This window comes from Clostridioides sp. LIBA-6622 (genome assembly GCF_056716095.1).
Genome location: NZ_CP196998.1, coordinates 1,689,971 through 1,805,313, shown reverse-complemented (window position 1 = coordinate 1,805,313; position 115,343 = coordinate 1,689,971). Strand labels below are relative to the sequence as shown.

Annotated in this window: 121 protein-coding genes, 1 tRNA gene, 2 CRISPR repeat arrays and 4 riboswitches (2 of these 128 running past the window's edge); of the genes, 21 read left to right on the top strand and 101 right to left on the bottom strand. The window is 27.6% G+C overall.

All coding sequences use genetic code 11. The features are described from left to right. The 28 genes from ACTG47_RS08660 to ACTG47_RS08525 form a co-directional block, all read right to left on the bottom strand. On the bottom strand, positions 1-1,637 hold the 5' portion of the coding sequence (locus ACTG47_RS08660; RefSeq protein ID WP_479926847.1) for a tape measure protein. The gene continues 715 nt to the left of window position 1, outside the view; the window shows 1,637 of its 2,352 coding nt (coding positions 1-1,637); its start codon is at positions 1,635-1,637; the stop codon falls past the left edge of the window. A 93-nt stretch (positions 1,638-1,730) separates the two neighbouring features. Beyond that, positions 1,731-2,297: a zinc-ribbon domain-containing protein gene (locus tag ACTG47_RS08655; RefSeq protein WP_479926846.1), complete on the bottom strand. Its 567-nt coding sequence runs from the start codon at positions 2,295-2,297 to the stop codon at positions 1,731-1,733. 184 nt (positions 2,298-2,481) lie between these two features. Continuing rightward, positions 2,482-2,805: a DUF6054 family protein gene (locus ACTG47_RS08650; RefSeq protein WP_479926845.1), complete on the bottom strand. Its 324-nt coding sequence runs from the start codon at positions 2,803-2,805 to the stop codon at positions 2,482-2,484. 57 nt (positions 2,806-2,862) lie between these two features. Then, entirely contained in the window at positions 2,863-3,117 is a 255-nt protein-coding gene (locus ACTG47_RS08645) for a hypothetical protein (protein WP_169469035.1), read from the bottom strand. Positions 3,118-3,471: 354 nt separating this feature from the next. Beyond that, positions 3,472-3,912 (bottom strand): phage tail assembly chaperone, encoded by a 441-nt coding sequence (locus tag ACTG47_RS08640; protein WP_479926844.1) that lies wholly within the window; start codon positions 3,910-3,912, stop codon positions 3,472-3,474. Positions 3,913-3,983: 71 nt separating this feature from the next. Further along, entirely contained in the window at positions 3,984-4,460 is a 477-nt protein-coding gene (locus tag ACTG47_RS08635) for a phage tail tube protein (RefSeq protein ID WP_254487059.1), read from the bottom strand. Positions 4,461-4,478: 18 nt separating this feature from the next. Further along, positions 4,479-5,789, bottom strand: a complete 1,311-nt coding sequence (locus tag ACTG47_RS08630; protein ID WP_479926843.1) for a phage tail sheath family protein — start codon at positions 5,787-5,789, stop codon at positions 4,479-4,481. Next, the gene (locus tag ACTG47_RS08625; protein ID WP_479926842.1) at positions 5,790-5,975 is read right to left on the bottom strand and encodes a hypothetical protein; all 186 of its coding nucleotides are present in this window, start codon (positions 5,973-5,975) and stop codon (positions 5,790-5,792) included. Then, positions 5,959-6,396: a phage tail terminator family protein gene (locus ACTG47_RS08620; protein WP_479926841.1), complete on the bottom strand. Its 438-nt coding sequence runs from the start codon at positions 6,394-6,396 to the stop codon at positions 5,959-5,961. The genes ACTG47_RS08625 and ACTG47_RS08620 overlap by 17 nt, the downstream gene beginning before the upstream one ends. Next, positions 6,389-6,814: an HK97 gp10 family phage protein gene (locus ACTG47_RS08615; protein WP_479926840.1), complete on the bottom strand. Its 426-nt coding sequence runs from the start codon at positions 6,812-6,814 to the stop codon at positions 6,389-6,391. Before ACTG47_RS08615 ends, ACTG47_RS08620 begins: the two co-directional genes overlap by 8 nt. Then, a complete protein-coding gene (locus ACTG47_RS08610; protein WP_479926839.1) occupies positions 6,814-7,161 on the bottom strand; it encodes a hypothetical protein in 348 nt (115 codons plus the stop codon). Before ACTG47_RS08610 ends, ACTG47_RS08615 begins: the two co-directional genes overlap by 1 nt. Next, positions 7,155-7,556 carry a hypothetical protein gene (locus ACTG47_RS08605; RefSeq protein WP_479926838.1) on the bottom strand — a complete coding sequence of 134 codons (402 nt, stop codon included), beginning with the start codon at positions 7,554-7,556 and terminating at the stop codon, positions 7,155-7,157. The genes ACTG47_RS08610 and ACTG47_RS08605 overlap by 7 nt, the downstream gene beginning before the upstream one ends. 9 nt (positions 7,557-7,565) lie before the next feature. Continuing rightward, entirely contained in the window at positions 7,566-7,799 is a 234-nt protein-coding gene (locus ACTG47_RS08600; RefSeq protein ID WP_479926837.1) for a hypothetical protein, read from the bottom strand. After that, a complete protein-coding gene (locus ACTG47_RS08595) occupies positions 7,799-8,701 on the bottom strand; it encodes a capsid protein (protein ID WP_479926836.1) in 903 nt (300 codons plus the stop codon). The genes ACTG47_RS08600 and ACTG47_RS08595 overlap by 1 nt, the downstream gene beginning before the upstream one ends. 17 nt (positions 8,702-8,718) lie before the next feature. Then, complete coding sequence (locus ACTG47_RS08590) at positions 8,719-9,285, bottom strand: phage scaffolding protein (RefSeq protein WP_479926835.1); 567 nt, start codon at positions 9,283-9,285, stop codon at positions 8,719-8,721. Between the two features lie 43 nt (positions 9,286-9,328). Further along, a complete protein-coding gene (locus tag ACTG47_RS08585) occupies positions 9,329-9,523 on the bottom strand; it encodes a hypothetical protein (protein WP_479926834.1) in 195 nt (64 codons plus the stop codon). Positions 9,524-9,545: 22 nt separating this feature from the next. Continuing rightward, positions 9,546-10,187, bottom strand: coding sequence for a hypothetical protein (locus ACTG47_RS08580; RefSeq protein WP_479926833.1), 642 nt, complete (start codon positions 10,185-10,187; stop codon positions 9,546-9,548). Beyond that, positions 10,188-10,598 (bottom strand): hypothetical protein, encoded by a 411-nt coding sequence (locus tag ACTG47_RS08575; protein ID WP_479924909.1) that lies wholly within the window; start codon positions 10,596-10,598, stop codon positions 10,188-10,190. It lies immediately after the preceding gene. Between the two features lies 1 nt (position 10,599). Next, positions 10,600-10,845 (bottom strand): hypothetical protein, encoded by a 246-nt coding sequence (locus ACTG47_RS08570; RefSeq protein ID WP_479924910.1) that lies wholly within the window; start codon positions 10,843-10,845, stop codon positions 10,600-10,602. A 70-nt stretch (positions 10,846-10,915) separates the two neighbouring features. Beyond that, positions 10,916-11,164 carry a hypothetical protein gene (locus tag ACTG47_RS08565; protein ID WP_021395626.1) on the bottom strand — a complete coding sequence of 83 codons (249 nt, stop codon included), beginning with the start codon at positions 11,162-11,164 and terminating at the stop codon, positions 10,916-10,918. Between the two features lies 1 nt (position 11,165). Then, positions 11,166-12,701: a minor capsid protein gene (locus tag ACTG47_RS08560; protein ID WP_479926832.1), complete on the bottom strand. Its 1,536-nt coding sequence runs from the start codon at positions 12,699-12,701 to the stop codon at positions 11,166-11,168. Further along, positions 12,691-14,133 carry a phage portal protein gene (locus ACTG47_RS08555; protein ID WP_479926831.1) on the bottom strand — a complete coding sequence of 481 codons (1,443 nt, stop codon included), beginning with the start codon at positions 14,131-14,133 and terminating at the stop codon, positions 12,691-12,693. The genes ACTG47_RS08560 and ACTG47_RS08555 overlap by 11 nt, the downstream gene beginning before the upstream one ends. Positions 14,134-14,137: 4 nt before the next feature. Then, positions 14,138-15,379 (bottom strand): PBSX family phage terminase large subunit, encoded by a 1,242-nt coding sequence (locus ACTG47_RS08550; protein ID WP_479926830.1) that lies wholly within the window; start codon positions 15,377-15,379, stop codon positions 14,138-14,140. Continuing rightward, positions 15,369-15,794 (bottom strand): helix-turn-helix domain-containing protein, encoded by a 426-nt coding sequence (locus tag ACTG47_RS08545; RefSeq protein ID WP_479926829.1) that lies wholly within the window; start codon positions 15,792-15,794, stop codon positions 15,369-15,371. Before ACTG47_RS08545 ends, ACTG47_RS08550 begins: the two co-directional genes overlap by 11 nt. 66 nt (positions 15,795-15,860) lie before the next feature. After that, on the bottom strand, positions 15,861-16,595 hold the full coding sequence (locus ACTG47_RS08540; RefSeq protein ID WP_054272957.1) for a hypothetical protein: 735 nt from the start codon (positions 16,593-16,595) through the stop codon (positions 15,861-15,863). 88 nt (positions 16,596-16,683) lie between these two features. After that, complete coding sequence (locus ACTG47_RS08535) at positions 16,684-17,394, bottom strand: hypothetical protein (RefSeq protein ID WP_479926828.1); 711 nt, start codon at positions 17,392-17,394, stop codon at positions 16,684-16,686. Positions 17,395-17,880: 486 nt separating this feature from the next. Next, complete coding sequence (locus ACTG47_RS08530) at positions 17,881-18,363, bottom strand: hypothetical protein (protein WP_479926827.1); 483 nt, start codon at positions 18,361-18,363, stop codon at positions 17,881-17,883. A gap of 152 nt (positions 18,364-18,515) precedes the next feature. After that, positions 18,516-19,370 carry an ORF6C domain-containing protein gene (locus ACTG47_RS08525; RefSeq protein ID WP_479926826.1) on the bottom strand — a complete coding sequence of 285 codons (855 nt, stop codon included), beginning with the start codon at positions 19,368-19,370 and terminating at the stop codon, positions 18,516-18,518. Between the two features lie 126 nt (positions 19,371-19,496). On the opposite strand from ACTG47_RS08525, the gene ACTG47_RS08520 reads away from it, so the two are divergent. Beyond that, positions 19,497-19,676, top strand: a complete 180-nt coding sequence (locus ACTG47_RS08520) for a hypothetical protein (RefSeq protein WP_479926825.1) — start codon at positions 19,497-19,499, stop codon at positions 19,674-19,676. 7 nt (positions 19,677-19,683) lie between these two features. On the opposite strand, the gene ACTG47_RS08515 is transcribed toward ACTG47_RS08520, so the two are convergent. The 13 genes from ACTG47_RS08515 to ACTG47_RS08455 form a co-directional block, all read right to left on the bottom strand. Continuing rightward, positions 19,684-20,091: a RusA family crossover junction endodeoxyribonuclease gene (locus ACTG47_RS08515; RefSeq protein WP_479926824.1), complete on the bottom strand. Its 408-nt coding sequence runs from the start codon at positions 20,089-20,091 to the stop codon at positions 19,684-19,686. 17 nt (positions 20,092-20,108) lie between these two features. Next, a complete protein-coding gene (locus tag ACTG47_RS08510) occupies positions 20,109-20,324 on the bottom strand; it encodes a DUF3850 domain-containing protein (protein WP_479926823.1) in 216 nt (71 codons plus the stop codon). A gap of 197 nt (positions 20,325-20,521) precedes the next feature. Further along, positions 20,522-20,662, bottom strand: a complete 141-nt coding sequence (locus ACTG47_RS08505) for a hypothetical protein (RefSeq protein WP_479926822.1) — start codon at positions 20,660-20,662, stop codon at positions 20,522-20,524. Continuing rightward, entirely contained in the window at positions 20,631-20,987 is a 357-nt protein-coding gene (locus ACTG47_RS08500; protein WP_479926821.1) for an NUMOD1 domain-containing DNA-binding protein, read from the bottom strand. Before ACTG47_RS08500 ends, ACTG47_RS08505 begins: the two co-directional genes overlap by 32 nt. A gap of 17 nt (positions 20,988-21,004) precedes the next feature. Next, positions 21,005-21,262, bottom strand: coding sequence for a hypothetical protein (locus ACTG47_RS08495; RefSeq protein ID WP_479926820.1), 258 nt, complete (start codon positions 21,260-21,262; stop codon positions 21,005-21,007). A gap of 17 nt (positions 21,263-21,279) precedes the next feature. Beyond that, positions 21,280-21,411 carry a hypothetical protein gene (locus ACTG47_RS08490; protein ID WP_255625637.1) on the bottom strand — a complete coding sequence of 44 codons (132 nt, stop codon included), beginning with the start codon at positions 21,409-21,411 and terminating at the stop codon, positions 21,280-21,282. A gap of 5 nt (positions 21,412-21,416) precedes the next feature. Then, positions 21,417-21,587, bottom strand: a complete 171-nt coding sequence (locus ACTG47_RS08485) for a resolvase (RefSeq protein WP_479926819.1) — start codon at positions 21,585-21,587, stop codon at positions 21,417-21,419. A gap of 62 nt (positions 21,588-21,649) precedes the next feature. After that, entirely contained in the window at positions 21,650-22,603 is a 954-nt protein-coding gene (locus ACTG47_RS08480; RefSeq protein ID WP_479926818.1) for a DnaD domain-containing protein, read from the bottom strand. An 8-nt stretch (positions 22,604-22,611) separates the two neighbouring features. Beyond that, entirely contained in the window at positions 22,612-23,172 is a 561-nt protein-coding gene (locus ACTG47_RS08475; protein WP_479926817.1) for an ERF family protein, read from the bottom strand. A 16-nt stretch (positions 23,173-23,188) separates the two neighbouring features. Continuing rightward, the gene (locus ACTG47_RS08470) at positions 23,189-23,470 is read right to left on the bottom strand and encodes a hypothetical protein (RefSeq protein WP_479926816.1); all 282 of its coding nucleotides are present in this window, start codon (positions 23,468-23,470) and stop codon (positions 23,189-23,191) included. Between the two features lie 77 nt (positions 23,471-23,547). After that, positions 23,548-23,790: a hypothetical protein gene (locus ACTG47_RS08465; RefSeq protein ID WP_479926815.1), complete on the bottom strand. Its 243-nt coding sequence runs from the start codon at positions 23,788-23,790 to the stop codon at positions 23,548-23,550. A gap of 304 nt (positions 23,791-24,094) precedes the next feature. Continuing rightward, entirely contained in the window at positions 24,095-24,424 is a 330-nt protein-coding gene (locus ACTG47_RS08460; RefSeq protein ID WP_479926814.1) for a DeoR family transcriptional regulator, read from the bottom strand. Between the two features lie 140 nt (positions 24,425-24,564). Further along, positions 24,565-24,762: a helix-turn-helix domain-containing protein gene (locus ACTG47_RS08455; protein WP_479926813.1), complete on the bottom strand. Its 198-nt coding sequence runs from the start codon at positions 24,760-24,762 to the stop codon at positions 24,565-24,567. Between the two features lie 69 nt (positions 24,763-24,831). Between ACTG47_RS08455 and ACTG47_RS08450 the strand changes: the two genes are divergently transcribed. Further along, positions 24,832-25,401, top strand: coding sequence for a hypothetical protein (locus tag ACTG47_RS08450; RefSeq protein WP_479926812.1), 570 nt, complete (start codon positions 24,832-24,834; stop codon positions 25,399-25,401). A gap of 38 nt (positions 25,402-25,439) precedes the next feature. Here ACTG47_RS08450 and ACTG47_RS08445 read toward each other — a convergent pair whose 3' ends face one another. Genes ACTG47_RS08445 through ACTG47_RS08435 form a run of 3 tightly spaced genes read right to left on the bottom strand, consistent with a single transcriptional unit; the run spans position 25,440 to position 26,702 of the window. Next, on the bottom strand, positions 25,440-25,640 hold the full coding sequence (locus ACTG47_RS08445; protein ID WP_479926811.1) for a hypothetical protein: 201 nt from the start codon (positions 25,638-25,640) through the stop codon (positions 25,440-25,442). Positions 25,641-25,686: 46 nt separating this feature from the next. Beyond that, positions 25,687-26,475, bottom strand: a complete 789-nt coding sequence (locus ACTG47_RS08440) for a phage antirepressor KilAC domain-containing protein (RefSeq protein ID WP_479926810.1) — start codon at positions 26,473-26,475, stop codon at positions 25,687-25,689. A 5-nt stretch (positions 26,476-26,480) separates the two neighbouring features. After that, positions 26,481-26,702: a helix-turn-helix transcriptional regulator gene (locus ACTG47_RS08435; protein WP_407815291.1), complete on the bottom strand. Its 222-nt coding sequence runs from the start codon at positions 26,700-26,702 to the stop codon at positions 26,481-26,483. 152 nt (positions 26,703-26,854) lie between these two features. On the opposite strand from ACTG47_RS08435, the gene ACTG47_RS08430 reads away from it, so the two are divergent. Together ACTG47_RS08430 and ACTG47_RS08425 are read left to right on the top strand one after the other, a co-directional pair. Beyond that, positions 26,855-27,256 carry a helix-turn-helix domain-containing protein gene (locus ACTG47_RS08430; RefSeq protein ID WP_407815290.1) on the top strand — a complete coding sequence of 134 codons (402 nt, stop codon included), beginning with the start codon at positions 26,855-26,857 and terminating at the stop codon, positions 27,254-27,256. 33 nt (positions 27,257-27,289) lie between these two features. Next, complete coding sequence (locus ACTG47_RS08425; protein ID WP_479926809.1) at positions 27,290-27,637, top strand: helix-turn-helix domain-containing protein; 348 nt, start codon at positions 27,290-27,292, stop codon at positions 27,635-27,637. Positions 27,638-27,647: 10 nt separating this feature from the next. Here ACTG47_RS08425 and ACTG47_RS08420 read toward each other — a convergent pair whose 3' ends face one another. The 3 genes from ACTG47_RS08420 to ACTG47_RS08410 all read right to left on the bottom strand — a co-directional run bounded on the left by ACTG47_RS08420 (position 27,648) and on the right by ACTG47_RS08410 (position 30,847). Then, complete coding sequence (locus tag ACTG47_RS08420) at positions 27,648-27,785, bottom strand: hypothetical protein (RefSeq protein WP_176699547.1); 138 nt, start codon at positions 27,783-27,785, stop codon at positions 27,648-27,650. A 415-nt stretch (positions 27,786-28,200) separates the two neighbouring features. Next, a CRISPR array of direct repeats spans positions 28,201-29,339; the repeat unit is 29 nt; unit sequence CTTTACATACCACATAGTTAATATAAAAC. Between the two features lie 266 nt (positions 29,340-29,605). After that, positions 29,606-30,451: an SHOCT domain-containing protein gene (locus tag ACTG47_RS08415; protein WP_479926808.1), complete on the bottom strand. Its 846-nt coding sequence runs from the start codon at positions 30,449-30,451 to the stop codon at positions 29,606-29,608. Positions 30,452-30,694: 243 nt separating this feature from the next. Further along, complete coding sequence (locus tag ACTG47_RS08410) at positions 30,695-30,847, bottom strand: type I toxin-antitoxin system toxin (protein ID WP_004454589.1); 153 nt, start codon at positions 30,845-30,847, stop codon at positions 30,695-30,697. Positions 30,848-31,284: 437 nt separating this feature from the next. After that, positions 31,285-32,358: a CRISPR direct-repeat array (repeat unit 29 nt; unit sequence CTTTACATACCACATAGTTAATATAAAAC). Between the two features lie 327 nt (positions 32,359-32,685). Here ACTG47_RS08410 and ACTG47_RS08405 point away from each other — a divergent pair. Continuing rightward, positions 32,686-33,804, top strand: a complete 1,119-nt coding sequence (locus ACTG47_RS08405) for a site-specific integrase (RefSeq protein WP_479926807.1) — start codon at positions 32,686-32,688, stop codon at positions 33,802-33,804. A gap of 255 nt (positions 33,805-34,059) precedes the next feature. Then, entirely contained in the window at positions 34,060-35,337 is a 1,278-nt protein-coding gene (locus tag ACTG47_RS08400) for an amidohydrolase family protein (protein ID WP_479926806.1), read from the top strand. 277 nt (positions 35,338-35,614) lie between these two features. Here ACTG47_RS08400 and ACTG47_RS08395 read toward each other — a convergent pair whose 3' ends face one another. From ACTG47_RS08395 to ACTG47_RS08375, 5 genes are all read right to left on the bottom strand, one after another. After that, positions 35,615-36,343, bottom strand: coding sequence for a hypothetical protein (locus ACTG47_RS08395; RefSeq protein ID WP_479926805.1), 729 nt, complete (start codon positions 36,341-36,343; stop codon positions 35,615-35,617). Beyond that, positions 36,336-38,576 (bottom strand): M1 family aminopeptidase, encoded by a 2,241-nt coding sequence (locus ACTG47_RS08390; protein ID WP_479926804.1) that lies wholly within the window; start codon positions 38,574-38,576, stop codon positions 36,336-36,338. The genes ACTG47_RS08395 and ACTG47_RS08390 overlap by 8 nt, the downstream gene beginning before the upstream one ends. Then, positions 38,576-39,451 carry an ATP-binding cassette domain-containing protein gene (locus ACTG47_RS08385; RefSeq protein WP_479926803.1) on the bottom strand — a complete coding sequence of 292 codons (876 nt, stop codon included), beginning with the start codon at positions 39,449-39,451 and terminating at the stop codon, positions 38,576-38,578. Before ACTG47_RS08385 ends, ACTG47_RS08390 begins: the two co-directional genes overlap by 1 nt. A gap of 206 nt (positions 39,452-39,657) precedes the next feature. Further along, positions 39,658-41,061, bottom strand: coding sequence for a HAMP domain-containing sensor histidine kinase (locus tag ACTG47_RS08380; RefSeq protein ID WP_479926802.1), 1,404 nt, complete (start codon positions 41,059-41,061; stop codon positions 39,658-39,660). 70 nt (positions 41,062-41,131) lie between these two features. Next, positions 41,132-41,812: a response regulator transcription factor gene (locus ACTG47_RS08375; RefSeq protein ID WP_479926801.1), complete on the bottom strand. Its 681-nt coding sequence runs from the start codon at positions 41,810-41,812 to the stop codon at positions 41,132-41,134. Positions 41,813-42,119: 307 nt separating this feature from the next. Between ACTG47_RS08375 and ppnP the strand changes: the two genes are divergently transcribed. Further along, positions 42,120-42,437, top strand: coding sequence for a pyrimidine/purine nucleoside phosphorylase (gene ppnP / locus ACTG47_RS08370; RefSeq protein WP_479926800.1), 318 nt, complete (start codon positions 42,120-42,122; stop codon positions 42,435-42,437). An 86-nt stretch (positions 42,438-42,523) separates the two neighbouring features. Here ppnP and ACTG47_RS08365 read toward each other — a convergent pair whose 3' ends face one another. The 3 genes from ACTG47_RS08365 to gcvPA all read right to left on the bottom strand — a co-directional run bounded on the left by ACTG47_RS08365 (position 42,524) and on the right by gcvPA (position 49,233). Then, on the bottom strand, positions 42,524-44,881 hold the full coding sequence (locus ACTG47_RS08365; protein ID WP_479926799.1) for an HAD-IC family P-type ATPase: 2,358 nt from the start codon (positions 44,879-44,881) through the stop codon (positions 42,524-42,526). Between the two features lie 420 nt (positions 44,882-45,301). Then, complete coding sequence (gcvPB, locus tag ACTG47_RS08360; RefSeq protein WP_479926798.1) at positions 45,302-46,759, bottom strand: aminomethyl-transferring glycine dehydrogenase subunit GcvPB; 1,458 nt, start codon at positions 46,757-46,759, stop codon at positions 45,302-45,304. Then, entirely contained in the window at positions 46,759-49,233 is a 2,475-nt protein-coding gene (gcvPA, locus tag ACTG47_RS08355) for an aminomethyl-transferring glycine dehydrogenase subunit GcvPA (RefSeq protein ID WP_479926797.1), read from the bottom strand. The genes gcvPB and gcvPA overlap by 1 nt, the downstream gene beginning before the upstream one ends. 209 nt (positions 49,234-49,442) lie before the next feature. After that, a riboswitch (glycine riboswitch) is annotated at positions 49,443-49,548 on the bottom strand. 494 nt (positions 49,549-50,042) lie between these two features. Between gcvPA and ACTG47_RS08350 the strand changes: the two genes are divergently transcribed. Then, the gene (locus ACTG47_RS08350; protein WP_479926796.1) at positions 50,043-50,408 is read left to right on the top strand and encodes a VOC family protein; all 366 of its coding nucleotides are present in this window, start codon (positions 50,043-50,045) and stop codon (positions 50,406-50,408) included. Positions 50,409-50,554: 146 nt separating this feature from the next. Here ACTG47_RS08350 and ACTG47_RS08345 read toward each other — a convergent pair. Continuing rightward, positions 50,555-50,635 (bottom strand) — tRNA-Leu (locus ACTG47_RS08345). A gap of 109 nt (positions 50,636-50,744) precedes the next feature. Then, positions 50,745-52,475 carry a Na+/H+ antiporter NhaC family protein gene (locus ACTG47_RS08340; protein ID WP_479926795.1) on the bottom strand — a complete coding sequence of 577 codons (1,731 nt, stop codon included), beginning with the start codon at positions 52,473-52,475 and terminating at the stop codon, positions 50,745-50,747. A gap of 138 nt (positions 52,476-52,613) precedes the next feature. Beyond that, positions 52,614-52,790, bottom strand: a riboswitch (Lysine riboswitch). Between the two features lie 245 nt (positions 52,791-53,035). Between ACTG47_RS08340 and lplA the strand changes: the two genes are divergently transcribed. The 3 genes from lplA to ACTG47_RS08325 all read left to right on the top strand — a co-directional run bounded on the left by lplA (position 53,036) and on the right by ACTG47_RS08325 (position 55,820). Further along, complete coding sequence (gene lplA / locus ACTG47_RS08335) at positions 53,036-54,022, top strand: lipoate--protein ligase (protein WP_479926794.1); 987 nt, start codon at positions 53,036-53,038, stop codon at positions 54,020-54,022. A gap of 90 nt (positions 54,023-54,112) precedes the next feature. Further along, positions 54,113-54,218: riboswitch (SAM riboswitch) on the top strand. A 111-nt stretch (positions 54,219-54,329) separates the two neighbouring features. Further along, entirely contained in the window at positions 54,330-55,127 is a 798-nt protein-coding gene (locus ACTG47_RS08330) for a MetQ/NlpA family ABC transporter substrate-binding protein (RefSeq protein ID WP_169468068.1), read from the top strand. 93 nt (positions 55,128-55,220) lie between these two features. Beyond that, complete coding sequence (locus tag ACTG47_RS08325; RefSeq protein WP_479926793.1) at positions 55,221-55,820, top strand: TerD family protein; 600 nt, start codon at positions 55,221-55,223, stop codon at positions 55,818-55,820. Between the two features lie 47 nt (positions 55,821-55,867). On the opposite strand, the gene ACTG47_RS08320 is transcribed toward ACTG47_RS08325, so the two are convergent. From ACTG47_RS08320 to ACTG47_RS08290, 7 genes are all read right to left on the bottom strand, one after another. Continuing rightward, positions 55,868-57,745: a putative bifunctional diguanylate cyclase/phosphodiesterase gene (locus tag ACTG47_RS08320; RefSeq protein ID WP_479926792.1), complete on the bottom strand. Its 1,878-nt coding sequence runs from the start codon at positions 57,743-57,745 to the stop codon at positions 55,868-55,870. A gap of 427 nt (positions 57,746-58,172) precedes the next feature. Continuing rightward, entirely contained in the window at positions 58,173-59,141 is a 969-nt protein-coding gene (locus ACTG47_RS08315) for a siderophore ABC transporter substrate-binding protein (RefSeq protein ID WP_479926791.1), read from the bottom strand. Between the two features lie 77 nt (positions 59,142-59,218). Then, positions 59,219-59,974: an iron ABC transporter ATP-binding protein gene (locus ACTG47_RS08310; RefSeq protein WP_479926790.1), complete on the bottom strand. Its 756-nt coding sequence runs from the start codon at positions 59,972-59,974 to the stop codon at positions 59,219-59,221. Then, positions 59,971-60,927, bottom strand: a complete 957-nt coding sequence (locus ACTG47_RS08305; RefSeq protein WP_479926789.1) for an iron chelate uptake ABC transporter family permease subunit — start codon at positions 60,925-60,927, stop codon at positions 59,971-59,973. Before ACTG47_RS08305 ends, ACTG47_RS08310 begins: the two co-directional genes overlap by 4 nt. Further along, positions 60,917-61,870 carry an iron chelate uptake ABC transporter family permease subunit gene (locus ACTG47_RS08300; protein WP_169468080.1) on the bottom strand — a complete coding sequence of 318 codons (954 nt, stop codon included), beginning with the start codon at positions 61,868-61,870 and terminating at the stop codon, positions 60,917-60,919. Before ACTG47_RS08300 ends, ACTG47_RS08305 begins: the two co-directional genes overlap by 11 nt. A gap of 212 nt (positions 61,871-62,082) precedes the next feature. Then, positions 62,083-63,063: a dipeptidase gene (locus ACTG47_RS08295; protein ID WP_479926788.1), complete on the bottom strand. Its 981-nt coding sequence runs from the start codon at positions 63,061-63,063 to the stop codon at positions 62,083-62,085. Between the two features lie 73 nt (positions 63,064-63,136). Further along, positions 63,137-64,339, bottom strand: coding sequence for a DUF819 family protein (locus ACTG47_RS08290; RefSeq protein ID WP_479926787.1), 1,203 nt, complete (start codon positions 64,337-64,339; stop codon positions 63,137-63,139). 195 nt (positions 64,340-64,534) lie between these two features. On the opposite strand from ACTG47_RS08290, the gene ACTG47_RS08285 reads away from it, so the two are divergent. After that, entirely contained in the window at positions 64,535-65,089 is a 555-nt protein-coding gene (locus tag ACTG47_RS08285) for a cupin domain-containing protein (RefSeq protein WP_479926786.1), read from the top strand. Between the two features lie 115 nt (positions 65,090-65,204). On the opposite strand, the gene ACTG47_RS08280 is transcribed toward ACTG47_RS08285, so the two are convergent. The 10 genes from ACTG47_RS08280 to ACTG47_RS08235 form a co-directional block, all read right to left on the bottom strand. Next, on the bottom strand, positions 65,205-65,996 hold the full coding sequence (locus ACTG47_RS08280) for an HAD hydrolase family protein (RefSeq protein ID WP_169468088.1): 792 nt from the start codon (positions 65,994-65,996) through the stop codon (positions 65,205-65,207). A 27-nt stretch (positions 65,997-66,023) separates the two neighbouring features. Next, a complete protein-coding gene (locus ACTG47_RS08275; RefSeq protein WP_479926785.1) occupies positions 66,024-67,112 on the bottom strand; it encodes a cysteine protease StiP family protein in 1,089 nt (362 codons plus the stop codon). A gap of 45 nt (positions 67,113-67,157) precedes the next feature. Further along, the gene (locus ACTG47_RS08270; RefSeq protein ID WP_479926784.1) at positions 67,158-68,396 is read right to left on the bottom strand and encodes a phosphoribosyltransferase family protein; all 1,239 of its coding nucleotides are present in this window, start codon (positions 68,394-68,396) and stop codon (positions 67,158-67,160) included. After that, complete coding sequence (locus tag ACTG47_RS08265) at positions 68,374-69,450, bottom strand: HpcH/HpaI aldolase/citrate lyase family protein (protein ID WP_479926783.1); 1,077 nt, start codon at positions 69,448-69,450, stop codon at positions 68,374-68,376. Before ACTG47_RS08265 ends, ACTG47_RS08270 begins: the two co-directional genes overlap by 23 nt. A gap of 60 nt (positions 69,451-69,510) precedes the next feature. Next, a complete protein-coding gene (locus tag ACTG47_RS08260) occupies positions 69,511-70,647 on the bottom strand; it encodes a toxic anion resistance protein (protein WP_479926782.1) in 1,137 nt (378 codons plus the stop codon). Continuing rightward, positions 70,648-72,210, bottom strand: coding sequence for a YceG family protein (locus ACTG47_RS08255; protein WP_169468099.1), 1,563 nt, complete (start codon positions 72,208-72,210; stop codon positions 70,648-70,650). It abuts the gene before it with no gap. Positions 72,211-72,296: 86 nt separating this feature from the next. Continuing rightward, positions 72,297-75,056, bottom strand: a complete 2,760-nt coding sequence (locus ACTG47_RS08250) for a calcium-translocating P-type ATPase, PMCA-type (protein WP_169468101.1) — start codon at positions 75,054-75,056, stop codon at positions 72,297-72,299. Then, positions 75,046-75,675 (bottom strand): TerD family protein, encoded by a 630-nt coding sequence (locus ACTG47_RS08245; protein ID WP_479926781.1) that lies wholly within the window; start codon positions 75,673-75,675, stop codon positions 75,046-75,048. The genes ACTG47_RS08250 and ACTG47_RS08245 overlap by 11 nt, the downstream gene beginning before the upstream one ends. Positions 75,676-75,760: 85 nt before the next feature. Continuing rightward, positions 75,761-76,339 carry a TerD family protein gene (locus tag ACTG47_RS08240; protein ID WP_479926780.1) on the bottom strand — a complete coding sequence of 193 codons (579 nt, stop codon included), beginning with the start codon at positions 76,337-76,339 and terminating at the stop codon, positions 75,761-75,763. Positions 76,340-76,376: 37 nt separating this feature from the next. Further along, positions 76,377-76,955 carry a TerD family protein gene (locus tag ACTG47_RS08235; protein ID WP_169468106.1) on the bottom strand — a complete coding sequence of 193 codons (579 nt, stop codon included), beginning with the start codon at positions 76,953-76,955 and terminating at the stop codon, positions 76,377-76,379. Positions 76,956-77,285: 330 nt separating this feature from the next. On the opposite strand from ACTG47_RS08235, the gene ACTG47_RS08230 reads away from it, so the two are divergent. Then, the gene (locus ACTG47_RS08230) at positions 77,286-78,722 is read left to right on the top strand and encodes a trypsin-like peptidase domain-containing protein (protein ID WP_479926779.1); all 1,437 of its coding nucleotides are present in this window, start codon (positions 77,286-77,288) and stop codon (positions 78,720-78,722) included. A 120-nt stretch (positions 78,723-78,842) separates the two neighbouring features. On the opposite strand, the gene asnB is transcribed toward ACTG47_RS08230, so the two are convergent. After that, positions 78,843-80,726, bottom strand: coding sequence for an asparagine synthase (glutamine-hydrolyzing) (gene asnB, locus ACTG47_RS08225; protein WP_479926778.1), 1,884 nt, complete (start codon positions 80,724-80,726; stop codon positions 78,843-78,845). A 172-nt stretch (positions 80,727-80,898) separates the two neighbouring features. Between asnB and ACTG47_RS08220 the strand changes: the two genes are divergently transcribed. Both ACTG47_RS08220 and ACTG47_RS08215 read left to right on the top strand, forming a co-directional pair. Further along, on the top strand, positions 80,899-81,603 hold the full coding sequence (locus tag ACTG47_RS08220) for a Fe-Mn family superoxide dismutase (protein WP_285891504.1): 705 nt from the start codon (positions 80,899-80,901) through the stop codon (positions 81,601-81,603). 112 nt (positions 81,604-81,715) lie between these two features. Further along, positions 81,716-82,252: a metal-dependent hydrolase gene (locus ACTG47_RS08215; protein WP_021384404.1), complete on the top strand. Its 537-nt coding sequence runs from the start codon at positions 81,716-81,718 to the stop codon at positions 82,250-82,252. 136 nt (positions 82,253-82,388) lie between these two features. Here ACTG47_RS08215 and ACTG47_RS08210 read toward each other — a convergent pair whose 3' ends face one another. The 11 genes from ACTG47_RS08210 to ACTG47_RS08160 all read right to left on the bottom strand — a co-directional run bounded on the left by ACTG47_RS08210 (position 82,389) and on the right by ACTG47_RS08160 (position 96,979). After that, positions 82,389-83,009: a VTT domain-containing protein gene (locus ACTG47_RS08210; RefSeq protein ID WP_169468111.1), complete on the bottom strand. Its 621-nt coding sequence runs from the start codon at positions 83,007-83,009 to the stop codon at positions 82,389-82,391. 211 nt (positions 83,010-83,220) lie between these two features. Then, entirely contained in the window at positions 83,221-85,752 is a 2,532-nt protein-coding gene (locus tag ACTG47_RS08205) for an FAD-dependent oxidoreductase (RefSeq protein ID WP_479926777.1), read from the bottom strand. Positions 85,753-85,859: 107 nt separating this feature from the next. Continuing rightward, a complete protein-coding gene (locus ACTG47_RS08200) occupies positions 85,860-86,477 on the bottom strand; it encodes a PepSY domain-containing protein (protein WP_479926776.1) in 618 nt (205 codons plus the stop codon). Positions 86,478-87,070: 593 nt separating this feature from the next. After that, positions 87,071-87,955: a mechanosensitive ion channel family protein gene (locus tag ACTG47_RS08195; RefSeq protein ID WP_479926775.1), complete on the bottom strand. Its 885-nt coding sequence runs from the start codon at positions 87,953-87,955 to the stop codon at positions 87,071-87,073. Between the two features lie 197 nt (positions 87,956-88,152). Beyond that, positions 88,153-89,403 carry an MFS transporter gene (locus tag ACTG47_RS08190; protein ID WP_479926774.1) on the bottom strand — a complete coding sequence of 417 codons (1,251 nt, stop codon included), beginning with the start codon at positions 89,401-89,403 and terminating at the stop codon, positions 88,153-88,155. A 246-nt stretch (positions 89,404-89,649) separates the two neighbouring features. Further along, positions 89,650-90,414 (bottom strand): ABC transporter permease, encoded by a 765-nt coding sequence (locus ACTG47_RS08185; protein ID WP_479926773.1) that lies wholly within the window; start codon positions 90,412-90,414, stop codon positions 89,650-89,652. Then, complete coding sequence (locus tag ACTG47_RS08180) at positions 90,408-91,133, bottom strand: ABC transporter ATP-binding protein (RefSeq protein WP_479926772.1); 726 nt, start codon at positions 91,131-91,133, stop codon at positions 90,408-90,410. The genes ACTG47_RS08185 and ACTG47_RS08180 overlap by 7 nt, the downstream gene beginning before the upstream one ends. Position 91,134: 1 nt before the next feature. After that, positions 91,135-91,503 (bottom strand): GntR family transcriptional regulator, encoded by a 369-nt coding sequence (locus ACTG47_RS08175; RefSeq protein ID WP_479926771.1) that lies wholly within the window; start codon positions 91,501-91,503, stop codon positions 91,135-91,137. 383 nt (positions 91,504-91,886) lie between these two features. Continuing rightward, on the bottom strand, positions 91,887-93,428 hold the full coding sequence (locus ACTG47_RS08170; RefSeq protein WP_169468119.1) for a bifunctional diguanylate cyclase/phosphodiesterase: 1,542 nt from the start codon (positions 93,426-93,428) through the stop codon (positions 91,887-91,889). A gap of 689 nt (positions 93,429-94,117) precedes the next feature. Beyond that, positions 94,118-96,184: an ABC transporter permease subunit/CPBP intramembrane protease gene (locus ACTG47_RS08165; RefSeq protein WP_479926770.1), complete on the bottom strand. Its 2,067-nt coding sequence runs from the start codon at positions 96,182-96,184 to the stop codon at positions 94,118-94,120. Then, on the bottom strand, positions 96,185-96,979 hold the full coding sequence (locus ACTG47_RS08160) for an ABC transporter ATP-binding protein (protein ID WP_169468121.1): 795 nt from the start codon (positions 96,977-96,979) through the stop codon (positions 96,185-96,187). 251 nt (positions 96,980-97,230) lie between these two features. Between ACTG47_RS08160 and ACTG47_RS08155 the strand changes: the two genes are divergently transcribed. Further along, a complete protein-coding gene (locus tag ACTG47_RS08155) occupies positions 97,231-98,181 on the top strand; it encodes a CotA family spore coat protein (RefSeq protein ID WP_479926769.1) in 951 nt (316 codons plus the stop codon). 138 nt (positions 98,182-98,319) lie between these two features. On the opposite strand, the gene ACTG47_RS08150 is transcribed toward ACTG47_RS08155, so the two are convergent. The 7 genes from ACTG47_RS08150 to ACTG47_RS08120 form a co-directional block, all read right to left on the bottom strand. Continuing rightward, on the bottom strand, positions 98,320-99,501 hold the full coding sequence (locus ACTG47_RS08150) for a metal-dependent hydrolase family protein (RefSeq protein ID WP_479926768.1): 1,182 nt from the start codon (positions 99,499-99,501) through the stop codon (positions 98,320-98,322). A 282-nt stretch (positions 99,502-99,783) separates the two neighbouring features. Then, entirely contained in the window at positions 99,784-101,052 is a 1,269-nt protein-coding gene (locus tag ACTG47_RS08145; protein WP_479926767.1) for a hypothetical protein, read from the bottom strand. Between the two features lie 10 nt (positions 101,053-101,062). Further along, positions 101,063-101,875 (bottom strand): hypothetical protein, encoded by an 813-nt coding sequence (locus tag ACTG47_RS08140; protein ID WP_169468125.1) that lies wholly within the window; start codon positions 101,873-101,875, stop codon positions 101,063-101,065. Positions 101,876-101,883: 8 nt separating this feature from the next. Next, the gene (locus ACTG47_RS08135; protein ID WP_479926766.1) at positions 101,884-103,101 is read right to left on the bottom strand and encodes a hypothetical protein; all 1,218 of its coding nucleotides are present in this window, start codon (positions 103,099-103,101) and stop codon (positions 101,884-101,886) included. A gap of 10 nt (positions 103,102-103,111) precedes the next feature. Then, a complete protein-coding gene (locus ACTG47_RS08130; protein WP_479926765.1) occupies positions 103,112-103,936 on the bottom strand; it encodes an ABC transporter permease in 825 nt (274 codons plus the stop codon). Then, positions 103,929-104,645 (bottom strand): ABC transporter ATP-binding protein, encoded by a 717-nt coding sequence (locus tag ACTG47_RS08125; RefSeq protein WP_169468130.1) that lies wholly within the window; start codon positions 104,643-104,645, stop codon positions 103,929-103,931. The genes ACTG47_RS08130 and ACTG47_RS08125 overlap by 8 nt, the downstream gene beginning before the upstream one ends. 72 nt (positions 104,646-104,717) lie before the next feature. Beyond that, positions 104,718-105,074 carry a GntR family transcriptional regulator gene (locus ACTG47_RS08120; protein WP_479926764.1) on the bottom strand — a complete coding sequence of 119 codons (357 nt, stop codon included), beginning with the start codon at positions 105,072-105,074 and terminating at the stop codon, positions 104,718-104,720. 357 nt (positions 105,075-105,431) lie between these two features. On the opposite strand from ACTG47_RS08120, the gene ACTG47_RS08115 reads away from it, so the two are divergent. Genes ACTG47_RS08115 through ACTG47_RS08105 form a run of 3 tightly spaced genes read left to right on the top strand, consistent with a single transcriptional unit; the run spans position 105,432 to position 107,599 of the window. Continuing rightward, complete coding sequence (locus ACTG47_RS08115; protein WP_479926763.1) at positions 105,432-105,890, top strand: GyrI-like domain-containing protein; 459 nt, start codon at positions 105,432-105,434, stop codon at positions 105,888-105,890. Between the two features lie 3 nt (positions 105,891-105,893). Continuing rightward, positions 105,894-106,856, top strand: a complete 963-nt coding sequence (locus ACTG47_RS08110) for an ABC transporter ATP-binding protein (protein ID WP_479926762.1) — start codon at positions 105,894-105,896, stop codon at positions 106,854-106,856. Then, complete coding sequence (locus ACTG47_RS08105) at positions 106,850-107,599, top strand: ABC transporter permease (protein ID WP_479926761.1); 750 nt, start codon at positions 106,850-106,852, stop codon at positions 107,597-107,599. Before ACTG47_RS08110 ends, ACTG47_RS08105 begins: the two co-directional genes overlap by 7 nt. A 49-nt stretch (positions 107,600-107,648) precedes the next feature. Here the strand turns inward: ACTG47_RS08105 and ACTG47_RS08100 are convergent, their stop codons facing one another. The 5 genes from ACTG47_RS08100 to ACTG47_RS08080 form a co-directional block, all read right to left on the bottom strand. Further along, entirely contained in the window at positions 107,649-107,951 is a 303-nt protein-coding gene (locus tag ACTG47_RS08100) for a PTS sugar transporter subunit IIB (RefSeq protein WP_479926760.1), read from the bottom strand. Positions 107,952-108,089: 138 nt separating this feature from the next. Next, positions 108,090-108,722, bottom strand: a complete 633-nt coding sequence (gene thiE, locus ACTG47_RS08095) for a thiamine phosphate synthase (protein ID WP_479926759.1) — start codon at positions 108,720-108,722, stop codon at positions 108,090-108,092. Between the two features lie 21 nt (positions 108,723-108,743). Then, positions 108,744-109,535, bottom strand: coding sequence for a hydroxyethylthiazole kinase (thiM, locus tag ACTG47_RS08090; RefSeq protein ID WP_479926758.1), 792 nt, complete (start codon positions 109,533-109,535; stop codon positions 108,744-108,746). A 23-nt stretch (positions 109,536-109,558) separates the two neighbouring features. Beyond that, positions 109,559-110,353 carry a bifunctional hydroxymethylpyrimidine kinase/phosphomethylpyrimidine kinase gene (gene thiD, locus ACTG47_RS08085; RefSeq protein WP_479926757.1) on the bottom strand — a complete coding sequence of 265 codons (795 nt, stop codon included), beginning with the start codon at positions 110,351-110,353 and terminating at the stop codon, positions 109,559-109,561. Positions 110,354-110,454: 101 nt separating this feature from the next. After that, positions 110,455-110,547: riboswitch (TPP riboswitch) on the bottom strand. 101 nt (positions 110,548-110,648) lie between these two features. Continuing rightward, entirely contained in the window at positions 110,649-110,951 is a 303-nt protein-coding gene (locus ACTG47_RS08080) for a GIY-YIG nuclease family protein (RefSeq protein ID WP_479926756.1), read from the bottom strand. A gap of 257 nt (positions 110,952-111,208) precedes the next feature. On the opposite strand from ACTG47_RS08080, the gene ACTG47_RS08075 reads away from it, so the two are divergent. Beyond that, positions 111,209-112,453, top strand: coding sequence for an anthrax toxin lethal factor-related metalloendopeptidase (locus ACTG47_RS08075; RefSeq protein ID WP_479926755.1), 1,245 nt, complete (start codon positions 111,209-111,211; stop codon positions 112,451-112,453). A gap of 197 nt (positions 112,454-112,650) precedes the next feature. Continuing rightward, positions 112,651-113,520, top strand: a complete 870-nt coding sequence (locus ACTG47_RS08070) for a methionyl aminopeptidase (RefSeq protein ID WP_169468150.1) — start codon at positions 112,651-112,653, stop codon at positions 113,518-113,520. A 53-nt stretch (positions 113,521-113,573) separates the two neighbouring features. Here the strand turns inward: ACTG47_RS08070 and ACTG47_RS08065 are convergent, their stop codons facing one another. The 3 genes from ACTG47_RS08065 to cysK all read right to left on the bottom strand — a co-directional run. Then, positions 113,574-113,762 carry a ferredoxin gene (locus tag ACTG47_RS08065; protein WP_021384372.1) on the bottom strand — a complete coding sequence of 63 codons (189 nt, stop codon included), beginning with the start codon at positions 113,760-113,762 and terminating at the stop codon, positions 113,574-113,576. Between the two features lie 159 nt (positions 113,763-113,921). Then, positions 113,922-114,512 (bottom strand): serine O-acetyltransferase EpsC, encoded by a 591-nt coding sequence (epsC, locus tag ACTG47_RS08060; RefSeq protein ID WP_479926754.1) that lies wholly within the window; start codon positions 114,510-114,512, stop codon positions 113,922-113,924. A gap of 26 nt (positions 114,513-114,538) precedes the next feature. Further along, a protein-coding gene (gene cysK, locus ACTG47_RS08055) for a cysteine synthase A (RefSeq protein ID WP_479926753.1) crosses the window boundary here: on the bottom strand, positions 114,539-115,343 show its 3' portion. The gene runs 104 nt beyond the window's last position; only the last 805 of its 909 coding nucleotides appear in the window; its start codon lies beyond the right edge, outside the window; the stop codon is at positions 114,539-114,541.

The window sequence follows — 115,343 nt, the reverse complement described above, 5'->3', positions numbered from 1 at the left end:
ACAAAATTTTGGAATTTATAAAATAATAACTGTACATTATAAATAACAATATTAAATGAATTAACAAAGAACTCTGCAAATGCCATTACTATGTTCCACGCACCTGCAAAGACATCATATATACATGCTCCTAGAAAATAGAAAGCTCCCACAATTACTCCAGTTGCAGAAATACTAGTTTTGGCGAAGTGATTAAATATTGCTACTCCCACGAATATCGCTGCTATTACTAAGGCTACAGCTGATACAACCATAACCATAGTAGTAATTAGAAGTAACATAGAACCACTTAAAGCATCTGTAGATATTTTTGCTGCTATATTCATCATTATATTTGTTAATAATGAACCATTTAATAAATTAGTCCAAAATGCTTGCAGAGCTGTCCAACCAACTTGAATAGCAGTAATTGCAACACCTGCCAAAACAGATGTTTTATATAAGCCCCACAAAATGATGCTTGTTATCAAAATAGGTTGTATTATACTCCAACCTTGTGCAATAAAATTAATAACACTTCCTACAATCGTTAATAACCATCCAAATCCTTGCGCAATTAAACTGATTCCGACAATCATCATATTTGAGAATCCTCGAAATACTGGACTACTCAATAAATCAATTATTCCATTGAACACTTTATAGCCAACATTCCCAAGTATATATAAAGAATCCGTAACATTAGTTATAAATGTTCGGAATCCCCTACTAGAAACTGTGTCCTCAATTTTCTTCTGTATAGCTCCGAAAATCATTATTGCGTTGTTTTTTATACTAGTAAATATCTGACCTATTGTAAGTGGCATTTTTTCAAATTGTGCATTTGTTTCTGCTGATGCTGCAAGCAGAGAATTTTTTACAATATCTGCTGTCAACATTCCCTCGCTTGCCATTCCTCGAATCTTTCCTATGTCGACATCCAAGTAATCTGCGATACTTTTTATAATATTAGGTGCTGACTCGAAAACAGCATTTAATTCTTCTCCTCTCAAGACACCAGAGCCCAAACCTTGAGTCAATTGTAAAAGTGCTGAACTCATTTCTTGAGTACTAGCCCCTGCAATTATGAACTTTTTGTTGAGTTGCTCAGCAAAACTTACTATCTCTCTAGTACTAGAAAATGCACTTCCTGCGTTCATTCCGATTCTGCTTACTATTTGTGCCGTATCTAAATAAGATGCACGAGACCTTTCAGCTGATTGGAATATCATTTTATTTAATCCTCCATCTGAGAGTTGACCATCATTTATCATCGCCAACCTCGCATTTGTACTGGTCATTTGGTCGCTTAAACTACCTAACCCTCCTAAAGTTTTTAACCCTAAATAAGTTGTAGCTAATCTTTTGACATTTCCAAGTAACCTATCTGTAGAACCTACTCCCTTGTCAACATCTTCATTAAACTTTCTTTGTTGCTCACCAGCTTTTCCTATATTTTGTTCTATCCTAGTTAAGATATTTTCAATATTGTTTAAACTTTGTTGAGAAGTCTGTATCCCACCTGTGTTAAGTGGATTGTGTAACCTTTGTTGTAGTCTATCAAAACTGTTAATCGTAGTATTAATAGCATTAGTCATATTACGAAATGCAGGCGTCATTCCATCAAAAATTCTAATGGATGTTTGTATTGTAGCCATTTCTTCACTCTCCTTTATTATTATTTTAAACATAATAAAAGCACTAACTAAATTAGTAAGTGCTTCCTCTTCTTTATTATAAAATTAATATATCTATTTTTTGCCTGCCCAAAATTGCTTGCCACAATTTAAACAAGTAACTCTAACTTTCTTTGCCCCTATGTTTCCTGCAACTAAACCTATACCACCAGCTAGGCTTGCTCCTACTACTGCTTTTCCTATTCCAAACCCTTTTTTATCAGCTGATAGAGATGTAGAGCCACATTTAGGACAACAAGCTACCTTTTCCTTTTCTACTTTTTCTTCTTTAGCTCTTCTAATTTTAGACATATCATCTTCTTTTTTTCTTTTTTCTTCAAGAATCTCAGCATTTTCAGCATAATATTCTTGATATGGCTCTTCTAATATTTTTCTACAGTCCTCTAAATCTATTCCAGTTAGTTCCTTCAGCCTTCTAATAGAAGAAGCTTTTATAAAACTTGTTTCTTGCATTATATGTTGTAAGTCAATACCTTTTAAATCATATTCTTTTTCAGTAATGTTTTCATCTAAAATTTTTATATCAAATATTTTTGTTCCACATTCACTGCAAAATTTACTTTCTTTCAGACATTTAGTGCCACATTCACTACAATATATATATTCTAATGTATCATTCATCGTACAATATCCCCCAGTATAATTTTATAAGATTATTATACTATATAAGTAAAATTTTTACATTTTTTTCAATAAAAAGCACCTACTTCAAAAATAAGTGCTTTCTGTGTTTATTTAGTTTTAATGATTAATTAATATGTTAGTACGAATTCCATACCAACCTAAAAGTATCTACATAAAACAGTTAAATAATATAATCAATAAGTATTTTTTGTATTCTTTTAATCAAATTATCACCTGTTCCCCAATCAATCTGAAATAACCCAATAGCACTACCAGTTGAGGTCATTTTAACAAGTGTTTTTCCTGTAATATTTTCACAAATCACTACCAAACCTGCGTCACTATTGCTTCTTGCATAGTATTTTTCAAAGATTGTAACTATTATAGACTTATCATTTTTCAAATTATAAATATCGACAGAAACTAAATCTGCATCAAAATTTTCTTTTATAATATTGTGAGCTTCTAATGGTGTCATTTTTACAGTAAATACTTCTCTTGCCATATCATTTATCACATCCTAAATAAAGATTAATTTTTATCTTAATAAAAATGTACTTCTTTAGTATTTTCTAACACTTTTATCAAACAGTATTCCTATTCCTCCTAGTAAAGCCAATATAGAACCAAAATTTCTATATTGTGAAATAGATTGTTCTAAATATATATTATATTGTTCGGTAGCCATTGACCCACCATTTTGTTTTATAATACAATCCATATTAAATTGACCTAGACCTATACAACAAAATAACACTATTATTCCAATTACAAAAGCAAATATACATATTGTAAGTTTAATATCTTTATTTTCCATAAATACACCCCTCATAATTTAGATTTATTTGTTGTTTTTTACTTGGTGATATATTATCTACATTATACTATACAACATACATATCCATCTATTTCCAAAATTGTAACATTTTCATATATTAGTAATGCGACTATACCAATTTAATTTTTAGCTTTAAGTTCTACCTTCTTCTACCTCTCTTTTTCTCTCTTTCAGCTTCTTTCATTGCTTCTTCTTCATCCTCTATTTTAACAAGTATTGAGGCGGCTGCTAATGCTCTCTCATTAACTTCTAAATTCAAGTATTCGCTAGGTTTCCACTTTAATTTTTGAATACAATAATGAGTTATGCTAGCATCAAAATCGCCACCTCTGATTAGTTTTTTGCTTCTTCTACTTTATCTTCAAAAGTTGTATCAAATCCATTAACCTCATTCACTTTTACAGTGTAATTTACATATTCTCCTGCTGTAAGCATTGTTTTTAATAACTGAGCTTCTCCCATTACTCCATAACTATTTTGTAACTCAACGTCTTTCAAATCGGGAAATACAGTAGATGCCACACATAATTCAGCTACATAACTGTTGTAGTCAATTTCACTAGTGTATTGACCTGTGTGTTTCCCATTATTCCCAATTACCTTCACTCTTTTAGTGCAATTTCTTCTTAATACTTTGTCTTCCTCAGAAGATAAAACTTTAAGTTCCCACTCTACTGGCTTTCCTTCTTCATCTAAAAATCTATCACTTGCTATATATTTTACATTATCAACCTTTATTGCATTTTGACTTAAAAAAGCACTTAAATTACTCATATTATTCTAATCTCCTTTTATTTTAATTTTCTACATAAAAAATGCACATCTATAAATTATAAATGTGTATTTTATATTGTACCTGATATTAAATTGAACTTTTCAACTAATTCCCAATCCTCACACGTAAAGTCCATATCTTCATCCAAATACTCACCATCAGCATCAAATTTAGTAATTATTCCACTATCCATATTACAGTCTTTGAGTATTACTGTCTGTCTCCCAACTGAACTTGTTGGGTCTTCAGTGGTTACCTGTATATCAAAATAAATATCCTCACCAGTCTCTTTGTATCTATAAAGCAATTCTCTAAAAATAGAAGTATTAAAATGAAATGTTGCACTCCCTGTAATTTTACTACCTGTTGTTTTATTTCCTTTTGTAGTTCTACCCAATATGGGGATTTCACTTTTAGTTTTTTCCATTTTAGCTTCTAAATTAATAGCACTCATAAAATTATATCTTTTACCTTCTATTGTTACAAAACACTCTGCTTCAGATGCACTTATTGCGTCTCTAACATTCATAGTAACATTTTTAGACATCTATAATCACTCTCCTTTTTAGCTTACTGAAACAGTCATATAAAGCTTACTCATAGCATTAATAACCTTAACTGCATCACTTACTATAACTGTTTTCTTATCATTTCCAAGTTCTACACTAACATCATCAGTTTTAAAATCTTCTATTGCCCTTATATTCTCTAATTCTTTATGATGCTTAACAACATCATTCCAAAACGATATACGACCAGCCTTATCGTTAGGCACTTTACCAAGATATTTATCGTTAAATAAAGTTGCAATATCATTAGCAATTTGGTCAAGCACTCTAACGCTTTGATTACTTGAAAAATCATCATTCTTATCATCTGTAAAACTAACAAAAGTGTTTATATCCTCTAATACATGGACTTCATCTCCAACTTTATGAAATATAAACTTACCAGTTTTTAAAGCTTCCTCTAACTGTATTTGAGTATAATTAACATCAACATCAAACTCACCAGCATACTTTTTGTTAGTATTAGATTTATTTATGTCACATCCAGCTATAGCTCCAGTAGCCCAATAAATTAAGTTAGATTCTAGTAATCCAGTATCTTTAATTTTATTTTCTACAGATACTACACCTTCATAATCTGCATCACTTTTCTTATACAATACAGTTTGAAACTTAGCTCCTACCTTATCTCTCATTCTTTTTGTAAACTCTACAAACAAACTTTTAATCTCTGCTGTTGTAGCCAAACATCCTAGTGCATTAAATGAGTAGCTTTCTATTTTATCCAAGAAAGCTTGGTATTCTGTCCCTGTAACTGCTTCTCCATTAGTACCACCAGTAAATACAAGTCCTGCACTTGCTTCTAGTGTTGCATCCTTTTTCCAACTAACATAGTCATTGTCAATTAAATCTGTAATAACTTTAGCTATTTGTGTATCTACTTTCTTATTATCTAATAAAGTTACAACATCAAATTTAGTGTTATCATCTATATTTGTTGTAACTATTACTTTTAAGTCATTACCTCTTATTCCGCTATATTTAGCTATAGCAATAGTGCAACTAGCTTTAACTCCTTTGTTTAGTTTATAAAAGTATCCTAATCGTATATTTTTAAATAAGTCTCTTAGTCCTTTCAGTTTCTCATGAGTGTAATCATATCCAAAGAACTTTGTTGAATACTTTTCAAAATCATCACTAGTCACTTGAAATACTTCTTCATCAATACCCCAATCAAATTCAAGTGGCATTGCGACAATACCTCTATCAGATAATGTACTTGTTGCCCTTGCAGCACTTACAAAGTTTATATAGGCACCAGGTAGTACCTTATTCTGTGTTATAAATATTCCTCCACCTAAAGCCATCTAACTCACTCCTTTCATAAAATTATTTATTCTATCCTCTACTTCTAAGAAAGAATATAATTCATCTTCTTTTAAAATTGCATTCAATAAGTCTTTTCTATTTACATACTTTTTAGAATTAACTATTTGCTCCTTAGTAAACTTATAATTATCTTCTTTACTTAATGTTTTACTCAAAATTATCACCTCTCTTTAGACCGCCAAACAATTCAACTCCATTCATTTTTTCTGTATCATTACTTTTTATAGTGAAATAGTTATAATCAACAAAGAAATGTAGTACATTATCTATAATTTCAAAGTTCATATTCGTACCTCTAACTAAATCTCCATCAATTTCTATATACTCTAATTCCTCCAACAACATTTCAGCTATCTCGTTTATCTCAAATGATTTATCATTACTTTTTGGAAAATAATGTACATCAAATGAGTTCTTTTTTAATGTCCTGCCACTTGGATATGTTACTTTACTTGGATTTAAAGGGCAAATAAAAAAACAAGGTTCATTTATCCCTTGTTCTACATCTTCACTATAAATTGTATAACTTTCTCCAAACGATTTATCTAATTTTACTGATATTCCATCAATTATATTATTAAGCATCAAATACCTTCTTTAATAAATTTATTAATTTCTTTTCTATTATTACATCTACTTGACCTCTTAATTCTTGTACTGAAATAGTCATCATATATCTACCTTTAACCCAGCCTTTATGATTTCTAGTTCTATGACCATATTCAATAAAACTGGCATATTTGATGGGGTTAATAATTTCTATAATGTAAGTATCTCCAGCTTTAATGACTGGAAGCGACCTTGCATAATCTACACCATTCCAACCTTGTCGTAACACTCCTGTGTCAACTGGCGTACGTTTTATAGCTTTACCAATTAATCTTGCTGCTAACTCTTTTGCACAGTCTCTGCAAAACTTATCGAGTTGACTCTCTTCCAACCTTTGTAGATTTCTTTGCAACTTTTTCAATTCTTTAAAATCAACACTTCCACCTCTACCCATTATGCTTTATCCTTAAATAACTCAAGTATTACCTCTTGATGATTTGGATATATAGCAGGTTCTCCACTTCTTACATATTCTTTATTATTTATAATAAGTTTTGAACCTGCCTTAATATTTATATTTGGAGATATAAAGAGTTTAATCGTCTGTGTGAGTTTAGCCACTTTTCCTTCTTCTGTAGAAGTAATGTTCTTATATGAAAGCTTGCAAGGTTGATTTTCTAATACAATCACTTCTTTGTTATTTGTTCTTTTACTTACAGGGTCTTTAATTGGTTTATATTCCACTATAGTGCATTTATCTCTATATAAAAGTTCTATTGCTTTCCTTGATTTATTTACCATCTCAAACACCTAAAGGTTAATATTTTATCTTTACCATAAGTCAAAAGATAGTTTACAAAAGTGTCAAAGCGTTGTTCAGGTGTTTGTGAGCCACTTCCTATAGCAAAATCTACCTTTGTATCACCTTCTGATATAGACTTTTCTACAACTTCAAAATTAAGACTTTCTATATCTAATTGACCCATATTTTTTTTAGTAAATAAGAACTCTCCAACTATCATATCTATTTCAATATTTTTTAACTCAATTGGTATAGTCTTTATGTTACAATCAAGTTTAATTGTATTTTCTATCTTTTCCTTAACAAAATCTATTAACCATTTATCTCCATCCTTTAGAACATATCCAAACCCTTGAAGTCTTTTTTCTATATCATCAATTATATTATTTCCCATAACTTTCACCTACTTTTTAGTAAGCTTATTTTTCTCTTTAAGCTGCTTATTTTCTTCTTCCAAAACATCTACTTTGTTTCTTAAAATATTATTTTCAGCAACTAAATCCTTTACATTTAAAGACTTACCATATTTCTCTACTTTTCCATCTTTATCTATTAAGTCATATCCCATCTCCAAAAAATCATCTATTCTACATTCTTCTATAGTTAGTATTCTATTTAATTTCCTTACTTGTGCCATTATGCTCCAGCTCCTTCAACAACAAATTGTATTGCATCAGCTTTTTTATTTAATATAAATACGTCCTCAAAACTCTCTTCAAAATACAAGTATTTTCCTTCTGTCACTGCCCTTGGCTCATCTAATGTAGAAAATTGATAAGAAACTGGTGTAATTATTGAACTTGGATGTATTAAAGACATAAATATTTGCTTAGCTCCTGCACCTGCTTTCCATCCAGTAGTAAAGTCATATACTGTTTTCATAAGATTAGATGGCACTTTAACTATCTTAACTGAATCAATATCAGTTGTTTGACGATTAAGAGAAGTCCCTCCATCTTTTATATTTACAGTTCTTTGTATCTCTTTTGCGTTCTTGATTAAAGTGTCAACTCCTGGTGTAACATATAATATTCTTCCAACAGCAGGTACTCTAGCTTCTGTCATTTTTTCCATTAATTTATCAAAAACCTCTAAGATATTTGCTGTTGTAAGAGCAGTTGTCTCTGCTGTTTTACCTAGAGCTATCCAATCAGCATATATTTTAGATATACAGTAAGCATCCATCTCAGGGAATTTTTGTTCCTCATTGTATACTTGAGTTATATTTCCTATTGATGCTACATAGTTAGTTTGGTCAATATCTGCTGGATGAACCAATGTAGACCATTTTCTTTGGTTAGTTAATGTTTTAGATTCCCAAGCATTATCATAGTTTCTTTGAGCTACTGCTATTGTATCTCTGTTTGAATCAACTCTCCCAGTCGTGCTTATAGTTGGTATTTCTATTGTTTTAGAACCAGTCCATCTGTATCTACCATTATTTTCTGTAGCATATAATTCTCCAAAATGTAGTACATATGGATAAGCCTGTGCTAGAGCTTGTGAGTATTCCTTTGCGTATTCTAATGGTTGTGCCATATTCTTATTCCTCCTAGTTATTGTTTATTATTTTCATGTGGTTTTACACCATTGAAGTTAAATTTAAATCCAGCTGATTTTAATTGTACATCTCCTGGTGTTATAGTATCTGTTTTAGGTTCTTCACCTTCTAACGTTGCATTAAACAAATAATCTTTATCTTGTTTCAAAGGATTTATCTGTTCTTCAAAAGCCTTTTGTCTATCTTTACTATTTCTTAGTACTTCCATGTCTAAATGAGCTTTTAATGCTATTTCATCTCTACATTTAACAGACTTAAAAGCATCACCTAACCAGTAATTAAAGTCTTTTTCTTCAATTTCTTTTTTGTAAGTTTCTTCTAAAACTTTCTTATCAGTTTCATAAGTTGTTTTTAAGTTATCTACATCTTCTTTTGTCATACCTCCTTCAAACTTTTTAATAGTTTCATTAGCTGTATTTAATTGTGTTTCAAGATTCACATAATCTTCTTGAGTAACTGTAGTCTCTTTTATTTTCTTTTCTATAGATTTTTGAAGAGAAGCTACATCAATTTTGTTATCCTCGATTTTTATTCCTTCCAGTAATTCTTTTATCCAATCCATTTCTAATATCTCCTTTCATTTTTTTACAAAATAAAAAAGCCTCTTAAAGACTTTTATCTAATGATTTATTTAATTCTTCTCTTACTCTCTTTAAAATTTCATCAGAAACTTTATCAATATTAGTTTTATTCTCTTTTCTTAATTTATTACAAAGAATACCTACATTAAGATTAGCAATACAATTAATAACGATTTGTACTACACAAACTACAACTATAATTTGAGTTAATATACACATTAAAATCACCTACCTTTTTTATCTAATAATTTATCTTAGTTTTCCCTTCTTTAGCAAAACGTGTTTTTATATCTTTAGATGCTAGCTCTCTTATATGCTTCAAATCCTCATCAGAAAGTTGCTTTACAGGACTTTTTATTTTTATTTTTGTTTCATTAATTTTTTCTTTTCCAAATATTCTATTTAAATTTTCTTCTAAATTTCTCACTGCTTCGTTAAATATGTCAATTTCTTTTGTAGCACTTTTTATATTTTCCTCAAAATCTGTTGTATCTAGTTCCAACTTAGCTGAAAATTCTAAGTTATTTTTCTTAACCTTTTCTTTATCAATGTATCTATGCTTTTGTTCTAAATTTTCAGCATAATTTGTTAAATTTTCAATAGTTGCAGTATATTCAACTTTTTGATATGTCATTTCAAATATATCTGCTTTGCAAGGATATATTTCTCCTTTTACACCTTGTATCACATAATCCCCTATGTTAACTTGATATATCAGCCCTTCAAGAGTTCTTATGAACAATTTAGTATGTGCCTTATCAATAGAGTGTTCAACCCAAGCATTGCCACGTTCAATCTCTTTTCGTATCCATACTGTTGGTTCTACATCTATATCAAATCTAAAAGCTTCCACTTCAATTGCTTTCTTTACAAATCTAGCCATTTATTTATCCCCCTTAAATCCTAAAATTTCAAGTTTCATTTCTGGACATATTAACCTTACCTCTTTTGATACCATCTCACTCGGATATTTAAAAACTTTATCAGAAATCTTTGTTTTTTCATCATCTAAATCCTCATAATACTTTTCAAATTCCCCACATGCACAAGAATAGATTTTACCTTCACTATCTTTTATAATAAAATCTCCATTAGTTGCTCTAATAACTCCATTTTTATACTTTATACAAATAGTTTTCTTTACTTCACCTTTGCGATTCATAGAGTTTAAAGATTCATCAAGCCATATAGTCCCTTTTTCAAAAGCTTGATAAAACCATCTAGGAGTGTTTGTACTTCCTAATATCCATTTGAAGGCTTCTACTTCCTCGGACTTCCTTTTAAATTTAGCCATTTTATTTATCATCCTCCAAACTTTTAATTATATCCTTATTTGTTGCAAATAAAGAAACTGCTATAAATATTAAACCAAGAATAAAGTTTAACAATGGAAACAAAGCTATAAAAATAAGTTTATAGTTTTTCCAAGCTCTATATTTTTTTAAAGCTTCGATTACTTCTTTAATATTTCCAAGCCTTAACATATACAAATAAAACCCAGTACAAAATACAATTATTGATAAAATATATAATTTAAGCATTTCAATTCACCCTCTCAATAAATTTTCACATAATAAAAGCACCTACTAATTTATCATTTAGCAAGCGCTTTTACATATTTACTATCTGTATATCTTTCCATAAATCCTTTAGTAATTTGCCATCAATGTTGTAATTATCAACCATATCCTTACCATTTTTATAATACTTTGTATCTCCATCAGGACAAAGAGTAATAAATCTTGTATCATCATCTCCGATAGATATATTATATGGTTTGCTATATAAGTCAAATTCTATATCTAATCCTAAATCAATAGAATTAATTAAATGTTGCAAATTTTTAAATTTATTATCCATTTTATTCTCCTTTCAAAATATCTTTGTTAGCTATTTTATGTGCCTTTGTAAGCTCCATATCCTTCTCTCTTTTTACCCTATCATGGTTATTTTCATCAGCTAACCAATCATGTTTATGAGGTACAATTTTGTGTTGCTTTGGGTTTCTATGGTCAGTTAAATCTAAATCTAATCTAGGTTTTCCTGTATTACCATAGTATCTTCTTTGAATTAATTTACCATCTTTGTAATTATCAAATACACTATTTGGTTTTGATTCAAATGGCACTGAATGAACACTTACACTAGTTAAATTCCTCTGATTTTTAACTTGCCAATTTACATCTTTATAAAGCTTTTTAACTTCTTCATACCTTATAGTATCATTATACTTCATATGTTGATATTCATCAAATTTAGAAGGTATTTCATTTCCTAATACTTTTTTATATTCCTTAAATTGTTTTCTATCTTTACTCTCATTTAGTTGCATTTTTCTAAGAGTATCAGCTTTTTCTTTTCCAAGTCTATCCTCAATATGTTTCTTATACCACTCATTATATTTCATACTAGATGGTACATAATAAGTTTTACCATTTTCATCTCTTGCTGCTCTATAACCTTCTTCATCCTCGAACCAAGGAGATGTTGTAGTCCTACAATGACAATGAAACGGTGGAGCTATTATTCCAACTTTATAATCTTTCATATCAAATACTTTACCATCTAGTTCTCTACAAATATTTGATGTTTTTAAATCTAATGTGGCAACTATCTCATATTTCTCTACATCTAAATCATTAAAACAATCTTTCCTAGAAGCTGATGCAAAGAAAGCTGATTCAGTCATTATTAAATTCTTAGCTTGAGATTTAGATACATTAAATCTCTTAGCGAAGTCATTTACTAGCTTCTTTGGATTTTCACCTCTAATAATCGATTGAGTTAATTTAGTGTGTAGTTCATTTACTAAAGCAGGTCTATGTTTACCCCAAATTCTTTCTGAGAAATTCAACCCATCACTCGTCCATGGCTTAGATATTACTTTATTTATTCTGTTAGTATCAAGACTCATTAAGCTCCAACCAACACCAATACCTTGTTGAATATTAAAAACTGTGTGATAATATCCACTTGTATAAATATCTCTCATTAACCTATCAATGCTATCAAGTTCATTTCCATAAAGCACTTCTACTTGTTGTTGTATTTGTAACTTTAAAGCTTCAAGCCTCGTTATATGAACCCTTGCACTAGCATTCTCTAACTCTTTCATCCACTTTTGATTTATAGCATTTTCTTTACCATACTTAATATATTCTTCTGCACTCCATTTAAACTCTTCTAGTTCTCTTGTATTTAACAGTTTCTTAGCTTCTAATAAAGATATTCCTTCATTTTCAGCAAATCTGTTATACCATGATAATATATCTTTTTCTATACTATTCATAGCTAATTTGTATTGCTTTTCCAATTCAAGATAATATTTTACACTTTTATTGTTTTGAGTTTCTTCTAATTGTTCAAATCTTTTCCTCCAATAATCTTTATGTTTCATCTATAACACCCTCTTGATTATTAGTAGGAATTAAATCATCATATTCTTTTTGGGTTTCTTCCTGTTTTTTAAGTCTTTCAAGTTCGTCATTAACATCTTCAACCCAAGGATGATTACTAACAATAGTTTCATCTGATATAATTCCAATTGATTTAGAAGCCATATCTATTTTTTCAGACTCATTTATTATCATAGAATGATTAAATGTTATTTGAACTGACTTATAATCATAGCTCTTACTGCTACTTATCTTTAAATACTCACATACAAACCATAGAAGCTCTCTAATTGCTTTTTTAAACTTCTTTTCAGTTTTAGAACATTTAAGGTCCAGTAGTGAATATAAAAATTTAAGTGCTACACCCGATTTATCACCTGTATTTTGGCTTTCGGGATTAACGCCTTGACCAAAGTTAATTATATTCTTTTCTAATCTATCGAGAAGCTCCTTCTTAGCCTCAACTGGTATATTTATCTCTAACTTATCAACTCCACCATTAGCTCCTACTTTAATGGCTTTATAATATCTTACATTATTTGCAAATTCTACTAAATCAGTACCCCCATACTCTTTTAGTATGTATATCGCTTCTTGTACTTCATCTAGGTTATCCGCAAGAGTAGAAATATTATTATCATATATATCAATTAAAGACTTGTAAAAAGTTAAATCAGATACGCTTTTCTCATTATTTTTAAATGGTATAAATGGAACTTTACCCCATCCTTGCTCTTTATTATTTACTTTGAAATGTCCTTCTTTTACATCTGTTAATGTTCCATACTCATTATATAATAGCTCTTGAACAAAGCTATTCCCTCTTTCAATAAAGTAAGTTACATCATTTTCTGTATAATATTCAACTCTTTTTATCTTGTTACCATCTATATCTTCAATGTAGTAGAATCTAATAAATGCAACTAATTCCTTTTGTCTTTTGTTGTCCCACACAGGGATAGCTTCCTCAGAAGGTATTATTACATATTTAAACTCACCTTTTCTGTCAATATATGGATGTAGCCATTCAATACCTTTGTTACTAGCATTGAGATAGAGTTCTGTTATTGTATCATCAAATTCTTCCCCTAACAGGTCATTTAAAAGCTTAGTGAAATTGTCATCATCTGCATTAAAGACTATTGGATTTCCGACACTATAGCCCACTTTCTGGTCAACTAATAACTTATGATAGTTATTAACTGCTTTATTATTAGCCTTAGTAAAATCTACAACCTTAGCACCATCTAAAATATAATATCTTCTTTTATTTTTTATATCAGCATTACCATAATAGTATTCTTCTCCTTCTTGGTACTTCTCTGGTCTATGTTTTAAAATATAATGCTCTATAACATTAATAAGATTAAAAGTACTCTCTTTGTTTAGTTGAGCTTTTATTAAATCCGTTTCACTTATATAAATATTTAACACCTCCTTACTTCAAGAAGCTTATTCCTCCATACTCCATGTCATTTTCTAAGCTATATCTTAGTGCATCTATTAAATGGTTATCTTTGTCTACTGCAATAGGTAAGATATTTCCATTCTTATCCTCTTTATATTTATACTTATTTATTTCATTTTTAAAATTTTGACATCTTGGATGTATTATAATTTCAAGTCCTTGTAAAAACTTGATACCATACTCAATAGAACCAGCTCCTTTTCTTGCTGAAACTGCATTGACTCTTAAATCATTAAATTCAGCTACATCTTTTGGACTTGCATTATCACAAATAACTAAGTCTCTATTTGCTTTTTTACTAACTAAAGGTGCAGCTTCTCTATTTAATAATCCAACCGCTTCTATTTCATCATATATATATAACTTTCTTCTCATCCTATCGTAGTGTGATTTTACATATGCAAATGGGTCGTCTGCAAATCCCCAGTCAATTCCATGTCTAAAATTATCAAATGTACTTTCAATATCTGAAAAATCTTCAACTCTCCAATTCTTAAATATTACAGCACCAAGTACACCCCAATTTCCAAGAGTATAGACTTCATAGTAATATTTATCGCTTTCATTTTCTAAAGCTTTTATATCATCTTCTGCTAAGAATTTATTATCTTTATATGTAGTTTTTAGAATACTTACATTATCTTTTTCTACATACTGTTTATCATCTTCCCATATGTCAAAATACTCTGTGTATAACCAATGGTCTTTAAGTATTGGATTGAAGCTTAGTGTTAGCCTCTTTACCACTTTGGATTTACCTCTAAGTCTCTTATCAAGCTGTTTGACTGCTTTATAATCTGTCTCTGTTGCTTCTTCTACCCATATATCAGTTATTACACCATCTATTGGGGTTATTGATTTTACTTTCTCAACATCATCTAAACCACAAAATAATATTTGCTTATTGTTTAACTTACAGGTTATTATCATATCTGTTTTATTTACTTGAAAATATTCATTTAACTTAAAATTACTGATAGCTTTTGTTATCTCATTTAAACAAGACCTTTTCAAAGTACTTTGAACATTTCTAACGATTAAATAATTCCTGTTTCCCTTAAATACATCTAATACTGTTCTTTGAGCTAAAGAAAAAGATTTACCTGAGGATGAACCACCAAAGTAAATCTGATACCTATTGTTATTATTAAGTTGATGTTTTAAATAGATTGGATTGAATATGTCAGGACTAATCTCTAAGTTAATCTCCATATTCTTCATCACCTACCTTTATTGTAATATTGCCTAGATTGCCACTATGTTCAATATCTCTCTTATCCCTCCATTCAGCTGGTTTTCTATTTTTCAACCAGAATATCTGTGCTGTTGTATCTGGTACCACATGTTTAGTCACTCTTTTAGTTTCTTGACCTTCTTCATATGTTATTTCATCATATTCATAACCTAACGCTCTTTTTAACAAAGCATTTTCAACCTGCCTGTCAATTATTTTTTTTCCCTTTTTTAAGGCATTACAAATATTACTATACTTCTTTTTCCAGTCATATAGTGTTTTGACATTTATTCCAATATTGAGTGCTATTTGTTCATCTGTAAGCCCATCTCTTGCCCATCCTTCAATCTTAATTAATCCTTCTTCTGTTATCCAGTATTCATATTTAGCCATATCACCACCTCATTTTTGTTTGTTTTGGAAATAAAAAAGAACTCTTTTGGAGTTCTTGAGTTAACTTTATATATTACTGTCTACAACTTTCTTTGCTTCTGGATATTTTTCTAAAATTTTCTTAATGATATAGTCATTAAGTTTATTTTCCCCACTTTCAATTATTGGTTTAAAAACAGCATAAGAACCATAAACAACAGTAAATTGTGGTGTACCTATATTACATTCAAATTCTTCTAATAAATCAAACCCTTTTTCAAGGGATTTACTAATTATACCTTTTTGATGACATAGTATCTGAGAATAGTAAAATATCAATATAAACATGTCAAAATTATTGGGTAATTTTTGTTCAAAACGTTTGTAAACATCTAAATAACATCCTAAACTCTTCATATCCTTTTTATCTTCTTTTACACTATCGTTATTAAAATTACTATTGAAAAAGTTTTTGTGCTTCTCAGCTGCTTCTACAAATTTTTTATTACTTTCTTTTACTTCTTCAAATTTTTTTATAACATCCTGTACATCTACAACTATATTTTCTAAATTTTTAGATATATTTAAAAGATTATCTTTAGTATTATCTGATTTAGTCTCTCCTATTAAAGTTAGTATAATCGCTAGAATTGATAATATTATTCCTGATAAAGTTGCTCCAAATGCTATTTGGGAAGCTAATTCTTTATTATCATGACCTATCATTGTAAACAAAACTATTACCAATAATACCAAAATGAATATACAATATCCCATATGTATTTTTACTTTTTCAAAATCTTTTTCTTTATTTCCTATCATTCTATCCCCTCCAAAGTATAAAATTCAACTTCAAAGGTCAATATCCTTCAACAATCGTTCGACAACTACAAAATATATTCATTCTTTTCTAATATATTCTTAGTAAACCAAATTTATCAGCTATATAATTATAAACATCTTCTACATAATCCTTGATAATTGGAATTGATTCTGAACATAAACATATAATAGCATTTATATTTTTATACTCTGGAGCTATTTTATATGGAATATCATTAATGAATCTTTCATATTTATTCATTCCTGACCATCTTATGTTATAATTATGTTTGAAATTATTAACTACTCTTCTTATTTCTTTTATTTGTTCATTATAATGATAGTCTTTTATTATCTCAAGTATCTCATTATATTTTTCTAAGTCATAATACTCACTCTTCATTTTTTCTATTCTTTTTACTACTTTATAATAGCTTATGTCTTCACACTGCTTTCTAAATTTATATTTATTTGAGATATCCTCTTTATATAAATTAAATGCAGCAGCAATTATTTGCGCAACATAATCTTGCACTGAATTGTAAAGTAAAAGACTTGTTTTAGCATATTCTCCCCTTAAAAATATTCTCAAAATATCCTCTTCATTAGTTATCCATTCATCAATATTTATATGTATATCTTTAGATTTTTCGAGATAATAGTTAGCACTTGTAAAATTATAATAAATATCATAAAATCTCTGAAATGCAATATCAAGTTCAATACATCTGTTATGTCCATTATAATATCTTTCCCCTTTAATTAATTCATTTAATTTATTACTAGTGTCTCTTAACAATATGCCTTCCCCCTATCCTCTTTTTATTCCATATTATCATAATATATAAAACATACCTAGAAATTAATATGATTCCTTATTTAAAATAAAAAAAGACTAAGTGGGGGTAACTTAGTCTTTTGAGTTGGGAGTATATATTATTTAAGGGAGCAAGTTCTAGGAATCGAACCTAGATTAAACACCAGTATTCACATGGTGAGTGAGGTTACCAAGCCCCACCCGATTTTTAGACCTCTGAATTAAGATAAAATTGTATGAGATTTTAATCTCAATTCAAATACTTAAAGTGTATCAATAGATTTTGAACATAGTTAGAATTGAACTAACGGCGTCCTCACGCCATGCCTAGTCTGTTCATAGTGACTAGGGCAATCCCTTAACCCTAGCCAATTTAGTTTTGAGAGGGAAATCTTTATTTCCACAATATTATTATCTCACGTTTTTGCCAATAAAAAGTCTCACAATAGTCTCACAATAGTCTCATTTTTAAGCTTTCCATGAAAAAATGGGCAATTCAAACTCCTTTATCTTTGGATATAACATATCCATAATCTTGCAGACTATCCTTTTTCTTATTCTAAAACAATGGCTTCTATCTATGTGCATAGCATTAGACATATAATCCATATTTATTTTTTCATTGTTCATGTACATTTCATTGAAGAACTCTGTTTCAAAGCTATTTAGACTTGTTAATGCACATTCTATAGTTTCTTTTTCAATCTCTAGTGTTTTCTTATCTTCTTTTAATCTATTTAAATCCTCTTCTCTTTTAATAACTTCATTTTCCACACTTGAACTTATATTATAAGTTTCTCCAGTTTTTTCTTCATAACTTTGAGCCTTACATCCACAAAACTCATTTTCTAACTTTTTAATATATATATCTTTTATTCTTATTTGACTCTCTAATTTTTTATAGTTATATAATCTTCCCTCAATCTCTTGGAATAGTGTCTTTTTATTCATACTTCCACACTCCTATCAATTATTTATGTTATAATAATCTTGTATATAAAAGTTTTATATTTTTGACAAGTGGAGTGTGAAAGCACTCCTTTTCTCTTTTTAATTAACTATTTGAAGGTTTCTCCTTTAAAGAGGAAAAGTCTACTCCTGCTTTAACTTACTATTGATAATTGACTGTTTAATAATCTTATTTCTTCTTCAAGAACTGTAGGTAACTTATATTTATCTACTATTTCCAGTACCTTATCTAACTGACAACGCTTTATAGCCTTATAACTTTCTACTCCAAATTCTCGTTTAATTTGATGATATATATCACTATAAACTTTACCTCTTAGAGACTTATTTTTATAAGCCCTACTACCATGTCCTCCAAGTGATTTTGTTGCTACTCTCTTAACTTCCTTAACAATACTCTCACACTCAATATTAAATAATGGAGCATCATCCATAAAATTCTCTAATTTCTCATTAACACTCTCTATTTTAGTCTCTAAGACTTCTTGTTTCTTATCTAGCATAAATATAGCTTGTAACTCCTTTGATGCACTTAAAAGAGGATTATTTAATTCTTTTCTCATAGAGAAATATCCATCAACTATTTTCTCATATTGTTCCCAAGCCTTGTCGTCTTCCAGTATTTTAAGTAGTTTTGAATAACCTCTCTCAGATAACAAGTAAATATTTCTTGATTGATTAAAAGATTGTTTACTATATCCAACATCTTCATAACCTAATCCTTTTGAAGGATTAGCCTTTAAATCACCTAGTCGTTCAGAATGACTCACTTTTAAATCTATAATATCTACATTTGTTTTAAATCTTTTTATGTTATTGTTAATTAACTCATTAACTTTGAATAATTCTCTATTATGTATCTCAGCTATATCCTTTACTAGCATTGCTTTCTTGCCTTTTCCAAACCCACCCTCAATATCATGAAACTTCATTCCCTCAACTTCTAAAGTTCCAAGTACTGTTATTTCTTTATTTATATTTTCATTCATAGTCTATCGCTCCTTTTCTCTTTTGAATAATTCATTTCAATTTATTTACAGTTCTGCAAAATCTATTGTTATTATTAATATCTCATAGTATCCTAACCTTATATCATCTAACCTTAGGAGGATTTTATGGGAGATTTAATAGTTTTCTTAATAAGACTTTGTATTTATTTTTTACTGGCATCTGCTGCACAAAAACTCAATAAGACATATCCATTCAAAAAGCATATCTTTATATGGATTTGTTTAATTTTATTGGTATCGTTTTTTATAGAGTATATTAATAATTTTATTGTGACTTTTATTTAGACTCTTTTCATATAATATCCTCCAGTACAACTTCGACCCTTGGTCTATCACTATAATATTTACTAGCTACAACCTCAACTATCTGTGTATCGTCCTTATAAGCTATCTCATTAAGTGCATCAGCAACAATCTTAACAACATTGTCAATATCGGGTTTCTTGCTGGGTCTTAACACATTATTTCTTTTCTGCTCTTTAACCTTTTTACCGTTACTTTTAGCTATAGAATAATAGCATCTTAAAGTCATTTTTATATAACCTGTAAAATGATACTTAACTTTAGATTGATATAGCCACTTTATAAGATTCTCATAATCTTTAGTTTTCTGCGGAGTATGAGTTCTTTTAGTAACCGAATTAAATCTTGGTCTCTCTTTGCCAACTGGCTCTCCATCTATTACAAGAAAAACTTTCATTACTTCTCCTTAAATTTTTATTTTATTCCTAATTCAACATAACCATTCCCAAGCTTAACAAAATACTCAATCTCTTTGTTTATTTCAATTCCTGTAAATTTTTTATCTTTAAACGACTGTAATATCACTGTATCTCCTGCTCTAAAATCTGCTGTATACTCCACTTCAATTTGTTTTTTATTCTTAATTACATCTTTAAAAGTACTAGAAGCTATCTGCAATTCATGTATCATACAATCACCTCTTTATAAGTCAAAGTAAGTTTATAACATTCTAGTTTCATTCACAAACTTACCTTGACTTTATTTTTATAAATATCTTTCTACTTCCCTATGCAGCCAATTCTCATATGTTGTATCACAATTTGGCAAGTCATTCCATTCAAATATTGTTTAAAAAAATAAGTTTAAACCTTCTTCGACGCTGATATTCATTTTTCTAACATCCCTTCATATTCATACTTACTAAGTATTTTTATAGCTATATCAATAGCTTTATTAATTGAACACTTTTTCTTATTTATTATCTTTTCTACTAATTTAATTATCTGCTCTACATTTGCTAATACCATCTGTCGCTCCTTGAATATATTCAGCTTTCCAACCATTTGGAGTTGATTTATTTTCTCTAGCTAAATAACTAGCATGACTGCAACTAACTTTTATATACTTACTTGCTTCTCTAGCACTCTTAAGAATCTTGACTTCTCCAGTATTTATATTGAAAACTTTTATAGGCTTTCCTGGTCCACCACGCTTTGCGATATTTATTTCCAGTTCCTCATTTTTTATTTTCTCATTTCTAGTTCTTATTGCTCTTAAATTAAACTCATGCATATCCTCTAAATCCATAGTTTTATCTAACAGCTCTCCTGCATCTATCCAAACTTTAGCCATATTCCATTTCCCCCTTTTTATTCAGCTGGCATTTCAAACACTTTTTCTTTGTAGTACTTAACTCCATCTTTATTTATAATGTCAAACTTAGTTCCTGCAATGATAGCCTCTTGTATTCTGTTTAACACCTCAATGGCTCTTCTTTCTGATTTATATTTTCCTATCTCTCTAAAATTCGATTCTCCTTCAAATACTGCATATACTTGCTCTCTATTCACTTCAATTCTATTAACTTTCATTAAATCTAATCTATCTTGACTTCTAATTATTATCATCCCTAGTACCTCCAGTGTTAATCTAAGTTATTTAGCAACAATATTATTACTGCACAAAATCCATTTGCTATTATTCCATTCGTATTTCCTGTTAATAAATTTATTCCTAAAGCAACTAAATTTATTAAGATTGCAATTCTTACAAGCATCTTATTTACTCCTTATTCTTCTTTTTTATAAAATACTCTACACAACTAATACTCTTATTGTTTTCCTTCTCTTTATCGAGTCTTACTGTATAACCTGCCTTTATAAGTAACCTTGCTATTTCTAATCTATCTGTATCATTTAACGACCCATTTTTTTGTGCATATATTTTACTCATTTTGTACCCCCTTTCTAGGAAGCAATAGTATGATATTTACTTCCTAGAAGTTTAATTTAAATTTATTTGAACTTAGCCTTTTGACTTTTCTTGATTATGTCATCTAATTCGTCACTCGTATATTGATTAAATGTTTCATTAAAGTTATGAAAATTAGTTTTTTTAATTTTACTAGGAGCATTAACAACCTTGTTACTAGACTGTTTCTTCTCCTGCCTACTCTTTTTCTTCCTCTCAAATTCATTCTGATACTCTGTAAGTTCTAAACTAGTTTTTACATTTGCTTCTATCCAGTTATTTAAGATTGTCTTTACATATCTATAGTTCTTAACTCCACTCCCTATCGCTTCATCAATAGCCCTTATAATTACATCAACCTCCATTCCATCATCTAGAAAGCCTAGTAACTCTAAAAAGTTGTTTGGAGTAATCACACCTATATATTTTTCAAAGTATTTTTTTATGTAGACAGTTTTATCTTGTTGAGGTTGTTCATTAATAACAATAGTAGTAATATCATTTTCTTTTAAACCTATTTTCTTTTTAATACTATTTTCTTTTATGTTGCCGATTTCCCGACCCCGGTTTTGCCGACTTCCGGTTTCACCGACCTCGGTTTTACCAGCTTCCGGTTTTACCGGAGTCGGGAAATCGGCACACGGTTGGGATTCAGTATTTTCAACATTTTCAGAATTTACACTTTGAGGTGTATCAAAAATATCATATCTATAACCTTTCATTTGACCTTTTTTATCCCTTATTTGTGTCCTAATGACAAAACCTTCTTGCATAAGCTCCTTTAAAGCATTGCTTACTTTTGTCTTACTATCTTTTCTATAACTTATTAATGATTTTGCATAAACTTTATGACTACCTGACCTTTGAAATCTTAGCATCTGAGTAACTACCCCTATAGCTGAATAAGAAAGATTTTTATTATCAAGTATTGTGTTAGGTACTCTTGTAAAAGGGTCATCAAAATTTATATGAAAGTATGTTTCATTATTAAAATCCAATATATCACCTACTCTTGATTTTGCTTTTCATAAGCATTACAAATTATGTCATACTCTTGCTTTGTTAAGTCTTTTATCTCTTTTCCAAACCTCTTGAATACTTTTTCTTTTAGACTTTCTTTATCAACATTTGCACGACCTGCTATACCATAAAGTCTACTTATCTGCTTATCAGTTAAAATTCTATTGTTAGAATTATTTTTAGCTGCTTCTTTTCCGCTTATGGCGTCAAAACTATCATTCTCAGTTATGTTGAGTAACTGAATATACAAATATCTAGTTTGATAGGTTTCTATACCTCCTAATGCTTGTAACTCATTAGAACCCTTCAACTGTAAATCTCTCATTGGAGAAGTAAATACAATCTGTTCTGTTGGGTTTTCTCCATTAATTAGTGTTAGTGTTTCGCAGTCATTTGTAAAGGTCACTATAGGGTATAATTTAGCTTCTTCAAGTAGACCAGTTGCTTGTGGTAGAAAGTCTGCCAACTCAAAATACTTAAAGTTAGCGAACTTATTCTCTCCACTTTTCTTTAGATTTAACTTACTAAACTTGACTCTTACATCCATTAATTTAATATAAATATTATTTACTTCCAATTCCACCATGCTCCATATCTTTTATATTTCTTCTTAAAACTGACATAAAGCCATTTACATAATCTCCATATTCATTTTTCTTTTCATTATCTTTTAAATGCTCTTTAAACTGTTCTAAAGTCCAACCTTTTTCATGTTTTTCTATACAAGATTTTAAAGCTGATATTTCTCCAAACCTTTCATCCAAATCAATTTCATCAACTATAGTAAACTGTGAAAAAAATAATCTATCTCCTAAATCTTTAATTATCTCATTTCTAGTTTTCATTTCTTCCCCCTTGTGCTATAATATAGCTATATTTTTTTTGATTTACCTTTGAATTGAGCCATTGCAGTGGCTCTTTTCTACATTTGAACACTTAATGGTCTATCTGTTTCAAATTCTTCTCTCATTAGTAGTTCTTCCGCTTCTTCTGTATCTTTTTCTATTCTCTTGTACTCTGCATATGCTTCATGCTTAATTCTGTCTTGTTCATCTGTTGTAAGACTTCTATCTGCCCATGCTCTTTGTACTATATCTAAATATATTAAGTATTGTGCTTTTCTGTATTTTTCTATATCTTTGATTAATTCTTGTCTACTTTTCATTTTCCACTCCCCCTATTGATTCAATTTCTGAATTTAACATGAGCAAAATATCCTCATATGCTTCTAATTCTTTTTCATCTGCTCTACACTTATATCCAATTGACTTTTTAAATTCTATCCTCTCATTTAGAGCCTATATCTTATATTCTAAAAATCTTTTAGTTACTTCCATCTTCAATCCTCCTTAAAGTTCAAGTCCTCTTTGCTTACATTCTTCCATGTAACTTATACACTCTATATAAAATTTTGGTGTAGGCACTCTTTTATATTTTTTACAGAATCTTAGAAACCATCTTAGAGTCAATTAAATCACCCCCTTTCTCTTTTTCATTACATCTTTATCCTTCATTACGTTTTTCATTACATATTCTTCAAAAGAAATCAAATCTATTCTATAACATCCTGCGATTTTGATAACTGTATATAGATTTTGTGCTTCTGCTTCCTTTACCATATTTCTTGCTGTTGCATCTGATACTTTTAAGTACTCTCTAAACTCTTTTAATGTAACTAACTTCATTTGTTTAATTCCTTCTCTATCTAAAAACATCTTAATGATGTCCGTTGTATCATCTCTGTTCATTAATTCCTGCACCAAGTCTTTTGTATCTATAAATTGTAATGCCGTACTCATTTTTATCTCACCCTTTCTGTATATGTAGACTTATTATTTAAAGAAAACTTTGCTAAATTCAATTCCTAAAAAATAGAAAATTAAAATTAGAACTGCTCTAAGTAATAATGCTTTTTCTTTATTCTTTATTTTTACCACTCCTATCTTCTAACTAATTCATCTAATGTAACATCTAAATAATTAGCTATTTTTATTAAAGTATCTATAGTTGGATTTTTATTTTCTCCTCTTAAAATTGAATATAAATTCCCTGAATCTACTCCTATTTCTTTTGCTAATTTCCATGCTTTTATGTTTCTATCTCTTAAAATTTTATTTATGTTGTCATTAATTGCCATTAATTTCCTCCTTTGATATAATATATTTGTAGGATAAATCCTATAAATATATAGTTAGGTGGTGCACACATGCTAGACAGTAATTCAAAGAAAATACTATCTTTTTTAAGACTTGATGCAAGCAACAAGCGTCGTGTTACTTCTAATGCAGAACAAATACACGAAAATATTCCCTCTTTATCTTTAAATGAAATCGGAAAATCAATAAAATATTTATCTGAAAATGGATACTTAGATACGATAAATATTCTAGGAGAAGATTATCCAGTTATAAGAGATATAACTAATAAAGGACTTAATTTTGAAGAATTTGAACCTAAAAATCAATCACAAAATATAAATCAAACTTTTAATATTCAGAATATGCAAAACTCTGCTGTTGGTAATACTGGCTCTGTGACTATAAATAATGGTATTGATTTCTCTGATTTGAGAGAATTTATAGATACTAATAAAAACCTTACTCAAGCAGAAAAATATGAAGCCCAAAACATAGTTGATTTAATTGAATCAACATCTGAAAATGATATTCCTTTAAAAAAAGGTTTTTTGTCTAGATTTAGTGATATTTTGAGTAAACATTCTGACTTAGCAGTATTTATAGGTCAAACTCTTGTTAATCAATTTTTAATTAAGTAAATTTATTTTAGTAGTTAGCTATATGTCTAACTACTTTTTTATAATTCTGATAAAAGTCTGCCTTCTCCAGCAACTACTTTATTAAATGCTTCTTCTAAGTTTTCATATTCTTTTCTTAGATAAGCTGGATAATTACCTTTTACATCAGATAGTGAATATGCTAAATCTTTTTGTGTGTCTATAAGAATGTTTATTCTCCATTTTGAAGAATAAAATTCAGCCATTTTTTCTTTATTCAATTTAATCACTCCTTTTCAAAATATTCTGTATTTAATTTTCAAAGTTCTAACCTAACATTGACATTTGATTGTTCTTTTTAAACTTATTAATAAAGTATATTTGTCCCTTACCAGTAATCTTAGGTGTTTTAGTAATACTTGTATGACCATCTGGATGTACTCTTGTACCTTCTTTTGTTTCTATAACTCCTAAATCTACACTTTTTTGAGTTGGTGTATTGTAATCCTCACCTTTGCGTTTTATTAAGTAACCATTATTTCTTAACCAGTCAAATAATCTATTTTGTCCTGTATCAATTCCATTCTGTCTAAGCAATTTTGCTAATTCCCCAACTAGGATTGAATTGTCAGAAGATGCTACCGAATCAGCAAATAATACCTTTGGTTGTTGTAATTGAATTACCTTATCCTTTTCCTCTATTTCTTTACTTTTCTTTTCTATTGTTTTTTGAGCTACTTGTAATGCCCTTGCCATGATTTCATCATCTGACATATTTTCTGTTGTATGTATATATCCACCAGTTTTACGTATTTCTTTTAATATCTTTTTAACTTCTTTTTTAAATTGTTTAGCAATTTGTTTTCTACTTTGCATCAAAACCTCATACAAGCCATCTTCTGTTAAAAACCAAGCACTATAAGCATTGTTTAGAGTGCCTATCTGTATTAATTCTTTTTCTTCTGTTTCGATATTAGATAACATCATCGATACATTGCTATGTTCTATCCATTCAGCTACATCCTTAGCTAAAAATAAAGGTTTTTCTAAAGTTCCATAAATCCTAAATTCTTTGCCTAGTAACTCTTGTTCTTTGATTGTTTGTAAGTTATTCATACTTATCATCCTCTCATACACTTTTCGTGTGATTTGTTTTCAAAAAAAATTTCATCTATATTTACTTCTTTGAAAGCTTTTTTAAATTTCATAAGAAAGTTAAAACTTGGATTTCTAATTCCCAACTCTACTTTTGAATATAGGGTTAGTGTCAGACCTAACATGTTCGCCATTTCTTTTTGAGTCATTCTTTTAGAATTTCTAAAATCTACTAAACTATTATACATTTAATCACCCTCTCGTTTTACACGTTTCGTGTGTTTATATTTATATAATACACCACACATTTCGTGTTGTCAATGTTTTTTTATACTTTTCGTGTAGTATCATTTTTTTCTACACTTTTTGTGTTATTATAAATCAAAAAGGAGTTTTCGAAATGTTTGCAAAAAGATTAAAAGAACTTAGAATAGATGCCAAATTAAAACAGTCTGAATTAGCTCAAAAGTTAGATATATCGCCTAGCACAGTAGGCATGTATGAACAAGGTCGAAGAAGTGCTGACCAAGAAACTTTGTTAAAAATATCGGATTTATTTGATGTATCTATAGATTATTTATTAGGAAAAACAAATGTAAGAAACAATTTATTTATAAATAAAAGTGGCAGAGATTACGATGCTGAAAACTTTAAAACAGAAAAAGAACTTATTGAAAATATGAATCTTGATGAAAGTATGAGAAAAGTTTTTAATGTATTCAGTGAACTAAGTCCAGACGCAAGAGAAAAAGCTTTAAAAGTGGCAGAATTATTTTTATTAGATGAAAAAAATAAAAAATAATCTATTTTAATTTCTAGAAGGTGAAGTTTAATTATGAATTTCGGTCAACGGCTAAAAGAAATGAGAGTTCAAAAAAATTTAACTGGCGAAGAACTTGGTAAAATACTAAATGTAACAAAAGTGGCAATAAGTAATTGGGAAAGTGGTAGAAGATTTCCTAGTCAGGATATATTAATATCAATATCAGATTATTTTGATATATCTCTAGATTTCTTACTATGTAGAGAAAATGAAAAACAAGCTTTTTTTTATAACAAAGTTAATCAAGAAAGCTTAGAAAAAATTATACTTTTATTCAATAAATTAAGTTTTGATTCACAAGAAATACTTTTGAAAACAGCTACTGCTTTTTTTGAAAAAGAAAGTAACACTTCTAAATAAAAAAGAGGATTCAATCCTCTTTTTTATTACTTTTGTACATTTCTTCCACTTTCACTTTATATTCATTGATTTTATTCTCATTCAAATCTTTTAATTCTTTCATAATTGAATTTAATCTTGAAATATCATTATACTTTGACTTCTCCACATACTCTCCCCCTATCACAAGAACTTATGTTCTTATTTTTAGTTAAAAACTCCCAACAATTTTTAATAAAAATTATGTAATTATACCCTTTCATTTCTAGAAATATTTTTAGATTATTCAGAATTGTCTTAGATAATTATCTTACTTACATAATAATACTTTTGATTTGCTAATGCAATAAAAAAAGCGTAATTGTAATAAAAAAATCGAATTTTGTAGATAGTTGGAATTTTTTTCCAATTAAAGGTATTATTAATCGAGTTTTTTATTATATTTTTTTATTAAAGCTTATTTTTATAATATATTTTAAAAATATCTTATATTAACAATAAAAAACTGTGATAGTTAAAATCAAATTTATACTTATCATAGTCTTTTTCTTCTTTTGATTTAAAATTTTTTAAAAACAACAATAATTCTTATACCACTTAGTTAATATAAAACATTCTGTATTTATAGAACACTTGTACGTATTACTACTTTACATACCACATAGTTAATATAAAACGGGAGATATTGTGAAATCAAAGAAAATATTATCGCTCTTTACATACCATATAGTTAATATAAAACTAAATAGCACTATACCAAAAACAAATAAATATTGTAACTTTACATACCACATAGTTAATATAAAACACATATATAAGAATTAAGTTAAAAGAGGTGATTTTGACTTTACATACCACTTAGTTAATATAAAACTTGATTTTTCTCTAGGTTTAATTTATCTATAGTCGTCTTTACATACCACATAGTTAATATAAAACCTGTTGCTTCTGTATTAGTTACTACTCCTTTCGATACTTTACATACCACATAGTTAATATAAAACTTGACTAAGTTACTTTCTAAAACCCTTCCATCTTGCTTTACATACCACATAGTTAATATAAAACGCTATTTTTACATGCAGACGAATTTTTTTTATTGATGCTTTACATACCACATAGTTAATATAAAACACAAATGATATAATATATTTAAAGATAGAAATAAGGCTTTACATACCACATAGTTAATATAAAACGAGAATCAAGTTGAACGGAATCAAAGGTTAAATTTTGCTTTACATACCACATAGTTAATATAAAACTACTCTATTTTCTTTTTAAACTTATCCCAATAAGAAACTTTACATACCACATAGTTAATATAAAACGATTCTCTTGCTACTTTATCGGAAGTTGCTCCAATCTTTACATACCACATAGTTAATATAAAACCTTAACTATGTCGGTAGTTGGTATTAACTCGTTGTACTTTACATACCACATAGTTAATATAAAACTAGATTGAAAAAGTATCTTAAGTTTTTGTAGAGTTACTTTACATACCACATAGTTAATATAAAACCTGAAAAAGAAGTTATAGATGATACTAATAAATTTAGCTTTACATACCACATAGTTAATATAAAACCATTCCACAAATTGTATAACTTATCTTGATTTAAAATCTTTACATACCACATAGTTAATATAAAACAATATATATCCTCCAAATAAGATATTAGTCTACACATCTTTACATACCACATAGTTAATATAAAACCCCAAAATAAATTGGGTATTTCCAATACTTACACCTATACAACTCTCTCAAATTTGCAGTGAACCATGAGTAGTGCAATTGATAACGCTTATCACATCTCCTCAATTCCTTACATTGCAACTGTTAAAGCCTACTTTATCACAAATATCGCTCACTGCAAAATTTCTATATTTTTATTATATCATAAAATTCAAACTATAAAATTAAAATGGAATAATTTATCAATTTAAGAGCACCTACATATTTGTAAGTGCTTACTATATTATCTATTCTAATAATACCTTTTTCTTTTTATTATATTCTTCCTGTGTAATTGCACCTGAGTCTAACAACTCTTTTAGTTTCTTTATTCTATCTAGTGGGTCAATTCCACTATTTCGAATATAATTATTATCATTGTTTTTTTCTTGTCGTAGCTTTTCTTCTTCTTTAGTTTCAACCTCTTCTTCTCGAAAATATATATTTTCAACTTCATCTACATTGTTTCGAATTTTGCTAAAATCTTGAATCTTAAAATGATTCAATATACCACCATCATCTTTTGAATAAAAATCAAAATAGACTGTATCTATTTTAAATTTTTTCACCTCATTAACTATTTCTTTTATAAATTTTTTACACTCACCTAAATCTTTAAATTTTTCGTTTTGCAAACTTAAATCAACAAGCATCCTCCCTCTACCTTCACTGACTTTTAACTCATAACGAGAACCTTTATATTCTTGAGGTATTAATGGTTCTAACTTGGCTTTCAAATATTCTTCACTTATTTCTATACCATATTTTTCTTCTTTTTCTTTTTTCCTTCTTTCATCCTCTTCTCTATTTGCTCTTTGCCATTCTTCTTCTTTAGCTTTTTCCTCTTTCACTCTTTGCTCTTCTCTAATAGCCATCTTCTCTTCTGTATATGGGCTTATATCATCCCAAGCTGCATATAAATATATTGTAAAAATAAGAAACAAATAAGATATAATACACATAGCTCTTTGTTTTTTTCTAACAAAATAAATAATTATTAATGATGCCAAAAGCACTAAACTTCCTGGCATAAACCCTATAAAAATAACTATTCCTAATAACATTAATATTATTGCTACTATTATCGCTGACATAATAAAATCCCCCACAAATTACTCATCTCACTCAATATTATAACATAATTTGGTAAAACAAAAGCACCTACCATTTAAGTAAGTGCTTTCTTATTTGCAGTTTTTACAATTAGATTTATTCATTAATTTAGATTCATTATCATTGTTTATAATAATTAATGTTAAAATTTTTTTATTGTGGTATAATAAAAGCAAGAAGAACTACAATCTATTTGCGGTAGAGTGAAGTTCTATAACTGAAAGTTATTTTTTACGATGATATTTAAAATTTATATCAATCTTTAAGTCACTCTTTGCGGTAGAGTGGCTTTTTACTTTTTTGATTAACTTGCTAATCAAGTAAACTATGTAACTAGCTGTTACACTAGCTAACACATTAAATAAAAAATTATCCATACATACTCACCTCCCTTCTATACGTTGGGAGGATAATCTTTTGTATGAACTCCACTCTATAAATTGTAGATTACATCTTCTTGCTAAAAATATTATAACATATATATTTACATATTTTTCCCATATATTACTTTTTTCATTATAATCACATCCTTTCAATAAAAAACACCTACTATTTAAGTAAGTGTTTTTAGTATTTTTAATTTTAAGCCCATATAGTTAATATAAAACTGCATCTTTTTATCTAAGTGATTTATTAAAACATTTCTTTACATACCACATAGTTAATATAAAACTTAGAATATGAAAGAACTTATCGTATGCCAATATTGCTTTACATACCACATAGTTAATATAAAACTTAACTACATACTGACTTAATATCATAGTTAATATAAAACAAATTGATTTTAAAGAGTTCATATTTAGTAATGATTTCTTTACATACCACATAGTTAATATAAAACTAATTTGTTTGTTTTGTAAATCGTAGGAATGAGTGCCTTTACATACCACATAGTTAATATAAAACCAATTATTAGATTTTAATAAATTAATATAAAAATCTACTTTACATACCACATAGTTAATATAAAACATTACTTCAATCGAAAAATGTCTTCAGGAATATCTACTTTACATACCACATAGTTAATATAAAACCAGGGTAACCTTTGCTTACTATAATTGTTAATTCTTTCTTTACATACCACATAGTTAATATAAAACAGGGGATTCTAATGAAGATGGAAGCCCAAACGAAAGCTTTACATACCACATAGTTAATATAAAACATTAAATTCAACTACATATCCATTTACTTTAAACTTCTTTACATACCACATAGTTAATATAAAACATAATAAAAGTCAGTTAGAGATGTTCATGGAGAACACTTTACATACCACATAGTTAATATAAAACGAAATAACATTTAATAATTTGTGGGCTAATGAAATAACTTTACATACCACATAGTTAATATAAAACTGGAGGAACATTCGTAACACAGAATAAAATACTTCCCTTTACATACCACATAGTTAATATAAAACACCTCAACTTGAGCAAGATATAAAAGATGCTAAAAACTTTACATACCACATAGTTAATATAAAACGTAAAATTAAAAAAATGAAGTTATAACACCATTAATTACTTTACATACCACATAGTTAATATAAAACTAATATTGGAGTTTATATTCCTTACGCTGATTCTTCCTTTACATACCACATAGTTAATATAAAACCTTGCTGGTGTTACTTATGACCTTCCGTATGTTCCCTTTACATACCACATAGTTAATATAAAACGCTTTGCTTGAAAATGAGTATATCAAAAAAGCATTCTTTACATACCACATAGTTAATATAAAACAGAATCAAGTTGAGCAGAATCAAAAGTTAAACTTTGCTTTACATACCACATAGTTAATATAAAACCTTTGTTCAAAATAGTTGGACAAGGCTTTTTTTAATTCTTTACATACCACATAGTTAATATAAAACCCCAAAATAAACTTAGCATTTTCAATACTTACACATATACAACTCTCTTAAATTTGCAGTGAGCGACTAGTAGTGCAATTGATAACACTTATCAAACCTTCTCGATGTCTTATATTTCAACTGTTAAAGCATACTTAAACAGAAAAATCGCACACTGCAAAACTTCTATATTTTTATTATATCATAAATAGATTATTTTTGAATATTTGTAACAATTTATAATTTAATAAAAATAAATATTTTTTAATAAACTCTGAAAATTTTTTTCACTTGTTATAAAATATAATTAAGTAATTAATTCAAATTAACTCAAAGGGTGGTGCTCTTATGGATATTAAGTCAGCTTTCATAAGAAAAAGAAATGAGAAATTTCATGTATATGTGGAGTATGTGGAAGAAGAAACTGGGAAAAAGAAACAAAAAAGTTATGGAAGTTATGAAAAGAAAAAAGAGGCTGAAAAACATTTAATTGAAATAAAATCGACTATAAACAATAATAAGTTTGTTGCTCCAAGCAATATCACTGTAGTTGATAGGTGCATCAAATATTTAGAAGATAAAAAAATAAATTTCTCTCCTAATACATTAAAAAACCGAAGAGATATAATAAAAAATCAAATTCAACCATTTTTTGATGAAATGAAATTAACCGATATTACACCTTCTATATTACAGACTTATATAAATACTATCTACAATAAAACTGCGCTAAACTCTGCAAAAAACATAGTAGGTTTTTTAAAAGCTGTATTAAAAGAAGCATATAGATTGAAAGAAATACAAGAAAATATATGTGAATTTATAATAACACCAAGTAAAAGAGATACTACTACACACAATTTTTACACTAAAGAAGAAGCTAAATCCTTATTAGAAAAATCTAACAATACCATCTTATGTATTCCTATTTATCTCATGTTAACACTTGGATTACGTTTTGGAGAAGCTATAGCTCTTAGATGGTCTGATATAGAACTTGATAAGAAAATTGTACATGTAAATCAAATTCTAGTGTATGTTGATAGTGTTATAAGTTTTAAAGAGCCTAAAACATTAAAATCAAAGAGAACATTATCAGCACCTGATGAATTAATAAGTTTATTAAAAGAAGAAAAGCTAAAACAAAACAAATTAAAATTACAAGGAATATTAAAAAATGAATTAGACCTAATATGTCTAAACTCAAAATTCAAACCTTGGACTCAACCAAATTTTTGTATACCTTTCAAAAGACTATTAAAAAATAATAATCTTCGAGATATAAAGATACATGAATTAAGACATACAAATGCAAGCTTACTTCTTCTAGCTGGAACCAACATAAAAATAATTTCTGAAAGATTAGGACATACAGATATAAAAATAACTATGAATAGATATTCTCACATTTTAGATGAAATGGATAAAGAAGCATCTGAGAATATAAGCAATGTTCTCTTTAAATAATGTTCAGTTTTATGTCAGTTAAATGTCAGTTAACATCATATTTTTCTTAAATATTAGCTAAATGTCAGTTGAATGTCAGTAGCATGTATCTTAGGATATGATAGCAAACAACTGTATTTCACCACTATTTACTATTATATAATAGAATTTATATCTCAAATTTGATATAATACATATGGTAAAATTTTAATTTATAAGACTAAAAGATGACCTACATATATTAAAATTAACAAATTTAAAACTAAGGAGACTTATATGTTAAAGGCAATAAAAGGAAATATAATTTTCACAAAAACTTCAGATGCTTTCACAGTATTTGAAAATAATTACATTATACTGGACAAAGGCAAAGTAATAGGAATCTTTAAAGAAATACCTAAAGAATATAAAAATATAGAAATAATAGATTACACTGATAAACTTATAATACCTGGCATGAATGACCTTCATTGTCATGCATCTCAATTTAAAAATCTAGGAATGGCTATGGATAAAGAACTTCTACCATGGCTTGAAACTTATACATTTCCAGAAGAATCTAATTATGCAGATATAGAATATGCAACAAAAATGTATAGAAAATTTGTGAAAGAAGTTTGGAAATCTGGAACTACAAGAATAACTGTATTTGCTACAGTACATAAGGAAGCTTCTATGAGACTTATGGATATATTCAAAGAAGTTGGACTTGGAGCATACGTTGGTAAAGTAAATATGAATATGAATTGTCCTGACACTTTATTAGAAAATACCTATGATTCTATTTCTGACACAGAAGAAATTATAAACAAATACAATGATACAGATTCTATTGTAAAACCAATCATAACTCCTAGATTTATACCAAGCTGTACAAGTGAACTTTTAAAAGGCCTCGGTGATTTATGTTTAAAATATAATATTCCTATGCAATCACACTTATCTGAAAATCATGATGAAATTGAATGGGTTAAAAGTTTAGAGCCTAAATCTAAATTTTATGGAGATGCCTATAATAGATATAATTTATTTGGTCAGACTCCTACACTAATGGCTCACTGTATTCATTGCTCTCAGGAAGAAATAGATTTAATGAGAGAAAACAATGTTATGGCAGTTCACTGTCCAGCTTCTAACTTTAATGTTGGTAGTGGAGCTATGCCTATTAGAAAATTACTTGATAATAATATTAAATTAGCTCTTGGTTCAGATATAAGTGGTGGGCATACTTTGTCAATATTTAAAGCCATAGTATCTGCAATACAGTTATCTAAATTATATTGGGTAAATTCTGGCAAGAAGTGTAATTTCTTATCCTTATCTGAAGCTTTTTATATTGCAACAAAAAGTGGAGGGAGTTTCTTTGGAAAAGTTGGTAGCTTTGAAGAAGATTATGATTTTGATGCATTAATTATTGATGATTCAGATTTGAATCATGCCAATTATTCTATACTTGAAAGACTTGAAAGATTTATCTATGTTGGTGATGATAGAAATATCATTCATAGATATGTATGCGGAAAATTAGTTGAAGAACCTAGTATAGAATTATAATAAAAATTTTAATCATGTAAAATTTATCCATATAATCTGTTTCATTTATATAACTACTATGAATAAAAGAGTATATTTTTAATCTCAAAACTATAGATTTAAAATATACTCTTTTTAGCTTATTTATAATTTTAGTGAATATAACATATTTTCACTAATATAATTTTCTATAATATAATCTACTCTTTACATTTAGGATTATATATATGTATCTATATATTAAGCCAAGATACTTATAGTTTTATAGAATTAATTAGCTCCTTTTTTGTAATTAATATTAAGCTTTACTTTTATTGTATGATTTACATACACTAAGTATTAAGATTGCACCTATAACTCCAAGAATCATTCTACTTATCAAAAACTCCACTGGCACATCAAATGCAAGATTCCCCATCCTATCTGCAACTTTATTTTCTATTATAGAATTTACAAGACTCTTGCCAGATATAATAGATAATACATTTGAATTTGTTAAAAGAAATGTTATTGGAATAAAAATATATAGTAAGTTTCCATTTATATTTCCAATAAACATACCTACACCTGATACAAATAATACTGATGGTATTAAAATAAGTAGTATTGGTTTTATAAGAGTTTCAAAATTATTAAATTGAAATAATCTAGTGTAAAAAATAAAGCTTATTGCAATTACAACTGTAACTGTTAGAAAATATGCAACCGCTATTGTAATACTTTTTAAGCAAAAATATGTTGTAGGCTTTATCTTAGTTGTCATAGTAATTGTTCTTACTGCTTCTTCTTTTTTTGAAAATATATATGTACAAAACATAAGAACTATAACAAGTAAAAATGGATTTACATCAAGTAAAAAACTAGAATAACTCCATTCTGAAAATGGTGCTGTATCATTTAAACCATAGATTGTCTTTGTCTTAAGTATATTGTAGGAGAACCATCCTGTTATTAATAGTAAAACTAAATAAACCTTAGAGAATAATAATCTCTTCATTTCATATCTTATTATTTTTAAATTATTCAAGATTCAATTCCTCCTCTGTAAGATTACAAGCTTTCAAGAAATCATCATATTTTAATATATTGTACTTGTACTTGTTATACAAATCTTTAAGAATATTTTCAAACTTGTCTTCTCCTAAAATTTCTTCTGCCTTCAAAAATTGTAATGGCATCTTATTATATAGAAGTCTCATAGAATTAGGTGATAGTATATTGAATACATAGTTTTCAGGCAATTTTTCTAAATATTGAGGATTATTCATATAGAAATTTCTGTTAAGCATGTCATTTTCTTTTTTCCAATTATCTATACTTTTTTTACTATATTCTTTTCCATATTCATACTCCATAAATTTATTAGTCACATAATTTGTTATACCTTCTGCTGACCAAGGAGGTACCATTTGGTCAAGTTGCACTATAATTCCCCACCATTGATGGCATATTTCATGTGCCAAGACTTCAGCTCCATTACTGCCTTCTCCTAAATTATCAAATGTATTTGAATTAAATACATTCTCATCCATGTAACTTATATTCTCATATGCTTTTCCTCCAGAGAACATTCCTGATGAAGCTCCTCCTTCCACTATTTTAAGTGGTATAACTTTATAACTATCTAATTCTCCATAATGCTTTGTATAAAAATTTATAGAATCTTTTATGATTTTCTCTGCATTTAGTTTATTTATTTTACTTTCATCTTTTTTATTATAATAAAACTGTGTTTTAATACCACCTGCTTGTATATCTTTTCTCACATAATCTGCAGCTATTATAGTTAATTTTGTTCCCTGTGTATTAAATTTCCATGTACATTCATTATTGTTCTTATCAACTTTTATCTTTTCTGTACTGATGCCACTTGTTATTGGTGTTATACCTGTAGGTAAAGTTATACTACCATGAACCATTGATTCCATTGTATTCATAATATCAATTTTAGGTTTTGGAAATACTGAACTGTTACTTAATATAACCTTCTCTCTACTTATTACATCTCCCATAAGTACATCTTGAAACAGTTGGTCATTTATCAATTTACCACCATATTTAATTTCAATTTTAAGTTTTTTATCTTTAGTTGTGTTTATACTAAATCTATTTGTTGCTTGCTTTTTCTTAGAAATATCAAATTCAGCTTTCTTTCCATTTATCTTGATATATTCAATGTTATATCCAGGATTTAAGTCAAAGTCTAGTTTTTGCTCCTTTCCACTAATATTTTCCATAGTGTATTCTACTTTTCCATCTAAACTTGCTTTTTTAGGATTTATTTTTAAATTAAGAATTGAATCAAGTAGTTTTATATTTTTATTTAACTTTTCCTCAGCTCTAGTGGCCATAACTACACTTGAACCAGACTTCTTATCTGTTACATTTTCCATTTTAATTGGAGGAGAATCATCATAATATGGCTCAAGTGCATATATACTATAAGAACCAGCAATCACTACTATAGTTAAAACTAATAATGGTATCTTCTTTACATTAATCAATATAGATGAAAAAATATTTTTTTCATATTTTCTTGTACACATTACTCCCACTAAATATATTGATATTGAGACGAAGCTCCAAAGTAATCTATTCCAATATAATGTTCTCAGTGATAAAGCATTTCCAAAACTAGAAGAGTAAATAGTAACCTTAGTTTGTACCCAGTCTATAATGTAACTATCTTTTATATTCATAGATAAGAATACTAAAATAAGTATCATAATAAGGCTTAAATCAATACGTCTTGTTATAGAATAAAATCCTGCTGAAAATAAAATGCTAAACAATATAGCTGGTAACATCAAAATCAAATAATTTATCATATAAATATTTAAACTAAAATTTTCACCCATCTTAATAATAGAATATGGAAAACATATAATCATTGAAATTATTACAGCCACTATAGCAGATATAATAATTGAAATTACTCTAGCTAAATTAATACTTTTCGCATCCATAATAGTTTCTATGATGCCATTGGTTTTATTTCTATAGATACTATCCATCTCATATATTGTAAACATCGAAAATAAAACTGTTCCTATTAAAGCTCCTAGTTTTGCTGGCTTAATCAAAGTAGATATGCTTAAACTAAATACTTGCTCCGAACTACCATGTGGCAATACTTTAGACATTTCATATATTATTATTGATATTACTGGAACTAATGCTATTACCAATATAAAAGCCCATGTAATCTTTGAACTAAAAAGTCTCTTTATCTCATCTTTGATAAATTTAATTGATTGCATTACTTTATCTCCTCCTCAGATATCAAAAACATATATGCATCCTCTAATGATGGTTCAACAGGTATTGCAAACTCTGGAAGCTTATGACTTACAATACGATATGAAGTCCCTGTAGTAGTAAGAATGTTTGATGTAACTTTAAACTTATTTTTTTTATTACTATGTATTTCTCCTTTTTTATCTTCATAAACTCCAACATGTCCTTTTGCTTTTTTAATCAACTCTTCAGAACTTCCATCAAACAGTACATTTCCTTTATTTATTACTATCAGTCTATTACATACAGATTGAACATCTTCTATAATATGTGTGGACAATATTACAATTTTATCTCTTGAGTTTTTTGAGAATAAGTTGCGGAAATTTATTCGTTCTTCTGGGTCTAATCCAACTGTAGGTTCATCCAGTATTAGTAGCTCTGGATTTCCCATTATTGCTTGAGCAATTCCAACTCTCTGTTTTTGACCACCTGATAAAGTTCTAATCTTTGAATTTTTCTTCTCTAATAAGTTAGTTTGAGTGATAACCTCTTCTATTATCTTTTCTGTATTCTTATTAATACCTTTTAAAACTGACATGTATTCAAGAAATTGATATACAGTCAGTTCATCATATAATCCAAATTCTTGTGGCAAATATCCTAACTTGCTTTTTAATTCTATTTCACACTGTTGAAGTGGTTTTCCATTTACTACAATCTGACCTGATGTTTGTAATATTCTTGAAGTCAAAAGCTTCATTAAAGTACTTTTTCCTGCTCCATTAGGTCCAAGTAAGCCTATCAAATTTGGACTTTCAAGGCTAATATTTATATCTTTTAATGCTCTCTTTCCTGCCTTATAAGTCATATTTAAATTTTTAACATCAATTTTCATACTTCACTCACCTTTCATTTTTTGATTTCTTATTTACAATTTTTATTATATAAATGAAATATGTAGTTAAGATGTTCTCAATTTGTTTTTTACATGGTAACTAAATATCCTTTATCTATATACTCATCAAAAAATAACCCTATACCAAAAATTTAAATTAACTTTAAAAATTTTAGTATAGAGTTATTTTATTGATAAAATATTTACTACAATTTATCTTCTAATACAACAGGAAATATAGCTGTAAACTTTACACCTTTTGATGTATTTTCAATCTTATATTTGATTCTATGCATATCAAATATAATTTTAATAATATATAATCCCAAACCACTTCCTCCAGATTGTCTACTTCGTGATTTATCTACTCGATAAAATGGATTAAATATATTTTCCATATCAGTTTCACATATAAATGCGTTTGAGTTCTCAACCTCAAGAAACCCACACTCATTATTATTATAAAAATCTATACTTACTAAAGCACCCTTTTCTGAGTGTTTAATTGAATTATTAATAATATTAGAAATAGCTTTTTTCATCAATTTTATATCTACAGAAGAGTATATATTTTTTTCTATATTCTTAATAATATCTATATTCTTATTCGTTGCTAGCATTGAATAGTTTTGTATTGATTGTTGAATTAATGAACTTATATTGATTTCAACTTCATTTAATTTAAATCCTGGTGATTCCATCCTAGAAATATCAAGAATTTCACGTACCATCTCTTCCATAGTTTCTACTACTTTAAATGAGTGCTTTAAATAAGTATCTCTATCTTTGTACATACAAATATTATATATCATTCCTTCAAGTTGACCTTTTATAATAGTAATTGGTGTTTTTAACTCATGAGATACAGCCACAAAGAAAGCTCTTCTACTTATTTCATTCTTTCTCTCTTTTTCAATATCTTCTTGAAGTTTTAAGTTTGCATCTTCAAGATTATTAAGTGTAATTGATAGGTTATATGCAAGTTCATTTAAACTTAACGCAAGAGACCCTATTTCATCACTACTATCTACATCACATCTATCATCTAGACTCATTTGAGCAATTTTTTTTGCAGTTTTACTTATCTTAACAACAGGTTTTGTAATCATACGAGAATAAATAAAAGCAGTTACAAGTGATACTATTAAAATCATTATTGCAACTATTGGTATAAGTTTTAGTAAAATTACAGATACTTCATCAATTGCCTTCAACTTTGGTGTGATAAAGATAACATATTCATCAGAACTATCTTTAAATTTAATATTAGTTGTTATTGTACTTGAATAACTACGTTCTGAAATTTGATTATTATTTAAGTATTTATATAAAAAATTATTTTCATTAAATATACTTTTTTGATTCTTATCTAATGCAGTATTTACATCCTCTTGTTTTTTGTATCTTACATTAGATGGTATCTTTACTACTTCTCCATTTTTAGTTAAACTAATATATACATCGTTTTTGACTATAAAGTCATAAAATTTAAATGCTGAATCTTCATATTTTGTTTTTTCAATATCTTTAGCAAATTTCTCTAAATTTTTTTTTATATCATCTGTTAAATATAACTTATATGTTTTTGGCATTGACATCATGATAAACATATAAATTAATGTACATGATAAAATGAGTATCAATGTTGTACCAAAAAAAACTTTCCTACTCAGACTTTTCTTAATCCAATACATCAACTCTATACCCTACCCCTCTTATTGTTTCTATGTAATCTATATTGAGCTTTTTTCTAAGATTTTTTATATGTGTATCTACAACTCTTTCATCACCTAAAAAATCGTATTTCCAAAGATTATTTATTAAAATTTCCCTAGTAAGCACTCGTCCCTTGTGTTCTATTAATTCTTTTAAAACTTCAAATTCTCTGGCAGTCAATTCAATCTTTTTCCCATTTACAAAAACTTTATATCCTTCAACATCAATATTTATATCTTTATATGATAAAAACTCTCTATTTTCATAACTGTCTTCTTTATCATTAGCTCTCCTTAACACTGCCTCAACTCTTTTAAGTAACACTATTGTGGAAAAAGGCTTTGTTATATAATCATCCACTTTCAATTCAAAACCTTTTACTTGGTCTGTTTCTTCATCTAGTGCTGTAAGTATAATAATTGGAATATTAGATTCATTTCTTATCATTTCACAAACTACAAACCCATCTATCTTTGGCATAAGTATATCTACTAGAATTAAATCAAATTGAGATTTTTTAAACTTTTCAATACCATCAAGACCGTCTTTTGCTGTTATAATAAAGTATCCTGCATTTTCTAAAAATGCTTTTATTATATTTTGTATGTCTATATCATCTTCTATAATTAATATTTTTTTTGACAAATTTATCCCCCATTTCTGTATCTATAAATTTTAGATTGTATATTTAAATTATATCTTATCTTTATGTTTTTAATGTGTAGCATAAAGTCCACAACTTAAATACTTCTCATATTATATATTTGGAAAAATGTAGGGTCAATAGTATAGTCTACTGTAAATTTTTCCATAAATATCTATATATTTTTCTTTATTTTTTATTTATATTAAAATTTTTAATAAATACTAAATTTTATTTGTAAATATCTAGTAATTTTCACATTATTTTTATATAATATATATGTATAAATAATTTTGGAGGTTTTATCTAATGAGTGAATTTAAAAATGTTACTGCACTAAAGAAGGCAAACGTTTATTTTGATGGTAAAGTAAGTAGTAGAGTAATAATATTCCCTAATGGAGAAAGAAAAACTTTAGGATTAATGTTACCTGGAGAATATACTTTTTCTACTAGAGAAGAAGAAATAATGGAAATGCTTGCTGGAAGCATGGATGTAAAGTTACCTGGAAGTAATGAGTTTATAACTTATAAAGAAGGTCAGAAATTTAATGTTCCAAGCGATTCAAGTTTCGATTTAAAAGTTAATGAAGTTGTTGACTACTGTTGCTCATATATAGCTGATTAATAAACATACATATTCTTACATAAAATTAAACACATCTAAAAAGAGCAGTTCAATGAAGAGCTGCTCCTTTTTATATAGTTTTAAATTTAATTTAAATCTGGAACTATTGTATCTAATATCTCATCTAATACGAATAACATTACTTTTATCATAATTGGCATTAATACTGCTAACGCCATAGTTATAAGAATTAAGTCTCTACTCAATGCTACGAATGAGAATAATCCACCTAAAAATAGAATTCCAATAACAAATGCAATGGTCATACTTACAATTAAAAATAATCTTTCTTTATTAAATGGTAAACATTGTTGTCTTAATATTAAAAGTCCACATACTCCAGTTAATATAGCACACATTGTAGAAAATACGCTTGAACTATAACCTAAGTATTCAACTATGTTGTAAACAATAATTACGTTTACTGTCACACATAATGCTCCTGGTAAAGCATTTTTTAATATATTGAGTAAAAAGTTTCCTGAAATTCTACTTTTATTCACTTCAAGAGCTAAGAAGAATGATGGTATACCTACCGTTACAGCTCCAATTAGTGATAATTGTATAGGCACAAATGGATACTGTCTACTAAAGAAGAATAATGTTAATATAGACAAGAAGAATGAAAAAATCGTCTTTACTAAAAATAAAGAAGATGCTCTTTGAATATTATTAATTACCTTTCTTCCTTCCATAACAACTTTTGTCATTGATGCAAAATTAGAGTCCAATAATACTAGATTAGAAACATTTTTAGTAACATCACTTCCAGAAGCCATAGCGATACTACAATCGGCTTCTTTAAGTGCTAGCACATCATTTACACCATCTCCAGTCATAGCTACTGTGTGATTTTGTTTTTTTAATGCTAAAATCATTTGTTTTTTCTGTTGAGGGCTTACCCTTCCAAAAACACTATATTTATCAACTGCTTTATATATATCTTCATCATTTTTAAGTGTTGTTGCATCAATAAAATTACCCGCCGTTTTAAGACCTGCTTTTCTAGCCACTTCACTTACTGTTATTGGATTGTCTCCAGATATAATTTTTATATCTACACCTTCATTATAAAAAAATTCTAATGTTTCTTTAGCTTCATCTCTAATTTTGTCCAATATCAATATAAAAGCTAGTGGTTTTATATCTTCAGGTATATTATTTCCTTCTATATAAGAATTACTATGAGCTAAAACTATTACTCTATTGCCTTTTTTAGAATATCTTTCAACCTCTATTTTAAGTTCTTTATATTTCTCCTTAAAAATAAACTCAAATGCCCCTAGCAAATATGTACCTTTATTTTCAAATGCAACTCCACTGTATTTTCTTTCTGATGAAAATGGAATTAAATTTTTAACTTTATGTGTATCTAAAATATGGTATTTATCTTTTATTGCATTTAGTGTTGCATTATCATCCTTAAGAGCATTACATATATTACCCATTATATCGTCAATATCTACTTCCTCTAGCACTACTACATCATCAACTTGCATTTTACCCTCTGTAATTGTACCTGTTTTATCAAGACATAATGTGTCAACCCTAGCAAGTGTCTCTACACAGTACAATTCTTGCACTAAAGTTTTATGACTTGCAAGCTTTATAGTTCCTACAGCTAATGCAATACTTGTAAGCAATGTCAATCCCTCTGGTATCATTCCATTTACTGCTGCCACAGTTCCCACCACAGATGTCGTTATAGAATCTCCATTTCCAAAATGTTGCTTTGCAAATAATATAATTCCTAGAGGAATAATTATTATACCTACTACTTTTAATATTGTATTTAATGAATTTCTAAGCTGAGAATTATGTTTTCTAGAAACCTTAGCATCATTAGCTATCTTATTTGCATAATTATCTTTTCCTATATTTTCAACTCTCACAAAAGCATCTCCAGAAACTATAAAACTACCAGAATATAAGAAATCACCTTTGCTTTTTACGATAATATCAGATTCTCCTGTAATTAAAGACTCATTTACTTCTAATTTTCCATCTAAAACCTTTGAATCTGCACAAATTTGATTTCCTGTTTTTAAAATCATAATATCATCTAATACCAATTCTTGTACATCAATCTCTTTTTTCTCTTTCTCTCTTATAACAGATACCTTATTTGAAACTATGACAGATAGATTGTCCAATAATCTCTTAGCTCTTATTTCTTGAATTAAACCTATAATAGTATTGATTACAGCAATAAATATAAACAAAGTATTCTTGAAAGAACCAACTGATACTAATAAACATACTAAAATAATATTTATTAGATTAAAAAGTGTAAACACATTATCTTTAAGAATTTGTTTATATGTTTTAGTTTTTCCATTATCAAATACATTAACCAAATTATTATCTATTCTACTTTGAAGTTGTTCACTACTTAATCCCATACTTATATCACAATTATACCTTTTTAAATTAAGTTTATCCATATTCTGCTCCTTTCAACTTAATGATTTTTTTATACTTAAATCTACAAATATATTATAAAATTATCAATTTTTTTATTTTATTATTCTATAGTCTATATAATAAAATATAAATCTAAAGATTTAAATATTATAATTCTTAAGATTTCCTAAATTTTTATAAATTTCGATATATTTTAGTTAAGTTTCTTTTAATCTAAAAAAGTAGATAAAATTGTATCAAAATAAAGTTCTATAATTACTATAAATATTGGTATTATAATCCTTATCCTAACATTCTATATGGATACTAATGTAATTTAAAACTTCAGTGGTAAATACCAATACATAAAAAAGCTATCTAGACTATATTAAGCCAGATAGCTTTTTGTTATAAATACAAATTTCTTTATATTTATATTTGTATTTGCTATTTTTAATTTTTTATCTTTGTGACCATGTAAGTATAGGTTTCTTTACCGCCCTTGCATCATCCACTCTCTTAACTAAAGTATTATGTGGAGCAGTTTTCAATAGTTCTGGTTCTTCTTTCGCCTCTTTAGCAACATTTTTCATAGCTTCTATAAAACTATCTAATGTCTCTATACTTTCACTTTCTGTAGGTTCTATCATAAGTGCTTCATTTATAATAAGAGGAAAATACATTGTTGGAGGATGGTATCCATAATCTAATAGTCTCTTTGCTATATCGATAGTTTTTATATTTGCCTCTCCTCTTGGTAAGCCACCTAATACAAACTCATGTTTACACAAAGTATCTATTGGTAAGACATAATCATCTTTTATACTCTCTTTAATATAATTAGCATTTAAAACTGCCATCTCACTAGCTTCTTTAAGACCATCTCTTCCCATCGTTAATATATATGTGTAAGCTCTTACAAGCACTCCAAAATTACCATAGAAATTTTTAATTTTTCCGATAGATTTTTCTCTATTATAATTTAATACATACTTATCTTCTTGTTTTTCAATTACTGGTATTGGTAAAAAAGGTATCAATTCTTTTTTAACTCCAACAGGACCAGCTCCTGGACCTCCTCCTCCATGAGGAGTAGAAAAAGTCTTATGAAGATTAAGATGCACTACATCAAATCCCATATCTCCAGGTCTTGTTATTCCCATAATAGCATTCATATTTGCACCATCATAGTACAAAAGTCCTCCTGCTTCATGTACAAGATTTGCTATTTCTTTTATATTTTTTTCAAATAGTCCAAGAGTACTTGGGTTAGTAAGCATAAGAGCTGCTACTTCATCACTTAAAACTTCTTTTAACGCTTCTATATCTATAGCTCCTTTTTTATCAGATGCTATCTGAATCACATCAAAGTTTGCCATAGCTGCACTTGCTGGATTTGTTCCATGAGCAGAATCTGGAATTATTACTTTGGTTCTCTTATGGTCCCCTCTATTTTCATGGTATGCTTTTATAATCATAAGCCCTGTAAACTCGCCATGTGAACCCGCTGAAGGTTGTAGTGTAACTTCATCCATACCTGTAATTTCTGCAAGTCTATTTGACAAGTCATACATTAAAGAAAGAGAACCTTGTGCTATGTCTGAAGATTGGTATGGATGCATTCCTGTAAAGTTTGGAAGTGCTGCCATATCTTCATTTATTTTAGGGTTATATTTCATAGTACAAGAACCTAAAGGATAAAAACCTGTATCAACTCCAAAATTTTTATTTGATAATAGGGTATAATGTCTAACCAATTCTAATTCACCAACTTCTGGCAAATTCAACTCACTTTGTCTAACCATACTTTGGTCAATCATATCTTCTACTTTTATATCATCTATATCTAACTTTGGAAGTGAATATGCTTTTCTGCCTTTTTTAGATATATCTATCAACAAACTATTATATTCTTTCATTATAATCCCTCCATTATTCCAACTAACTTATCTATTTCTTCTTTGCTTCTTTTCTCAGTTACACAAAGTAAAGTTGAATTTTTTAATTCTGGATAATTGTGTTCCAAATTATAACCACCTAATATATTTTCTTCTAAAAGCTTATTATTTATTGTTTCTATATTAAAATTCCCTTGTACAGTAAATTCTTTGAAAAATTTCCCTTTGAATATTGGCTTATATTTTCCTGTTTTTATAAGTTTATTATAAGCATAATGTGCTTTTTTCATAGACTGCATGCCAACTTCTTTAAAGCCTTCTTTTCCCATAGTAGACATATATATTGAAGCTACAAGAGCATTTAAGGCTTGATTTGAACATATATTAGAAGTTGCTTTTTCTCTCCTTACATGTTGCTCTCTAGTTTGTAAAGTTAATACATACGCAGTTTTGCCTTCTGTATCTAAACTTTGCCCAACTATTCTCCCTGGCATTTTTCTCATATACTTAGATTTACTAGCTAAAAATCCTACATAAGGTCCTCCAAAGTTCATAGGATTTCCTAGTGATTGAGCTTCTCCAACAACAATATCTGCTCCTATTTCACCTGGTGTCTTTAGAACACCTAATGATATTGGGTCAACACTCATAATTAACATAGCCTTATTTTCATGAGTTATTTTTTCTATTTCTCCCATCTCTTCAATAATTCCAAAAAAGTTAGGAGTCTGTATAAGAACACATGCTGTATCTTTATCTACTGAAGCTCTTAATTTTTCTATATCTGTAGTTCCATATTCATTACAAAAATCAATTTCTACTATTTCACAATCTTTATATTGTAGATAAGTTTTAAGTACTGATAAAGTTTCAGGATGTGTAGTTTTTGATACTACTATTTTACTTTTTCTAGTCTGGTTCATAGCCATTATACATGCTTCTATTGCAGCAGTTGCTCCATCATACATTGATGCATTTGCAATTTCCATGCCAGTAATTTCTGCAATCATAGATTGAAACTCAAATACTACTTGTAAAGTCCCTTGACTTATTTCAGCCTGATATGGAGTATATGCTGTATAAAATTCAGACCTTGAAGTTATATGTTTTATAATTGATGGTATATAGTGGTCATATGCACCAGCTCCAAGGAAACAAGTTAAGTCTTCTAAACTTAAATTTTCTTCCGACAACCTCTTTACTATTTTACTTACTTCTAATTCAGATTTTCCACTTTCCAAATTTAAATCTCTTTTTAACTTTATTTCATCTGGTATATCTGAAAATAATTCATCAACTGAATTTAACCCTACTACCTTTAACATCTTTGATTTATCTTCATTTGTAGCAGGTATATATGAAAATTTATTTTCTTCATTCGATATAGTAGTATCTTTTTTATATTGCTTTTTATAAAAAGGTTTCTTAACTACCATGGCAGGAACAACTTTTTTTCTGATTGCTATACCTATTTCATTTCCTGATTTTGCATATTCAGAATCTATAATTCCCATACCTAAAATCTTTCCTGTTGTTGGAGATGCACATCCTGTTGTTACAAAACCTACTGTTTTGTCACCAATCTTTATATCATATCCATTTCTAGGCATCCCTTTACCTTGCATTTCAAATCCTATTAATTTTCTTTTTGCTCCATTTTCTTTTTCTTCTGATAAGATTGTTTTTCCAATAAAATCTTCTTTATTTGTTTTTACAAAAATGGATAATCCTCCTTCAATTGGAGATATATGTTCATTTATTTCATGACCATATAGAGGGAGAGCTGCTTCAAATCTCAAAGTATCTCTACAACCTAGACCAGCAGGACATATGTCCTCTCCTCCAACCTTTAAAACTTCATTCCAAATTATTTCTGTATGTTCACTTTTACAATATATCTCAAATCCATCTTCTCCAGTATATCCTGTTCTTGAAACTAAACAAATTAAACCACATATTTTTACTGATGGAATTGATTTATAAAATTTTATTGATTTTAAATCTATGTCTGTAATTTTTTGAAGAATTTCTTCTGCCTTAGGCCCTTGAACTGCTAATTGGCTAACTTTATTAGAAACATTTTGTATGTCTACATTGTATCTTTTACTTTGCTTTATTATCCATGCTACATCTTTATCTATATTACCTGCATTTATTACTAATAAATAATCTTCTTCACCAAATTTATATATTAATAAATCGTCGACTACTCCACCATTTTCATAACACATAGGTGTATATATAATGTCATTTATCTTTAATGTGCTTATATCATTTGTAACTAAATTCTGTATAAATTTTTCTGAATCTACTCCTTTTATTTGTACCTCTCCCATATGAGATACATCAAAGATACCTGCACTTTTTCTAACCATTTCATGCTCTTTATTTATTCCTTCATATTCTAAAGGCATCTCCCAACCAGCAAATTCAACAAGTTTTGCTCCAAGCTCTTTGTGTATATTATACAAAGGTACTCTTTTCAATTCATTCATATATAACCCTCCCCATAAATTTAGACCCACTATATTTAAGTAATTTTGATATTATGTCATATACTTTTTCATAAAAAAAAGATATATCAGCATAGAAAATAATCCTAGCCTATATATCCCTGTTTGTATACCTGAAAGATTTAATAATTTAATATTATTTTGCTTCTTCGGTGACTTATAGTGTACTAACCTAAGTCTCTCCAGAGTCCCATCAATTAGCGATATCTTTGCCTGAAAGTTTCTCTAAGAATTGGCATTTTCTTAAATTTCTTCTTCGGCGCCTTTTTATATAAAGGTCTCTCTCGCTAATCTCATTTGGAAATATTTATTTTCATTTTTATTGTATGAATATTTCGATTAAATGTCAACACATTATATTTATTTTTTTTTATGTATTAATTTTTTTGTTAAGTTTTTATTATCAATTATACTACTTTTATAATATTAACTTTTATACGTATATGTTATATATTAATGTAAAATAATATATTTATTTAATTTATTATTAGCATGTCATATAAAACACTAAAAGTAAAGTTATATTGTAATTTACTATATTATGTTAAAGATATATTTATACATACAATAGAATCGTTTGCAACTTTATCTTTGTGAAAAATAAGATTTTTTCTCATTAACAAATTTATATTTATACACACTTTTAAACAGCAAAAAAGCATTAAATATGCTTTCAGGTTATCGACATGGGACTGTCAATATCCTTTTTCAACTAGTTATGTTATAATACAAATAACATTTATTCAGATAATGTGAATGATAGTGTAATATAAAATACAGGAGGAATTTTAATGCTGGCAACGCATATATATTTTAACGGAAATTGTAAGGAGGCGATAGAGTTATATAAGAACACTCTATATGCTGATGTTAAAACACTCATTGAAGATTCCAATTCAAATCTTGTTGTTCATGCAGAACTGACAATTCATGATGAATTGCTCATACTAAATGATTTTGGCAATAGTGATGGAGTTTCAAGGTCTGGAGGATATCAGTTATGCCTCCAATTTGATAACGAAGATGAGCTAAAAAGAGCTTATTCAAACATGGAGTTTGAAAGTATTACAATTAACCCAATACAATCCACAGATTACAGTCCATGCACTGTAAGATTTGAAGATAGATTTGGTGTAAGGTGGGCATTTTGGGTATAGACAATTGTATATTACATGTATCTTCTAATTTGAAAACACTCAATGTGCTTTTATATTTGATTTATTTATCAAAAAATAAAAACGGGATAGCCCACTCCGAAAGCCAGCAACCCCAGTTTTTTTCAGCACAACTAAGTACTGTATAATGCGGATGAAGGGAGTCGAACCCCCACGCCAATGGCGCTAGATCCTAAGTCTAGTGCGTCTGCCAATTCCGCCACATCCGCTTATCACTCTTTTATTTTACTATATTTCGCTATTATTTTCAATAACTTTTTAATATTATCTAAAAACTAACAAAACAATGATAATAAAAGGTGAAATTTATTTATATCCTTATTCTGCAAGTTCTATCTCTGCTTCATCAACTCTCTTACCAATTATTTGAATACCAACAAACACAGCCACTATAGCCAATGGTAACACTATATATATTGGCAGTCCAAAGCCAGCTGGTATATATCCAAATACAATAGTGATTACTGCTGTAAATATAGCATATGGCATTTGAGTATTAACATGGTCTATATGATTACAGCCAGCTCCCATTGAAGAAAGTATTGTTGTATCTGAAATTGGAGAACAATGGTCTCCAAATATTGCACCTGTTAAAACTGCACTTGTACTTACTATTACATAAGACATATCAGGATTTAGTGAGTATGCTAGTGGTATTGCAAGTGGCATAAGTATACCCATTGTTCCATAAGCTGTTCCAGTAGCAAAAGATATTATTGCTCCTAAACCAAATATTAAACTTGGCAATAAGAATGGAGGTAATGAACCTGATAATAAGTGTATTAAAAACTTAGCTGTACCTAATTCTTTTATTACTGAACTTAATGACCATGCAAGTATTAATATTACACCAGTGATTACTAAGCTTTTCATTCCATCTATCCAAACATCAATTGCTTCTGACACTGTAAAAATCTTTTTAACTATAGCCATTATAATAGCAACTAAACTTGCAACAAGTGCAGATTGGAATAATGCTCTAGATGCATCAGATGCACTAAAAGCTTCTTTTATTGCCTCAAAAGAATATGGTGAATTTGTAAATAATTGTATTAAAGCTTTATCTTCACCACCCATTATAGATGTATATCCACTGTAATAGAATGATGCTAGAGCAACTACTATTAATGTCCCTATTGGAATTATAGCATTCCACACACTCAATTTTACTCCATTTTTTGGAGCTAAATCATCTAATTCTTCTACACCTTCATCAAGGTCTGTACCAACTTTTCTGCTTCTAGATTTTATCTCTGCTTTTCTCATTGGTCCAAATTCTTTTAATAATAATGCTGATATTACAATAAATGCTAATATTAATATATTATAAAATCTAAATGGTATTGTATTTAAAAATATACCAAACGCATCAACATCCACACTTATACTTTCAAAAGCATCATGTATTAAACCAACTTCAAGACCTATCCATGTAGATATTATAGCTAATCCAGCAACTGGTGCTGCTGTAGCATCTATTATAAAGGACAATTTTTCTCTTGATATTTTCATTTTATCTGCAACAGGTCTCATCATAGGCCCTACTATTAACGAATTGGCATAATCATCAAAGAATACTAAAAGACCCAAAAACCATGTTATAATTTGTGTACCTTTTGCTGATTTTGCTCTTTTGGCAAGTGCTTCAGCTATAGCCTTAGCTCCTCCCATTTTTGCAACAAGATTTATCACTCCTCCAATTGCTAGAACTTGTAGTATTATACCTGCATTCCACGGGTCTGATAACGATACCAAAGCTCTATCAACTAAATCTAAAAATGCTTGTATAAATGTAGCAAACACATTTATCCCACTAGCTTTAATTATAAAGCTACCAGAAAGAATCCCTATAAGTAAAGAAATTATTACGTTTTTAGTTATAAATGCAAGTATTATAGCAACTAATGGTGGTATTAAAGTTAAGATTCCAAATTTTTCTGCATTCGCTAGTGCAATAGTGTCTATATCTTCCTCCGCAAAAACCATTACTGTTGACATTATAAACATAATTGTCGTCAGAAAAATAATATTAATTTTTTTGTTTTTCATATAAATCTCCCTCTCTTTTTTTGTTTTGTGAATTATACAGGGTATTTGATAAAATAAAAAAAGCCTTAAGTGCTAAACACTCAAGGCTTGAAAATTACAATACATCAATGATATTAAAAATAAATATAATATAATTCCTTAAATGATAGCTCACCACAAATAAACCTGTGACAGTTGTACACATTTTCTATGTACCCCCAGCAATATAATCTTAAAGCATTGATTATAAAACTTCGGCAATATCTCCTTTCCTAATAAATCTCTGTGCTTAACTCATTATTAGTACTGATAGATTATTGCGCCTCTACCCTTCTATTCACTTTTATTAAGTATATTTTGAGTATATATTATTTATTTAAACTTTGCAAGGCAGTTTTTAAAATTCCTTTTTATTTTTTATATAAAATACCATATTTTTCTGATTATATTTAATATACATTTCTACTAATATATGATTATCTTCTAATTTAAAGGACTTTTTATATTATTGTCGAATTATAAAATTAATTGTACTAAGAATAACAAAAAAATTTTATCAATTATATGGAGGAATTACTTTAATGTTACTAATTTACAATGAAAAGACAAACCCTTACTTCAATTTAGCAATGGAAGAATATCTTCTAAAAAATTTTGACGAAGACTTATTTATTTTATGGAGGAATGAACCTTCTATAATTGTTGGAAAAAACCAAAATACACTTTCTGAAATAAATTTAGAATATATAAAAGAAAATTCTATACCTGTTGTTAGAAGACAATCTGGTGGTGGAGCTGTATTTCATGATTTAGGAAATATAAATTTTACATTTATAGCCTGCAATAATAATAGCTTTAGTGATTTCAGAAGATTCACTCAACCAATAATAGATTTACTTAAAACATTAGATGTAAATGCTGAATTTTCTGGAAGAAATGACCTTCTTATAGATGGCAAGAAGTTTTCTGGAAATGCTCAATACAACTACAAAAATAAGGTAATGCATCATGGTACACTGCTATTTTCATCTGAAATAAATGACCTTTCAAAAGCTCTAAAAGTAAAACCTATAAAATTTGAAGGAAAGGGCATAAAATCTGTAAAATCTCGTGTAACTAATATAAGTGAACATCTACAATCTAAAATGGATATTCTAGAATTTAAGAGTGCAATAATGAATTATCTTTCTAAGACTAATACTGATAATACTAACTATTATTTAAGTGAATATGACATCGAGCAAATAGAGAGACTTACTAAGTTAAAATATGAAACATGGGACTGGAACTTTGGTAATTCACCAAAATATACTCTTTCAAATGAATTAAAATATACTGGTGGAAATGTTGAATTTAATCTAAATGTTGATAAAGGTATAATAACTAGTATAAAATTTTTTGGGGATTTTTTTGGAAAATGTGACGTTTCATTTGTGGAAAATGAGCTTGTTGGCACGAAACATGAAGAAAATGCTTTAAGAAATATTTTAAATTCAATTGAAATAAATGATTATTTCTTAGGAGCTGATACTGATATTCTAGTTTCTGGAATCTTAGGTGTTAAATAGAAATACTAAAGATTTTAAAATATTTATAAAATTATGTTTACATATATAAAAAATCATGATAATATTTATAACATAATTAAAAATTGATACTTCTTATCCAGAGTGGTGAAGGGACTGGCCCTATGAAACCCAGCAACCAGTATATTTTTATATACATTGGTGCTAAATCCTGCAGTATTATACTGAAAGATGAGTCTAAATTAGCTTTTAAAGCCTGAGTTTAAACTCAGGCTTATTTTATTTTGCAGTGTGATAAAAGAGGGTATTTTATTTTTAACTAATCAATCATATTCAGGAGGGAATTTATATGAAATTCAAAAAATTATTAAGTTTGTTATTATGTCTAGTTTTTACTTTATCTATAGTTGGATGCTCTAAAGCTAATGATGACAAAAAAATCGTTGTTGGTGCTACTTTAGTACCAGGTGGAGAATTATTAGAAGAATTAAAACCACTTATAGAAGAAAAAGGTTATACTTTGGAAATTAAAAATTTTGATGACTACATACTTCCAAACGAAGCTTTAAATAATGGAGAAATTGATGCAAATCTATTCCAACACGAACCTTATCTAAAAGAAGCTGTTAAAGCTAAAGGATATAAAATAATGGCTGGAAAAAAACTATATGTATGCCCAGCTATCCTTTACTCTTACAAGATAAAATCTATTGATGAATTTAAAAAAGGAGATACAATCGCAATAAGTAACAACCCATCTTCTTGTTCTAAAGACCTTAGATACCTTGAAAGTATCGGACTTTTAACTTTACCTAAAGGTGACGGATTAGTTAGTCCTAAAGATATAATAGAAAATCCAAAAGGCATACAATTCAAAGAATTAGATATTGCTCAGATTCCATCTTCTCTTCCAGATGTAACTGCTGCATTTATAGATACTACTTATGCAGTACCTGCTGGTCTTGATGCTAAGAAAAATGGACTTTATACAGCACCTATAAATGATGAATATGCAAATCTTTTAGCATTTAGAACTGAAGATAAAGATAGTGAAAAAATTAAAGTTCTACAAGATGTTCTTACATCAGACAAAGCAAGAAGTATAATTGAAGAGAAATATAAAGGCATTGTAATTCCTGTTTTTTAGTATAATTTTAATATTATTATTCTAATCTTGTTGAATATTGACTTGTTAAGTGCTACCATTTAAGTAAATCTATGTTTATGGAGGAAAATTACTATGGCTATAGAATTAAAAAAGGGACAAAAAATAAACCTTACAAAAAAAGAAAATAGTGATTTAGGTGAAATCTTAGTTAATTTAAATTGGAATCAAAAAATACAAAAAAAAGGTTTTTTTGGCTCTCTAAAAAGCAGTAATATAGATTTAGATTTAGGTTGCTTGTTTGAAATGAAAAATGGCGTAAAAGGTGCTGTCCAAGCATTAGGTAATTCTTTTGGTAGTTTAGAACATCCACCTTTTGCTCAACTAGATGGAGATGACCGAACAGGTAGCAATACACAAGGAGAAAATATAAGAATAAATGGTAATAAAATAAAAGAAATAAAAAGAATACTTATTTATGCTTTTATCTATGAAGGTGTAGCTAATTGGTCTGAGGCTGATGGAATTGTAACAATTAAACAAAAACAGGATTCAGATTTAGTTGTTAAGCTTGATGAACATAAAAATGGATATAATATGTGTTCAATAGCCTTGATAGAAAATGTAAATGATGAAACATTCAGTGTTGAAAAAGTAATTAAATACTTTAAAGGCCATAAAGAAATGGACAATGAGTTCCATTGGGGCTTAAAATGGGTTGCAGGAAGAAAATAAGTGTTTTATATAAGAGACTGTAAGTAAATTTACTTACAGTCTCTTTTTTAATGAGTATTTACTTGGTAACTATTATAAGCACATTCTTTATCCAGTAGTTCTTCAAATTCTAACATTGGCATTGGTTTATAGAATACATATCCCTGAACTAAATCACACCCAATCTCCTTTAAAAATTCAACTTGCTCATTACATTCAATTCCTTCAGCAACAGTTGTAATATTAAGTTCTTTTAGCATATGTATAATATTTTTTATTACTGTTCTTTCTTTTTCCTTATCTAAACTAGCATTAAAAAACATAGAATCAAGCTTCAAAACATCAAATGGTAAATCTTTTAAAACGCCTAAAGATGAGTACCCTTTTCCAAAGTCATCTAAAGAGCAAGTAAATCCATTTTCATGTAAATCCTGTATAATTTCCAAAAAGTGTTCTTGATTCTCAAAAGCGACACTCTCAGTAAATTCAATTTCTATAGTATTTTGGGGTATATTATATTTCTTTTGTATATTTGAGTACGTTTCCACAAATTTGGTATTATAGAACTGTATTCTAGAGACATTAACTGATATCTGAACAAATGGTTTATTTTCATCTAATCTCTTTCTAATCCATCTACAAACTTCTTCAAAAACATACTTATCTACTAAACCAATAAAAAAATCCTTTTCTAATATTGGAATAAATATTGCAGGGGATATAATACCTTTATCTGGAGTCATCCAACGTACTAAAGCTTCTGCACAACATATTTTTTGATTATGTAAATTAACTTTGGGTTGAAAATAAACTACGAATTCTTTATTTTCAATAGCTTCATGTATTCTACTTTTAATTGTATTTTCTTCAATCATTTTTTTACGAATATTTTCATTATAAAAAGCATAATTAGTACCTGGTTTGTTTTTAACTGTTTTTTGTGCAAAGTTTGCCCGATTTATTAAATCATCTATGTTTAGTTTTTCAATTACATCTTCAATGCAACAAATTCCACTAACAATAGTAATACTATATTTGTTTTTAATTTCATTTGTAATATTAATCAGTTTATCATCTACAACTCGTTGCCTTATTACTAAATCTGATTTATCTACATAACTTCTTAAAGCAATAAATCTATCTGCGATTTCTCTTGCAAATATCTCATATTTTCCAATATCATTCATCATAAGATTAGCATATCGTTTCAGTATCATATCTCCATAATCGTATCCAAATATGTCATTAATGTATTTAAAATTTTCAAAATCAATATAGAATATAGCAAATTTCTTATCTTTATATTTGCGAATATTTTGATTTGCATCTATCTTAAATTTTTCTATAGTATTCGCCCCTGTTAGCTCATCTTTATATGCGATGTTTTTTAAATCTACATTTAACTTCTCCAAACTAATTAATTTTTTATTATATTGTATAATCAATATAATCCATGCTAACATACCTATAATAGATATAATGATTATTAAAGTCATTAGATAATCACTTTTTTCTTTAGAAAAATTTTCTATTTCAAACACTGTACTATTTGCAAGATTAAAAAATTCTTCACTTATATCTAATAAGTGATTATTTTCTTCATTCATCCTTACTTTTTCTATTTCAGTATTTAAATCTTTCCACTTTTTTTCTAGTAAAAATAAGTAATCGTTATATTTTTTGCAATCAGCAATTACCAATCCGTACTTTCCATCCCCTGTAATCAATTCATGTAAAATCCCATCAATATAATTTATTAGCTCGTCATTAGGTTTATTGTTCATCTCTAATTTACTTAAACGCTGACTAGCTCCCCGAACTATACCAACATAATTAATCAGTTTTCCATAGTCACCAATATTATGAATCAATTTAATCGAAATGGAGCTTATAGAAATTAATAAAATAAATAAAACTAAGATAGTTACCTTCAAAACTCTCTTCATAAAATACCCCTATCCTCTATGTTGTTTTTCATGTGTATAATCATTTTTCAAATAAGGTGCATGAAATTCCAATAAAAATTTCTATGCAATTAAAGTATAGAAATTTTTATTTTACATAGTTTATTTTTAGCATTATATCCATTTACAAAAACGTTTTTTATATAAAAATGCTTATTTTCAAATATAGTTTATATTATTTTTAGTGTAACACACAACTTAAAACTATATAATTGCGACAACATACATCTATATAGTTCAATTATATTTAAAAATTATTCTTTTTGTCTAGTGTAACTTTCTATTTTCTTATGTTTTGAATAGATTTATCTTATAATTAAGATTATTATTTAAGCCATAAAAAATCAGCCACTTTAAGTGGCTGATTAAATAAGTAATAGATAAAACATGTTTATTGTAAATAACAGATTTATTTGTTAACTGCTTGTGATGCATCATCTATCATTTTATTTAAAGAAGTTAGACCCCCATCATTCACATACCATGTTGGTGAATCCAGATAGATTATATTATCATTTTTATATGCATCCATAGATTTTATTATATCATTATTTAAAACAGATTTTGCTGTTGAACCTGCTTTTACATCACTACCTGTAGCTATTCCTCTATCTATAACAAACATAACTTCTGGATTTTGTTTAGCTATATACTCAAAAGTTATATTTTGACCGTGACTTGATTCTTTTATATTTTTATCTTTATTTTCAAATCCAAAACTATTATATAATATACTAAATCTTGATTCTTCACCAAAGACACTTAGGTTACCTTCATTTACCATTAGAGTTAAAGCATTTAAATTTTTTTCTGTTACTTTTTTATTTAAAGTCTCTATCTTCTTTTCAATTTTATTAAATTCTTGATTAGCCTTTTCTTCTACTCCAAATATTTTTCCTATTTTATCTATATTATTTTTAACAGAATCCAAATACTTCTTATCATCTTTACTTGTACTTATTGTTGGTGCTATTTTCGATAATTGCTCATAAAAATCTTCTTGTCTTCCATTTATTATAATTAAATCTGGATTTGTTGATTTTATACCTTCTAAATCTGGTTCTTTCAACCCTCCTAAATCTGCATATTTTTCATCTTTATACTTCTCTAAAGATGTTGGTAAACTTGACTTTGGAAGTCCTACTAAACTCTCTCCCACTCCTAATGCATCCATTGTATCTAGAGCCGAATAATCAAATACTACTACCTTCTTAGGCTTTAGCTTTACATCTGTTTCTCCCAAACTATGAGTTATCTTTATAGTATCATTTGGATTATCTGATGTCTTGGATTCATTTTTTTCACCTACACCTAATGCAAACACTGTCACTAATCCTACTATTGCCACTGCGGCTAATATTGCTACTTTTTTATTCATGTCAAATCTCCCTCTTTCTTGTTGATGTCTATTTTAATTTAAATTTTTATAAAGTTCGTTTGTATTTATATAATACTTTAAAAATAAATACAAATTCGATTTCCATTTATATTTTTAATATTGAAGTTCATTTCATAAATATCTTCTAAAACTTTTTCATTGACTATCTCGTCTGTACGACCTACCTTCTCAATTTTTCCATTTTTTAATGCAACTATATTATCTGAATAGCATGATGCAAAATTTATATCATGCATTACTAATACTATAGTCTTATCTAGGTCATCACAAAGGCCTCTAAGCACTTTCATCATTTGAACTGAATGATTCATATCTAAATTATTAAGTGGTTCATCAAGCAATATGTACTCTGTATCTTGGGCTATTACCATTGCTATATATGCCCTTTGTCTTTGACCTCCACTCAACTCATCTAGATATTTATGTTGTATATCAGTTAATTTCATATATTCTATCGCTTCATCGATATACTTCTCATCTTCTTTAGTTAGATTGCCTTCACTATATGGAAATCTTCCAAATCCAACTAATTCTCTTATTGTGAGCCTCAAAGTTATATTATTAGATTGCTTAAGAATAGCTATTTTTTTAGCCAATTCCTTATTAGTGTAACTAACTAAATTTTTTCCTTCTATTATTACCTCGCCACTATCACCTCCTATAAGCCTTGTTACTATTGATAATACAGTACTTTTTCCAGCTCCATTTGGTCCTATAAAAGAAGTTATCTTTCCCTTTTCTATATTAAAAGAAACATCTTCTACGACATTTTTATTCTTATATTTTTTAAATATATTCCTTATTTCTATCATCTATTTGCCCCCTTTAATAATAACTGAATAAAGTAAATTCCTCCTATGAAATTTATTACTACACTCAAAGTGGTATCAAATTTAAATACATGTTGTATAAAAAATTGCCCAATTATTAAAGTAATCATTCCTATCAACATTGACCCCAAAATTAAATATGTATGCTTATACGTTTTAAAAATTTCTCTAGCTATATTGGCAAGTAAAAGCCCTAAAAATGTCATTGGACCAATAAGTGCTGTTGATATTGAAACTAAAATTGCTATCAGTATTATCATTTTTTTAACTACTTTATCAAAATCTACACCTAAATTAACTGCTTGCTCTCTACCTAAAGATAATACATCTAAATACTTTATTTCGTCATATATAAAAGGTATCATAGCAATAATTATTATAAATGCTATTAAAAGTACATTAGTATTTATATTATTTAAACTGACCATTATACTAGTCTGTAAAGCTAGAAATTCATTTGGGTCTATCATTACTTGAATAAATGTTGTTGCACTTTTAAATAATGTTCCAAATACCATACCTACTAGGACTAAAAAGAAAATATTGTTTTTATTTTTTTCAAATAATGTCTTATATAATAACATTGATGCTCCAATCATCACAGTAACATTAATAATAAAATTATAATTTTCATTAGTAATCAAACTGCTAGTTGAACCAAATATGAATACTATTATAGTTTGAATCATTACATATAATGAATCCAAACCTAATACGCTTGGGGTTAATATTTGATTATTTGTAATTGTCTGAAACACTACAGTAGTAAATGCTATACACCCTCCACCTAATATCATAGCGAGTATTTTTGGTATTCTCTGTGATAATGCATAATCGATATTATTCATATCTATCCCATAAATTGTAAAAATAACTATTGATAGTAATAGTAATATACTAATAAAATAAATTTTCTTATTAAGACTAAGCTTCATTTACATTCCTCCTTAGTATCAAATAAAGGAATAGTATACTTCCTATAACTCCAACTGTAAGCCCTATAGATATTTCGTATGGATAAATAACTAGCCTTCCAAAAATATCACATATAAGCACAAATATAGCTCCAAACAAACCAGTATACCATATATTTGACCTTATATTATCACCCATATATAAGGACACAATATTTGGAACTATTAGACCTATAAAAGGTATATTACCAGCTGTAACAACTACACATACTGTGACAAGAGCCACTATTACTAGACCTATATTAACAACCTTCTTATAACTCAACCCTAAGTTTGTTGCAAAATCCACACCCATACCAACAACAGTAAATTTATTTGCATAAATATATGCTAATATTATAAGCGGTATTGTGATATATAATATCTCATAATTTCCTTTAAGTATCATAGAAAAGTCCCCTTGCATCCAAGAACTCACATTTTGACTCAAATCATATTTATATGCAATAAAATCTGTCATAGAACCTATTATATTTCCAAACATTATACCTACTAATGGTACGAAGATTATATTTTTAAATTGTAATTTACTTATTATTTTCATAAACATAAAAGTCCCTATAAGAGAAAATATAAATGCTATTATGGTCTTTGTAAAAATAGACGCAGTTGGTATTAAAATCATACAGATTACTATGCCAAATTGAGCTGCATCTATTGTAGCTCCTGTTGTAGGTGATACAAATTTATTTTTACTTATCTGTTGCATTATAAGACCTGCTATACTCATCCCCACTCCTGCAATCAATATACTTATCAATCTTGGTATTCTGCTCATGATAAATATCATAAGTTTATGCTGATTTTTTGCAAATATATGCATTATATTTATATCTTCAGCTCCTATAAATAAAGAAAAATAAGACAAAATTATTATTCCTATGACTAAATACCTTTTTTTCATTCTCCCTCCTTAAAAACTTTTTTTAATTAAAATGATAATTATTATCATTTTTACTTTTATAGTTTATCAATAATAATTATCATTGTCAATACATATATATATTTGTTTTCTACATAAAAAATGTTACTAGAATTGAAACTTCTAGTAACATTAAAATCCAACTTAATAAAATAAATTATAAATGCTAACTTAAATATGTAGGTATTATTATATTATTTTAGTATATCTTTAAAGAGTCTATAAAAATTACCACTTGAAATTAAATCTATGTCTCTTTTTTTATAACCTCTATTTTCAAGTTCTACTATTATATTATGTGCTGTATATGTACTTTCCAAACCATCTACACTTGGAATACTAGCATTTTCAGTAAAAGAACCAATAGTCTCCGTACCTAAGTAATCACTAAAGTCAAAACCAAAAGATACATGTTCTATACCTATAAGATTTACCATATAGTCTATATGGTTAACTAAGTGTATCAAATCTTGTTTTTGTGGATTACTATTAGTAAATCCTCTAAAACTATTTATTCCTACTAATCCACCTGTCTTTGAAATTTCTTTTAATTGAGCATCTGTAAGGTTTCTTTTAGCATCACATAGACTTCTTGCGTTAGAATGAGAAGCTATTACTGGCTTACTTACAATAGACATCAAATCCCAAAATGACTTCTCATTCAAATGTGATACATCTACTATCATGCCCAATTCTTCCATCTTATTTACTGCTTTTTTCCCTATCTCAGTTAAGCCTCTGTCTTTATCTCCTAAACATCCTGTAGCAAGTTCATTTTGCTCATTCCAAGTTAATGATGCATGTCTTGCTCCGACTTCCTTGTAAAAATAGTCTAGTAAATCTATATTTTTTCCAATATGACTTAATCCTTCTATTCCAATTAAAATATTTATTTTATTTTCACTTATGCCTTTGTTTATATCAGAATATTTTTTTACTATATTTACAATATCTTTCATATCTTCAATTTCATCTTTTATACAGCTTACAATTTGTTTAACCCTTTTTTCAGGTTCTTTATCATATGGAGGGTCTATCCATATTACAAAAATAGCTCCTTCTATATTTGCTCTTTTAAAATTATCAAGATGAATTCTTCTAAATACATCTTTCTCCCCGTTAAGTCTTCTTATTGTTACATCTGCCCAAGTATCTGAATGTCCATCAAAAATCATAACAACCTCCAGTTAAATAAAATCTTTATCAAAATAAACTTTTTAATTCACGAAAAATTATATCAAGGTAAAATTATATTAAAATATTTCCTACTAAAAGACCAAAATAATTACCAACTATGTACCCAAATGTTCCAACTATAAGTATTGGACCTACTAGTTTAGACCAACCCTTTGATATTGCCATAGCTGCTGCTGTTGTAGGTCCTCCAATATTTGCATTAGATGCAAGAATAGCTTCTTCTAAACTAAACTTAAATATTTTGGCAACTATGAATGTAACTAACATGTTTATCAGTACCATTATTCCACAGTATAAAAGTAATAATGGTGATTTTTGAATTATTAATGTTATAGAAGCAGGAACACCTACTACTACAAAGAAGATATAAATTAAAAATGTACCTATCTCTTGTGCTCCTTTTATATCACTAAAGAATTTAGGCATAAATGTAGCAAATAACATAGTCAAAGTAGTTATTATTAAATATTGATTACCAAATAGAGTATTTAACATTGCTAAAAAAGGATTTGATGTTGGTATTATAGCTTTAAACCAAGTTGATAACTCTACAGATACTGCAACAATTATAAATGCACTACCAATAGCTATTGCTATATCTTTTAAAGATATTTCTTTTCTTCCCCAATAGTTCGCTGCTATTGTTTCTCCTTCAGTTACATTAGTACTTTCCATCTCATCTACATGCGGATGTTTAAAATGTTTTCTAAAAAATCCAATTGATGGGATAGCAATTAAAACAAAGAAATATAGTGCCATTAAAAGATTATCTGCTACAACTGTTGCTGAGACTAATTCTCCAGGTGCATTAAATGCGCCTGACATGGCTGCAAAGTTTACATTTCCACCTATATAAGAACCTGTCATCATAGCTGCAACAATATTTAAATCTGGTACTGCATTTTTTAATAGTAAAAATCCAACCATGGCTCCAATCACAGTTCCTACAGAACCTACAAGAAATATTACAAGTAATCTTCCACTTTCTTTCCATATCTTTTTAATGTTACATTGATATAAAAGTAAAGCTATGGCTAAAGGAACAACATATCCCCATACTTGGTCATACACGACAGACTCTACTGGTATGATATTTAGATTTGATAATAGCATAGCTCCTACAAGAGCTATTATTGCTCCTGATATTTTCGATGCCCAATTGTACTTTTGTTCCAAATAAATACTAAATGCTGCCCATCCAGTTATGACTGCCCATAATACCCAAATATTATCAGGACTTACAAAACTCTTCATCTTACCTACCTCCCTATTTCATTAAATTAAAATATCTATATTAATATTCAATATATTGAATATTAATATAATTATAATTCATCTTTTCAGAAAATTCAATATAACAGCAAAAATACATGTATAATAAAACTTTTTTTATTTTATTGTTCTTTAGAAATTATATGTTATAATCATGTCTGAGGGGGTTTGTATCTAATGAATATAGATGTCGGAAGCAAAATTAGAGCTCTTAGAAAATCTAAAAATATCAGTATCTCTACTTTAGCAAAGAACTCAGATTTAAGTACGGGTTTAATAAGTCAAATTGAGCGAAATATGGTTGTTCCGTCAATTGTAGCAATGTGGAAAATATCAAAAGCTCTTGATGTAAATATAGGTTATTTCTTTGATGAGATTGAAAAAGAAGACTCTGATATAATAGTAAAGAAAAATAATAGAAAAAAAATAGTAACTAATGATTCTACAAAATTTTATGAACTTCTTGTTCCCAATTTATCTGGTAAAAAAATAGAATTTTTACTTGTTACACTAGATGGTCATACAAAAAAAAGTAGTGAATTTGTAACACATGAAGGGGAAGAGTGTGGCTATATAATAAAAGGAAAAATGAAGATAATACTTGGAAATAAGGAATATGTATTGGAAGAAGGAGATAGTTTTTATTTTAACAGTACTATTCCACATGTATATGAAAATTATGATGATGATGTATGTATCTCAGTTTGGGCAATGACTCCTCCTTCATTTTAATATATTGAATTCTTACTTGAATATAAATTAATAAAAATCTGAAATAAATTAGTATGACAAATTTTATTCTAATTTATTTCAGATTTTTTATTTTATTAACTATATATATTTCTTATTATATATTAAGCAGACAACTTTCATCTAAAATATTAGATAGTATCTCTTCTGTTCCACTCATTCCATTAAAAATACTCGATATAAATGAATTTTCTGTTTTATTTTTATTTATATCACCATGCTTTAATACATATGCTTTATTTGAAATATTGAGCATACCATAATCCATGACAGAATCTCCAATTGCATAGAAAGACTCTATTTCTAATTCTTTTGTCAAGTATTTTATAGCATTTTCTTTTGAGATTTCTTTTGGTATAAAATAGATTTTTCTGCCACTCACATAAAACTTCCAATGTTTTGATTCCAATATATTTAGATACTCCTTGATTGAATCCAGATTAAATTTTGCAAAGTCCACAACTATATAAAAAAACGTATCTTCTGCAACTTTAAAATTAGTTATTCCTTCTATATTCAGATAATCTTTAAATTTTTCAATCATACTTTCAATGGGTTCATAGCTAGACTTTAATTTATCTATTTCTTCACTCCATGATTTCAATATTTCATTATTTTTAAGTATAATTGCTCCATTTGAAGTTATGCTAAAAGGAAAGTGAATCCCATATTTATTAAATTCTATACGCTTAAATTGCTCTACTGTTCTAGTAGTTGTCGGTATAAACATACCATAATATTGTATTTGCTTTATTAAATTTATAGTATCTAAAGATATATAAGATATTTCTTTTTCTCTATAAATTTCTATATTAGTATATTTCTTATCAGTGTCTAAAAATTTATCAGAGTAAATAATACTCCTGTCTAAGTCTGAAAAAACAATCATTCAGTATTCTCCTGTCTAATATATTTTCTAAATGTCTTTCATATTTTTTATTATTCCACAGCATTTATATGCTTTTAAGTCCATTTGTTCAACTTCAACATTTTTCTCTTTAGCTAATATAAATATGTGCTCTAAAGATTTATCATTTAAGTCTTTAACTAGAATCTTATAAGGAACTCTTCTAAGTAAAACTCTTGTTGTTTCCCCAACGCCTGGTTTGATAAAGTTAATGTCCGTTATGTTATACTTTTCCTTTATATTTAAAACATCAAAATATCCATCTTTTGTTATAATATCACTTTCCCAGTTATCAACTTCAACAGATATGTTCTTAAATTGATTTTTAAAACAACTTTCTATTGTCTCTATATAATTTATAGATTCGTCTTTATCTTTTAAATGTTTATAGAACTTAGCTCCATGAAAATCATCTTTACCAATTAAATCATCTCTTAATACGGTTCTACTTATCAGCCCAGAAACTGTTGAATTTAAACATGCACTTGGTATTAAGAAGTCTTCTCTAATTCCATAAAGCCCTGAATATCCAGCAGGGTCAGCCAATACAGCAAGGGTTGAATCAAAAGTTTTTTTAAATTTGTTACTAAGCTCGTCACATGCCTTTTCAAGTTCTTTTGATATAGTTCCTTTTCCAGTCCAGCCATCTAAAAATTGAATTTTTTCATTTGGATGATTCTTTACTATATATTCAATTGCATTCATATCTATGCCTTTATCTCTTATTATAGAGATTGTATAGTGAGGTAAATTTAGATTATACTTGCTTTTTAGATATCTCTTTGCCAAAATACCAATAGGTGTACCTGCTCTAGCAAGTGAAACTAATACCACATCATTCCCATTTTTTTTAATTATCTTTTCACACATAACTCCTATGGAAAATGCAAGTTTATCTTTATTTTGCCCTAGTTTGTCATGATATAAATTCAGATAATCTTCACTAACTTCATACTCTATTGGTATCATTTCTGAATAATGACTACCATTTTGTATTTTTAATTCTCTCTCTTTATTTCCTTCTTCTTCAATTAAGTTTGATATATCTTTTAATAAAAAGATAACATCCTCCTTAGAATATGTGCTAAAATCTGCCATATAACTCAACTCCTATCTTAAAACTGTGATATATCTTAATCCTCTTTAGCTACAACATACTATAGTCAATTCTTTTATACTCGTATTTTTAATTATATCAATAAATTCCAGATAAGAATTTTTACTTTTATTCAACTCTACAAATAAATAGCATTTAGAAAAATTATGTTTATCTATATTGTAAATATAATTTTGAACATCTATATTATAAAAACTCTTTAACTTAAACTTACTTCTAATAGGATAATTATTTTTCTCAATATCAATAATTGGACTTCTTGTTGTTGAATGATAGTATACATCATATTGATTCTCTTTTTCTTTTGCAAACAACATAGGTATATACATAAATTCTTCAGTACCTAAAAATAGAATCTTTTCATTTTTATTTTTTAAAGATTCTTTATTATCCATAATTATTTTTTTACTTTCTCTCTTTACAATTTCTTTTAATCTAGTTTGTTCTCCTCTGTTAATTCCAAATCTACCTGTATACTTTACATATTTCTTACTTCCAATATAATCTTCTAGGTCAACATTGATGTGATTTACTACTAAGTTTCCTTTATCATTTGAAACAATATGTGAATCAGTAGTAGTATAATTATCATTGTAATTTGAAATAATATCTTCATTTATATCAAAATTAAAGTTTCCTTTAAATAAATATACAAATTCTATCTTACAACTTAGTTCTTTTTCTAAAAGAATAACTTTTCTTAAGTTCTCATCATTCACCCAATTAAGTATAGAACATATAGTATACTTCTTTCTCGGATAAATACTTTGAATCTTCCTAATTATATTCATACAGGTATTAGCTGTAGTAATCTCATCATCAACTAATATTACTTCATCTCCAACTTTGAAATTGCTAAGCATACCAAAGTATAAGTTTTGGTCTGTTGCATGGGAGTGTTCCTCTAAAAATTCTAGATTCTCTAACTCATCAAATGGTTCTCTAGTAGTATGAATAAATTCATATTCTCCACATAAATAATTAAAAAAACTATGTCCAATAGCTGTGCCAGTTTCAGCGAAAGCTATAACAGTACCATTTGATGTTACTTTATTTTTTTCATTATAAATTGTGGCTATTAATTTTCCCAAATTATCCATCTCACTTGGTTTACATGCTATATGCTTACCAAGTTTCTTTGATATAAATAAAAAACGTCTCTTACTATTATTTCTTATTCCTACATCTAAAAAATCATTTAATTCTAAATTTAATGGATTATCAATAATGTCAATCTCACAATTAAAATTTAAGCAATTCTTCATAGTCTACTCCTTTATTTAATACACCATATATTTTAGATAGAATCAATGTTTTTTTAGCCCATAAAAAATGTGGATTTGTTTCATTCATTCTCTCTCCTAACACACCTTTACTCACACCATATTTGCTATTTGTACTATTCAATATATCCAAAGCATCAGTAAAATCTTCATATGATACTGCAGATAGTGCTTGCACAATCTGAATTTGCATTGGATGAATTACTGTTTTTCCAATTAGCCCATGAAATTTATCCAGCAATATTTCTTCTACATACTTACTTCTTATATCCTTATTTGTCATATCAAAAAACTCTGATACTCCTCCACTTATAGGTATATCTAACTCTGGTCTTTGAAGATATGTGATTATATCTAATGTAAATGAAGAACAAATTAAATTATTATATATAGAGAAGTTTTTGTCTCTTCTTATACCATACATACCTAATATATCAGTTATACCTACTCTAATGCTGAGTATTCTTGACTTATGTTTTAAAATAGAATTGTATAAATTCTTAAAACTCAGTTCTTTACTTTCCTTATATATAAATTCCCTTGTCTCTATTATTGGAATAACATACATATCTTGAAGATTCATAGAACTCAAAGCTTCTATACAATTCTCTATTAACTCTGAATTTGCTTTAGGAATTAATATGCCTGTTATAGTATGACTATTTTTAACTATAATATCTTTAATTTTTAATAATTGCTCTACATTTTTTATCCTTACAAAAATTAATGGTATCCCATCTTTGTTTATTATACTTTCATCACTAATATCTTTCAAAATTAATCTAAGATTTTCTATAGCCTCTAACTCTCCATTTACCCCAACAGCATCTTCTAAGCAAATAGCTAATGGTCTAACTCCCTTAACATCCCCTATAATGCTCTTATAAATCATATTATATTGAGTAGCTGGAACGTATAAAAAAGCACCTAGTGCATATTTCAATACATCTTTTTCAGTCTTAGCATTAAAGTCTCCTGGCTCTTTCAAAAAAATTCTCTCCAAATCATCTTTGCAGATATAATCGAAATATTTCAATGTATGGCCTCCTCATATACATAGAAAGGGCCAACTTTATACAAATTAGCCCCTAATATACTACTTATTATAAATTATAGCTGTATTCAATTCTTCCAACCTCTTTGTATTATCCTTAATTAAAACTCTATTGTTTTCTTCTATTCTCATAGTCTCATCTATACCAGACTTAATAGTAGTATACATTTTTTCTAATGTCTCTATTTGAACAGAACTTGTTCCAGCCATTCTAGCTATTTGTGCACTTTGAGTACTTACATTTTGAGCATTTCTAAGCAATAATTCATTAGTCTTATCATCAAGTGCTTTTAGAGATTTTGCTTGCAATTCTTGCTTTTTAAGCAATATAGCTTGAGATAAACATTGCTTAAATACTGGTAAAGTTACAACAAATGCACTGTTTATTTTTCTAATTAAACCATAGTTATTATGTTGCATACCTCTAAGCATAGGTATTGTCTGTATGGCTATATTTTCTGCTATTCTTAAATCGTAGATTCTTTGATTTAACATATCATAAACTTTTAGTAGCTCTTGATAATTAACAACATCCATTTGGTCTCCACTAGTTTCTGATTTTTGTTTAAAGAAAGGTAATATTTCGTTATCCATTTCTTCTATTGCTATTTCTCCAGCAACAATATATTTTTGAAGTTCATTATAAAACTCAAAATTTTCATTTAACATAGAACCTATTTGCTTATTAGAAAGTGCTATATCTCTTTCATATTGTTCAAGTTCAATTTGGATTTTTTCAACTTCTCCTCCCAATGTCTCATATTTTTGAAACATCATTTCAATAGCATTATTAGCTTTTTTGAAAAGTTTTTGAACAAAATTTGGTTCCTTAGTTTCTTGAAAATCATCTAAATCAAACTTGTCCATTATTTTAGTCAAATGAACCAACATTTTAGAGTTTTCTTCATTTCTATTTAGTTTTATTGTATTTAGAAGACTATCAGAAACCCTTGCTACTCCTTCAGATGCTTTTCTACCAAATTGTAAAATTGTATCAGGATTTTCTACTTCTATAAGAGATGTCAATGCTTCAACTTCCTTAGACTTTCTCAGTTCATTTTTTTTATTATTTGTATATTCCATTATATCAAAATTTTCTTCGTCAACAACTGTAGGTAATTTTTCAGTAACCTCTACAGAATTCTTATCTTTTGAAAAACTATTTATATTTATCCCCATCTAAAATCTTCTCCTCTTTCCAAAAATTTTTTTAAGTAAAGGTATCTCATCTTCAAGTGAATTTAATCTAAGGTCATATACCATTTTATCCAATCTGTGCACATCAATCAATTGGTTATTTATAACATTCTCTATATTATTTTCTCCTCCTGGACATAAAATAATAATATCAAACCCAATTTTACTTAGTAAAAGCATAAGAAAAACTATTTCTTTATCAAATACTATACTCTTGTACATATATATAATCAATTTTGGATTTATAAGAGAATAATCAAAGTTATTCATCATATGAACAAACTTCTTATCCATATGAAGTACTGTAAACAGACCTTTTATCTTGTCTTCTCCACTTAGACCATTCAAGAACATGTTTCCTTCTAATAACTCTTCTACTTTTTCTAAAATCATAATTTGTTGATTTAATGTCAAGGTTGAAATAGAATAATCTTTATTATTTAAAATAGAATTTTTATCTATAACACCTTTTGAATTTAGTAAAAAAGACAAACTAAAAGCATCTCTTGTAAATTCTTTTGAAAATTTGTCTATATCTCCATTAAATTCAATAAATGTTGAACTTTCCGAATCTCTTAATAAATCTAAAAATTTTATATATTCATTTTTATCATTATATATTCCATTAATCTTAGAAAGAAAATTTGGAACTTCTACAGTAGCATCATTAAACTTAAATCCTGGTCTTAATTTTAATGGCTGATTCCAGTATATTGATATTTCATCAACAGTTGAACTTAAAAGCAAATTTTTTATTTTTCTATCTTGAAGTTGCCAAGGTTTTATAAATCCTGCATCATTTAATAATTCTTCACTTATACGTTTTGATGCTTCAGCTCCAACAGTAAAAGCTTTTTTTACAGAACCTTTATCTATTTTTTCTCCTAAGATAACCCTTTCTTCAAAAGCAATTTTTTCTTCTATTATATTGGCTTCTTCAAACTCTATCTTGTATTTTTCTAGGTTTAAAATATTTATATTGCTCTTTGAATTTGGGTTAAGATATAAAACATCAAAGCCTGCCAAGTACAATATTAAGAGTAGATAAACTTCATGCTTTTTTATATCCCCATAAAATATTACTTTTGGAGCCTCATTTTTATTTATATCTAAAGCACCGATATAGATTTTTATCCATGCCATTATTTTCACTATAAAATTTTGTTTAACTCTATCATTGGTAAATTCTTTTTCTTCCTCTTTTAGCACTTTATCTATAGCTTTCTTTAATTTATAATCAATCTCATCGAACCCCAAAATATTTATATCCACATCTTCCATGCTATTTCTATATTTTTTAAGTCCATTTTTAAAATAATTTATAATATCAAAATCACTAGGATTTGCTATAGCATCAGTAAATAAAACAATATCTTTTTTACTATCAATATTTTGTTTTGTCTTAAATATCTCAAGATTGTACAAAATCTCATCTTCTAAACCAATATATGAAATAAAATAACTTAGATATCCTTTTGAAGGAGTGTAGTTTCCTCTGTCTGATTGGCTGGAGAATATTTTTTCAAATACCTTTGAGTCACCCATAATTATCCTCCCAATTTAAATGTTTATTTAGAACTGACTCAAAATACATATTTTGAGTCAGTTTGTTATTTTTTTAAAAATTTATTTTATGCAGCCTTTTTTGGTTTTACTAGTCTTATTATACATTTTACAATTTCATTAACTACAACCACACTTGCTGCTACACATAGAACTTTTACCCATGTCATAACATCCATAGCTACAGAGTTAAAGAAATCTTGGAATAGTTGAGTAAATATTACTTGTGCAATTCCTGTTAAAACTATTATTTGTAGTGCTAATTTGTTATGTGTAAAGTTTGGAAAAATACTATCTGCATTAAATTCTCTACAGTTAAACGCATTAAACAATGCACTAAATGCAAACAATGCAAACATTACAGTACCTTTGTGAGCTTCATCAACTCCTAAGAAGTTAAATGTAGATTGTAACATTAGTATTGTTGTTATATAGATTGCATTTAATACTATTGTATATACCATTGATTTAGAAATTATATTAGCTTTTCTATCAACAGGTTTTCTATTTAATACATGGTTTCTAACAGGCTCTAGACCTAATGCTAGTGCTGGTGGACCATCCATAATTATGTTTACCCATAATAATTGTATTGTAGTAAATGGCATCTCTTGTCCCATTACCTGAGATATTATAGCCACTAAAAAGGCAATTACATTTACTGTTAATTGGAATTGAACGAATCTTTGGAAGTTATCATAAATTCCTCTACCCCATTTAATACCCTTTACAATAGTACTAAAACTATCATCAGTTAAAATTATATCTGCTGCGTTTTTAGATACCTCTGTACCAGAGATACCCATTGCTATACCGACATCTGCTTTTGAAAGTGCTGGAGCATCATTTATACCATCACCTGTTACTGCAACAACATCCCCGCTCTTTTGTAAAGCTGAAACTATTCTCATTTTACTATCTGGCTTACTTCTTGCAACTATTGAGATAGTTTGTATCTCTTCTTTTAGCTCTTCATCATCTAAAGTGTCTATATATGAAGCTTCAACTGCTCTCATATTTCCTTTTAATAAACCTAATTCTTCACCTATAGCCCTTGCTGTGTTTATATTATCTCCTGTAAGCATTTTTACAGAAACACCAGCTTTGTTTGCTGTATTTACAGACTCTATAACATCTTTTCTAAGTGGGTCTCTTATACCAACAAAACCACTGAATACTAAATTACTTTCCATTGCACTAACATTCATAGCATCACTTTCAGCAGTTACTGCTGCTTCTTCTTCAGCTTGTGAGATTTCTTTATATGCAAAACCTAGAGTTCTCATTGATTTTATTTGTAATTTTTTTATTTCTTCTAAAATCTCATGTTTTATATTTTCAGTTATTGGAATTATGTCTTTTCCTCTTTGAATATGTGAACATAACTCAAGTAAAACTTCTGGTGCTCCTTTTGATAATAATACATGATTATTATCTTGACCCATGACAGAAGTCATTCTTTTTGAATCAGAAGTAAAAGGATTTTGAGCTACTATACTACAATCTTTTCTAAATTGTCTATAGTCTACATTTTTATAGTATAAAAGTAATGCACATTCAGTAGCACTTCCCAAATATTTAATATCTCCATCGTTATGCTCTATATCAGCTGTAGAGTTTATCATACAGTTTTCTTCAAAATAACTATTTATTTCTTCTTCCGGACTTTCAATATATCTTCCATCAATATATGCAACTTCTACAGTCATTCTATTTTCAGTTAATGTACCAGTTTTATCTGAACATATTACAGAAACAGAACCTATAGTTTCACAAGCTTCTTTTTTAGTAACTAATGCATTTATTTTGGCCATTTTTTGCATTGTTATTGCAAGTGTCATATTTATCATAGTTGGAAGACCTTCTGGTACTGCTGCAACTATTAACGCAACACATACTGTAAATGCCGTTTTGACAGGGTCTATTGATTCTAAAAATGGTAATATTCCAGACATATCTACATTTAATACATTCTTACTTACCATTTGAAAAACCATAAATATAAATAATAATCCTGCTACTGCACTAGAAACTTTAGCTATTAATCCACCTAAATTTCCAAGTTTTATCTGAAGTGGAGTTTGCTCATCTGTATCTGATAAGTTTTGAGCTATTTTACCCATCTCACTGCTATCTCCAATTGAAGTTACAACTAGAGTTCCTCTACCATAAGCGATAAGGGTACCACCAAATACCATATTTATTTGTTTTGCAGGTATTGGTTCTTGTACTACTAATGCTCCTTTAGATTCTATTTCTTCCATAGAAACTACTACATCACACTTTTTAGATACATCATCAGATTCCCCAGTTAGCATATCTTCTCTAACTTTAAGATTTATAGTCTCTATAAGTCTACCATCAGCAGGTACCATGTCACCAGTTTCGATATATACTATATCTCCTGGTACCAATTCACTTTTAGAGACTTGATGTACTTCTCCATCTCTTAATACTTTAACTTCTATGTTTTCAGTCAACTTAGAAAGTGCATCTGCTGCTTTCTTAGAACGACCTTCTGTAATCATACCTATTGCTATACCTATTGCTATAGCTCCTACTATCCCTATTGCATCATGAGTTTCTCCAATTACTGCACTTACTACTGCTGCAATAATCAAAATAACTATCATTGGTTCGCTTAAACTGTCTTTTAAATCATCCCAAAAGCTTCCTTCTTCTTTTGGTGTAAACTCATTTAAACCATACTTTTCTCTTCTTTTTTTGACTTCTGATTCTGATAAACCTTTTTCAGGGTTAACAGATAAGTCCTCTATTACCTCTTCTTTATCTACATTATAATATTTGATATCATTATTAAATTCCATATGCACACTCAATCCTGTCTAAATTTTGCATTACTTCCTTAAGACCTGCATCCTTTGTTCCTTCACCTATTGCTTTAAATTGCCAACTTCCATCTTTTCTATATATAGCTCCTACTATAAGAGTCGTTTTCTCAGAATAGTTATCAGATAGATTATATTTAGCTATTTCTTTCTTATTGCTTTGGTCTTCAACTCTTATATAGGCATTTTCTATCATACCAAAGTGTTGTTTTCTATCCACACAATTATATATATTTACTACAAACAATAATTTGTGAATACTTGATGGAACCTTATCCAAATTAACTAGGATTTGTTCATCATCGCCTGTACCTTCACCAGTTAAATTGTCTCCTGTATGCAATATTGACTTACAGGCACTTTTTAGATTTCCAAAATAAATCAAATCTTTTATTCCACTTAATTTTCCTTCTTGATTAAGCATAAATACAGATGCATCACAATCTATATCAGCTTGTCCTCCACCAAATAGAGATTTAAAAAATCCTCCACCTGTTTGTTGCACAGGGTCCCATCCCAAACCTACAAGTATATTACTCAGTCCAGGGTTCGATTTTTTTAAATCTATTTTATCACCTTTTGATAAATTAATCGACATACTAAACCTCCACAAAATTTTATATAATATAACCTATACATTATTTGTATAGGTTATTTATATTTAATATATTATGTTACTCAAATTAAACATTTAATCCATAATTTCTACAAAGTGCTTCTAAACCACCTTCAAAACCTGCTCCAACTGCATTAAACTTCCATTCTCCATTATACTTATATATCTCACATACTGTAATTGCAGTTTCTATACTAAATTCTTCACCCAAGTCATATCTTAATATTTCTTCATCATTTTCAGAATTTAAAACTCTTATATATGAATTACTTACTTGTCCAAAATTTTGTCTTCTTTCAGCAGCTTCATATATTGTAACTGTTACAGCTATCTTTTGAATATGCTTTGGCATTACATCTAAATTTACTAGTATTTCTTCGTCATCTCCATCGCCTTCACCAGTTCTATTATCACCTAAATGTTCAATTGCTCCAGATGTATGTTTTAAGTTATTATAGAATATAAAGTCTTCATCTTTTTCAACTCTTTGTGATTCTCCTACCATGAAAACACTTACATCTAGGTCATAATCATATCCACTATCAAATGAATTTGTATCCCAACCTAGCCCAAGTTTTATATTTTTAAGACCTGGATTTCCTTTAGTTAAATCAATTTTTTGTCCTTTTTTTAATACTATAGCCATGGAAAATACCCCCTCTAGTTTATTATTATATTTGAAATTATAAGTTTATTCCAAAGTTTCCACATAGTGCAGCAAGACCACCTTCAAAACCAGAGCCTAGTGCATTAAACTTCCATTCTCCATTATGCTTATATATTTCAGCTACTACTATAGCTGTTTCTATACTAAAATCTTCTCCTAGTTCATACTTTATTAATTCTTCGTTTGTATCTTTATCTACTATTCTTATATAAGAATTAATTACTTGTCCAAAATTCTGTTTTCTTTCTGTTGCATCATGAATTGTAACTGTAAAAGAAATCTTGCTTATTTCTCCAGGAATCTTAGATAAATCAACAACTATTTGTTCATCATCTCCATCACCTTCACCAGTTCTGTTATCTCCTAGATGTTCAACTGCTCCAGATGTATGTTTTAAATTATTGTAAAATACAAAATCTCCATCATTAGTAACACTTCCACTTGCTCCTGTTAAAAACGCTGCTGTATCTAAATCAAAGTCAAATCCACCATCATACTTGTTAGTATCCCATCCTAAACCTACTAAAATATTTTTAAGGCCTGGATTTCCTTTAGTTAAATCAACCTTTTGGCCTTTTGATAATGTTATACCCATAATTTATCGCTCCCTTGTTAATTTTAGCTAAACAAATCTTGCTAATTATTTATCTTTTTCTTTAATCATATTATATCATTTTTTATTCATTTGTGAAGAAAACTTACTTGATATTTTTAAAATATAATTAAAAAAATGTTTATATTTCTTACTTTTTACATAGATTTTACATACTCTACTAAATATGTAAAATCTATGTTTAATATGTAATTATATATCATTTGTATGAACAAGTACATATTTTATTTTGAAACTACAAAATTCTTGTACTATATTGTTTTAAGTTGTTTTATAATAGATTATATCATATTATTTTATAGGAGAAAAAATATGCTTTGTACTATTAAACCATTAAAGATATTAATAAAAAAATCACATGAACCTATAATTGAATTTATGTCTAACATGCCATATACAAACAAAAGCTCTTCATATATTAAGGAGGTCTACTTTACACGATATATAGGTGTTGATAATTCAATTGATAAGTACATAGAAAAAATTAAAAAGATAGACAATTATTTTTTTAATAATCCACCAATTCCTTATATTAGATTGAGTAACTTAAATATGAGTTTTAACAAATCACAAACAGATAATATGCTTAAAATTTTTGATACTTATGATAAATCTAAATTTAACAGTTGGAATTTATATAATATTGACTTTCCATGCAAGATAGAAAATGATACTTTAGATTGGACTAAAAAGATTGCATTTAAAAATACATTAGATTTATTTGATAAGAGTATGCCAAATTCAACACCTTCTATTGTTAAAAATTTTGCTGTTAAACTTTTGTGTTGGATAGAATACTTTCTACCTAATTTATTTTATAACAAAATAAAAACTACTATCTCACCAAAAATAGTATACTTTGGAAATATCAAAAGACAAGAACTTTTTTTCTTATATTTTTTATCACAACTTGGATGTGATATTTTATATTTAAATCCATATAAAGATATTCTTGATTTATATCCTGAATGTTCAAATTTTTCTACTCTATTTGAACTTTCTAAAAAAAGCACAGATATATTAGAAATACCTTTTGAAAAATCTGTTTCCAATATAAACTATAAAGAAAATACCAATAAAACTTACACTTCTACAGATAAACCTAACTCTGAAAATACTTTTATTAACATAAAACATACACCTAAAAAACCTATACAAAATAAGGAAATGGAACTTTCTTATGAAGAACTTGCAAAATTATCATCTTCTGTTGTTATGATTGTTGTGTGTAATAATGAAAATAAGCCATTTAAGAGTGGTTCTGGGGTAGTAATAAATAATGAAGGTTATATACTCACAAATCTTCATGTAGTTAATGATGGGTACTCATTTTTAGTTAGATTTGAAAATGATGATAATGTTTATACCTCTTACCAAATTATAAAGTATCATACAGATTATGATTTAGCTGTAATAAAGGTTGATAGAAAATGTAAGCCAATACCCATTAATATTAGTAAAAAGCCTTTAAGAGGTCAAAAAATAGTTGCAATTGGAAGCCCTTTAGGTCTTTTCAATACAGTTTCAGATGGAATTATATCAGCTTTTCGTGATTTTGAAACAGTTCAAATGATACAATTTACAGCTCCAATCTCTAGTGGTAGTTCAGGTGGAGCACTTTTAGATATGTTTGGAAATTTACTAGGTTTGATTTCTGCTGGTTATGATGATGGCCAAAACTTAAATTTAGCAGTAGAAAGTAATCTTGTCAAAATGTTTGCCAATAATTTTATTGAAATAATAAAATAAATGTATCCATATAAATTTTTAATAAAATAGCCAGAACTAAATTCCTGATATATATTATTATCAAGAACTTAGTTCTGGCTATTCTAAAATGCAATACATTAAGGAAAATATAATACACGACTAGTATTTAATATTTTTGTCTTCTATAAATAATTGATACCAAAGACAAAATATGAACATAGTCCATATTTTTCTCGAGTTATCTCTATGCCCTTTAAAATGGTTATCTAAAAGATTTATTGCATATTTTTTATCTATAAAATCATCTACATTTGAATTAGAAATAGTTTCTTTTACAACTTCTCCTAAAGAATCTTTTAACCAAACTCTTATCGGTGTTGGAAATCCTAATTTTCGTCTTTGGATAACATGTTCTGGCACTATATCTCTAAATGATTCTCTAAGTAAGACTTTTGTATTATTCTTCATTATCTTTTGCTCCATTCTCAAGTTCTTTGCTACATCAAATACATCTTTATATAAAAATGGAGCTCTAAGTTCAAGTTGTTCACATTTAGAAAGTTTACTCATTTTTTGAAGTATATCACCCTGAAGCCATGTATTCATATCTATATGCTGCATCTTACTTATATAATCATAGTTATTCTTCTGTGCATCTCTATACAAATTAGACAACAAATACTCATATATATTCTTCTCTTTATATTTAGAAAAGAAATTTTTTACTTCACTATTTTCAAAAATTTTTGCATTTCCTATATATCTTTTCTCTAGTGGTGTTGTAGCTCTATAAAAGTAATTTTTTCCTTTCATATTGGGCATAAGTTCGGAAACTCTTCCTAATAAACTTTTAACATAAGTAGGTGAATTTACAATGGATTTCATATTATTATATTCTTTATATATATTATATCCTCCAAATAATTCATCTGCACCTTCTCCAGACAATGCTACTTCAACATGTTTACTTGCTTCTTTGATTAGAAAATAAAGTCCTACTTCTGAAGGGTCTGCCACAGGGTCATCCAAAGAATAAACTATTTTTGGCAATGCTTTTATATATTCATCTTGTGTTATATTAATCTGGATATTTTCTATACCTAATTTATCAGCCGTTTTCTTTGCTATTTCCAACTCACTATATCCCTTGACATTAAATCCTACAGAAAAAGATTTTATATTTGGATTAATTTGTGAAGCTAAAGTAGTTATAATGGATGAATCTATACCACTAGATAAAAATGTTCCAATTGCTCTATTACCTGTCATATGACTTTTTACTGAATCCACTAGCACATTTCTTACATCTTCTTCACTTACATCTTTATTCCCTAAATGATTTTTAGTGTAAAAAAATTTTGTACTACTTCTAAATTCAAGTTTGTTATATCTCTTTAAAGATAATATGCCATTTTCCACTCTAAAAAAATGACCTGCTGGTATCAACCTTATTCCTTGTATCATAGTATCTTCAGGAAGTACATATTGAAATGAAAAATAACTTTGTAAACTTCTTTCATTTATATTTAAATTTTTCATATATTCAAGCATAAATTTATACTCTGAAGCAAAAAGTATTGCTTTTTCATTATTTATATAATAAAGTGGCTTTATTCCAAATAAATCTCTTGCTCCAAATATACTTTCACTTGCTTTATCATATATTATAAAGCTAAACATACCTTTTATCTTATGTACACAATTCTTACCAAACTCTATATAAGATGCCAATAAGATTTCAATATCATCATCTGTAGTAAAAGTATGCCCTTTTTCAATTAATTCTGCTTTTATTTCGTTACAATTATATATACTTCCATTAAAAACAATAACTTTTCCATCTTTTTCAAATGGTTTATTCCCACAAATAACATCTATTACATTGAATCTCTCAAAATCAAAAGTTTTTTCATCATTTTTTAATTTTTCTCTACTATCGAGATTCACATTATTAATATTATTTATAGACTCTTTTTTTTTAAGTTTAATATCTTCTTTTTTAGATATATCTCCTTTATAATAAATTGAAATATTGCCATCCATACTATCAAAATTCCTTCCTATCTTTTAGTCTTGTTCTATATCTCATAGTTTTGTCTTTCGATTTAAAACTTATTCAATTTAAAAGAAAATTACTATCAAATTTTTATAAATTATTTGCTAATCTTTCATATTTTTTTTATTTCTAGAAATACTATATTAGGAGGTGATTTTTATGAAGAAAAAAATGTTAATACCAGTTATTATGTCTTTATTTATAATTTCACAGTGTATCACTTCATTTGCTTTTACACCTGAAAACAATAAGTTTAAGGTTAAACCATTACCTTATGCATATGATGCACTTGAACCTTATATAGATAAAGAAACTATGAAATTGCATCATGATAAACACTATCAAGCTTATGTTGATAAATTAAATGCTGCTCTTGAAAAATATCCTGAGCTTTACAATTATTCTTTATGTGAATTATTGCAAAATTTAGACTCTTTGCCTAAAGATATTGTTACAACAGTAAGAAACAATGCAGGAGGTGCTTACAATCATAAATTCTTTTTTGATATCATGACTCCTGAAAAAACTATACCTTCTGAATCTTTAAAAGAAGCTATTGATAGAGACTTTGGTTCTTTTGAAAAATTTAAAGAAGAATTCAAAAAAGCTTCTTTAGATGTTTTTGGTTCTGGTTGGGCTTGGCTTGTAGCTACTAAGGATGGTAAATTATCTATTATAACTACTCCAAACCAAGATAGCCCTATAAGTAAAAACTTGACACCTATAATAGGGCTTGATGTTTGGGAACATGCTTACTATTTAAAATATCAAAATAGAAGAAATGAATACATTGACAACTGGTTTAATGTAGTAAATTGGAATGGGGCTTTAGAAAACTATAAAAATTTAAAATCTCAAGATTAATTAAATATTAAAATCCTTTTGAAAAAAACTTATGTTTGCTATATAATAGAATAAAAGATAGTCTAAATTTACCAATATTATGTTTATAGTGACGATTCAGGAGGATTTTTATATGATAAAAGAAACACATGAAAGGGGAGGATATATATTTGCACTTTTGATACTCCCCTTTATAAACAATATATATCTAGTAAAATACGATATTACATATAAAATAGTATTAATTATAGTTTATATTTATTTTGCATATTTAGGCTCTTTGTTTCCAGATATAGATATGCGGGGCTCTCACATAAGTAAAAAATTTATATTGATATACAAATTATTTGGAAGCAGGTTTAGACATAGAGGATTTACCCATAGCCTAATTGCTTTATTGCTTCTTTATAGTTTTTTTAAATCTCTAACAATCTTTACTCACAATAATATAGTTTTCTCATGTTTGTCTAGTGGATTTATAATAGGATATCTATCTCACCTATGCCTTGACCTTATTACTAAAGAAGGTATTGAACTGTTTTATCCCATTACTATAAACATTTCTCTACTCCCTATAAAAACTAACTCAAAAACAGAAAAATTTATATCTAAACTCTTAAATTTTATAGTTATTTTTTTGATTGGATATCAATTTTATATTTTACTATAGTTACATTCTATGACTCACATTTATTCTAATATCTCTTAAAAAGATATTGTACCCTATAAACAAAAAAATAAAAAGTATCTTAAAATAATGATTTAGAAGTTAATCATTTTTTTAATACTTTTTATTTTTTAGAAAACTAAATCTTTCTATTATCTCTGTCATTGTTGTGTTTTTTATGATGGAATTCATAATTGTGATTTTCAAGGTTTTTATTGACTCTATTTCCAATCTTCCATGATAAAAATACCAATAGTATAAATGATGCTATCTTTAAAGGACTTGTTATAAATCCTTCTATATCACTTGCCACATAGCTTATTACTATAAACATTACAAATTTGCCTGCCAGCATTGCTGGAACAAAATCTTTTATATCTTTTTTACCAAAGGCTGATGCAATAGTAACTAAACAACCAGGCATAAATGGACAGGCATATGCTATAAACAATAACTTAAATCCCTGTTTATCCATCCAACTTATCGCTCTTTCAGTTTTACTATTTCTCAACTTATTAAAAAGCTTACTGTCATTAAATCTGCTTATTAATAAAAATAATGAGGTTGTCCCAAGTCCTGAGCCAATCCATGATAACAAACATCCAAGAAATAACCCTTGTATTGCAGCATTTGCTGTAACTATAGCAACAAGTGGTAGGGCTGGTATAAAGCTTTCTATAAATGCACTTAACAAACCAATTATTGTAGCTAATACCCAATAGTTTTGAGTCAAATCAAGTAATTCTTGTATATACTGCATATTGCTTTTCCCCTTTTTTAACTTTAACTATTATTATATACTCTATATTGTTATTATATACCAATTTCAAAAAAGGAATCTAATATTAAAAAGTAAACAATCTATATAAATTTACAGTTAAGGTATGATTATTTTATTATATATTATAACAAAAAAGTCTTAAAATATGAATTGTCATATTTTAAGACTTTTTCATTCTGATATATTTAAACTATAGTATATCTGCCTTCATGATATCTTCAAAATCACCTTTTTCAGATATTAATCTTATCAATTTAACAGTACAACTTAAATCATTTATAAGTATAGCTCCTACTAATGAACCCTCTTTCATAAATAATTTTTTGTATATTCTCTTTCCTTCATCTTTTGATGAAATTTCTTTATCAAAATTTTGTATATTACCAATACTAAATACTTTTACATTCATTGCATCCAACGAAACTGGATATACATCACTTTCAAATGTTAAGTTATCTCCACTTGCATTTGCACCTGCTATTTTTCCCATTTCCACTGAAGATGGCCATATTGCTAAACTAGTATTTTCTACTTGTGCAACATCTCCACAAGCATATATGTCTTTAATAGTTGTCTGTAGTGTCTTATCTACAACAATACCCCTGTCAGTTTTTACAGATGTATCTTGAACCATTTGTGTATTTGCTCTTACACCAATTGAAAATACTACCATATCACATTCAACACTATCTCCATCTTTAAATAGAACTTTTTGAGCTTTTCCATTTCCATCAATGCCATCAACTGCTACACCTAATCTTACATCTATTCCTGTATCTCTTACACATTGTTCTAATATTTTACTACCTTCTTTATCAAGTTGTTTTGATAGTATACCATCCATTGCTTCAACTACTACTACTTCTAATCCCTTTAATCTAAATTCCCATGCAGCTTCAAGACCTAATAAACCTCCACCAATTACTACAACTTTCTTGGATTTTTCTAAAGCTTCCTTTACACTGTACAAATCTTTTATATTTCTAAGAGTAAACACATTTTCTAAATCATGCCCTTTAATTGGTGGTATGAAATTTCTACTTCCTGTAGCTATTACAAGCTTATCAAACTTAATAGCACCATCATTTACTATAATAGTTTTATTTACTTCATCTAACTTATCTACATTTGTTCCTAATATTACTACTATATTATTTTCGTCATACCAAGCTTTGTCTTCCATATAAAAATCTGAACCGAGCTCTTCATTTATACCATCAGAAAGTGCAGGTCTATAGTAAGTTAGTTCATCTTCATTAGAAATCATAGTTATCTTACAAGTTTTATTTCTTTTTCTTATAGCATCTGCTGCATAAAAACCAGCTGCTCCATTTCCTACTATAACAAAGTATTCATCAGTATCTTTTCTAAAGGTAACTTCATCTTCTTCAACTTCTATAAATTGGTCTTCTTTAGCTCCACACACAGGACATACACTAGGAGCACTATCCCCTTCAAATACTTCATTACAAATTACACATTTAAATTTTTTAGTTTTCTTTTTACCTCCAAAAGTAGAATTTAATTTATCTAAGAATTTACCTGTATAAGAATGTAATTTTTCTAACTCTTCATTTGATGGTTTAAAGTTAACAGCAAATGGTTTTACAGATGTCATTCTAAGCTGATTTATTCTCTCCATAGCATTTTCTATACCTTCTCCACTCCATCCATATGAACCAAATACTGAAGCAACTTTTCCACCATGAATGACTGGATTTAAGGATACTAAAATATCCCATATAGGCTTTAAAGCATCTCCTAATATTGTTGGTGTACCAAATAATACACCTTGTGATACTGCTATTTTTGCTAAAATATCTTCTTGTTTATTTTCTATTACATCAAATAAGTTTACTTTATAATTGCTGTTTTGTTCAATATATGCTTTTATAGCTTCTGCCATAATCTTTGTATATCCATGTGCAGAAACATAACAAATTGTAACTTCTTTTTCTAATTTTATTTGTTCATTTACACTCCAGTTATAATAAATGTCTATAATTTTTCTAGGATTTTCAGTTAATACTGGTCCATGACCTGGACATACAGTATCTATATCTAAGTCTCTTATCTTCTCTATAGCCGTTACCATAGATGGCTTAAATGGTCCCATTATACAATCATAATAGTATCTTAAAGCATCTAAGTAATCCTTTTCTTCATCTTCATCAAGTGTGTTTACTATCTTATCATTACTATAATGACTACCAAATGAATCACATGTTACAAGAGTTTTATCTTCTTTTATATATGTGTATATAGTATCTGGCCAATGAAGCATAGGAACAGAGAAGAATTCTAAAGTCTTGTCTCCAATTGATAGTGTATCTCCATCTGCAACTGCAATATACTCAAAGTCTTTGTTTACGATTTCCTTAAGATATTTAATTGCAGTTTCTGAAGCTACTACTTTTGCATTCTTAGCTAAGTCCAAAAGTTTTTCAACACTTCCTGCATGGTCTGGTTCAGTATGACTTACAACAATATAGTCTATTTTTTCAAAATCTATATTTAAATCATTTAATCTTTCAATATAATTGTCAAAATGCTTATCTTTAACTGTCTCAAATAAAACCGTTTTTTCTGTTCCTTTTAATACATATGAATTGTAAGTAGTTCCATAAGGTGTATACATAATTATGTCAAATACTCTTAAGTCAGGGTCAAGCGAACCTACCCAATATAAATTTTCTTTTATTTTTAATGATTTCAATGACATACCGTACTCCTCCTAAAATAGTTATTTAATCTTTTTATACCCTGCTTGTTATATTTTAAACAAATTTTATTTAAAAAAGAAATTATTACAAAAGCCATTTAAAGCTTCTAATCTTCTTTTTCTACCTCCAATATAGTTCCCTTTTTAGAATCTACCTTTATGTCATATTCATTTTTATCTTTATCTATTCTTATTTTATAAAAAGTAACATCTAAATCTTTATCCAAACTCCATTCTTTTACCATTCCATTTTGCTCTTTTAGTGCAATCTCCATAGCTTTTTGAGGTGTTATTATGTCATTTAAGTCTAATTTTTCTTTTCTTGCTACTCCATTTAAATCTTCTGAATCCAATTTTTCTGTTTTATCCTGTAATACATCTTTTGTATTAGCATCTATTTTCATCTTATACTCATTATTATCATCTACACCTTCAACAGTATAAACAAATTTATTTAAGTCTCTTTCAAGACTTAAATCTACTATATCAGCATCTTTATACTTATCTTTAAATATGCTTACTGCATCTGTGTATGGTACTTTAAAATCTTGTTCACTTAAATTTGTATTATTTTTTTCATCTTTTAAATCATTATTTGACGCATTTGTCTCTTTCTTCGTATTATCTTGTGCCTGTCCTGAATCTGTAGTTGGATTTCCACTACATGCAGTCAATAAACCTGCAACAAGTATACTTACTACTAATAAATATGTTTTTTTACACATAAAAAACCCTCCTTAAATACTTAATTTATTCTATATTATGCCCTCTAAACCCTTTATTTACCCTTTTATATTAAATTTACTTCATACTTTGCTAGTTTTAAAACTATAAAAGTTATATCTACTAAAATAAATTTACTAAAACAAAATATGTTGCTTGTATAAATAAAAAAAACATTCCCCAGTATAAGAATGCTTATTTGTAACTATAAGATTATTCATTAATTCGATTGATACTTTTAATTATTGCTTTATTATCTTTTACAAAAGGAAGATTTTTGAAAATAGTAAATTCATAGGATTCTTTATATACAGATTAAAAGGTTGCAACAATATATAATTAGTTTAAAGTTAAATTGTATAACAAATATACATTATATGTTGTCGAAAATAAAGACTATTTCTAATCATCTATCGACATTAAATTGTACAAGATAAAATATGAAAAACGCTTATAACTGGTATCAAATATAGGTAGGCAATTATTTTAAGTCAAAAGATGCTATTCTTATGGATATTAAATCATTTTTCATAAGAAAAAAATTCTAAATAAGCACCCAAAGATTAAATCTAAAGGGTGCCTTGACTTTATAATATTAAATTCTTTTTAGTTCTCTTAATGTTAAATCCATCTTAGGATAAGGAATTGTAATTCCTTCTTCATCAAATCTAATTTTAACCTCTTCCAATAAATCAAGATAAATTGTCCAATAATCTTCTGTATTACACCAAACTCTAACAGCAAATTTAATGGCATTATCTCCATGTTCCACTATTCCTATAAATGGTTCTGGTTCATTTATTATTAATTTATGGCTATTCACAATCTCTTTCAATACTCTTCTCACCTGTAATATATCATCTTCATATCCTACACTAAAAGTCAAGTCAACTCGTCTAGTATTCTTTGCTGAATAGTTTGTTAGACTGTCATTTGATACAGAGCCATTAGGTATAAGTATCTGTTTATTATCTGGAGTAACCAACTGTGTATAAAAAAGTCCTATTTGCTCAACTGTTCCTCCATGACCTGCTGCTTCTATGTAATCTCCTACTTTAAAAGGTCTAATTAAAAGTATGATAAATCCTCCAGCAAAATTCGATAAACTACCTTGTAATGCTAAACCTATTGCTACCCCTGCTGATGCTATCACAGCAGCAAAGCTAGACAAACTCATTCCCCAATATTCTAAAACAATGATTACTACAGCAACTTTGAGCACACTCAAAAGAAGAGATTTCAAAAACCTTCTTAAAGTTAAGTCAATATCTCTTTTGCCAAGTAACAACATTACATGGTTTACAAATTTCTTTATTATTTTAAATCCGATGGAAAGTATGAGCATCCCAATTATAAGTTTTACTCCACTTGTAGTCGCCCATTCTAAAAAGCTTTCCATTATACCTCCCATATCTATTTTATTAATATCTAAATTATTTAAATCCAACTTGCTTATATCATCTATTTTTGTCTTATCCATAAAAAACTCCTTACCTTATATTTTTAGAACCAATATTATAGTTTAAAGTTCTTATTTTCTATTTAATATAATACAATATCATTTCGACATAGTAAACAAGATTTATATTCCAATTATGCCTTTGTACATATCTTTGCAATAAATATAAATCCTTTGTTATCTACAAAATATTGTATTAAATTGAATCAATGATAATTCTATTCAGCTTTAGAATTATCATTTTTTACACCTATATGAGATGCTATTATAGTTATAATACTAAGTACTATAAATACCACAAATCCTCTTTTATATCCATCAACTGCATTATATGAATTTACTTGCAAAGATACTGCTATAATTAAATTAATAATACCACTACCTATAAATTCGAAAGTATTAATGACACTAGTTGCCAGTCCAGAATAAATTTCTTTATTTTTATACTTAGCATCATTAAAAACTTGTAGATGAGACATAACTATACATCCCATAATAAAAAATGCTATTGGTAAAATCATTATTGGTGGTTTTACTTTGTATACCACTACAATTACAATCCATATAAACAAATCTATTATTGCTCCATATTTTATTATATTAAATTTACTAGAACTTATTTTAGCAAATACAAAATCCATAATTATTGAACCAAATATAAATCCATATGTAAAAAATGATACTATAAATGCAGAAAAACTCTTACTAACTCCATAAACATCCATTATATATTTTACTCCCCATAGACTTGTAAACGCACTTGTCAGACCTACAAAGGAGAACATTATCATTGAATTATACCATGTTGATTTGTTCTTTATAACAGACTTAATTCCATCAACAATACTAATCTTCTCTGATTCTTCATGAGATTCGATATCTATATTGAATCCATATTCTTTTGGTGTATCTCTAACAATAATATACATAAAACATCCTATTACAACACCAATTATTCCTATCAATAAAAATGAATTTCTCCAGCCAACAAATTCAGATAGAAACACAAGTGGAAAAGTAGCAAGAACTCCTCCTAAATTTCCTACAAATGAAAATTTAGCTGTTGCAGAAGCAAATTCTGATTTATTAAACCACCTGCCCTGAATTTTTAAAATACAAAGCAATATTACTGATGTTCCTGCCCCTACAACTATACGAGAAATATATGCTAACTCTATACTTTGAATCAATCCAAATAAAACAGAACCTAAACTTGCCATTATTATTCCAAGACTACTAATTTTTCTTGCTCCATATTTATCAATTAAGATTCCTGCAGGTATTTGCATAAAGGCATATGCATAGAGGCAAAAAGATGCTATATTTGAAATTTGTATAGAATTAAAACCTAACTCATTTGATAAGTTATCTGAAACAACAGCAGTTGACATCCTTAAAAATAAGACTAAAATGAATGAAAATGTAATTATGCCCCAAACACTCCATTTAGCCTTTGTATAACTTTTCATATTTTCTCCCTCAAATCTACATAACTTTAAAGTTTCTTGATATACTCCATGAAATTCATACTTTCTAAGTGATTATATCAAGTATACAGCTATTTATTACAAATTTTAACATGTAGTCTCATTATACTACACATATACAGATTTAACTAGAAATAAAGTTTCATTCTTGTTTTATATAAATTGACTCTTTAAATAAAAAAAGCCATCTTTGAATATTACTCAAAAGATAGCTCTCTATAAAAATCTCTATTCTAAATTTAATTTTTTATCTAATATATATTTTGTAGCTAAAAATAATATTACTACAACTGCAATACTGCCAAGTATTGCAAGTGCGAAATGAGGACTTTGATAAAAATGGTATATCATATTTGTATCTTTATATGGTAAAATTTTTTCTATAGCATTTCCAACACTTGATATTACTATATTTATAGCTATAAAAGAAACAAATGCTACTAAATTTCTATGCTTGTTAAATTTTGGTAATTGACCCATTGAAATTGACGTATATAATAACAAAATAAATGATGAATACGAAATAAGCATTGTTACTAAAAATAACGCAACATCTAAAAAGTATTCAGAACCTTTTGTAAAAACAGAATTAAAAAAATCTAAAAATTCAGGTAAATGTATTCCAGAAGCACTAAAAAGCATAAGCATCCCAAATGTTAACATTGCAACTATAAAACTAAGTACAGCATATATAAGTGCTGTTATACATTTGGATAAGATAAGCGAACTAGTACTAACAGGAAGAGTAAACATTAAATACCCCTCATCACCCAAAAGATTTTTTCTAAATCTTTGAATTGTAACTACAATAGTTAAAACACCTAATGCCATGAAAAGACTCATCAATATCAGTATTCCTATTCCCTGTATTTGAAATATATCTGTGTTCATAAATATTCCATTGAATACAGCTACTGCCAATATAGCTATATATAATGGTATAAAAGTTCTTCCACTTGCCTTTAACTCATACTTTAATAATTTACCTAACATTTGAATTCCTCCCTAAATAATGCATCTATAGATTTTCCTTTTTCTTCTCTTATTGTTTCAACATCTCCTTGTAATACTATTTCTCCCTTAGATATAAATATCACTTCATCACATATATTCTCTATTTCACTTATTAAGTGAGTAGCAATTAGTAAAGTACTATCTTCAGAATAATTTTTTAATATAGTCTTAAGTATATATGACCTTGCAGCTGGGTCAACACCACCAATAGGTTCATCCAAGATATATATACTGGCTTTTCTTGACATAACTAAGATAAGTTGAACCTTTTCTTTAGTTCCTTTAGACATTGTTTTTAACTTTTCATTTACATCAATATCCAAACTCTTAATCATCTCATTTGCTCTTCTAACATCAAAGTCACTATAAAAATCATAGAAAAATTTGAGTAAATCCGATACCTTCATCCAATCATTTAAATAAGTTCTTTCTGGTAAATATGACACTATTTTCTTAGTATCTATTGATGGTTTCATTCCACTTATTACAATTTCGCCATCATCAGGCTGTAATAATCCATTTATCAACTTAATCATTGTACTTTTACCACTTCCATTAGGACCTAATAATCCCACTATCTTCCCCTTTGGTATATTCAATTCAACATTTTTCAAAACCTTCTTAGTTCCATAACTTTTATTTACACCTTTAAATTCAACTATTCCATCTTGAGAAATATTATTTATATTTTTATCCATTTTATAATTCTCCTTTCAAATTTTCTGTAATAAGTTTTAGCATTTCATCTTTATCATACCCAAGTTTTTCTAAAGTCTCTTTTAATGTGTTTATCTCAACATTAGCTATCTCTGCTTTCATAGCTTTTATTTTTTCCTTATCATCTGTTACAAATCTTCCTTTAGTTCTTTGGCTATAAACTAATCCTTGTCTTTCAAGTTCTGATAGAGCTTTTTGCATCGTATTTGGATTTACTTCAGCATCTTCTGCAAGTGCCCTTACTGTTTCTAATTTAGATCCAATTTCAATCTCACCTGAAACTATTTTCAATTTTAAATGTTCTACTAATTGTATATATATAGGTTTGTTATTATCAAGTTCCCATTCCATATTCATACCTCCTTATTTATATTATTGTATTAATAACTTAATACAATAATATAATAATACAGCTTATATGTCAATTACTTTTACATAAAATTATGAAAATATTTTTGTATATCTTTGTTCGTACTATACTTTTATAAAAATAGCTAGAATATATCTATAATCAAAACTATAGTCCGCTTCCTTTAAAATACATTCTTCTTTCTATTCAAAGATTTATCAATTTACTTTTTAATTAGTATAATATCTTTATATTAATCTCCTTTTAATCTTAGTTAGATATTTTACTACCTTAGAAAGTATATAAAAAAGTTCACAAAAAAATGAACACTATACTAGAGTTCATTTTTAATATAATTTATTAAATTTATAAGATAAATTAAGTCCTATTTTATTGAGCTATACATAATCAATTTTTCAAATTCTTCAATTGGCATTGGTTTTCCAAACAAATATCCTTGTGCCATATCACATTTTACTTCCTTTAAAAGCTCAAACTGTTCTTCTGTCTCAACGCCTTCTGATACCACTTTCATACCTAATTCTTTTGCCATTTCTACAACTTTGGTAACAATTATCTTACTTCTATTGCTATTATAAGTTTCCATAATAAATTTTTGGTCAAGCTTCAAAATATCCATAGGAATTTCTTTTAACATATTTAAAGATGAATAGCCTGAGCCAAAATCATCCATAGATATCAAAAATCCTATCTCTTTTAAATTATTCATTATATCAATTAAAATATCAAAATTATCAAATATAATACTTTCTGTAAGTTCAAGTTCTATATATTTTGCAGGTATATCATATTTATCAATTATATTTTTATATGTTTCTATAAAATTATTGCAATATAAATGTATCCTTGAAACATTAACTGAAATGGTAACTGGATTTATACCTGTATCAATCCATTTTCTAAGCTGTATACATATCTCTTCAAGTACATATAAATCTAAATTTATCACAAAACCATTTTTTTCAAAAAATGGGATAAACTCATTTGGAGGTATTAAACCTTTATCAGAACTTTTCCATCGAACAAGTGCTTCTGAACCTTGTATTTCTCCTGTATTAAGTTCTATTTTAGGTTGCAAATGTACAATAAATTCTTTATTTTCTAAACTTGAAAACATTGTATTTTCCATCTCTTTTTCTTTTATTTCTTGGTCATGAATCTTATTATCATAAAATGCATAAGAACTTTTATGTCCTCCTTTTGCCATTTTATGAGGTATATTAGCCCTATCTATAATTGAGTTAATGTCTCTATCTTCTGAAAGTATAAAGTAGATTCCACAGCTCAAAACAAGTTTATACTTTTCCTCTTGATTATTATTAAATAAATCCAATTCTTCAAATATATTATTTAATCTATTTGTTATATCTTTTTCTTCTGTATATCTCATAATTATAGTAAAATTATCAGCAGATATTCTTGCAAATATCTCATCTTCAAATATATTATTTTTAATAATCTTAGTTAAATTACGTAAAATTTCATTTCCAACTTCATATCCAAATAGGTCATTTATATATTTAAATTTATCAATATCTATGTACAATAAAGCATATTTTTCTTGATTATTTTTGTATAATATTTTGTTAGCATCAATCACAAACTTATCCATAGTACTTGCCCCTGTAAGACTATCTGTATAAGCTATCTTTTGCAATTTAACTCTAAAATTTAATTTATCATATATTATATAGAGGATAAGTAGTACACATATTATAGTCATAATACATATTACCTGTAATGAATATTCACTAATAAATTGATTATTAAACATAATAGATTCAAAGTTATTTAGGGAGTTGTTTTTATAAAATTCATTTAAAGAATAAACTGGTATTGTATGTGTAATTTGTAAAATTATACATATAAATAAAAAAAACATTAATTTTTTTTGTAAATCCCTCATAAAAATTTCCTCCCATTAAAGCACCTCTATTTTATTATAAACTGTTAGCAAATAAGCATATCCCAAAAGTTTCCATTTCTTGTAAAATGGATAGTTTTAAAAAGAAAATAGTAAAATTATAATATAAAAATAAAACTTTTCAGATAACTTAAAGAAAAACAAGCATCTTTTATCAATAATTATATGCCAAAATAATCCAATTTATTTTATATTATACCGATATGAAATGTATAAATCAATAGTTAAGACAACTAATATACTACATTCTATAATTATAGTAGCTAAAAATTTCATGGAATTTAAAATAAATATAAACTATCCATTTTACAAGAAATGACTACTTTTTACTAAAACATAGTATTTGCAACATATTCATGCTTTATTTTTTCTACTTTTTCTTTCTATATTTATTTCGACAAACTAATTCTTAGATTTTATACCTAACTAAATTAAAAAATATATAATTTAAATTTTTTAATACCTCACTTTATAATTGATTTTTTAACTATAAATCTCTAAAATTAAAACTCTTTATTGTTTCATTTATATAATGAAAATATTATATAAATGAAACAATAAAGAGTTTATATAATTGAAAAATAAAGAAAATATATAAAATAGCACTAAAGTATTTTATATATAAGATACTTTAGTGCTATTCAATATTTTAATATATAGTAAATCTATATTTAACTTTTTGAAGATTTTCTATACAAAATTCTTACTCCAAATACAACTAATATAAAACTTATTAAAATAATTAAAATAAATTTAAGTATATTTAAATTGGCAAAATCGACCTCAATAAATTTATATAGATTAGCTACATTTCCAGTTGTATAATGACTTACTACAATTGCTATACTGTTATTCAAAAAATGTAATAACATTGATACAAATATAGAACCAGATTTATATACACTATATGCAAATATAATACCCAGTATAGATGTTGGAATTATTCTTATAAAATCCATATGCATAATACCAAATAATACTCCACTACATATTATAGCCAACTTAACAGACCTCTTCTTATCTTTTGATTTACTAAATGAAGAAAATATAAATCCTCTAAAAAACATTTCTTCACATATCGCTGGTAATAAAGCTATTATTAGTAAATTTAATAAAAACTTGTCTTTCATAAAAAGGGCTTCATTTAAACTTTCAGCAACTTCCATGTTTTGAGGAAACAAGAATAAAATTAGTTGTGTTATAATCATGATAAGAATATATCCACCAATCCAAAGAACAATACTACCAAGTATGTGTTTTAACTTAGGAACTTTCAAGCTAAACACTTCTCTAAAATCAGCTTTAATATAGTATGCAAATATTAATGGTAATGAAATTATCATAAATTGTGTCATTATGATACCACCCATTCCAAATTTTATTTGTACTAAAGAACCAACATAAATTAAAAGTACTAATCCAACTGCGTATAAAATAATACCATCGCTTATAGTTGGTATAGAACCTTTTTTTATATCACATCTTTTCTCTAAAAAAGAAAAGCTTTTACTATTACCAAAAAGTATTTCCTCTGAATTGAACATCTTAGATAGTAATATGATTGCTAATATAACAAAAGCTATATTTGATGCTAGAACCAAAGCTATTAAATTTAAATCACTTTTAAAAGACAATACGCTTTTTATAAGTAGTGATATATTTACCACAGGTATTACAGATGTTACCCTATCTAACACTATATTTGGTATCATAGAGACATATGATGGTATCATAATAATTAACATAAGAGGTGTTATGTAGTTTTGAGCATCTTTAAAACTTTTTGCTAGTGAACATACACACATACTAATTGCTGCCACTACCATCGAAAACAGACATATACAAATTAAAGTAGTTATAATTGGTAAAATTAAACCTCCATAATTGAAATTTCCAAACCCAAATTGACTACTAAGACCTCCACTAATTAAAATAAATGCCATGGTCAATCCCATAGATAAAATATTTAAAATTGCTGTTACTATTGCACTAAGAGAAACAGCCATATATTTTCCCATAACTAATTCTAAATTTGATATTGGAAGCGTAAATAGAGTTTCTAATGTACCTCTTTCCTTTTCTCCAGCCATAACATCTATTGCTGGATATATTGAACCAAGCAAAACCCCTATTATCAATATGAATGGTAATATCTGCCCTAAAAAATAGCCTGCCACTTCTTCTGTCTTTGCAACATCTACAGTGTTATATGTTAAAGGCTCTAATGTAGATTGTACATCTAAACCTTTCTCAGATAATTTTTTTTCTATAGTAAGTCTTTTGTATTTATCTAAAACAGTTTCAATTCTCTTTACTGCATTAGAAGAATTTTCTTGAGAAGAATTCATATATATTTTATAGCTTGTAGATGCTTGTTTTTCTTCTATCTTTATATAGGCATCAATTTTATTTTCTTCTAATGACTTTTTATAATTATCAACATCAAGTATCCTTATCTTTCCTTTATCATTTGCATTTTCTTTTCTTTCAGTATCTTTGCCTAAATTATTTTCTTCAATCATTGATACTAATACATTATTTGGTTTATTATCAAAAGCTATATTTATATCCTTGCTATTCATACTATTTGCAGACATATTCATTACCTGCATCATCAATAACATAAGTAAAGGATACAAAAGAAGTGGTAAAACAATCATCATAAATAATGTCTTTTTATCTCTCAATATATCCAACATTTCTTTTTTAAATATGTATTTTACAATCTTACTTCTCATCTAAACTTCCTCCTTTCTAGCAAGTTTTATAAATACGTCTCTCAAGTTATTTACTCCAGATTCCTCTTTTAAACTCTCTGGTGTTCCTGATGCAATTATTTTTCCATTGTGAATCATAAAAATCTTATCACATAAGGTTTCTGCTTCCTCCATATAATGAGTTGAATACAGAACAGTTTTTCCTCTTAGTTTTTCATTCTTCATAAAATCTATTATAGATGCACTACTTAAAACATCAAGACCCAATGTTGGCTCATCAAAAATGTACACTTTTGGAGAATGTATTAGACAACGAGCTATAGATGTTCTTTGAGTTTGACCAGTTGATAGATTTTCAATTCTATTATCTATAAATTCACTCATATCCATTATCTTTATAACATTTTCAATTGATTCTTCTATATCCTCCTTTGACATTTCGTATAAGCTTCCAAAAGTTGTTAGAAGTTCTCTTGGAGAAAGTCTTCCATATAGTTTTGTATTTCCAGACAAATATCCTATTTCTTTTTTTGCTGAATTTCTATTTACTGAATAATCGTATCCAGAAACACTTATGTACCCTGATGTTGGTGTTAATATCCCCCCTAACATTCTAAGTAATGTCGTTTTTCCCGCACCATTTGGACCTAATATTCCCACAATCTCGCCTTCTGTAACTTTAAAAGAAACATTGTTCACAGCAAGAAATTCTTCTTTTTTAGTTTTTATTTTCTTTAACTTTCCTATTGAATTTTTATTCTTATCATCTTTTACAACCCTTGTAAAAGACTTACATAATTTATCAACCTCAATCATTTATCAAATTACTCCCTTCTTATTTATAGATATATTTATATAAATATAACATATAAACCTTTTTTATATACAGTTTTTTGTTTTAAAATAGATTGTTCATAGAAATTTATACTATCATTTGACAAATTATCTTTTTTTATTCTTTTATAATATCTTTTGTAACATTTTTTTACAAACCAAATATAATATTACTATATAGATAAACTTAATCATCTATATATTCAAATCAAAATATAAAAGGAGTTCATTTAATGGAAAATAATAAATGTAGAGAAAATTTTAGATTTTCTCAAGAATATGAAGAAGGTTATATAAATACAAATGATAGATACTATGATAACTATCAAATAGAAGATAGATATTATGACAATTATCAAACAGATGATAGATGCTATAATTACCCAAGTAAGTGCAAAGAACCTAAAGTAGCTGAACATTGCTGCTGCAAAAAAAGCATGAAAGATGCATTAGAACTTTTAAGATATGATGCAATAAGACCTTTTGTTAATTTCAATCAATTTGCTTTTATTTCAGATTTCTTTATAGTTGGTGCTTATTTAGTAGGTATAGATTACTCTTTACCTCCAAAAGACAATCTATCTGGACTTAATGCTACTTTTAAAAGATTTTCAGCTTGTAACTGCGATTTAATAGATATATCTGGTCAAATATATTATCCTAAACCAATTCCATTGACACTTGGCGGATTAGTTAGTTCAATTGGTACTATTCCAGGGATAGCTGAATTAGTTGCTCTTATAGAGGCAGCAGTACCTGCTAATATAGACCTAGGAGGTATATTAAATTCAATACTTGATGATATAATTGATTATATAGTTGCTACAATAAATCCACTAACAACTGTAGATTTAGCATCATTATGTTCTCTTAAAGCAGTTGCTTTTAATGTTGCACCTGGAGATTATAATGATTTTGTGGCAGCTTTAGGATATTATCTTGATAAAAAACAATATAAAGACTGCAATTGCAACTGTGATTGTGATGATTGTTGTTGTAATAAAGGTATACTTGACAACCTTTATACTTCTAAAATAAATAATCAAGTTACTGTAGTAGCTGGTAGTTTAGTTTTAACTGGTGTTGAAGTTTTAGGTAAGAAAAACGATGTTTTAGTACTTGGAAACTCTAATGACTCAAGAATATACTTTGTATGTGTAGATTCTATAGACTATATTGCATAAAACAATTTTAAAATACTATATTTAAATACAAAATAGCATATATTCTTTAAAATATAAAATATTTGATTGTTACTAATAAAAAAGAGTGTCTATGTAAAATTAACTTTAGACGCTCTTTTTTATTTTTATATTGCTTTCTTATCTAACTTTTTTACCAAGTTTAAATACTGCTAATACCTCAGATAGTACATCTATATTATCTATAGGATTTCCGTTTACAACTATAACATCTGCTTTCTTTCCTTTTTCTAAAGTCCCATAATTTTTATCAATTCTTAAAAGCTCAGATGCAGTTTTTGTGGCAGCCACTATTACATCCATATTATCCATACCATAATCTGACATTAGTTTCATTTCATAATATGTCTTCCCATGCTCATTGTAAGAAGTTCCTGCATCAGAACCAACCGCAATTTTAATTCCTTTTTTATAGGCTTTTAAAAATGATTCTTTATGTGGAATAGCAACAATTTCACACTTTCTAAGAGTAGCCTCAGTTATCCCACTTTCTCTTCCTGCATTTAAAATAAAATATGGAGCAGCTACAGTTGGAACTAAGTATGTTCCTCTTTCTAACATCAAATCGATTATCTCATCATCTAAATAAACACCATGTTCTATAGAAGTTATTCCTGCAAGTACTGCATTTTTTATACCTGTTCTACCTTGTGCATGTGTAGCTGTTATTTTGCCTGCTTTTACAGCCTCCTCTACAGCAACCTTCATTTCTTCTAAAGTCAATTGTGGTGAACCTGGCTCAACTCCATCAGTTGTCACACCTCCAGTTGCCATTATCTTTACACAGTCTACTCCATTCTTTAAAACTGTTCTGGCTGATTTTCTACATTCATCTACACCATCACTTTCAATGCCAAAGTAGTATCCATGACCTCCTGTCATGCATATAACTGGACCTGAAGTAACTATACCAGGACCATCTATAGACCCCTTGTCTACAAGACTTTTAAGTTGTACATCCACATATTTAGGGCAACCTAGACTTCTAATATATGTTACTCCTGAATCTAAATAAGCATCAAGTTGTTTTATTGTATTTACCACAAGCTCTACATCTGATACATTGTCATAATAAACCTTTGGATTTCCAACTGGCTCCATTGTCAAGTGAACATGACAATTCATAATTCCTGGCATAACAGTTTTATCTAAGTAATCATATACATCATATCCATTTAAATCTTCTCTTATATCTTCAATTTCAACTATAGTATCTCCCTCAATAATTACACCCTTATTTTTCATAATACTATTTCCTGTTCCATCAATTAAATTTCCTGCTTTAATATATTTTTTGTTCATCTTAAAGTGCTCCCCCTTTTTAAGTATATTGTATTATTTAGTTATTATTTTTAATATTCTAATAATTAATTTTACCACTATACTCATACTATTTCAAATCTAAGTGAATTAAATTCAAGTTAAATGGTTATGTATAAAGCAAAAAAATAGCAAAAAACTCTTTATACTAAATTTAAAAATAAGATAAAATAATCAAAACATATTTATGATTATCTCATCTTATTTCTATTTAATATATATTAAATATATAACAACATAAATTGATGTAATTAACAATATCATCTAATTTGCAACAAAAAATAACTTGTCATGTAAACTTATATCTCCATTTATTAGCTCAGCTTCATATAATGTCTTTTTACGTTTAATATCAAATACCTGAAATTTTACTGGTTTAGTTCCAATTACATCAAAGACCTCTTTACTTCCTTTTTTCTCTCCTGATAGAGTCTCTTTTATGTTTGAAATAGAATATATCTTATCATCTAATAACTTAACTTTTCTAATTCCAGATGACATATTATTATAATCTACTTTAAAATCAAGTATCTCATAATGCTCTAGTTTAATATCATTTGAATCAATATTATAAACAAGATTAATTACAGAATTACTCATGTCTGTAACTATAAGATTCAACTTATTGTTTTTGACAATATAATCTAGCTTTGTTTTGCTTAATAAGCCCATTTCTTTTGGATTGGCATTTTTTTCTTGATTTAGATTATCCATAAATTTATTACTAATATTAAAAGCATTATCTTCTATATCATATACAATAAAGTTAGAATAATTATCATACCCCTCAATATTTCCATTTGTACTTTTATTATTTAACATTTCTAAATAGATTTTGCTTCCTATAGAAAATTTGATTTCATGTATATTTTGTTTATATCCATTATGTAAGTCTAAATTAAACCTGTTTAATAATTTATAAGACTTATCTTTTATATCTATCTTTAATATGCAAATGTTATTGACTTTAGAATCTGAAAGATTAGTTTCGCTAACTGCCATATATAAGTTACCTTTATATATTTTATTAAACACAGTTTGACAACTATTTTCTTTAAAATCAGCTTCTTTTAAATTAATATTAAAACTTTCTTCTAAGTCACTTTTTAAATCTTTATTTGAAATCTTTATACAATCATTTAATTTATCATTTTCTTGTTCCAAAGTAGACTTAATGGAAGTATATGCCTCTCCTATATTTAAATTATCTTTATATACAAATTCATATCCTCTATTATTAATAAAATCGCTGTATTTTTTATCTATATTCAAATAATCATTTCCAATTTTTGATTTAGGATTTGTATCATTTTTTATTCCATTCTTACTTATAATTACCTCTTCATAAGAAAATTTATTTATATTAGGCGTATATACTAAACTTACTTTTCCTATGTCTTTTATATTACCCTTTAAAGTATTTATGGATAGTTTGTCTTTATTAAAATAACTCAACATCGAAGTCATAACAATCATCAATAAACACGCTATTATAAAATATATTGTATATTTTCCTATATTTTTTTCTTTCATAATACACCTCCTAAAAATCAATTTTTTGCTTCAAAAGTTTATTAGATATAAAGCTACACATAAATATGTTTATACTTGAATATAAGATAACAAATATATTACTGTATTCATAGGGTATAATAAATTCCACAGAAATTACAAATACTATAATTTCCAAAACTAAAAACATGAAACTTATTAAAGTACTTAGTTTATAAATGGATTTATTTATAAGAATTGATGTAAACACTACAGACACAAATCCTATCAGTAAAAATATATACTCTACAAATAATATTTCAAAACTATATGGAAGTAACATTTTTAACTTATATATTGTTTCTTGTACAAAACCATAGTTTGCAATATTTCCAAGCATATAATTAGGCAACACTTTGCTTACAACAAATAAAATTATTGTAAATATTATTGTGTAACTATACACTAAAAATACTATATTTAATAATTTTGATATATAAATATTGATTCTATTTCTAGGAAGCATTATAAGTGTATATATAGATTTGCTTCTCCCATCAAAATCCCTATACCAGATAAAAAAAGCATAGCAAATACATGCAATTATACCAAACATAAACCATGATTCTGTAGAACTCATTATATTTCTAAAACTTGAGAAACCTGTCAAATTTATTGTTTCTATTGTATCTCCTATTTTCGTTAACTGCTCATCTTTAACTGCATTTTCTATTATATAATTATAATCATTTAAATTTCTTACTATATTTAAAACCACAAAAGAACAACAACAACAAATTATAAATATATAATTTTTTATATTTCTTTTTAATTCAAATTCGAATAATTTTATTAAATCCTTCATTAATTCACCTACTTTATTTCAAATTCTAAACTACTATTTGAAGTATTAAACTGTAATTTTCCTTCGTACACTATTTCATTAGAGTTTTTATTTATTATATACAACGTAAATTTATCATCCCAAGGTAATACAGGGTCTAGCTTTGATGTATATATAATGATTTTATTTGAGTCAATCTCAACATTTTTAACTCCTCTTTTTTCTTTGTCATCTAAAACATACTTATCTTCACTCATATTCTTATCCAACATATTATAAGTAAGTAAACTTAACTTTGTACCTGGACTGTCATCATAATCATTTGACATTACCATATATAATTTATTATCTTTTAGAGTTGCTTTTACTAAATTATTCATTCTATCATCAGTTTTTAATTCTATTATTTTTTCTTTATTTTCTTCAACATTATACTCAAGTAAATGCTCAAATAGAGTAAATTCAGAATTATTATTACCATCTATATTTGCCTTTAATACTTCTACTAAAATATACATTTTATCTTGACCTTTACTAGCATATCCTACACGAATAGTATCTACATTTGAATATTTTTCAAAAAAATAATTACTTAAATTTATACTTTTTATCGTCTGTATTTTTTTATTTTTGGGGTTAATTTTTATTATATCTATGGTACTTAAGCCTTCTTTGTTGGTTTCTGATGAATCTCCTATAGCACCATAAAATACAGACACATATAAGTCTTTTTTATATCTTTTTGATGATAGTACCTTTGTATAATAATCATCAGTACTTTTATCTACTTTATATTTCGTTCTTTTAAAATTATTCATATCTAATTTTTCATATTCAATGTCCTTATCACTTCCTTCAGATGCAAATACACCTTTGTCCAAATCTTCTTTTTTCTCATCTATAACAAAATTTATATCTTTTGAATTATCATTTGTTTCAAAACCAACATGAGCAATTAAATCGGAACCACTAGATACATCAATTAAATTGTTTATATTTTCACTCTCTTTTTGTTGTTTCACTAATTCAGTCTTTTTAACTTTATTGTTTCCATTTATTGTATAATATGAATTTATATATCCATTAAAATTATATCCAAACTTTATGTTTATATAGTCTAATTCATCTGGGTCACCTTTTATAGTTTTTATCTGCAAATTGTCTTCATTATTTAACAAACCTATACTAAAATATATTACTAGAGTCAAAAATATAATAAGTATAGATGTTTTAGATTTTAATTTCATACCACCCCTCCTAAAGAGATACTTTCTTTTTAATTAGTAAATAAGATATTCCATTTAGAATAAACATTATAATTAAAAAGCTTAGCACACCAGCTACTAAAGTATTAAATTGTGTTCCAATGAACACATAATATTTTCTAAACAAATTGATTATATTTATATATACTGTTGAAAAATACAGACCTATTAAAATCACAAAAGTGATTAAAAGCACATAAAGCTTATTTATATAAGAAAATACAAATAATATGAAACAATTTGCAATAGAAATAGCTACAAGTAATAAAAATACATAAATCTCCATAAAAGATATAAAATCAACAGGTATACTCCTCAAAGTTGAATAATATAAATCTTGTGCAAAAGACATATTGATTATTGGCAAATTTCTAAAGATAAAATTAAATATGTATTTACATACAAACAATGTTGCTATCTGACTTATCAAAAAACCATATATCATTGTTATCAAAGTAATTGATTTAGATATGCAAATCTTAAACTTACTCTGAGGTAGCATCATAAGAATATAGATACTTTGATTTTTTGAAAAAAACTCCCTTTTCCACATAAAAACATAGTATACAAATAACCCTAATATTCCTAATAATAGTATATTTTGGATAAACCTAAGATTACTAAGTATCCCTATTCCATAAAATATACCTCCAAAATTATCTACTGCTAAGTTTAGAATAAATTTGGAATTCTTAAATTTATTCATTTCATATAAATTTAAACTAAGCGTAATTAATGAAAAAAATGATATATAAGTTATGTAAAACTTGTTATTTCTTCTTAAATCTACATTTATTAGATATAGAAGTTTATTCATTCTTATATACCTCCCTCATCTTATCCAATATAGATTTACCTTCTCTTTCTCTTAATTCCTCCGCATTAAACGAAGTTATAATCTTACCTTCATCAAGAATTACAACCTCATCAACTAGACTTTCTATCTCTACTATTTCATGAGTAGTTATGATAATAGCTTGATTTTCCTCCATATATTGTGCTATTACTCCTATAAACTCTTCCCTTTTAAATAAATCAATTCCTGTAAATGGTTCATCAAGTAGTATATATTCTGGGTCTTGGCAAAATCCAAGGATTAATTTTACTCTCGCAATGTTTCCTTTTGATAAATTATCGATTATTTCATCTTCATCTAATTTAAATATATTCATCATTTCTTTTGACTTTTCTTTATTCCATTTTGAATAAAAAATTTCCATAAATTCAAAAGTTTCTTTTATTGTTGTATTACTAAAATGAGATTCTACATCTGGAACAAATGCTAGTTTATTATATATCTTTTCATTTATCTTTTCTCCATCTATACAAATCTCTCCACTATCAATATTTATGAGTCCTGCTATTGCTTTTAACAGTGTTGACTTACCGACACCATTTATCCCAAGTAATGCAGTTATTTTACCTTTTTCTATATTAAAGCTTACATTCTTTAAAGCATCTATCTTTCTTATTTTAAGACCTTGCATCCTTTTATATGTTTTACTTACATTTTTTATTTCTATCATATTTAATATCCTCCATATCTAATATGCTTGTATAATAAATTTTCTAAATTAAGTTTTATACTTGTTAAAAGATTAATACTCTTCTTCTATTATCTTTAAAACTTCATCTTTAGTAACATTTATTGCTTTCATATTTTCTATAAAAACAAATAATGATTCATTTATCAATTCTAACTTTAAGTTTTTTAATATATCTTCATCAACTGTTACACTACTTTGATAGTTTTTAAAAGTGTTTATTATATCCATATCTCCCATCTCCTTATATGCTCTTTGAACAGTATTTAGATTTACTTTTAGATTAAGTGCCATTTCTCTTCTTGACGGTATCGTATCTCCTGGTTTCAACTCTCCTGTTACTATTTGTCTTTTTATATATTTTATTATCTGCAAATAAATGGGTGTTGTATTATCTAGTTCAAAATTCATGCTTCCTCCTATTCTAGTGTATTAATACGTTAGTACACTTACTTTAAAAAAATACACCTTTAATTCGTATTTTATTTAATATTCTATTAAGTGTATTATACGATTAATACACTTAGTTTGTAAATACCTTTTTATAATTTACACTTTATTTTAATTTATTAAGACATTGAAAGTAAAGCTTAAATTATAACTTTACAAAATGGAGCACCAAATGAGAGGATATATATTTTATGTTATGTTAGACTTGAAAACAAGTAAATGAGATAAGATTATCTATTATCAACCATTTAAAAATTTTATATGTATTGACATTCAAAAATCTAGTAAGAATATTAACACATATTAGGAGGTAAACAAATGAGTTATAAAATTGAAATCAAAAATATTGAACCAGTCATAGCAGCTACTATGCGTTATAATGGACCTATGACTGAAGCAACAAAATATTTTCCAAATGTATTTAAATCTATAAAAGGAAAATCTAATGGAGCTCCATTCTTTTGTTACTATAATGTTGACCAAGAAACTGGTGTTGGAGAAATGGAGTTATGTGTTCCAACCTCAGAAACTCCAAATCGTATTGGTATAAATATAAAAGAATTTCCTAAGACAAAAGCTTTGTTTTTTACTCATATAGGTGCTTATAGTAATTTACCAAAAACGTATGAAATGATATTTAAATATATTCATGAAAACAATATAGAAATACAAGCTCCTTGGAGAGAAGTATTTATTAAAGGACCAGGTATGCTGATAAAAGGAAATCCAGATAAGTATATTACAGAAATCATATTTCCACTTAAAGAGGAGGAATAATACATGTTAGCAATTGAAATAGACAATTTAGTAAAAGAGTATAAAAACGGTGTGAAAGCTTTAAATGGTCTAAGTTTTAATGTAAACGCTGGAGAGATTTTTTCTTTACTTGGTCCTAACGGTGCTGGTAAATCTTCTCTTATCAACATTTTGACTACTTTTTACAAACCTACATCTGGAAATGTAACAATCTTTGAAAAAGATTTAGTAGATAATCCCTCTTGGATACGTACTCAAATTGCTTGTGTAGCACAACAAACCTCTATTGATGAACACCTATCTCTTATGGAAAATATGATATTTCAAAGCAAGATGTATAAAGTAGAACCTCAAATTACAAAACAAAGAATAGAATCTTTAATTGATAAATTCGAGTTATCTAATTACTTAAAATATCCTACTTCATCATATTCTGGTGGAGTAAAGCGTAGATTAGACATAGCTATGAATATGGTATCTGCTCCTAAAATTCTATTTTTGGATGAACCAACTGTTGGTATGGATGTAGATTCAAGAAAATCTATGTGGGATATGTTATTAAAAATTAGAGATGAGTATGGCACAACTATATTTCTAACTACTCATTATCTTGAAGAAGCTGAACAATTGAGTGATAACATTTGCATTATGAAGAATGGAAAGGATTTAGCACAGGGAACGCCATCTAGTTTACGTAGTTACATTAGGCAAAATATATTGCGTATAGTTTTTCATGATATAAAAGATATAAAAAAATATAAAGATGCAATTAAAAATACTGGTTTTGTTAAGTTTATGAGTATAAGAGAGAATTCAATCTTTATAAGTGTACATGATAGTAGAATTGCTTTTACTTCAATAAATAAATGGCTTTTAGAGCATGACATAAAATTTGATGCAATAGAAATTGTAGAGCCAAGCCTTGAAGATGTTTTTTTAGCACTAACAAGTTCTAAAAAAAGCTCAAAGGAGGAATGGGAATGTTAAATATCTTATGGCGTAGTATGAAATGGCGTTTTAAAAATCCAATATCGTTTATAGTTACTATATTACAACCTTTTCTTTGGCTTGTTCTTTATAGCTCTATTGCAAATCAAACTATGAATAATATGAATATTGATAATTATACTGCTTTCATTCTACCAGGTATTATTATACTAGTTATATTTTCATCATGTAGTAGTGGGGGTATTATCAACTTCATAATGAAGAACAGTGGAAGTTTCTATAGAGTCTTGATTGCTCCTATTAGTAGATACTCAATTGTATTTGGTCAATTACTAGAAGCTATCTTAGTTTCTTTCTTAGAAGTAACAGTTTTATGTGTAGTAAGTATATTCTTCTCAGTAAGGATAGAATCTGGACTTGGAGGAATTATACTTATGATAGTACTAATATTTATGACTGCATTTTTTTTATCAAGTCTTGCTTATTCTATAAGTCTGTTGTTGCCAAATGAAATAATTTATGAAACAATTATGACTGCAATTGTGCTTCCTATTTTCTTTTTAAGTTCAGCTCTTTTCCCTATAGAAACTTTATCTGGAGGATTAAAAATAGCTGTTATGCTAAATCCATTTACCCATGTTATTAATGCTTTACGTAGTTTAATATTTGGTGAAACTATTCTTATTGGAGATATATTACCTGTTATCCTATTATTTTTAATATTATGCTGTGCAAGTTTTTCACTTGCTATGTGGAGACTAAAAAAGGAAATGATAAGTTAATTTATAATAAAAAGTGAACTCTATTATATAGAGTTCACTTTCAGATGATTTATTTTAATATTTCTAAAACCGAATTTAATACAGCGTGACCATTACAAGTTCCATAGTTCACCATATCTATTATAGATACTGGAGCTCTATCTCCTACTATAGATTTTACATCATCAAACATAAATCTAAGCTGTGGTCCAAGAAGTAAAATATCAAAATTATCAAGTTCTGATTCTATATTTCCTTCTCCAGCTGCCCATATTTTACACTCTATATTTCTTTTTTTTGCATCTTTCTCCATTTTATTTACCAATAAAGTAGAAGACATACCTCCAACACACACTAACAATATCCTAATCATTCATAACTCCTTTTTAATCAAATCTACATATATCTTGATTAAAAAGTATATGTAGAAAAGTTTATCATTTATAACTTTTTAAATTTTACTCTTAAATTATATCAAATTTTTCCATTTTTTTCACTATTAGAGATAATTTTATATTTTTAATGTCCACTTTTCTACCTCTTTAGATATATCTTTAGCCTTTAATATAGCAGATATTATAGCATACCCATCACTGTTTAAGCTCTTAAGCTCCTCTACATTGTCTAGTTTTATGCCTCCAATTAATACAAATGGTATCTCTACTTTTTCTTTAATTTCTTTGATAGTTTCAAATGAAGCAGATTTTGCATCTAATTTAGTAGATGTTGTAAATATAGACCCTATACCTAAATAATCTGCTCCATCGTTTTTGGCACATATAGCTTCTTCTAAAGTTCTTGCTGATACTCCTAATATCTTATCATTTCCTATAAGCTTTCTAACTTCTCTCGCATCAATATCACTTTGACCTACGTGTACTCCATCTGCATCACAGATAAGTGCTATATCAACTCTATCATTTACTATAAACTTAACTCCGTATCTTTTAGTCATTTCTCTAAGCTTCATAGCTTTTTTTAAAAATTCTCTTCCAGTAGCATTTTTTTCTCTAAGTTGCACAGTTGTAATTCCAGAAGCTATTGCATCTTCAATACACTTGTAAAAATCTCTACCCTCAATCATTTCAGAGTCAGTTACTAAATACAGCTTTAAGTCTTTTTTTAAATTTTCTTTATCTATCATTTTAAGTCTCCTCTTAAACCCTTATTCATTTAAAAATTCGATATTAGAATTTTTACTTAAAGTCTCTATATTCATTTTATAAATAGTATTCATAAGATTTTCTTTAAATGTTCCTATTGGTGGATTGTTTAGATTTGCCAACTCTCCACTTAAAGACATTGTAAGAACACCCATTGTAGCTGCTTCTAATGTGTTCTCAGTAACAGCCATAAAACTTGCAATTAAACTAGCAGTCATACATCCAGTTCCTGTAACTCCTTTTAATTTATCAGTTCCATTATTTATTTTATATGTATTTTTACCATTTGTTATTATATCTACTTTTCCAGTTGCTACTACTATACATTCAAGCTTTTCAGAAACTTTTCTTATTATATCAGTAGAATCTTCTTCCTCGTCAAATGAATCCACACCTTTTCCTCTGACATCAAAACCACCTATAAACTTTATTTCTGCCATATTACCCTTAACTACATTAAATTTGATTTCATTTAGAAGTTTACTTGTAAGTTCTGCTCTAGCTTTACTTGCAAATACTCCAACTGGGTCTAATATAACAGGTTTATTGTATTTATTTGCTGCTTTTCCTGCTAATAAAAATAAATCTAACATATTTGAATTCATTGTTCCTATATTTATTACTACAGAATTTGCTATACTTACCATTTCTTCTACTTCTTCATATGAGAAGCTCATAAGAGGACTTGCTCCTATGGCTAGGGTTACATTAGCACAGTCATTTATAGTTACATTATTAGTGTAATGAATTACCAATGGATTTGATTTTTTTACATCTTCAATTAAATTATACATAGTCTACCTCCAACAATTTTTTATTATTCAAATTTATAAAAATGATGAACTGGTCCTACTCCATGACCTATGTCAAAACTATTTTTTATTGCCTCTGTTATATAGATTTTTCCTAAATTTACTGCTTCTGTTATTTCATAACCCAAAGCCAAATAAGAGGTTATTGCAGAAGATAATGTACACCCTGTTCCATGTGTATTTTTTTTATCAATTCTTTCACTTTTATAAACTTTAAACATGTTTTTACCAACTAAAATATCCACTGCTTCTCCATCTAAATGCCCTCCTTTCATAAGGACAAACTTAGGACCAAGCTGTAGTATTTCTTTTCCTACTCTATTCATATCATCTATATTATTTATTTTTATTCCTGTGATTTCTTCTGCCTCTGGGATATTTGGTGTAATTATGTATGCAAGTGGCATCAAGTATTTAATTAGATTTTCTTTTGCTTCTGGTTTTAATAAATAATATCCACTTTTAGATATCATTACAGGGTCTACTACCAAATATTTTGGATTGTATTTCTTTATATTTTCAACTATTTCAAGTATAATCTCAGGACTTGAGACCATTCCTATTTTTACAGCTTTTGGAGGTATATCTTCAAATACTGCCTCTATCTGTTTTTTTATTATTTCCTTACTTAAATCTTCTACTGCAAGAACCCCTTGAGTGTTTTGTGCTGTTATAGCTGTTATTACACTCATACCATAAGTGCCAATTGCACTAAAAGTCTTCAAATCAGCTTGAATTCCAGCTCCTCCAGATGAATCTGACCCAGCTATTGTAAGTGTTGGTATTTCATAATTACTCATTTATTCCCTCCTAAAGTTTAATTTAAATAACTTAATTAAAAAAGCCATACCTACAATAGGTATAGCTTAGAAATCGCATATATCACAAATAATATACACTTAAGTTTTATACTAAGCTTTCCTACGCTGGTATTATCCAGATCAGGTGTAAGGGTCGGTATTCCTCTCAGCTCTTGGCTCCCCTAGCTACTTTAATTTATTATATTTATAACTTCATTATATTACAATAGTATTTATTGTCAAGTTTTTACATCATATACACTTATTATAATGTTATGATAAAGATTTATACTAATTATTCTATTTCTTTTCCAACAATATAATCATCTTTATTATCAATTAAATCTATAAGTGTCTCTGGATTTTTTATTATAGATAATTTTTTGTTTCTAGTTAATTTCTTTATATAGCATTCCAATTTCATTGCACTACTTTTTGTGTTGGTTACAAAATAAACTTCTAGTTTTTTAAATCCCTTTGCCCTTGTATATTTTGAATTAATTCCCAACTTATGTTCCTTCATCCTTCTAACTATATTACTGGTATATCCAGTATATAGAGAATCATCTTTACATCTTATAATATATGTAAAATACATTTCAAATCACATCCTTATTAAATATATAAACATTATATTATAGAATCGATAAAATGACATGTATTTTACATATGTATAGAATCCATTCTACATGAATCTAACGCTAAATTTTGACATAATAATAACGTATTTATTTTTATAATAAAAAATTCACAAATTATAAAAAATAAAATTTTCAAAAAAATTATAATTTTCAAAAAAATAAATTGACACATATAAAAAAATTATGATACCCTAATAAAAAGGGGGCAATGATTATGGAAAACAATTTAATTATAGCTAAAAACAATAATACTAAATTATCTCAAAATGAATTACTTAAAGTTAATTTACAGATAGGTGTAGATTTTACACTTTTATCAAAATCACTTAAAGCCTTTTACAAAAAAGAAAAAGATTTTTATTGCATTGCTCTTGCGCCATGCAATGTATCTAATGAAAAAGCAGATAGAAAAATAAGCATCTCTGATATGATAAAAGAAATTAACAATTTAATAAAAAGTATAACTGATAAAAATGAACTTTTAAGTGAAGAACTCTTTATTAAAAATTTATCAGAATTTTATGACGTATCTTTAAATGATATTTATATAGAATTAAAACAAGCATATTTATATATTAAAAAAAATACAGATGCTATTAGTATAGAAGACTCTATTGAATATGTATTTGATGTTGATATAAGCAATGAAACAAAAATAAAAGAAAATCCATTAATTAATTTTAATTCGCTTTCTTTAGTAGTTTGGAGTGGTGAAACAAAAAATATTTTACAACAAATGAATATTTTAGACTTAGAAAATATTCACTCTTATCCTATAGAAAACAATACAAATATAACTATCTATGAAAATGATAATTTTCAATCTGAGCTTGATAAAAAAAATGAAGATATGAAGGAAAACAATATAGATATAATTGAACAAATGCTTCTGCTTCCTGATGATTTAGACTATGATAAAGATGAAGTTGAAAATATGAAAAATAGGCTTGCAAATATAAACATTAAGTATTTACAAACACTCAAAGAAAAGGATATAAAAATAAAATTGATAAATTCAAACTTAACTGATGAATCAGAGTTTAAAGATTTAAAGCATCAATTACCTCCATGTTGGGTAAGATCAGGTAAAACTTGGAAAGATGTACCTGGCATATATAGAAACAATTCTATAGTAGTTAAAATAGGCTATAGTAATCCTAGCTATGCAAATGTACATTCAGCTAAAAATTTAGAATTACATGAGACTGCACATGCTATAGATAAAAATGTTTTAAATAAAAAATCGAGTTCAGAAGAATTCATGGAAATATTTGCTCAAGAAAGATATAAACTTTACAACCCAAAACAAGTTGCACATACCTACATTAGCAAGTTTATAGAAGAATTTTTTGCAGAATCATTCGTACACTACTATCTCGATGAAGTTTCAAGAAATATATTAAAAGAAAATTGTCCTTTAACATATAATTTTCTTGAACAGCTTGAATTAGAGTATTAAATACTCTAACTTCCAATAATACATTTGACTATGTTCTCTTTATCAATAGTAACATAATGATACAATTTATATTTTTAATAAAGTGCTATCATTAAAAGATTCTTGTTATTTATGTTATAATATTTATGGTGGCTATGTTTTAAAATAGTTTATGTAACCCATAATTTAAATAAATAATATAAAAAGGATGAAGAGCTATGAAGTTAAATAGAAATGATAATTGTTGGTGTGGAAGTACTAAAAAATATAAAAAATGCCATATGGACATGGATAATAAAATAGATTCATTTGCAAGGTTAGGTCACATTGTGCCAACTCATGATATTATAAAAAATCCAGTGCAAATTGAAGAAATAAAAAAAAGTGCAGTAATAAATACAAAGATTTTAGATTATATTTCAGATAAAATTGAAATTGGAATGTCTACAGAAGATATAAATAAATTAGTCCATGACTTTACACTACAAAATGGAGCTATTCCTGCTCCTTTAGACTATAATGGATTTCCTAAGAGTGTATGTACATCTATAAACAATGAAGTTTGTCATGGTATTCCTAGTAAAGATATTATCTTAAAAGATGGAGATATTATCAATGTAGATGTTTCTACTATTTTTAATGGATACTACTCAGATGCTTCAAGAATGTTTATGATAGGAAATGTTAATGAAAATGCAAGAAAATTAGTCGAGGTTACTAAAGAATGTATTAAAAAAGGTCTTGAAGCTACTAAACCCTGGGGATTCTTAGGTGACATAGGTGATGCTATCAACTCCTATGCTCAAAAAAATGGATACTCTGTTGTCAGAGAAATTGGTGGTCATGGAGTTGGATTAAGCTTCCATGAAGACCCCTTTGTAAGTTATGTATCTAAAAAAGGAACTGAAATGTTATTAGTTCCTGGAATGATATTTACAATAGAACCAATGGTAAATGAAGGTACTCATGAGATTTTCGTTGATGAAGAAAATGATTGGACTATCTATACAGAAGATGGTAAATTATCTGCTCAATGGGAGTGTATGGTTTTAGTTACAGAAACAGGATTTGAAATCTTAACTGAATAAAAGACAAATGCCTATAAAAATTGAAGATTCAATTTTTATAGGCATTTACTTTATTAATGCACGTCTATTGCATCAACTGGACAGCTTTCTCTAGCTTCTTTTGCTGATTCTTCAGCATCACTTGGTATTTCATCAACTATAACATGTGATTTACCATCATCATTCATATCAAATACTTCTGGACATATTGATGGACATAATCCACAACCTATACAAGTATCTTGATTAACATCTGCTTTCATAATAAAATCCTCCTAAACGCTACAAATTTAAAATCTTGTTTGTCAAAGATTGATGAACCAAAACTTTAACATTTAGTTCTTTTTTATTATGTCCTCAGATTTTAAAAAAATACCTTTCAAAATAATTTTCATAAATTTTATTTTATAATCATACTAAATCTATATATAATACACATTATCTAACTCATCATACTCATAGGATACTTCTTTCTTATTCTTTTTTACAGGTTCTAAATTTCTTATTTTTACTATTTTCGCTGGCACCCCAACAACTGTCGCTCCATTAGGTACATCCTTAACAACAACTGAATTTGCACCAATTTTTGAATTGGAACCCACATTTAAAGGTCCTAGTATTTTTGTTCCAGCTCCAATCAATACATCATCACCAACAGTTGGATGTCTCTTTCCTGTGTCCTTTCCTGTACCTCCTAAAGTAGCTCCTTGATATATTGTTACTCTATTACCTACTTCTGCTGTTTCTCCAATTACAACACCCATTCCATGGTCTATTAATATACCTTCTCCCATTTTAGCTCCAGGATGTATTTCTATACCAGTCATAAATCTGGATATCTGAGATATTAATCTTGCTGTAAAAAGCATCTTTTTCTTGTAAAGAGCATGAGCCATCCTATGCATTATCATTGCATGTACTGATGGATAAAGTAAAAAGACTTCTACTTTAGACCTAGCTGCTGGGTCATTTTTCATTATATATTCAATATCTTTATTTATTTTCTTAAACAAAGTATTCACTCCCTCAAATAATTTTTTTAAAATAGTCCCATGGACATATACTTATCTACTCCATCTGGAGCTACTGTTACTATATTTTTATCTGGATATTTTTTAGCCATTTCTATAGCACCAAATATATTTGCTCCAGAAGATATCCCCACTAAAATCCCTTCTTTTGCTGCAAGTAATTTAACTGTGTCAAATGCATCTTCGTCATCTACTAGTATTACTTCATCAACTACACTAGAATCATAATTCTCAGGAACAAAATTAGCACCTATCCCTTGTATTTTGTGAGGTCCAGTTTTGTTTTCTGATATAGCTGGAGATTTTTTTGGTTCAAGTGCGATTATTTTTATATTTGGATTTTGTTCCTTTAAATATCTCGCAGTACCTATTAAAGTACCACCTGTTCCAACTCCACATACGAATATATCTAAATCTTTAACATCATTCATAATTTCAACTGCTGTTGTTTTATAATGTGCATTTGGATTATCTTTATTTTCAAATTGCTTTAAACTTTTATAGTTTGGATTTTCTCTTAAAAGCTCATTTGCTTTTTCTATGGAACCTGCCATTCCAGCTTTTCCATCTGTAAGTACTAAATTTGCTCCATAAGCCTTCATCAAATCTCTTCTCTCAACACTCATAGTCTCAGGCATTACTATTACTACTTCATATCCTTTTAATTTTCCTATCATAGATAATGCAATACCAGTATTTCCACTAGTTGCTTCGACTAATACATCTCCTTTTTTTAATTCTCCTCTTCTTTCTAATCCTTCTAACATTTCATAAACTGCTCTATCTTTTATACTTCCTGCTGGATTTACTTTT

What these genes read in the sequence shown, in the direction of transcription:
- ACTG47_RS08380 (WP_479926802.1), bottom strand. Translation starts at nt 41,061, where the DNA reads ATGTTTATCATGATGTCAATGCCAAAAACATATAAGTTATATTTAACA.
- ACTG47_RS08435 (WP_407815291.1), bottom strand. Translation starts at nt 26,702, where the DNA reads ATGTATAATAGTTTAGTAGATTTTAGAAATTCTAAAAGAATGACTCAA.
- ACTG47_RS08165 (WP_479926770.1), bottom strand. Translation starts at nt 96,184, where the DNA reads ATGAGAAGTAAGATTGTAAAATACATATTTAAAAAAGAAATGTTGGAT.
- ACTG47_RS08475 (WP_479926817.1), bottom strand. Translation starts at nt 23,172, where the DNA reads ATGGATGTAAGAGTCAAGTTTAGTAAGTTAAATCTAAAGAAAAGTGGA.
- ACTG47_RS08185 (WP_479926773.1), bottom strand. Translation starts at nt 90,414, where the DNA reads ATGTTAGGTAAATTATTAAAGTATGAGTTAAAGGCAAGTGGAAGAACT.
- ACTG47_RS08570 (WP_479924910.1), bottom strand. Translation starts at nt 10,845, where the DNA reads ATGCTTAAATTATATATTTTATCAATAATTGTATTTTGTACTGGGTTT.
- ACTG47_RS08235 (WP_169468106.1), bottom strand. Translation starts at nt 76,955, where the DNA reads ATGGGTATAACATTATCAAAAGGCCAAAAGGTTGATTTAACTAAAGGA.
- thiM (WP_479926758.1), bottom strand. Translation starts at nt 109,535, where the DNA reads ATGTATAATTTAATTGAAGATGTAAAAAAATCAAATCCATTGGTAATT.
- ACTG47_RS08450 (WP_479926812.1), top strand. Translation starts at nt 24,832, where the DNA reads ATGCTAGACAGTAATTCAAAGAAAATACTATCTTTTTTAAGACTTGAT.
- ACTG47_RS08105 (WP_479926761.1), top strand. Translation starts at nt 106,850, where the DNA reads ATGTTAAATATCTTATGGCGTAGTATGAAATGGCGTTTTAAAAATCCA.
- thiE (WP_479926759.1), bottom strand. Translation starts at nt 108,722, where the DNA reads ATGATAGATAAAGAAAATTTAAAAAAAGACTTAAAGCTGTATTTAGTA.
- ACTG47_RS08120 (WP_479926764.1), bottom strand. Translation starts at nt 105,074, where the DNA reads ATGAATTTTGAACTAGATAATACAACACCCATTTATTTGCAGATAATA.
- ACTG47_RS08400 (WP_479926806.1), top strand. Translation starts at nt 34,060, where the DNA reads ATGTTAAAGGCAATAAAAGGAAATATAATTTTCACAAAAACTTCAGAT.
- ACTG47_RS08210 (WP_169468111.1), bottom strand. Translation starts at nt 83,009, where the DNA reads ATGCAGTATATACAAGAATTACTTGATTTGACTCAAAACTATTGGGTA.
- lplA (WP_479926794.1), top strand. Translation starts at nt 53,036, where the DNA reads ATGTTACTAATTTACAATGAAAAGACAAACCCTTACTTCAATTTAGCA.
- ACTG47_RS08390 (WP_479926804.1), bottom strand. Translation starts at nt 38,576, where the DNA reads ATGCAATCAATTAAATTTATCAAAGATGAGATAAAGAGACTTTTTAGT.
- ACTG47_RS08410 (WP_004454589.1), bottom strand. Translation starts at nt 30,847, where the DNA reads ATGGATAATTTTTTATTTAATGTGTTAGCTAGTGTAACAGCTAGTTAC.
- ppnP (WP_479926800.1), top strand. Translation starts at nt 42,120, where the DNA reads ATGAGTGAATTTAAAAATGTTACTGCACTAAAGAAGGCAAACGTTTAT.
- ACTG47_RS08365 (WP_479926799.1), bottom strand. Translation starts at nt 44,881, where the DNA reads ATGGATAAACTTAATTTAAAAAGGTATAATTGTGATATAAGTATGGGA.
- ACTG47_RS08230 (WP_479926779.1), top strand. Translation starts at nt 77,286, where the DNA reads ATGCTTTGTACTATTAAACCATTAAAGATATTAATAAAAAAATCACAT.
- ACTG47_RS08100 (WP_479926760.1), bottom strand. Translation starts at nt 107,951, where the DNA reads ATGATTAGGATATTGTTAGTGTGTGTTGGAGGTATGTCTTCTACTTTA.
- ACTG47_RS08290 (WP_479926787.1), bottom strand. Translation starts at nt 64,339, where the DNA reads ATGAAGAGTTTTGTAAGTCCTGATAATATTTGGGTATTATGGGCAGTC.
- ACTG47_RS08305 (WP_479926789.1), bottom strand. Translation starts at nt 60,927, where the DNA reads ATGAAGCTTAGTCTTAATAAGAAAATTTATTTTATTAGTATATTACTA.
- ACTG47_RS08530 (WP_479926827.1), bottom strand. Translation starts at nt 18,363, where the DNA reads ATGAATAAAAAGACACTATTCCAAGAGATTGAGGGAAGATTATATAAC.
- ACTG47_RS08175 (WP_479926771.1), bottom strand. Translation starts at nt 91,503, where the DNA reads ATGGAATGGGAACTTGATAATAACAAACCTATATATATACAATTAGTA.
- gcvPA (WP_479926797.1), bottom strand. Translation starts at nt 49,233, where the DNA reads ATGAATGAATTGAAAAGAGTACCTTTGTATAATATACACAAAGAGCTT.
- ACTG47_RS08595 (WP_479926836.1), bottom strand. Translation starts at nt 8,701, where the DNA reads ATGGCACAACCATTAGAATACGCAAAGGAATACTCACAAGCTCTAGCA.
- ACTG47_RS08485 (WP_479926819.1), bottom strand. Translation starts at nt 21,587, where the DNA reads ATGAGTAAAATATATGCACAAAAAAATGGGTCGTTAAATGATACAGAT.
- ACTG47_RS08280 (WP_169468088.1), bottom strand. Translation starts at nt 65,996, where the DNA reads ATGATTGTTTTTTCAGACTTAGACAGGAGTATTATTTACTCTGATAAA.
- ACTG47_RS08340 (WP_479926795.1), bottom strand. Translation starts at nt 52,475, where the DNA reads ATGAAAAACAAAAAAATTAATATTATTTTTCTGACGACAATTATGTTT.
- ACTG47_RS08620 (WP_479926841.1), bottom strand. Translation starts at nt 6,396, where the DNA reads ATGCTTAATAATATAATTGATGGAATATCAGTAAAATTAGATAAATCG.
- ACTG47_RS08610 (WP_479926839.1), bottom strand. Translation starts at nt 7,161, where the DNA reads ATGGTAAATAAATCAAGGAAAGCAATAGAACTTTTATATAGAGATAAA.
- ACTG47_RS08650 (WP_479926845.1), bottom strand. Translation starts at nt 2,805, where the DNA reads ATGGCAAGAGAAGTATTTACTGTAAAAATGACACCATTAGAAGCTCAC.
- ACTG47_RS08135 (WP_479926766.1), bottom strand. Translation starts at nt 103,101, where the DNA reads ATGAAATTAAAATCTAAAACATCTATACTTATTATATTTTTGACTCTA.
- ACTG47_RS08425 (WP_479926809.1), top strand. Translation starts at nt 27,290, where the DNA reads ATGAATTTCGGTCAACGGCTAAAAGAAATGAGAGTTCAAAAAAATTTA.
- ACTG47_RS08605 (WP_479926838.1), bottom strand. Translation starts at nt 7,556, where the DNA reads ATGGGAAATAATATAATTGATGATATAGAAAAAAGACTTCAAGGGTTT.
- ACTG47_RS08585 (WP_479926834.1), bottom strand. Translation starts at nt 9,523, where the DNA reads ATGTGTATATTAACTCAAATTATAGTTGTAGTTTGTGTAGTACAAATC.
- ACTG47_RS08125 (WP_169468130.1), bottom strand. Translation starts at nt 104,645, where the DNA reads ATGATAGAAATAAAAAATGTAAGTAAAACATATAAAAGGATGCAAGGT.
- ACTG47_RS08190 (WP_479926774.1), bottom strand. Translation starts at nt 89,403, where the DNA reads ATGAAAAGTTATACAAAGGCTAAATGGAGTGTTTGGGGCATAATTACA.
- ACTG47_RS08245 (WP_479926781.1), bottom strand. Translation starts at nt 75,675, where the DNA reads ATGTCGATTAATTTATCAAAAGGTGATAAAATAGATTTAAAAAAATCG.
- ACTG47_RS08160 (WP_169468121.1), bottom strand. Translation starts at nt 96,979, where the DNA reads ATGATTGAGGTTGATAAATTATGTAAGTCTTTTACAAGGGTTGTAAAA.
- ACTG47_RS08110 (WP_479926762.1), top strand. Translation starts at nt 105,894, where the DNA reads ATGTTAGCAATTGAAATAGACAATTTAGTAAAAGAGTATAAAAACGGT.
- ACTG47_RS08320 (WP_479926792.1), bottom strand. Translation starts at nt 57,745, where the DNA reads ATGAAGAGAGTTTTGAAGGTAACTATCTTAGTTTTATTTATTTTATTA.
- ACTG47_RS08325 (WP_479926793.1), top strand. Translation starts at nt 55,221, where the DNA reads ATGGCTATAGAATTAAAAAAGGGACAAAAAATAAACCTTACAAAAAAA.
- ACTG47_RS08285 (WP_479926786.1), top strand. Translation starts at nt 64,535, where the DNA reads ATGAATATAGATGTCGGAAGCAAAATTAGAGCTCTTAGAAAATCTAAA.
- ACTG47_RS08505 (WP_479926822.1), bottom strand. Translation starts at nt 20,662, where the DNA reads ATGGTATTAGCAAATGTAGAGCAGATAATTAAATTAGTAGAAAAGATA.
- ACTG47_RS08310 (WP_479926790.1), bottom strand. Translation starts at nt 59,974, where the DNA reads ATGATAGAAATAAGGAATATATTTAAAAAATATAAGAATAAAAATGTC.
- ACTG47_RS08065 (WP_021384372.1), bottom strand. Translation starts at nt 113,762, where the DNA reads ATGAAAGCAGATGTTAATCAAGATACTTGTATAGGTTGTGGATTATGT.
- ACTG47_RS08405 (WP_479926807.1), top strand. Translation starts at nt 32,686, where the DNA reads ATGGATATTAAGTCAGCTTTCATAAGAAAAAGAAATGAGAAATTTCAT.
- ACTG47_RS08645 (WP_169469035.1), bottom strand. Translation starts at nt 3,117, where the DNA reads ATGGAAAATAAAGATATTAAACTTACAATATGTATATTTGCTTTTGTA.
- ACTG47_RS08510 (WP_479926823.1), bottom strand. Translation starts at nt 20,324, where the DNA reads ATGATACATGAATTGCAGATAGCTTCTAGTACTTTTAAAGATGTAATT.
- ACTG47_RS08550 (WP_479926830.1), bottom strand. Translation starts at nt 15,379, where the DNA reads ATGGAGATTAACTTAGAGATTAGTCCTGACATATTCAATCCAATCTAT.
- ACTG47_RS08330 (WP_169468068.1), top strand. Translation starts at nt 54,330, where the DNA reads ATGAAATTCAAAAAATTATTAAGTTTGTTATTATGTCTAGTTTTTACT.
- ACTG47_RS08525 (WP_479926826.1), bottom strand. Translation starts at nt 19,370, where the DNA reads ATGAATGAAAATATAAATAAAGAAATAACAGTACTTGGAACTTTAGAA.
- ACTG47_RS08255 (WP_169468099.1), bottom strand. Translation starts at nt 72,210, where the DNA reads ATGGGTGACTCAAAGGTATTTGAAAAAATATTCTCCAGCCAATCAGAC.
- ACTG47_RS08635 (WP_254487059.1), bottom strand. Translation starts at nt 4,460, where the DNA reads ATGTCTAAAAATGTTACTATGAATGTTAGAGACGCAATAAGTGCATCT.
- ACTG47_RS08460 (WP_479926814.1), bottom strand. Translation starts at nt 24,424, where the DNA reads ATGAGTACGGCATTACAATTTATAGATACAAAAGACTTGGTGCAGGAA.
- ACTG47_RS08115 (WP_479926763.1), top strand. Translation starts at nt 105,432, where the DNA reads ATGAGTTATAAAATTGAAATCAAAAATATTGAACCAGTCATAGCAGCT.
- ACTG47_RS08515 (WP_479926824.1), bottom strand. Translation starts at nt 20,091, where the DNA reads ATGAAAGTTTTTCTTGTAATAGATGGAGAGCCAGTTGGCAAAGAGAGA.
- ACTG47_RS08600 (WP_479926837.1), bottom strand. Translation starts at nt 7,799, where the DNA reads ATGGCACAAGTAAGGAAATTAAATAGAATACTAACTATAGAAGAATGT.
- ACTG47_RS08540 (WP_054272957.1), bottom strand. Translation starts at nt 16,595, where the DNA reads ATGATAGGAAATAAAGAAAAAGATTTTGAAAAAGTAAAAATACATATG.
- ACTG47_RS08590 (WP_479926835.1), bottom strand. Translation starts at nt 9,285, where the DNA reads ATGGATTGGATAAAAGAATTACTGGAAGGAATAAAAATCGAGGATAAC.
- ACTG47_RS08430 (WP_407815290.1), top strand. Translation starts at nt 26,855, where the DNA reads ATGTTTGCAAAAAGATTAAAAGAACTTAGAATAGATGCCAAATTAAAA.
- ACTG47_RS08080 (WP_479926756.1), bottom strand. Translation starts at nt 110,951, where the DNA reads ATGTATTTTACATATATTATAAGATGTAAAGATGATTCTCTATATACT.
- ACTG47_RS08145 (WP_479926767.1), bottom strand. Translation starts at nt 101,052, where the DNA reads ATGAAAGAAAAAAATATAGGAAAATATACAATATATTTTATAATAGCG.
- ACTG47_RS08615 (WP_479926840.1), bottom strand. Translation starts at nt 6,814, where the DNA reads ATGGGTAGAGGTGGAAGTGTTGATTTTAAAGAATTGAAAAAGTTGCAA.
- ACTG47_RS08455 (WP_479926813.1), bottom strand. Translation starts at nt 24,762, where the DNA reads ATGGCAATTAATGACAACATAAATAAAATTTTAAGAGATAGAAACATA.
- ACTG47_RS08655 (WP_479926846.1), bottom strand. Translation starts at nt 2,297, where the DNA reads ATGAATGATACATTAGAATATATATATTGTAGTGAATGTGGCACTAAA.
- ACTG47_RS08470 (WP_479926816.1), bottom strand. Translation starts at nt 23,470, where the DNA reads ATGAAAACTAGAAATGAGATAATTAAAGATTTAGGAGATAGATTATTT.
- ACTG47_RS08240 (WP_479926780.1), bottom strand. Translation starts at nt 76,339, where the DNA reads ATGGCTATAGTATTAAAAAAAGGACAAAAAATTGATTTAACTAAAGGA.
- ACTG47_RS08215 (WP_021384404.1), top strand. Translation starts at nt 81,716, where the DNA reads ATGATAAAAGAAACACATGAAAGGGGAGGATATATATTTGCACTTTTG.
- ACTG47_RS08640 (WP_479926844.1), bottom strand. Translation starts at nt 3,912, where the DNA reads ATGAGTAATTTAAGTGCTTTTTTAAGTCAAAATGCAATAAAGGTTGAT.
- thiD (WP_479926757.1), bottom strand. Translation starts at nt 110,353, where the DNA reads ATGAGTAATTATGAAATACCAACACTTACAATAGCTGGGTCAGATTCA.
- ACTG47_RS08565 (WP_021395626.1), bottom strand. Translation starts at nt 11,164, where the DNA reads ATGGATAATAAATTTAAAAATTTGCAACATTTAATTAATTCTATTGAT.
- ACTG47_RS08140 (WP_169468125.1), bottom strand. Translation starts at nt 101,875, where the DNA reads ATGAAGGATTTAATAAAATTATTCGAATTTGAATTAAAAAGAAATATA.
- ACTG47_RS08350 (WP_479926796.1), top strand. Translation starts at nt 50,043, where the DNA reads ATGCTGGCAACGCATATATATTTTAACGGAAATTGTAAGGAGGCGATA.
- ACTG47_RS08490 (WP_255625637.1), bottom strand. Translation starts at nt 21,411, where the DNA reads ATGCTTGTAAGAATTGCAATCTTAATAAATTTAGTTGCTTTAGGAATA.
- ACTG47_RS08520 (WP_479926825.1), top strand. Translation starts at nt 19,497, where the DNA reads ATGGGAGATTTAATAGTTTTCTTAATAAGACTTTGTATTTATTTTTTA.
- asnB (WP_479926778.1), bottom strand. Translation starts at nt 80,726, where the DNA reads ATGGATGGCAATATTTCAATTTATTATAAAGGAGATATATCTAAAAAA.
- ACTG47_RS08170 (WP_169468119.1), bottom strand. Translation starts at nt 93,428, where the DNA reads ATGAGGGATTTACAAAAAAAATTAATGTTTTTTTTATTTATATGTATA.
- ACTG47_RS08195 (WP_479926775.1), bottom strand. Translation starts at nt 87,955, where the DNA reads ATGGATAAGACAAAAATAGATGATATAAGCAAGTTGGATTTAAATAAT.
- ACTG47_RS08630 (WP_479926843.1), bottom strand. Translation starts at nt 5,789, where the DNA reads ATGGCTTTAGGTGGAGGAATATTTATAACACAGAATAAGGTACTACCT.
- ACTG47_RS08580 (WP_479926833.1), bottom strand. Translation starts at nt 10,187, where the DNA reads ATGGCTAGATTTGTAAAGAAAGCAATTGAAGTGGAAGCTTTTAGATTT.
- ACTG47_RS08500 (WP_479926821.1), bottom strand. Translation starts at nt 20,987, where the DNA reads ATGGCTAAAGTTTGGATAGATGCAGGAGAGCTGTTAGATAAAACTATG.
- ACTG47_RS08180 (WP_479926772.1), bottom strand. Translation starts at nt 91,133, where the DNA reads ATGGATAAAAATATAAATAATATTTCTCAAGATGGAATAGTTGAATTT.
- ACTG47_RS08545 (WP_479926829.1), bottom strand. Translation starts at nt 15,794, where the DNA reads ATGGCTAAATATGAATACTGGATAACAGAAGAAGGATTAATTAAGATT.
- ACTG47_RS08415 (WP_479926808.1), bottom strand. Translation starts at nt 30,451, where the DNA reads ATGTCAGCGATAATAGTAGCAATAATATTAATGTTATTAGGAATAGTT.
- ACTG47_RS08220 (WP_285891504.1), top strand. Translation starts at nt 80,899, where the DNA reads ATGAAGAAAAAAATGTTAATACCAGTTATTATGTCTTTATTTATAATT.
- ACTG47_RS08155 (WP_479926769.1), top strand. Translation starts at nt 97,231, where the DNA reads ATGGAAAATAATAAATGTAGAGAAAATTTTAGATTTTCTCAAGAATAT.
- ACTG47_RS08385 (WP_479926803.1), bottom strand. Translation starts at nt 39,451, where the DNA reads ATGAAAATTGATGTTAAAAATTTAAATATGACTTATAAGGCAGGAAAG.
- ACTG47_RS08205 (WP_479926777.1), bottom strand. Translation starts at nt 85,752, where the DNA reads ATGTCATTGAAATCATTAAAAATAAAAGAAAATTTATATTGGGTAGGT.
- ACTG47_RS08070 (WP_169468150.1), top strand. Translation starts at nt 112,651, where the DNA reads ATGAAGTTAAATAGAAATGATAATTGTTGGTGTGGAAGTACTAAAAAA.
- ACTG47_RS08260 (WP_479926782.1), bottom strand. Translation starts at nt 70,647, where the DNA reads ATGGGGATAAATATAAATAGTTTTTCAAAAGATAAGAATTCTGTAGAG.
- ACTG47_RS08575 (WP_479924909.1), bottom strand. Translation starts at nt 10,598, where the DNA reads ATGGCTAAATTTAAAAGGAAGTCCGAGGAAGTAGAAGCCTTCAAATGG.
- gcvPB (WP_479926798.1), bottom strand. Translation starts at nt 46,759, where the DNA reads ATGAAAGAATATAATAGTTTGTTGATAGATATATCTAAAAAAGGCAGA.
- ACTG47_RS08270 (WP_479926784.1), bottom strand. Translation starts at nt 68,396, where the DNA reads ATGAAGAATTGCTTAAATTTTAATTGTGAGATTGACATTATTGATAAT.
- ACTG47_RS08300 (WP_169468080.1), bottom strand. Translation starts at nt 61,870, where the DNA reads ATGAAAAAAAGGTATTTAGTCATAGGAATAATAATTTTGTCTTATTTT.
- ACTG47_RS08440 (WP_479926810.1), bottom strand. Translation starts at nt 26,475, where the DNA reads ATGAATAACTTACAAACAATCAAAGAACAAGAGTTACTAGGCAAAGAA.
- ACTG47_RS08465 (WP_479926815.1), bottom strand. Translation starts at nt 23,790, where the DNA reads ATGAAAAGTAGACAAGAATTAATCAAAGATATAGAAAAATACAGAAAA.
- ACTG47_RS08200 (WP_479926776.1), bottom strand. Translation starts at nt 86,477, where the DNA reads ATGTGTAAAAAAACATATTTATTAGTAGTAAGTATACTTGTTGCAGGT.
- ACTG47_RS08560 (WP_479926832.1), bottom strand. Translation starts at nt 12,701, where the DNA reads ATGAAACATAAAGATTATTGGAGGAAAAGATTTGAACAATTAGAAGAA.
- ACTG47_RS08275 (WP_479926785.1), bottom strand. Translation starts at nt 67,112, where the DNA reads ATGGCAGATTTTAGCACATATTCTAAGGAGGATGTTATCTTTTTATTA.
- ACTG47_RS08150 (WP_479926768.1), bottom strand. Translation starts at nt 99,501, where the DNA reads ATGAACAAAAAATATATTAAAGCAGGAAATTTAATTGATGGAACAGGA.
- ACTG47_RS08130 (WP_479926765.1), bottom strand. Translation starts at nt 103,936, where the DNA reads ATGAATAAACTTCTATATCTAATAAATGTAGATTTAAGAAGAAATAAC.
- ACTG47_RS08295 (WP_479926788.1), bottom strand. Translation starts at nt 63,063, where the DNA reads ATGATTTTTGATGGACATTCAGATACTTGGGCAGATGTAACAATAAGA.
- ACTG47_RS08250 (WP_169468101.1), bottom strand. Translation starts at nt 75,056, where the DNA reads ATGGAATTTAATAATGATATCAAATATTATAATGTAGATAAAGAAGAG.
- ACTG47_RS08315 (WP_479926791.1), bottom strand. Translation starts at nt 59,141, where the DNA reads ATGAATAAAAAAGTAGCAATATTAGCCGCAGTGGCAATAGTAGGATTA.
- ACTG47_RS08495 (WP_479926820.1), bottom strand. Translation starts at nt 21,262, where the DNA reads ATGATAATAATTAGAAGTCAAGATAGATTAGATTTAATGAAAGTTAAT.
- ACTG47_RS08075 (WP_479926755.1), top strand. Translation starts at nt 111,209, where the DNA reads ATGGAAAACAATTTAATTATAGCTAAAAACAATAATACTAAATTATCT.